Raw genomic sequence first — 115343 nt, 5'->3', positions numbered from 1 at the left:
CCATCTAGGTTCAGACTACCAAATGGAGTTTGCTGCCAACACGTATTTTCTTCATCAGCCTCAATTGGAATGTTGTAATAATGAGATAGTCCTTCCCAATAACGAATACGATTGACAGGTTGCCCTTTATTGCGATTGTGTTCACCACATTCAATGCCGCCATTAATAACATTGATAGTGGTACCAAAGCCATAACCAATACCTGCATTAAGTTCGACTTGTGAAGGCACCCACGTTCTATCAATGACATGTAGCATCGCAGGTTTCGGTGCTTGTGGCGTTAAAAAGAACCAAATGGCTGATGCCAAGTTTAACCATGAATCAGCGACTCGACCTGGGTCATTCAAAAGGACTGTTGCATCTCCATCAAACATCACTTCAGAAAACATGCCGTAGTTAAAGTGATACGATAACTGCTTTGCACCTCGGCCGAAATACCCTTGCCCAGCACCACAAGGCCAACGGCGGTTTTGCCAATCATTTTGTCCACACCCTGTACGATAGCCACCTTGTCCTTCAGACCACCCCATCTCGCGAACATGTACCAGTGCCTGTTGCCACTCTTCTAACCTATTGGGATTATCAGAGATATTATCTTTAGAAATATGACCACCAGTTTCTTGTGCAAAATGAGCAAATGCCGTCACGATTGATTTTTTACAAATGGCGTCCGCATTACGGCCATCTGTATACTCACCACAGAACGCTGGAAACTTACCAATAGCACGTAAGAAACGCGTGTAAGTGTATTCTGGCGCAGCCATTTGTGTTAAAAAATCCCACTCGGCTTGGCCAAAAACACGTTCAACACGTTTTACGTTACTCGGATTACTCGCGGCACCAGGCACAATGGCTTCAACAATGGTATTGCTACGAGTCTCAAGTGCTTTAGACCAAATTGCATACATTGGATCAGCTGTTAATGCTTGCTCAGCGGCGTTTAAATCTGCTCTAGATACAACATATCCGCCGGGGTTATTAGGATCAGGCTGAACATTCATACCATGAGTAAATGCGCTCGCGCATAAAATTGGCAAACACACGGTGGCGACTTTGGTAAGCTTACTTACCCCAATTTTGCTGTTATTCATAATTTACCTTTACATGTTGTTGAATTAAATAAAATTAAAATTTAATTTCTCTTTATATGTTGTATCTAAAAAGCAGTAACCAGCTGCTTTCGACTTGATGAATATCAATGTTCATCAATTTAACAAATATTACACATTGACATCGCTGTCAACGTGAATTACCTGTTTTTCGAACAATTGCAAACTTGATTATCACTATATGTTCTGCAAAATAGGGAAATATTATTAGAAAAAAGAATAAGTAACATGATGAAGCTGACACAACTTAGCCACAATTATTTTTCTCAAGTTATTTCTCTTGGAAACTTAGTGCATGGAGAAAACTATTTAGACGACAAGAAACTTGAGCAAATTTATCAAATGGGCCTAAAAAATGGTCTCAATGCCTCTTTTGTTGCAATCAACGAGTTAGATCACGTTGTCGGATTTAGGCTCACTTATTGTGCTGAGCAATGGACAATTGATAAGTGGTGTACGCCCTCAAAATGGCCGGTTGGCACAGAGTTTATGGCGTACTTTAAATGCATCGCCATTCACCCTCAATCACAGGGTCAAGGCATTGGGCCGAAATTATTAGCAGCCTCTGTAAACGTACTAAAGCAGCAAGGTGCCAAAGCCGGAGTTGCTCACCTTTGGAAGCAAAGCCCTGGCAACGGTGCTGTAAAATACTTCACTAAATCAGGCGGAAAGCTCGTAAAATTACACGATGATCGATGGCTGGAAAACTGCATAAATGATGGTTATGAGTGCCCTATTTGCGGTAACGAATGCCACTGTCAAGCAGCTGAAATGGTATTGGAATTTTGATGAATACTTACGACCCACTATATCACGCTAACTGCAAAGGTCAGCCATTGCCTGCCACTTATTGGGCGACTCAAGTTAAACAAAGCAAGGTAATCCGAAAACCAGAAGAATCGACAAAATACGATACCATTGTGATTGGCGGAGGCTTTACAGGTTTATTGACAGCTTATTACATGGCCACACTTTACAACCAACGTGTGTGTGTACTAGAAGCAAATCAAGTTGGCTTCGGTGCCAGTGCCAGAAATGCTGGATTTGCGTTGCCCACAACGGGTAGATTGAGCCCACTAAGTATGGTCAAGCAATGGGGGGAAGACATCGCTTCACAGGTTTATCAGGAATACCAAAGTGGTGTGTCACGCATAAATGAGTTAATACACACTCACAATATCGACTGTGATCAGCAAGAAAATGGTTACCTGAAGATAGCTCACTCAAAACAAGCAATGACGTCTTTATTTGACAGCTTTCAATATGCAAAAAAAATATTCTCTGATGAACACCTGTCTTTTATCAATGTTGAAGAACTTCGTGCCAATTTTATCAATATGCCCAATACATACGGTGCAATTAGAAACCAACATGGTTTTGGGTTAAATCCACTCAAACTACTCTATACATACAAACGCATGGCTCAACAGGTAGGTGTTGATGTATTTGAACAGAGTTTAGCTGAGCGAGTCGGCAAAATAGGCGCAGATCATATTGTTGATGTAAACAGTATCCAATTAAAGACCAAAAACCTGCTAATCACAGCAAATGCATACAATAATAGGGATTTTCACTCCACAATCAGTAAAAAATATCTACCAATTTTAAGCAGTATCCTAGTGACTCGCCCTTTAAGCAATGATGAGTTAGCCACGACAGGGCTAAAAACACACCAAGTTATGATGGATACTCGAACCTTAAAATACTATTACCGTCTTTTACCTGATAACCGATTACTATTTGGAGGAAGGGGCGCGGTATACGGTAAAGACCAGGACAAAGTAAGATACCAGCAGCATCTTACTCGCGCCATGCACAGTGGTTTTCCAGCACTAAAATCACTGACTGCGGATCATTACTGGCATGGCTATATTGCAGCCACGTTAGATGACCATCCACATATTTATTTTAAAGATAATATTGGTTACGCCATTGGTTATTGCGGAGCCGGTGTCGCATTTAGTGCACAAGCAGCTTTGCGTTTAGCACAAATGGCAACATCAAATAAGACCCCTTCATTACCCATCTACAGTAAGCCTGCTCCTTCAATGCCATTTGCTAGGTTTAGTCGATTAGGTCAACTTGCGTATTACCACTATGCACAGTTCAAAGATAGTCTGTTTTAACAGGGGATATCATTGAACCAACACAAAGAAGCCACAAAAATAGATCAAAAATTAAACAAAAAACACATCTTATTTCAATGTTTAAGCCGTTTAATAAAACGGGCTATTAAACATAAATAAGGAAAATAAAATGAAAAAGTTCGTTATCGCTACTTTATTTGCAAGTATTTCTGGTGTTGCTGCTGCGAATGTAATTGAGCTAGAGACTGCGGAAAACAGCAATGTTGCATTCGAAAAAGCAGAAGTAACAATTGCTCCTAACCAAGGCGTATTTGCATCAAGTGTTGTAACATACTACAGCCCACGTGTATGGGTGAATGGTCGTCTTCAAAAGTTCTTTGTTGGCTCTACAAACGGTAACCAATTCTGTGAAGAGCGTGGTCATAACCAGGAAGTCAGCGGTAGCACAATCACATGTGGTGAAGATGAGTCATCGTATGCAAACTACGATTGGTACGGAAAGTCTTGGGTGTATAAAAGCACTGGTAGTAAAAATCAATGCTATCAACTATATGCAACTATCAAGTGCCAATAATATTTCGTAATCGCTGAATAAGCCTTCAATGTAACACTGCCTATATTCAGCGATCATAGGAGGTCAATGACCTCCTTATATCATACTAGATAAAGCGCTTTTATATTGCCGCTTCCGTTTTTTTAATCAAGCCATACAGCTCATCTTTTAATTGAACACGTTCCATTTTTTTTGTGTCTAAGTAATCATCTGTCGTGTTTTCAACTCCATCCTCTATACGACGCACTTCTCTATCTAAATCATTGTATTTATTAAATAGTTTAGCAAAATGGTTATCATTCATTTTGAGGTGACGGATGGTGTGATGATGATCCGGAAATTCATGTAATAAATCGTGTTTTTCTATGCTCATTGATAGGTCCTTATGCATATTTGTAGGCTTGATCTCATTATTGCCAAACACAAGAAATTACAATTGATCTACATCAGTAATTACACATTACTTGATTAAAAGGTCAGACTAAATAGATCTCAAAAAAAGGGGGACTGCTTATCTCATACTGTGCTTAATGTTATTTTGACCTAAAAACACAGTTCTGGTTTTTCGAACACATGGGCAGAGCAAAAAACAGGCGTAATCAGGTACGAAAAATGAGCCGATGGGAAGCTATTTTTTATAACAGAGAAGATAGGTGACGAACATATTCGCCCAACTGCAACGCGCTTTGGCGTAAACCCACTGTCTAAAGCAACGTATTATATAATTTTTACTTTCCCATCAAGCCGACTTTTTTCGCATAGTTACATCAATGCATTTTGTTGGCTGAGGTCTGATCGGAGTTTCTCTATTTGCATAACCAGCTCCACCTCCCGTTACTAACAAAGTTTGTCTGTTAATTAATATAATCATATTTATTAGTCCTTTTTGCTTTAAAGGGTTTAGTGATATACGCAATCACCACCAAACACTCTAATATATGAACCAATATCTGTACAGGATTTAAAATATACTCTACGACAAAAGTACGATCAATAAAATAACTAAGGTATAACCATACTTCAATGCCTGCAACCAAATTAACTACGAGAGACATAAAAAACAACAAACAAATTGCCGCCTCGTGTGGAGAAAGTGCGTATTGACGGGTTGCCTCAGAAAAGTAACTAACTCTCGTATACTTAAACAGTATACTGGCCCAGTATTGGCGGCCTAATATCCCAATCAAAAATACCGTATTTAATAACACAACCAGCGCATAGTATGGAGTTTGTAAATGTGCGAACAATGGAAGAAGTGTCATATCTATGATCTCTAAAAACAGTAATGACAGAATGAACCATCGACCGTTCACACTCCCCCAAACCAAAAATAACGCGATGATATATATAGGAAAATTAAGAAAGACAACAAATTCCATTACGCATGCTCCTTGTTCTTGTTTGTAAGTCTATCTATAGAGCCAAAATAAGTTGCCGATGATTGCCCATGGAGCATTAATATTATGAGTAGTTTAATAAATGGGGTGTCTGACTTATTACTTACCCAACTGATGAAAATGTTCTGATCGACTAGCTTTATCATTTTCTTAGCTAATCCAGCTTGCGTAATGTTCATTGTTTTTGAGTTCGCAGCCCACATCGTACTTCTTATACCTTATTCATCCGCAACTTCCTTTCTCACTCACCAATGCTCGTTACATATTCCATATAGTAAGAAAAGATCATAAATAAATTTATGCTACATAAACATTAACGCTTTGTAAATTAAACACATCATTATCAGAAGCTGCATTAGACACGTATTCATTAAAGTGATTATATTTAGATAATCACCCTTGAATAAAAATACGATAATTATATAAGTCAAAAGCGCGTAACAGCATCAAACTAAAAATAGAGCGTTTTTTAATAGTAAGATCACGTTAATCTATAGATTATTATTGATGTTGAAACACCCTGTTACCATGGGATTTCAGAGCCATCAAAACTTAAAAAGCAGCCACTTTGCGCTTCTTGTAGTTGATCAATCACGCGTTTAAGTCCTTGTGCAGATTCTTCTGGTGAGATCAATGCATTGGGCCCACCCATTTCTGTTTTTACCCAGCCAGGGTGCAGCGCTACCGTTTTTATGCCCTGTGGCAGCAAATCATTCGATAAGCTTTTAATCACTGAGTTAAGTGCTGCTTTTGAACTTCGGTAGATGTAACCCCCTCCTTTGGTATTTTCGGTATGGCTGCCAACTCTTGAAGAAAGTGCTGCAAATACTTTTTTCTGCCCTAACATCAAATGCGGATAAAATGATTCTGCCAATTTAGCTGGGGCAATCGCATTCACTTCCATCACTTCTCGCCACGCCTCTACATCGCAGTGCCCAAAACCGTACCCTTTAGGTCCATACAATCCTGCATTATTAATGACAATATCAATCGCCTGATGCTGTAAAGTGCCAGCAAGATTATTAAGTTGCACATAGTCGGTCACATCTAAAGAATAAATATCAAGATTACCAGGATAACCAAGCGTATCAGAATGACGTAATTCACTACATGAACTCATATTTCTTACCGTGGCATGTACATGCCAGCCATGCTCCAAATATAACCTGACTAATGCTAAGCCAATTCCTCTATTAGCACCTGTTATCAATACACTTGGCATTACTTACCCCCAATCTAATAAACGTTAGGCAAATTTGAACTAATAAAAGCTAGAAAATCAAGTTAAGGTGAGTATCTAAGGAAGGCTAGTGGCGATTCAGCCAGTGCTTTGCTGCGTATGCTTCAGAAAAGTATCGTGTTTGACCGCCAAGTATCCAGCCCCCAATGATAGACATCATCCGCTGCCATCGATTACACCCAATAACCGCGGTCCGCGTAAATTGTTCACTATATTGACTGGCAAGTCGAATATCCGTCCAAACTTCGCCGACCTCCCAGCCTTTAAGTTCAGTCAGGTCAATTAGGACATAAATGTCTTCTTCTATATTTTGCGATACAACATGGTCAACGATTGGTAGCACAACGACATAGTCTTCATGGGTAAGCCGGCCAACCGCTTTAAAACTCAGTAATAAACCAAAATCCCGACGTTCCGTGCCGACTGAAATACCATGGAATTCGTTCATTTACATGTTCCGCTTATAAAAGTAAAAAAAAAGTAAACAATGCTCTTTTTTACAATAGTCCAAAATTATCCATCACGCACATTTTTATAAATCGACTATTCTTAAAATTACTCGCTCATTCAAACCTTGACGTCAGGTAAAACTAAAAAAATAGGAAAAGCATTGAAAATATTAATATTTTTTCTTGTGAGTTTGGTCACTTCACACTGTTATGCGCAAATTGAAAAAACATGGTTTAATCAAGCTAGTTACACCAAACTTGAAGATGCTGATACACGCACCTTGCACTTGAGTACACATTACTACTTTGCGCCTCAGGCTAATTTTTGGGTGTGGGATGACTTTGGCTACTTAGATACTGACACGAATGTACTCCTATCTTACACAAATGATGAGCAGTCTGTTTTTACCGGTGTCGAAGGTGAGCTATTTATCTCTAACTGGTTTGCTACAGCAAGCATTGAAGACTTAGGAGACACAGACGATAACTACACAGTTGGGCTGGGTTATCTGTTTTTTGAAAACCTGAAAGTCAGTGCTAGACATCAACACCAAACTGGCAGCGATGATATTATTTGGTTACAAGGGCAACTCAACATCGATATTGATGAAAATGCGTATATTGGTACCACCTTAATCAGTGATGATGAATTCGATAATTGGCAGGTTGAAGTACGCTATTTTCGTCGTCTTGGAGAGCAAAAATACTTTACGCTTGATTTAACTCACGAAAACTCAAACAGTAAAAATCACAATAACTTTATTGCCAATTATTATTTTAACCAGCACTTTGCCCTTGGGCTGGGCAGCAACGAGTCACATCTACTTGTCGAAGGCAAATATTTCGTTAATCACAGCTTTTTTGTCAAAGCACGATATCAAGAGCAAAGTGATGATGAGCAATCCTTAGAGATGTCTATGCAAGCTCAGTTTTAACCGTCGAATTAGTATATGCGACGACGAAAAGCATCATTGATGGCTTCTACTTTCGTATGTGACAAGGCGCCTGTGCTTGCCTCAACCCATGACTCAAAATCAGCGAAGCTCTCTAATTCAAACATTTTTGCTGTTACCTCAGCACAGTTTAATGCAAGCATGTCATAGATCACTAACTCTGCGTGCCATTCTGCATCCAGTACCTCAAACCGCTCTCCTCGTTTTATCATAAAAGCTCTTTGAAAACTGCGCTTCAGCTGCATCAATCCGAGCCTGCCAACGTCATCACTTTTCGGTAATGTGTAATCACTGTACTGCCACTGTGCTGTTGGGAAGACAATCGAAAAGTCTGGGCTACTTGGTGCTACATAATTAAACTGAATAGTCTCATTTGCCGTCAGTACGACATCATAAGGACTAAAGTTAAATGCAATATTTAAGCTACAATCACCCTCAGTCAATACAAGATCGCCGTATACTCGAATATCCGTAGTCAGCTTAACTGTATACCCTGAGCAATCTTTATCTGGGATAGTTAGACCGGATGAGAAACAGCTAAAATCATCCTGACTTAAAGCCAAAGATGTTGATTTTTCCAAACAGAAAAATTCACCCAGTAACTCCGTATTCGCAGCTTCATTTTCACCTTGAGTCAACCATGCTTTTAAACTTACTTGCTGCGGAATAAGTACGCCCTCAGGCGCTAAAAACTGAACCAAATGTTTAAAAATGTACACTTGCGGCTCACGCTTTAACAAGGCAGTCATGGTTTCTGAAATAATAATATCAAAGCGCTCTTGAGGGGACTGTGGTTGCCATAATGTCGCGTCCGCATGATGCGTACGAATATTGTAATGACCTAGATTAAAGTGATTAATTAATTTATGCACCGCATCAATATTCTCTTGATGAATATCAATTAGGGTAACCTCAACAGGTAAGTTATCACTCACTGCTAACAAAGGTATTAAAAGAGTAGCATAAGGACCAGTTCCCGCATACAGCACTCTCGCAGGTGTATTGTTTGCTGCCGTGTGCTCGCTTATCGCCTGAGCAACCCCCTGAGCAAATAATTGCGTTCGCACTGTTTCTTCAAAACACTTTGCCGCTTGCACGGGAGAAATCGCAACACCTGACGCGGTTTCTGTTTTATCAGACTGATTCATATCTGTGCTGGTCAATATCCCAGTAACAGTGCCTAAGTAGTCCACCATGGCTTTGATATCAGCTTTATCGACAGCTCCTTTTGGCGCACTCAGTAAAATCTGCGTAACATCGACAAACTGTGATTTAGATAATCCCATAACTTCCCTATTTTTTATAAACTTAAATTAACGTTGAGGATAGAGTGACATACCCCAAAAGTAAAACTAAAAGGCTTGCAAAAAACAGTCTTAAATATCTGAGCTGTTGCGAAGTTTTGACAACACGATGTAAAACCCCGCCAAAATATAACCATAGCGCATCTGCCACGATTGCAACCGCAAACAGTATACTGGCCGCCACCACACTCGCCTGCACTTGAGATTCAAACGGCAAGGCGACATTAGCAAATATAGCGATACAGGCAGCATATGCTTTAGGGTTAAACAAATTCAAAATGAACCCATCCATAAAACCAACAGACTTATCTCCAGTGGAAGATAAAGCACTTTTATTGGTAGCAATTTTATATGCAACGTAAAGTAAGTAGAGTAAAGCTGCGACTTGCAATACGTGCGTTAATTGCGGGAAGCTTAACAGTAACGCACCTAGCCCTGTTGCCGACGCGACAATAGCGACCAGCAAGCCACTCAAAATACCCAGTAAGAATGGCACGCCTTCTCTAACCCCAGAGCTTGCACCAACAGCGGCGAGCGCCAGTGGGGCCGGACCAGGTGAGCCAAGTAACAAAAATGTTGTAAATGCGAGCGAAATAATGGCTTCTAACATGAAGGCTCCAAACTTTCCTTTTCTTTATGTGATGTTTTTCTTATGTTGAGTTTGTCGATAAAATGACGATAGACGGTTGAGGCGAACACCTCAACCTATGCGCTTTATTCGGGTGAAGGTATGCGAACAACGCCTTCCATCAATACACGTGCACTTCTGCTCATGATGGCTTTTTTAGCTATCCACCTTTGTCCATTTTGCTCAGCTTCAGCGCCAACTTTTAAGGTGCCAGACGGGTGCCCAAACGTGACTTGATTTCGTTGTCCACCACCTGCGACTTCATTGACCAAAGTCCCCGGAATTGCCGCTGCAGTTGCAATGGCCACCGCGGCCGTGCCCATCATCGCATGGTGCAGCTTACCCATAGACAGCGCTCGTACATTTAGGTCGATGTCTTGCTCACTGATGGCTTTACCACTGGATGCTGAGTAGGCACAGGGGCCACTAACAAAAGCTATTTTGGGCGTATGTTGACGAACCTTAGCTTCTTCTAGGTCGTTGATCAGGCCCATTTTCAGTGCACCATAAGCGCGGATTTTCTCAAGCCTTTGCAACGTATTTGCATCACCATTAATTGCCTCTTGCAATTCAGTGCCGTTAAAGCCCAAATCCTCAGCTCTAAAGAACAAAGTTGGGATCCCCGCATTTATCATGGTGACATCAAAGGCCCCTTCATCTGGCACTTCAAGTACATCCACTAAATTGCTACTTGGGAACATATCAGCATCGGCATCGGCTGGATCTAAGAACTCAACAACCACCTCAGCGGCGGGAAACGTCACCCCATCTAATTCAAAGTCACCAGTTTCTTGTACTTCACCATGAGTGATTGGAATATGCGCGATGATGGTTTTACCAATATTTTCTTGCCAAATACGAACAACTGCAATGCCGTTCTCAGGTATTCGAGTACTATCAACTAAACCATTACTGATGGCAAAAGCACCAACCGCCGCAGTTAAATTACCGCAATTACCACTCCAATCGATAAATGGTTTATCAATCGCCACTTGCCCAAACAAATAATCTACGTCATGGTCAGCTTGTTTACTCTTTGACAAAATAACCGTTTTACTGGTGCTGGAAGTCGCCCCACCCATGCCATCAGTTTGCTTCGCATACGGATCTGGGCTGCCGATCACACGAAGTAAAATATCATCCCGCAATTTACCGGCAACTTGTGCGCCTTTCGGTAAGTCTTCTAGATTGAAAAATACACCTTTTGAAGTCCCGCCGCGCATGTATGTGGCAGGTATTTTTATTTGTGGTTTAAAACTCATAATCCTTCCTAACAATAAACCCAAGCATTGCTTGGGTTTATATTGATAATATTGATTAAGCGTTGGCTTCTAAAAAGTCTTTTGCAAAACGTTGCAATACGCCACCCGCTTCATAAATTGACACCTCTTCTGCGGTATCTAATCGGCACGTTACATCCACTTCGATACGCTCACCATTTCGACGATTAATCACCAGCGTCAACGTTGTACCCGGTGTACGTTCACCCACAACGTCATAAGTCTCTGTGCCATCTAACTCAAGTGTCAATCTTGTTGTGCCAGCTTTGAACTCCAGCGGTAATACACCCATACCAATTAGGTTGGTTCTGTGAATACGTTCGAACCCTTCAGCAACAATCACTTCAACACCCGCAAGACGCACCCCTTTTGCCGCCCAATCTCGCGAGGAGCCCTGACCATAGTCCGCACCTGCCACAATAATAAGCGGCTGCTTCCTATCCATATATGTTTCAATTGCTTCCCACATACGGGTCACTTGGCCTTCAGGCTCAACACGTGCAAGAGAGCCTTGCTTCACTTCACCATTTTCCTTCACCATTTCATTGAGTAGCTTCGGATTCGCAAACGTTGCACGCTGCGCGGTTAAGTGATCTCCTCGGTGAGTCGCATAAGAGTTAAAGTCCTCTTCAGGTAGGCCCATTTTGGCCAGGTATTCACCTGCTGCACTGCTTGCCATAATTGCGTTAGAAGGTGAGAGGTGATCGGTAGTAATATTGTCACCTAAAATAGCCAGCGGCCTCATGCCTTTCATCGTACGCTCGCCTGCAAGCGCGCCTTCCCAATATGGAGGGCGACGGATATAGGTGCTCATTTCGCGCCATTCATACAATGGGTCGTTATCTTCACCATAATCAACCGTGAGGTTGAACATCGGGTCGTATACTTCTCTAAATTGCTGTGGTTTCACACTGTTTGCTATAACCGCATCAATCTCTTCATCACTTGGCCAAATGTCTTTCAGTGTTACCGGATTACCCGCTTGATCATGACCAAGGACATCTTGTTCAATGTCAAAGCGCACACTACCTGCAATAGCATAAGCCACAACCAATGGCGGTGACGCTAAGAATGCTTGCTTAGCATATGGGTGAATACGACCATCAAAGTTTCGGTTACCCGACAATACAGCCGTTGCATATAAGTCTCTGTCGATGACTTCTTGTTGAATTTTAGGGTCTAGTGCCCCACTCATTCCGTTACACGTAGTACATGCAAACGCCACAATGCCAAAGCCAAGCGCTTCAAGCTCTGGTAGTAAGTCTGCTTCAGTCATATAAGAACGCACCGCTTTGGAGCCCGGTGCAAATGATGTTTTGACCCAAGGTTTGCGCTTCAGGCCAAGTTTATTGGCGTTTCTTGCCAGCAAGCCCGCTGCGACCACATTGCGTGGATTACTGGTATTGGTGCAGCTGGTGATTGCAGCGATGATCACCGCGCCATCCGGCATTTGGTCTTCTGTTTTTTCGTAATCAGCCACAATGCCTTGCTTTGCCAAATCTTGCGTTGCCACACGGCGATGCGGATTAGATGGACCCGCTAAGTTCCGTCCTACACTGGATAAATCGAACTTTAATACGCGCTCATACTTGGCTTCAGTCATGGCATCTGCCCAAAGGCCAGTCAGCTTGGCATATTTTTCTACTAACTCGACTTGTTCATCATCACGGCCCGTGAGCTTCAAGTAATCAATGGTTTTCTGATCTATGTAGAACATAGCAGCCGTTGCGCCATATTCGGGTGTCATATTTGAAATCGTCGCTCGGTCGCCAAGGGTTAAGTCATTTGCGCCTTCACCGAAAAACTCTAAATAGGTTGAGACCACTTTTTCATTACGTAAAAATTCAGTAATGGCTAATACAATATCCGTTGCAGTGATACCCGGCTGGCGTTTACCTACCAGCTCAACACCCACAATATCTGGTAGTCGCATATAGGATGCACGGCCAAGCATGACACTTTCCGCTTCTAAGCCACCTACACCAATGGCAATTACACCCAATGCATCAACATGCGGGGTATGACTGTCGGTACCGACTAACGTATCAGGAAATGCAACACCATCTCGCGCCTGAACCACTGGCGACATTTTTTCTAGATTGATTTGGTGAAGAATACCGTTGCCCGGTGGGATCACATCGACATTTTTAAACGCTGTTTTAGTCCAGTTTATAAAATGGAAACGGTCATCGTTCCGGCGATCTTCTATCGCACGGTTTTTCTCAAATGCGTTTTCTTCATAACCTGCATGCTCTACAGCCAAACTGTGATCAACAATGAGCTGAGTCGGTACCACTGGATTGACTTTGGCAGGATCGCCCCCTTTTTCTGCGATGGCATCACGAAGGCCAGCCAAATCAACCAGTGCTGTTTGACCCAGAATATCGTGACACACAACGCGCGCAGGAAACCATGGAAAGTCAAGATCTCTGCGCCTTTCAATTATTTGCGTCAAGAAGTCATTAAGCTTTTCAGGCTCAGCTCTTCGCACTAGGTTTTCTGCGAGGACTTTTGAGGTATAAGGTAGTCCATCATATGCGCCTGGCTTTATCGCTTCGATGGCCTCGCGCGTATCATAGTAACATAGAGTAGAATCAGGTAATCGTTTACGGTATTGGGTGTTCATAACTGCTTTTTCCAACTGAAGATGTGACGGTGTGCTTAGCACGCAGCGCTATTAAGCACCGCGTGCTCACGACTTACGGTCTATATAAGTCGTCGGCTAACTAGCGCGCTGCAATCGCAGGCACTGGACGAAGGTCTTCACCTGTATATTCAGCCGAAGGACGAATAATACGGTTATCCGCACGCTGCTCCATCACGTGTGCAGCCCAGCCCGTTAGGCGAGACATCACAAAAATTGGGGTAAATAGCTTCGTTGGGATCCCCATGAAATTATATGCAGATGCATGGAAAAAATCCGCGTTACAGAATAACTTCTTCTCACGCCACATCACTTCTTCACAGCGAACAGACACAGGATAAAGCACCGTATCGCCAACATCTGCAGCCAGTTTTTCAGACCACGTTTTAATGATTTCATTACGTGGATCTGACTCAGAATAAATCGCATGACCAAAGCCCATGATTTTCTCTTTACGCTCTAACATGCCCATCATTTCTTGCTCGGCATGATCAGCAGATTCAAAACGCTCAATCATTTCCATCGCGGCTTCGTTAGCACCACCGTGAAGTGGACCACGCAGTGAACCAATTGCGCCTGTCACACAAGAATGCATGTCTGATAGTGTTGACGCACATACACGCGCAGTGAAAGTAGATGCATTGAACTCATGCTCAGCATAAAGAATAAGTGATACATGCATAACGCGCTCGTGAAGCTCTGATGGCTTTTCACCACGCAGAAGATGTAAGAAATGCGCACCGATAGAATCATCATCCGTTTCAACATCAACACGAACGCCATCATGGCTAAAGCGATACCAATAACAAATGATGCTTGGGAAACACGCCAGCATACGATCTGTCACTTTACCTTGCTCATCAAAGCTAGCTTCGCCTTCCAAGTTACCCAGCATAGAACAGCCTGTACGCAATACATCCATTGGGTGGGCATCTGCTGGAATGCGCTCTAGCACGTCTTTAAGTGCCACAGGTAAACCACGCATTGACTTCAATAAGGCTTTATACTCGTCAAGCTCGCTTTGATTTGGCAGTTTGCCTTTAAGAATGAGGTAGGCAACTTCTTCAAACTGACAGTTTTCAGCCAAATCTTTCACATCATAACCGCGATAAGTTAGCCCTGAACCAGATTTTCCTACTGTTGATAATGCAGTTTTCCCTGCTACTTGACCACGTAGACCTGCACCACTTAGTACTTTAGCCATCACTTTCTCCTGAAAATTTTTTACCTGCTGAATTTTAGAATCTTTTTTCTGAGCGTGCTAAAACACGCTCTTTTATATTATTTGTTACTTGTTTTTACCTTGAGCAAACAATGCATCAAGCTTTTGCTCATACTCGTGATAACCAAGATAATCATATAAATCCATACGTGTTTGCATGGTATCTACAACTGCTTTTTGGTCACCATCATTCAATAAAGTACGATATACCAGCTCGGCGGCTTTATTCATCGCACGGAATGCGCTCAGAGGATACAGCACCATGCCTACGCCCCACTCACCAAGCTGTTGCTTGCTCCATAGCTCAGTCTTACCAAACTCTGTCATGTTCGCTAGAATTGGCACATCTAACGCTTCGGAAAATGCTCTATAATGTTCTTCAGTTTGAATCGCTTCTGCAAAAATGCCATCTGCGCCCGCTTCTACATAGGCTTTTGCTCGCGCAATAGCAGCGTCTAAGCCTTCCTGAGCAAAGGCATCAGTACGCGCCATTATGAAAAAGTCTTTATCAGTACGCGCATCCACCGCCGCTTTAATTCGGTCGACCATTTCTTCTGTTGATACGATTTCTTTGTTTGGTCTGTGACCGCAGCGCTTTTGTGCCACTTGGTCTTCAATATGTACCGCCGCAGCGCCAGCTTTTTCCATATCGCGAATAGTTTTAGCAATGTTAAATGCACCGCCCCATCCTGTATCAATGTCCACCATCAGGGGTAAATCACAAGCAGATGTAATACGCTGAACATCTGCAATGACATCATTTAAAGAGGTCATGCCTAAATCAGGTAAGCCATATGATGCGTTTGCGACACCACCACCAGATAAATAAATTGCTTGGTGACCTATTTGCTTTGCCATAATCGCACTGTAAGCGTTAATCGTGCCCACAATCTGTACTGGTTGATTTGCATTTAATGCGTCACGAAATTTTTTTCCTGCACTCATGATGGTGTACTCTCCTGTGATGTTTACTTCATGTTTGATAGCTTGACGGCGATATTATTTTTTGAGTATTGAATGTGGCGTCGCATTAAAATCTCTGCCAATTCGCCATCACGATTTGCGATGGCTCTTACGATATGTATGTGCTCGTCATAAGCTGTTGTCACTCTTGGTCCAGTCATACCTAACTGAACTCGATACATTCTTGCTAAGTGGTAAATCCCATTGCTCAGCATAGTGATCAATTGTTGATTTTGGCTGCCAACGATAATGCGGTAATGAAAGTCCAAATCACCCGCCTCTTGATAGTAGACGTTGCGCTGCTTTACCTCATCTTGCTGACCTTCTAACAAACTGCTCAATTGATTGATCTCAGCATCAGGCATATGTTGTGCTGCAAGCCTTGCCGCCATGCCTTCTAACGCTTCTCGGATCTGATACAGCTCTAATAAACCTTCAGACGTTAAAGTCACAACACGCGCACCGACATTGGCTTTACGCTCAACAATATTGCATGCTTCTAAGCGGTTGATTGCTTCACGAACGACTGCACGGCTAACCTCATACTTTGTCGACAATTCAACCTCGCTCAGCTTTGAGCCCGCTGATATATGGCCTTCAACGATCTCTTCCCTCAATTGAAAAAACGTTTTATCTGAAGAGGTTACAGCTTTTTCTTGAAAGAAGTTCATCAAATGATCACGCAATAGTTTTTATCAATTGCCAACAATATAGATACACTTTACGTTAACGTCAACCTACAAATAGACAAATTGTCGACAATCTTGTTATTCACACTATTCATCTTATTTATTATGGCTGAGCAAGCATCTGCCAATCTAATAGTACTAGTAAAGTAATAAACTAACGTGACACGCTTTTAGTTAACAGACAAAGAAGCTGATTTTAAACGTTGATAAGGTAATGAGCAGGGTGAGAAGCAGTAAGTATAAAAACAGCAGAAGCTAGGCAATAAAAAAGGCAAGCCAAGCTTGCCTTTTAAAATTCGTATAAACTGTGACAGTTACAGCTTAACGATTTCCTCAGCTTGAGGACCTTTTTGGCCTGTAGTAAGTTTAAATTCTACACGCTCGCCTTCAGCTAGAGTACGGAAACCGTCGCCTTTAATTGCACTGAAGTGTGCAAAAACGTCTGGGCCATTTTCCTGAGCGATAAAACCAAAGCCTTTTGACTCGTTAAACCACTTTACTGTACCTGTTAAAGTATTAGACATAATAATAAATCCTGATAAAAAATATAAATGCCAATCCTTAAAAGCAAATTCTAAACTGCTTAAAGAGAATCCATCTTTATAAACTGGCAAACCTATGCCCTTGTGGGCGCATAGACCTAAATTTTGCCGGTGATAAAACTTCAGGACGGTACTACTACAAGCTAACACTTATACAACAACGTAATGGAGATTTATAAACACTGACCGAAATTCTGTCTATGTTCATCTTATAGGGATGCCCCTCTAAGTCAACTAATTTTTAAACATATTTGTGAATGCTTAATGACATAAACACATAAGCAATATGAACAATTAAAGACTCAGCTATAACCCCAGTAAAAACAGGGCCTAGCGCGACGATTAGCCAATTTAAATTTTATTGATGTTTATGCATAAAATAGTGTTTGTGTGCCTTTGCATAAATCAGCTTGCGTAACTTTATAAATACTTTATTTAAGGCCATAATGCGATGAAACAAGCTGGAGGTTAAACCTGCCTTTCCCAACTTGAAAATTGCAAAAATAGCAATTAAATATTATTTAACCTGCGACATAAAATTTTTGAAAAAGTATAGCGTGAAACCTTCTAGACTAATTTACAATAACAAACCGACCATTTAACAAACAATTATAAGCGGCTGCGAAGAAAAGATTCATACATAGCTATTTGCAAGTTTTACGACTTAACAGCTTTGTCTAACAAGGCGTCAACTTCCACACTTGGAACAGGTTTTGAAAATAGATGCCCTTGCAATTGGTCACATCCATAAGATGCCAAGGTTTTGGCTTGCGCTTCGCATTCCACGCCTTCAGCAATACAATTAACGCCCAAACTTTTTGCAATATTAATCATCACCAGAGCAAGATCATCTTGGTGTTCTCCTCCCCCCAGTTCAGTAATGAAACTCGGATCAATTTTAATTGAATCAAAATGTAGCTCCCTCAATAGAGAAGGATTGGTGTGTCCAAGACCAAAATCATCAATGGCCAAATTGAATCCAAGTCGACTTAACGCATCCAAAGTCGATTTAAGCTCATCAGCACGTTCTAATAGCGGACGTTCAGCAATTTCCAACTCAAACTGTTCTGGACTAAGTTTAAACTTATCAAGTAGAGACATTAATTGCTCTATGAACAGGCCATTGAGTAAATGTTTTATCGATAAATTTAAGCACAGCTTGAGAGCTGGGTACCGAGCACTCCATTGAACGAAGTCAGGCATAGCAAGCTCAAAAACGTACATACTGAGATGTCCGTTGATACCAGCACTTTCGGCAATATCCACAAACTGCTCAGCAACAATAAGTTCTGTTCCATGCTGCCAACGAGCCAACACTTCAAGCTTTTCAACCTCTAAAGTCTGGGCATTGTAGATAGGTTGAAAATACGGCAAAAAAGCCTTTAGATGCAGGGCTGCTATCATCGCCGTTTCTTTTTCTAAGTACAGCTCTGCTTCTTTATCCAACTCAGCGCAGTAAAATTGATAGTTTGAATGTCCCACCTTTTTGGCCCTGTACATAGCAGTATCTGCACTTTTCATCAAACTATCTGCATTTTCTCCATCCTCAGGATACAATGCAACGCCAGCACTAAAGGATACTTTGACCTGCGTAGACCTGAGTTCGTAATCTCCACTCGACGCCTGAAATATCTTTTCAACGACATGGCGTACATGCTTTCTATCGTCCATGCTATCGATAAGGAGTACGAATTCATCTCCCCCTATACGTGAAACCGTATCACATGCTCTGATACTGGCGGTTAAACGTTTGGCTACTTGTTTTAAAAGCTCGTCACCACTGTCATGGCCTAGGGAGTCATTAATTGCCTTGAACTTGTTCAAATCTAAAAAAATCAGCGCAAATTGGTGCTTATGTCGTTTTGCTCGTTTGCATGACTGAACAAGCCGGTCCTGTAAAAGCAACCTATTTGGCAAACCAGTTAATGCATCATGATGCGCCAAGTGATTCATCCTTTTACGCATCAACCGAGATTCTGTGACATCCTGGAACACCAGCACAGCTCCCGCAATTTTCTCGCCACGAATAAAAATAGGTGAGCAACACACTTCAATAGCAAAATCTAACCCGAGATGATTCCTAAAACAAATAAGCTCACTTAAACAAACAGTTTGAAGCTCTGTCATTGCTTGTTGCATAGGGTCATCAATGGGCTCTTTGTTATCTTCATGATAAAGCGGCATGACTTCTATAAACTCTTTTCCTTTCACTTCTTCGGTGAGCAATGCTAAAACAGCCTCGGCAACGGGATTCATAAAAGTAATTTGGTTATGCGTGTCAGTACAAATAACACCATCTCCAACGGAGCTGAGGGTAATGGCTAACAATTCATGCTGTTTTTGCAGCTCACTTTGCTTGGCTACATCAACAAGTTGCCCTAAAAACACACCGTGCAAATGGGTATGATTGATCGACACGGTGATTTCTTTTTGCTCACATTTAGCCTCTGCTAAGGTCAATACAAGCTGCTCAAAATCACTACCCTGTGCTTGCCATTGCATGAAAAGCTCATAGCTAGTCTGGTCAACTAACCCTGTAAGTCCTTTGCCAATCAGCGTTTCCTCTGATTCACCTATTTGCTTGCAAAAGCCTTGACTCACTGCATATAAAGTCCCGTTTTCACACACTAAAAACTGTGCAGTGAGACACTCTCTAAATACTTCGTAATACAGCTCACCATGCTCTCCAAATCCTATTTCTTGCTGTTTCTTTCGAGCAAAATAAATCACGCCACCACCGAGCACAATAGCCATTACAAAGCCGATAATGCCGAGTGAAAAGTAGTTAAACAGCTCTATCAAAGATTCATTGCCATAATGCCCAACTTCAGTAAAAATCCAATTTTCAACAAACTGACTAATTTGAACACCAAAAGACAGACCAACGAGCAGGAAAAATAAACTAAGTAAGAGTTTTTGAGTGAGTCGATTCATATGCATTTACGCAAAATCACGATGTTACGATTAGTTCCTTAAGTATGTATTAAGCGTAGACACTGTTATTGAACTTTAACAGCCAGTTTAAAAAATTGATTGTTTAGATTTCTGGAATTTAAGCGACTTTTGTCCTAAATCTAAAAGGGGTAAGATTATCGGGATCAGGCTATGATGACTTTAGGCGATGATGCAAAAGTAGTTGAGAATTTCGTGCGCGTGGCGCAGATAATCGCTAATTTGGAGTCGATATTAACGCAAGCAAAAAACCTCTCTTTAACAGCTAAAAATGCAAGAGTTGTTGCACTAAGAGCCGGTGATGCCGCGCTTGGCTTTAAACCTATCACTAATTTCATTGATGAGTTTTCGGAACAAACAATCGCCTCGACGACCAAAATAGCTGAACTCTCAAATCAACTATTTAGAGTTGCGCATAAACTTGTCAGAAGCAGCCAGTACTTCCATCAAATGACTGAACTAAAAGCGCTCGTGAAATCAAACCAAGTAGAAGCGATGTATCAGCACGCCCTCAAGTCACAACGTCGTGCAGCTTCGCAACTTTCTCTCGCACTGAGTGAACTAGAAAATCATTTTGAAGACATTCAAAAACAAATGCAAAGCGCTGAATACATCGCAGTGACAAGCCGAGTCGAAGCAACCAATGCTGGGGACTTTAGTGATAGCTTACAATCAGTCTCAGACTTCATCGCCAGCGCAGCGAAAACAATTAAAACCGCAGTTGTATATAACTTAAGTGAAATCCATACCTTACGGGGAGTTTTAAAGTGAAACTAGCGGAGCTATTTAAAGGTAAAACACACAGCTGGATGATGTTAGAGTGCAATGGCTCAACACAAAACACGCAAGGCAGTATAAATCAGTATTTCATTCACACAGAGTATGAATCCATGCTCATGGACCCTGGTGGAATCGAGCTATTTTCACCTATGCTTGCTGCGGTTTTACAACATACGGAACTTGACAAATTAACCACCTTATTCGCGTCGCATCAAGATCCAGACCTCATTGCCACGCTCAGCTTATGGGACAAAGCCATTTCTAATGCCACTTTGTACGCACCTTCACTATGGGAAAGGTTTATCGGTCATTTCGACCTCGATAATTTACATTTTGAAGGGATCAGTGATGAAGGTGGAGAGATCCAATTAGGCGGCATACGCTTGCGCTTACTCCCGGCACATTATTTGCACTCTGCGGGCAATTTTCAGCTATTTGACCCGACGGCAAAGATCCTTATGAGTGCCAACGTTGGCTCAGCAATCAATGCGCCCAATGACAATAAATTCGTCGAAGACTTCTCGCAACATGTTAAACATATAGAGCAGTTTCATAAACGCTGGATGCCCTCAAACCAAGCGAAAGCTAACTGGATTGCCCGTGTAAGAGAGCTTGACATTCAAGTACTCGCCCCGAACCATGGCAAACTCTATAAAGGCGAAAAAGTTCAAGAGTTTTTAGAATGGTTTGACAAGTTAGATGTGGGCAGCGCCGCGAAATAGAAGCCATAAGCACATGACTTTATTTACCTTGTTAAAAGGTGGTGAGCTTTTGACAATTAATGTGTGCCCCTTCCAGCTTGGTTTGAGACCTGTATATGTGTAAGTCATTTGCATTAAGGACTTAAAAGTATGTAAGCAAAAATAATTTGTTGGACGATCAAGCGCGCCTGATCGTCACATTGCAACATAAAGGATAGATTTAGAAGTTGCAATGATTCCGACAAGCGTAAATTTCACTCGCATAGTTTCAATACTGTGCCTCATTAGCACATACATAGTGCATTCCTCAATGCATGCAAACTCACCACACATGGTGTGTGAAATGACAATAGAATTGCCATTAGGGACAGATAGAAGTAATGGTTCTGTAGGGCTTTCACAGACCCCTTCACTCCCAATCGACAGCCCCAACGTGGTCCTTTCTTCAAAAGATCATCAGTTTTTTTTACAAAAGTTCGTAGCGATAAATGATCACTACATCAGTGAATATGCTAAACAAAGAGTAAAAGATCCATTGCCTATTAGGTACTCAAAATACACGCAGCGCGCTCACCATACAAAAGTTGGACGATTGAAATAGCTCGACCGTCTTATGGATAAATTCTTCATTCATACAGGAAAAATTATGAAGTTAAGCAAAATCCATTTGGCATTGCTATTGAGCTTATCAACTCAACAAAGTTTGGCAAATACACATATTGATGACACCGCTGAGCTTGATACACTCAGTGAAGTAGAGCAACAATTTCAGCACTTTTATGACATTGAGCTCCCAGAACAATTGCACTTATTACAAGTTTCCCAGTCTATGCAAACTGAAAACATCAGCGATGACAATTCTTATATTTTCTCAGGCACTATGTATGCTCTCACTACAATGCAAGGATATATGGGTACATTCTTCCCAGCGCTTAAAGGCAGTTTTATTGTATCCACGCCGGGCACTTATCTGACATATTATGCATTAGACTACGCCGGTCGTGTGATCGGTGGCGTCCTGCGAGTCGCAGGCCAAGACAATGCAGCTGCTTATTTTCCAAATAAGCAGTTTGCAACCCAAGCACCGAGTAAAGCATTTTTTGGTCAAGATGTAGATATGGGTAAGTATGAATGGGTAGACGAGTTAATTGATGTGCCCAATCAAGCTATTTTGGGGACTGCTTACTCATTTTCAGAGTTAAGTTATAAGCTCACAAATGATCCTATTGATTTCGCAAAGGAATATATTGATATGCATGAAGATGTAGGAGTTGGCCTAACATGCAACTATACGGGTTACTGTAATAATTCTTCAAGCTCACAACCTCAACAAACCAAAAAACAAAAACGGCCAGAGTATTACCAACAGTATGGCGATACAGCGCAGTTACAACAGCATACATGTGACTCATCTAAAGACCATATGCACCATTATGATAGTCCACACAAGTATTATCACCTTGTGTATATTGCGGGTTCTAAGCACAGTATTAATATGCCGACTGACTCTTCAGACGCGTATATCAAGTTTCGTAATGTAAGAAGTGGTGGCGGTGATGACTTTTTGTATATGGCATCCAATGCCAAAGGTAATACCTTTGCAGGAGATGGTGATGACCTTATCACTAACTTCAACAGTGGTGGTATGTATGGAGAAAAGGGCGATGACATCATTATCGGTAAATCAATTTATGGGGAAATATCAGGGTTTGGTGGTGAAGGAGGCGATTTTATAAGCCGTGTGAACAAAGCTTATGGTGGCAGTGGCAAGGATAAACTCATTTGGGTCAAAAACGGATTTGGTGGTACTGAGGACGACCTTTTAGTTGGTACCAATAAAAATGATGTATTAGAGGGGGGGTTTGGTAACGACTTGATTGAAGCAGGTAACGGGTTAGATACCTTAGACGGTGGTGATGGAAACGATATTCTGCGACTAGACGCCACACGAGGTGACAAAATTGAAATCGTCAATGGCGGCCTCGGTGAAGATGCCCTTGAGATAAAAATTAGTCAATTAATGCGTACAACTCAAGCTAACCAATTGCAAAATGGCCAGATAAAAGTCAGATCTGACGCGCTACAAGTTATGGAAATAAGTAACATTGAGAGCCTGCATTGGCGACAAATTTTACCAACTTTAAATCATGAGCAAACTGTTGAGACTAAAGACGCAAACTTAATACCCGAACACTTCACTGTTGATGCAAGCAATATTAACATAAATCAAGTATTCACTGGACAAGGTGGACTCGTTACTTTCTTATCAGGTTCTGGAGATGATGTCCTTATTGGGGGAGCACTTAATAATACCCTCAAAGGTGGTAAAGGTGACGACGTGATCCGTGGTGGGCAAAGTGATGACAACTTATATGGTGGTATGGGGAACGACCTCTTTATCGCCAGCTTAGGAAATGACTTTTATTACGGAAGTACAGGCATAGATACAATAACTCTGGAATCTTTAGCTGCCGGACAGACAGTCAAACTATCACAAATTTCTGACCGAGTAGAAAACCTAATGGGAACTCCATATGTGGATGAACTTCATGGTAACCACTTAGAAAACTTCATCGCCGGCGGCCACGGCGCAGATAAGCTATTTGGCCATGATGGTCAAGACATATTAGTAGGAGATAAAGGGGCTGATACACTCAATGGTGGCGCAAACAATGATATTCTCATTGGTGGCTCTGGCCGAGATATATTCGTGATGAGTCTGGGCAATGATGTCATAGAAGACTTTGGTAAACATGATCGTATTGATTTGTCTGAACTCGGTTTGTTGCAGTCGGATATCATCATTGAAAGGGGAGATAAAAGCACCTTTATCTACTCAGAAGACATATCAATGATGCTGCAAAACTATCTTGGAGAAATTAGTTTTATCGAGTCCAAAAATTAATAAGCGTTAAAAAATCACAATTTAGCCCTGCTCATGCGGGGCTTTTTTATTTCTATACTCAGCAAAACGCACATTTATTCTTCCAAGCATAACCAAATAACCTCATATAAAATCACTAAAAAGTCTGCATAATGTGCAGAAAGTCTGCGTCAATTATGCAGATTGTATGCAACATCACTGCGAACCATTTTCTCCCTCTAACTCGTCAGTATACTCAGGCTGTCACCGCCTGTTTTGCACGCTTAAAACAGGCATTAAACCAATCAATGTTAATTACAAAGAGGGAATGTCTGATGTTTAGAATAAAGTTTAAGTCATCCTTATTAGTCACCGCACTCTTCACCTCACTGGCCTGCCATGCAACGACAAAGGATGCTGCTGGTACAGTGAGCAGTGCGATGATTTCGCTGCCAGATTATATGTTCAACGCCAAAGAGCGACCTGCCGTTGCCCACTATATTGGCAGGACCGCGCAGGAGATAAAACAAGCGCAAGTGCAAATCCCCCACCGCAACTATATCGCCAGCTGTAATACCCACACAGATTCGCCCAGCATGTTTGTATCAACGACCGTTCAGTCAACCAGTGGTGATACAAATTCTCCAAGATTGGGGGCTGTTTACGAGCTCAAATTCAATCCACAAAGCGGCATCTTTGAAAACACAGAAAACCAACGTGTACTCAATGAGTGCATTGCAAGCCACGGCATTAGCGTGAGTAAAGACTGTAAACGCGTTGCCGTGGTGTGTGAAAAACCGCATGGCGCATCAGAACGGGATAAACATGTGGTTGATTTACCAGCTCAAACTGAAGGCAGTTTTGTCAATAAAAACGCCGATAATCACGCCACCATCGACAGAGCTATGCGTGATTTGAGTATTCGCAAATCTCGAAAATCCCCCATGACACTTCCCTCTCTGATTGCCAGCAACCGCTACTATGTCTCTCGGTGTTTGGACAATAACCCACATAATACCCTGTCTGTTACGCCTTACATCGACACTCTGGTTAATCAATTTGGGGCAAATCGCAGAAAGCTCAAATCATTCTCTACTGTCGTACAAGGTAATGCGTTTAAACAACAAGATAGATGGCAGTACTTACTAAACGCTTTACCAAATAATGAGCAAAAAGCGCAATTTCTAACGTGTGTCGAAGCGATGGCGAAAAATGAAAACACCGAGGCCTGGCTGCTTGAATGGCACAACGAGCCTCTCAGCCACGAATATGATAGCTATGTAGCAACTAAAATGAAGTCTCAACACCTAGGAAACGTGTCATTAAACTATTCAGAAAAGGACCAAAGCTATGCCATCGCCAATGTGGCGGCGGTGTACAATCATATCAACGGCACCAAACATAAGTCTGCGCAGCTTATCGTGTTACAACGCTCGGGGGAAACATTTAAAATTGACTATGACGAGCGTGGTTGGGAGTGGAATTGTGGCAAAGGACATGTGCTGCACATTCGCGGCTATTATGACCCGAATAACGACCAATTTGGCGCAGTCTGCACAACAGACATGACCGACAAAGAATTCTCCATGGCCGTCAAACCCCATAAAAAAGCCCCAAAACGCGCTCATGGGTTACTTGCGATAAAGTCAGAGGCTAACTCCAATAAAGGCCCAGGCACCTACCTGTTCACCGTACCGGCCAATAATGCCGCGTTTACCCGAGGCGGCATTCATAATTTTGTGCCTGTACGTGACAATTACGGCCTGTCTGTTGCTGTAGCCCCAAAGAAAGTGGCCGAATCGGATCTGAAAAACTTCATCTCTCATTTAAATATTACACCACAACCAGATGTATACAGCACCAACTGTTTAAGCAAAGGAATATTTTCAAACTGCGAGCTTGATTACTTATCAGCCCTGCGCCATAAAGAAATAAACATCCAGCACTATCCTCTCTTAATCAACACAAAACTTGGCTGGCGAAAAACACATGGACAGTACCAGCGCCACAAGAATTGGCTTATTTGGCATGCCAATTGGCGGTGCCCATAATACGCCTAGAGAAGGTGCCACCAGCTCCACGCGTTGGCTAGTGGGCGATGACAACTGTCAATACTCAGATCCGCAATTGGTTAACCTACATAATGGTCGATTTTTACTGGGCTATGCCAAGTTCCAATGTGTTGATGACAACCAAAGCTTGCAGCCACTTGGCTCCAGCCGCGCACTCATACCAAAAACATATCACTTGGTTGAAATTAATGAGCAAGGTGACAAACTCACAGAAACATTGTCATTCACAGATTACGGTTGGGGTGGCCTAGATGACCTGATCTACATTGGTGATGGCAAAGTGGCTTGGACTTACATCAACAACCCTACACTCAGTAATCATATTGGCGCACAGCACCAGCAATGGGAAGTCATGGTGTACCAATCGCCACATTAAATAATTAACTTAGAATTTAAAAAAGCCCGAATAATCGGGCTTTAATGATCATAAGCTCTATTACCCACGGTAAGAGAACCCAAACCAAACAGAGCGGCCAAATTCAATTTCACTGGCCAACATGTGTTGATGTTCACCTGTCATACTGCGGCGCTTTTCATTGGTGAGATTACGCACTTTGGCTTTCACCACCCAATTTTTGTTAACGTCATAGCGCAGTTGCATGTCCCATTGTGAAAAGGCTTGCCACACCTCTCGGGTTTGAGCAGTAAGCGGCAAAGGCTGATAAGGTGAGTACTCTCCTGCGTAGTGATAGCCTAAACGGATCTCTGTTTTGCTGCCACCAAATCGATAATGTGCAATCACGTTCGCCGTTTTATCAGCTTGGCCAAATTGATAGTCTAAGCAAGACACTGCTTGATTGGGTATTTCGTAGCACACCTCATGTGACAAAATCGTCGCATTTGCCACCAGCCCGAAACCTCTTAGGTGCTTTGACCATGCAGACCAATCCTGTAGTGTTAAACTGAGTTCAATGCCATTGACTTCAGATTGACCATAGTTAGACTTTTGCTCAAGTATCACTCTGTTATCTTGCTCACCCAGTACAGTACGGGTATCCACTGCGGTATCATCAATATACTTTTTAAATAGCGCCATTGAGGCCAGATTGCCATCTCGCCAATAATACTCAGTTGATAAATCCCAACTCTCTGCAAGGCTGGTTCTTAAGTTTGGATCGCTGCGCTTGATAACCGTATAGTCGCGCCTTTCATTCACAGAGTTTAGGTTATTGCTGGCAAAATAATCAGGTCTCGCAACGCTTTGCCCAACACTGGCAAATATGCGCCAATTGTCAGTTATATCATAACGACCGCGCAATACCCCCAACCACTGTGAGTCTTTCAAAGAGAGTGTATTAGGCGTCACGCTTCGGGTGTTCATATTGATATCTTGCCCTTGCGTTTCTTGCTGCCATGCTTCGTAACGAGCACCGATAGACCAGCGCCACCTATCAGATTGGTTAATTAACTCAAGGTGTGCAGCACTGACTTTATCGACGCTATTAAAGTCATGCCTCAAGCTTGCAAACTCACTGGCATTGTTGTTTAACTTAAAATTGTTGAATTGTTCATGAAAGTAATTACTTACATACTCATTGGACAACCAAGGTAAATTAAGTCCAAAAGCATCTAGCGAATACCTGCTGTCACCGACAAGCTTACCAATTGAGATATCTTTTTTGACATCGTATCGGGCTACATCTCTATTAGATCGCACCTTGCTGTGCGTATAGCGCAGTCCAGATTTTGCGCTCCAACCCAACCTGCTGCCGTTGGCATGCCAGCTATACAATACTCGTGAGTCTAATATGGTGTTGCTATTTTCTCTGCGTTGTAGCTCAAATTCGTTAAGCTTGATGGCACGAGGGCTCTGTGCAAAACGAGGATCGTTTACTGACCAGTTCCTATCACTGTCGAACCCCGTATATTGATACCCCAACAAGTGATATTCTTTTGGACTGGTTGCGCTTTGCCACACGCTTTCTTCATCTTGCCTATCTGATCTAGCTTCACTATAAGCAACATCAAAGCTGAGGTTTTGACGTGAGCTAAGCTCATTTTTAAAGTGTATGTGACTGCCAAGCTGTCTTCGTGCAGTGTCTCTGTAGATGGTATCCAGCACCAAATCAGCCTGTTCAATCTCAGCCTTATTTTGACTTACTTTTACTGGCGTTCTGGGCACTTGCTCAAATGCAAAGCTATTACGCGGTTCATTCTCTGTTTGTTGGTAGTAATAACTATGCCAAAACCCATAGCTTTGTTCTGTTGGAACCGCTTCAAGCTTGATTGAACCGCCCTGACGTACCCAGACATTTGAATATGCCGATTGACGGGAGCGACTAATAAACGCTTGCCCCTCTTTATTGACATGATATTGATTACTGAGGTTGCTTTGATCTCGTGATTTTTCTGAATACATACCAAATGCAACCAACCCGAACTGTGAGTCTTGCCCAAAAACACGGCTGTATTGGCTACGAATATTTAAGCCCAACTTATCGTCATCATCGGGCACATCTTGAAAACTATACTGAGATAATTCAGCATCAAACCTGAAGTGTGGAGATCGTTTATCAAACGCACTGTAACTCTTAAGATCCATCACCGCCCCAACAGAGTTGCCGTTAAAGCTCACATCAGGGGTTTTATACAACCACAACTGGCCCACAGAAGAAGCCGGAATAGTTTCTAAATTGACGCCTCGAGTGTGCTGCCTATCACTGGCGAGCGCCATGCCATCTAATGTGACGGAGTTCATGCCTGATTGCACACCTCGAACAGTCACTAGCTGGCCCTCATCCGAATCATTGATGGTGTGCACACCCACGATGCGACGATATGAATCGGCGACATTAATATCCGGCAGCTCGCCAATATCATCCGCAGCGATTAAATCAACGAGGCCTACTTGATAGTTATGCTTTAGCCATACCGCCTCAGTGCTTGCTCCTTTTTGACCTAAGACGCTTATTCTTTCGATCTCACTGTTATTCTTCGACCCAGATTTGCGCTTTTTCCTTTTAGCACCATCTGCCTTTTTTGGCCGGTAGACTATGTAGCCAGAACTTGCTTGCTTAACTTTAAGGCCAGTATCTTTGAGCAATAGTTGAAGTAGTTCATCAAGTGTAAATTGGCCTTTCACTTGTGCCGTTTGGTAGCCTTGAAGTAAAGCTGGCTGAGTAAAAATAGATTGCTCACTTTGCTTAGCCACATGAAATAACGCTTGTACTAGGGGTTGTGGCTCGATATCAACACGAAGACTTTGCTCACTTGCAGTTACTAATGTGCTTAACTGCAGACCACTCAACAATAAAAATAGATTTCGCATTACACTCTTACATTAATTCGTTTTAACCATGGCAGACTTAGTAAGCAACCATGTATCGCCTGACTGCGTGTATTCAAGGGACAACATCGCAGCCAGATCTTGTATCACAGACGGAATATCTTGGGTTGAAAATGAGGCTGAAACTCTCAGCTGTTCTACATCTTCACCAACCACAATAATCTGGCCCGCGTAATATCGGTTTAGCTGAGCGACAATATGGCTAAGAGGCGCATCTTGATAAATCAACTGGCCTTGCTGCCAATCATCAATCAACGTCGGGTCAATAGAAGTAACTTGACTCAACCCTTTGTTGTTGTCTGCAATAATGACCTCTCCTGCTTGAAGTTTGGCATGCTTGTCTTGCAGCTCCACTGCAACTTGCCCCTCAGCAACCGCCACTTGAATCGAACTCGGGTTGAAACGTACATTAAACTCTGTGCCTATGACGGTAATATTCACTTGCCCAGAAGAAACAACAAAGGGTCGAGCTTTATCACTCACAACATCAAAATACCCTTCACCAGAAAGTAACTTCAATGACCGTGCTTGATGTGAGATAAATACCAACAACTTACTATCAGGACCAAGTGTAACCGCACTGCCATCAGCCAACGAGTAGGTTTCAACTTGCGCTGTTTCAGTTTGATAAATTTGCTGTGCTATTACAGGGCCCGTGTCCTGCGGCTTTTGCCCAAACCAACCCAACATAGCTATCAACATGGTACTCGCTGCAACAGCAAACCAACGATATACACGGTTATTCGCTGCTAACTTATCAGTACTCATTGTAACTCTTGACGAATTGTTTAATTGCGCAACCAGCGCCTCAGGATCTGAGCTTTGTGCCACAGGTAGTTGCTCTACTAATGAAAGCGCTTCCTCTTGGCGTCTATAAATACGCTCATGTTCAGGGTCTATAATCAGCCACTGCTCAAATTGCACCTTTTGTTCAAGATCCAATTCATCTCGTATGAGTAACCAGTGGGTTGCCTGTTGTTCGATAAGTTGCTTCGAAGATGTTGTATTTAAATCAGTATCAACAGTACCGAAAACATCATTGGATTTAGTCATTAGCACTTACCTTTGTCTGGTGATTTAACGCACTACTGCAAACAAGCACGGCTTTAGCGACCTGACGCTTTACTTCTGTTTGCGACATCTCACAACGTCTGGCAATTTCGGCATAAGACATTTGATGAACTCTGTTGAGCAGGAATAATTGTCGCTGCTGCGCGGGCAGCTGCATCAAGGCTTTATCTATCAATGCCAGTTTTTGCTTGTTATTTAAAACAGCTGAAGGTTCTCTGTCATCTAAACTGATATCAGGGTCAGAGATTTTTTCATCAATATAACCCTGTCGTGTTTTTTCTGAACGCTTGAAGTCTAGAACCAAGTTTTGCGCCATTTTATATAAAAATGCGCGATGATTTTCGATTTTATCTTGGTGCTCCAACCGAGAAAAACGTTCAAATGTTGAGTGCACTATGTCTTCAGAGTCTGGTGGCTCGCCAAACTTACTCTTTAAAAAAGCGCCAATTTCTTGGCTATATTTGTGGTACAAACGAGAGAGTAAATGACTTTTTGAATAACTGATTTTGGAAGTTGTCTTTACTGTCTCAGACAAATGTGTGCTCTCTAGCTCAAAAAAGTAAAACAAAGGCAAGTTAATGGCCAAATGATGCGCAATATTATCACTCAGTCCACACGTTAGACAAGTCAGCCAAATTTACTAAAACGCAATGATGGCACGCTTAGTTCGCCATGGGCCGAGTCCAAGAGAGGCTGATATTGATAACCTACAGAATAAACGCTGGTGATCAACATGTGATGGGGGGAAATCGTCTTTAACTTCCGACGCAAATTACGAATATGGCTATTCACAGTATTTTCCGATACAACCCGATGATCACTGTAGATCTGTCGACTAATGTCCTCTCTGGTCAACACTTTATAAGGCTGCCCATGTAGCAAACGAAATAAATAAAACTCAACTTGAGTCAGCCGCACTTCTCTGTCAGCGAACGTTACCTTAAACCCATGCTCAATAAGCTGCAAACGGCGCTTTATCGCAGCGAGTTTTTGTAACCTGCGTATCATAGCGTTAATACGAGAAACCAATTCTTCTGGGCAATAAGGCTTATTGATATAATCATCTGCACCAGACTCCAGTGCGATGAGCTGCTCCATAACTTGATCGCAATTGCTGGTCACAATTAACAAAGTATCTGATCGATGATGAATTTCACAGCATAGTCTAATGGCGCTGCCTTGTAGCGTTCCCTTATCGAGTACAACCAGATCGGGACGATTCAATAGCACCCAATCAACAATGCTTTTCTCATTCGTCAATCGATAACATTGATGTCCTTCACTGTTCATGGATGACTCTAATTTATCTACTAAAACGTTGTCGCGTTCGACCAATAATACTTTTGCCATTTTTTTACTTAGACTCAGTTACTTATTAATGTGACGGATAACGAAAGTGAATCGTCCAAAACGATGATTAAAAAGCACTGCTTTTTTGTAAGTAGATTCAAACCAGCCCAACAAAGACCTGTGAAAAAATCAAATAAGTCCAAACGTTATCAATAAAAAATAAGATGGATGGGTGAACTAAAAAAAGGACGTATTTAGGAAAATAGCCGCGATGCTCGCGTCAATTTGCGCACTTTAGCGTCAGTAATTGCCTATGCTCAATGTGGTTGAAAAGTATAATAACATCACGATTTCTGACAAGAAAAAACCAGATTAAGGCATATCAAAGCGCGCAGTAACAAGCCACGAAATGACATGGTACAAAATAAAGTGTGTCATCATTTCACCATTACATTTTAAACTTACCGGTTGCTTCCATTAAATGATCTGATGCGTCATGTAATTGATGAGAGACTTCATCTAAATCAGAAAATGAGGCATGAACCTGTTGCTGAGACTGATTCATACGCTCAATGGTTTCTGCCACAATATTAGCCACTGAACTTTGTTGTTCAGCCGCTGACGCGATTTGATTATTCATCATTGTTATATTTGCAATCTTACTTTGGATTTCTTCAAGCGCCTGTCCCGCATTCAGAGAACGCGCTTCATTACTGCTCGCCTGATCGTTCGCTTGAGTCATCATTTTCACACTGCGATCAGCTGCGCTTTGCAAAGAGTCCAATAATGTACGAATTTCTGTCGTCGCATCCCCGGTTCTTGATGCGAGTGTCCGCACCTCATCAGCCACAACAGCAAAGCCACGTCCTTGCTCACCCGCTCTCGCCGCTTCAATCGCGGCATTGAGCGCCAATAGGTTAGTTTGCTCAGCAATAGAGCTTATCACATCCAAAATAGACGACACGCTATCAGTACCTTTTGCCAAATCATTGACCGCGTCTGCGGCTTCACCTATTTGCAAGTTCAGATCTTTTGAATTCGCAATATTATCAGACACCGCTGTTAATCCATTTTGTGCTTCAACTTCTGTTTCTTGCGCTGCCGTATTGGCCGCAGAAGCAGCCTCACTGATACTCGATATAGATTGAATAAGCTCATGGATAGATTGCTGGGTTTGAGACGCCTGAGACGCCTGTTCATCGGTTAGATTACGAACACTTTCAGTACTTTGCACCAGTTTTTTGGATGTGTCCAACAGGGGTTGAGAAACCGCCATCACGCCTTTTATCGACTCTGTCAGCGTATCCATAAACTTATTAAAGTTATATGCCGTGCGCCCTAATTCATCTTTACCAATGACCGTTAAGCGTTGATTTAAATTACCTTCACCATCTGCCAGCTCTCTTAATGAGCCTCTTAACGCATTAGCCGTACTACTAATATTCCTCGCCACCGACAGTGCGACCACCAGTAATAAAATACTCAATACTAAGCCTGCTTGCACTGACAGCCATAGCCCGTCGTTTCCGCTTTTGTTTGCTTTTTCAATGGTTTCTTTAAAATTTTGACCGACCAACTCCCTATAACTGGTTAAGTCATTGTCTGTTTGTTCAAACAAACTGGCTTTTTGTTTCGCAAGCGTTGGTAACTGACTAAAGTCAATAGTATTTGTGATCATGCCATCTGCGAGTTTTTCTGACAGCTTTCTATATTGGTCAATCACCACTAACTGCTCGTTCAGCATCGCTCTATTGTTATCATCTAAATCAGCCAGCTGTGTAATGTTATCAGTCAGCTCCGCCACCGTCTGAGATGCCTGCGCCAACACGTCCTTATCAGCAAACGACACTGATTGACTAAATAACTCGTCAGCCCTTTTGATCAGTACGCTGTTAATAGTTGATAACTGTACTGTTTTATATATTTTTTGTTCCAGCAAGAGTAACTCTTGCTGTGTACTTTTAAAGGCCGCAAAGTTAATTAATAAGTTGATGATAAACACAGAAATGGACAAAGCCACAATGAGACAAACTTTATAGAAAAGCGGTAGGTTTTTGAACCACAGCATGTTCAGTATCCTGCATGAGCGTCAGTAGAAAAGCGGTAGTGGTAACCCACACAGCTTCATTTCGTACATTTGTAGATATAATCTTGGACAAAATTACGTAAATTGCCAATTATTCGACAATTTCCGATAAACAAGGTGGTTCGTTTCTGAAGCAGGAAATTTTTTTTACAAACTAGTAAATAAGCAATCTTGTTCTACGGTTAGAGTGGTGCATGTGGTCGGTTGCACCTAATACAACCACAGGACAGGGTGAAACTATGAAATCTAATAATGCTGTAAAGTTGTTAATTGGAGGAGCGCTAGCGTCATGCAGCTTCTGCAGTTATGCAGAAGTCGTCTTTAATGGCTTCGCATCACTTCGCGCAACCTCTGCGGACAGTGACGGCGGAACATCTGCATTTCCCACACATAAAGCCGATGGCGATATATCATTTTCAGACGAATCTCTATTTGCGCTTCAAGCGAGAACAGACCTAGGCGAAGGCCTTAGTGCCACAATTCAAATCATGGCAGAAGGCACTGATGACTTTGACGCGGAAGCACGCTGGGCATATATCAGTTACGAGCTGTCTCCCCAGCACACCATCAGTATGGGGCGCTTTGCTAATCCGAGCTTTTATCAATCTGAATATCAAAACGTCGGCTTTACCAATAATTTTGGTCGCTTACCACGGGCAGTTTATGCCGGTTTTGACTTCTCAACCATTGAGGGGATCGCGCTTGATAGTAACTTCACATTTGGTGATTACTCGCTTGTTACCAAAGTGCTTTATGGTAATTGGGATGGCACCACCTTTCTTGCTGCGACACAAAATGATGAGACTTTTGGCTTTAAAGACGAAATCTCAGTACGTGTTGAATTAAGTAAAGATTGGTGGACCGTATTTGCTGGTTTCTTCATGGTTGAAATCGAGGGTGGCAGTGTCGACAGCAATGCCATATTGGGAGCGACACAAAGCGCTGTTGATCTGGCCGTTAGTCAAGGTGCAACGGCGCAACAAGTCAAAGAATATGAAGATGCTGTCATATGGGGTGGCAAAGACGGATTATACGGCTACTCAGGCTTCCATATCGATTATGAGAAGTTTATCGTCGACTTTGAATTTGCCAACTATGGCGTAGAAGACTCATCCGATGGCTTTAACCGCGCTTGGTATACCGCATTTGGTTATCGACTCATGGACAAAACCATCGTGACGGTTCACCACGAAAAATCCATTCAAGATGAAGGCGATTTAGAATTTCTTAAAGGCATTTCTCACCCAACGTTATTTGCAACAGCAAAAGCACTGAGAAACACACTATCGCTCAGGGAATTTGATGCCATAGGTGTCTCAGTACGTTATGACTTTCACTCCAATGCAGCATTCAAGTTCCAGTATTTATCTGGCGAAGACACACGTCCCAACGTTCAGGACTTTACGGTTTTGAGTGCTGGCGTAGATATTGTTTTTTAGTGGGGTGAACACATGAAATCAATCATACTTACAACTATGTTAATGTTATCAACCTCGGCTTTGGCCGTTGATGTCGTTGTTCATCCATCTAATAATGCCACACTTGATAAAGGTAAAATCGAACAGATCTTTCTCGGTAAGTTAAAAACCTTTGATGGTTCGGCGAAAGTCATTCCAATTAGCCAAGTAGACAGCAACCCAGTAACTGAAGAGTTTAATACCAAAGTGGTTGGCCGTAGCGCCAGTCAACTCAAAGCATATTGGTCTAAATTGCTCTTTACAGGTAAAGGACAACCACCAAAAAGTATGGCGAATGATCAAGAGGTCATGAAGCTAGTGGCTGATAATCCGAATGTAATAGGTTATGTCAGCAGTGGCAGCGCGAATAGCAGTGTAAAAGTGCTGATGTCCTTTTAAGGAGACTCGATCAGGTTATAAAACTGATCAATCGCTTTAGTATATAAGAAGCTCTGCTCTAGTAGAGCTTCCATCACCCCACTTTGTTTTGCTTTGACAATTTCCGATTCAATTGCCGCCTTTTGCTCTATGCAAGGGCTGAAGTTAGACAACGCTAAATACACGTGATTGATTTGGATTGGCTCAGGCAGCATAGCCAATGGAACCGCTCGCCCTGACTCAAACCAAGTATTAATTGTCTGCCACTGTGGCGCGATAAAGTAATCGATCCTTTTGAGTTTAATGAGTTGGATTGCCTGAGCAATACTATCTGTTCTAAGTAGTTGTAAGTTCTCAATTTCAAGCTTAATTACTGGATTTGGTTTGAGCTCCATATCACGCAGAATTGCCCCCCTTAAGCCATATAACTTATCAATGTTCATGACCCGCTTGCCTCGGCGATAAAATACCGCGTAGGCAGAGTCCGTAATTGCAGGATGAAGTACAGTAAACCACTCTTTGGGGTACTCATCACTTTGCAAGCCAACAAACATATCAATATGGCCATCACGTGCCCACTGCATAACGCGTTGCAACGGTGCAGGTCTTGTCACCTCGACACTGATCTCCTTTTGAACAATCGTACGGACAAACTCGAAGCCAATACCAACCAACTTTTCTTCATTAATGGCATAACTAATTGGTGGCATATCAGCACTACCAGACAGGCGCATTTGTGTGCATTGCGCTTCACTGGCGACCCCTTTAAAAAGACAAAAAAATAGACATATGCAACAGTGCTTGTTCATGCGGCTCTCGTGCCCACAGATCCCTAGTCTTAGTTATAGACTATTCTCAAACGAATATATGACCATCTTGTGCAAACTGTCTCTTTCAAAAACATCGCTGAATTAGCATGAAAGTCTCTCAACTCGTCAGATCACATGATAAAGTAAACAAAAAATTGATCATTCAGCACCGTGCGTATTTTAAATCACATCAAACAATTAGGTTTACTCAGTATTATGACTTTAAGTACATTCGTTAGCGCCGACAACGCTGACACCAACATTCGCCACTTGATTGGACAAAAGCTTATGCTGGATTTTCGCTACTTTTGTCAGCAAGATACACATTGCCGCCAACCCATGACCGAACTGCCTGAAGAATTGGCTCAGCTCATAAAGCAGTATCATATTGGCGGTGTCATACTATTTGCCGAAAATGTACAAAAAACCAGTCAAATTATCGACTTGACCAAAGCATTACAACAAGCAAGCGATACCCCGCTATTTATCTCAATCGACCAAGAGGGAGGCCGAGTCGCGCGTATCAATCGCGCTGAGGCGACCTCATTTACTGGCAACATGAGCATAGGCGCCACTTATCAAAAACACGGTGAAAAGTATGCCACGAGTGTGGCAAGTGCCATTGGAAAAGAGCTCAATAGCCTAGGCATTAATGTCAATTTTGCCCCCACAGTCGATGTTAACGCAAACCCACTTAACCCCGTTATTAACGTGCGTGCCTTTGGCGAAGATCCTAAGATAGTTGCACAATTAGGCGCTGCACAGGTCAAAGCATTTGAACAAAATGGGGTTATTTCGGCGTTAAAGCACTTTCCAGGGCACGGTGATACCCATGTCGACAGCCATACTGGACTCCCTAGAGTAGACCATACGCTGACCCAAATTAAGCAGCAAGATCTCTATCCTTTTAGTCAAATTATCAAACAGCAACAGCCCGGCATGATCATGACTGCGCACATACAATACCCCGCTTTAGATAGCAGTACCGTCACCAACAAACAAGGCGAAAACATGATCCGCCCAGCTACGATGTCACGGGCAATTATGCATGACTTACTCAGAGGAAAAATGCACTATCAAGGTGTGACAATTACCGATGCGCTCGATATGGCTGGGATCAGTGACTTCTTTACACCGCTCGACGCTGTATTAGAAACCTTTAACGCAGGTGTGGATATTGCGTTGATGCCAATTCAAGTCAGAACCCCTGATGACCTCAATCAATTTAAAACGTTTTTTGAAGCACTGAAAAGCGCGGTAGAATCTGAACGATTGAACAGGCAAGAGCTTATTCAATCAAATCAGCGGATCGCGAAGCTCAAAGCCAATATGCTCAGCAAGCAAGTAACACCGAGTCTTGCAATTGCCAACAGCATGCTTGGCAATCCCAAACATAGACAAATTGAGGCGGACTTAGCGCTTGATGCGATCACCGAAGTGAAAAATGTAGGCTTGCTGCCCATGCAAATAAAGGATGGCGAGCATATCCACTTGATTATGCCAGATAGACAAAAAGCCACCGCTTTAAAACAAGCTTTACTCAGCGAAGTTGACAAAAAACTCACTATATCAATAACAAGCTTGCAAGCGTTTAAACCACAGCGTGCCAGACAAGCCATTTTAGAGGCTAACTGGGTGATCAGCGCACACGCATCCCCTTTGCAAAGTGCCGCAGAAATTGGTGGAATGGACGACTTAGCTGAGCTTGAGTCTTACGAAGTCGCTAAGCAGCAACAGCCCAAAGCACTCTATGAACTTATGCTGTTTGCTCATACGCACAAAAAAGCGAGCTTATTTATCAGCTTGCGCGCCCCATACGAAATTGCAAAATATGCACCTTTCAATCAAGCGGTTTTGGCAAGCTATGCCTATAATGTGGATGTAGCAACTGAAAATGATGTGCGAGGGCCTGCATTTACTGCACTTGCAAAAGTGATTGTCGGTCATGCAAAGGCACATGGGCAACTGCCTGTGAGCATTGGTCTTGAGTGATTAATTCAGTTAACTTTCACCAAGTACCAGCCCCGCATTAGTACAATAACTTGTGTATTTTAGTGAGGGTAATATGGATCCAAAGGCGTCCTTAACGGCACCTAACGCGATTCGTGAAATGATTCGAGCCGGTGACTACTCAGGTCCCACTAATGGGTTTGTTCCCGGCTTCACACAATGTAATATTGTGATTTTACCAAAAGCATATGCTTTTGACTTTCAAAGATATTGCCAGAATAACCATGACTGCTGCCCATTACTAGCAACCAGTGTAAATGATGGTGAATTCCATTTAGATGCGCTTGGCAGCAACATAGATATCCGTCATGACGTGCCTAAATACCGCGTACTCAGAGATGGGCAACTAGTTGATGAAGTCACAGACATCAAACAAATTTGGCGAGAAGACTTTGTCACCTTTGCCTTGGCAAGTTACGTGGCATTTGACTATGTCCTCAATACCTATGGTTTTGATACCACAACCTCCAGCCCTGCACATACACTACCTATGTACATCAGTAATATTCCAAGCCTGCAAGTTGGTCCATTTAAAAGCAATAAAGTAGTCTGCCTAAGACCGATGGACACACAAGAGATTATCCGAGCGATACAAGCCGGTAGTATCAGTCGAGTACCTCATGGTATTCCCGTACATTTTGGCAACCCAGCAGAGATAGGTATTAATAATCTGCAAAAACCCAATTTTGGCGACCCCATCTTCATACCTGAAAATAAACAGCCTGTATTTTGGACAACCAGCCTCACCGCTCATCTCGCAATTACCCGTGCAGCGCCTGAATTGTGTATTATAAACAGTCCTCAACATATGCTGGTCACAGATAGGCCAGATATGGATCTGTTAATACAATAATTAAAAAGTAGGTTGGCATGCTGTTAAATTGTGATTTGGGTGAAAGTTTTGGTGCTTGGGAAATGGGGCTTGATAAAGAGGCGATGCCGCACATAGACATGGCAAACGTTGCATGTGGATTTCACGCAGGTGACCCAAGTGTTATGCAAAAAACGATTGCACTTGCTAAGCAACATAATGTGCTCCTTGGCGCACACCCAAGTTACCCTGACCTCCAAGGCTTTGGCCGCCGCTCACTCACTATGGCTAAACAAGAGCTCATCAACTGTATCCACTATCAAATAGCAGCGCTAGAAGGGATGGCAAAAGTTGCTGGCATGAGGCTCAGTTATGTTAAACCCCATGGCGCACTATACAACGATATGATGCGTGATGAGTCTATTTTAACGACGATCATTGAAGCCATCCATCAATACCCAAGTGATCTGAAGTTAATGATTTTAGCCACATCACAAGCAAAGCAGCACCGCGCCCTTGCCCAGCAATATAAAGTAACTTTACTCATGGAAGCGTTTGCCGATAGGTTGTATACCGATGAGGGGATGCTCACACCTCGCTCTGAGCCTAACGCAGTACACAACGAAGAGAAGTTAATAGAGCAAGTACAACTCCTCGCTGGCAGTCAGTCCGTGATAACCGCAAACGGACACAAGCTAGCGCTGGCAGCAGACACGCTGTGCGTGCACGGTGATAACCTTCACGCCATAAAACAAATAGAGAAAATAAGAACAATACTCAACGATCCACAGTAACTGTTTGCATTTTAAGTAGGGATAACGATGGAGCTGTTCACACCGAGATTAAGGCTCAGGCCGCTGACTAAAAATGACTGGCAGCTGTTTAAAAGGTTAAACCAAAATCCAGATGTCATGGCTTACGTCGCAGATATACCAGCACAGCAAGCTTTGAAATCACTTTTTGATGAACGCTGTGCCCGTTGGCAAAAACAAACCGATGCGTGGCTCACTCTCGTCATAGAGCGAGTGGATACACAAGAGTGCATCGGCTTACATGGGTTTAAAAGCTTTTCTGACAAACCAAACATTGCAGAGTTGGGGTTTATGTTATGCCCGACTCAACAAGGCTACGGTTTTGCGTATGAAGCATCCAAAGCCGTTATAGACTATGCATTTACTCATCAAGGATATGACACATTATTGGCGACTGTCACGGTCGGTAATAAGGCATCTGAGCAGTTACTTAACAAACTCGGATTTTCTGTTTTTCAAGTCATTCAACAAAATTATCAAATCGGTGGACTGATATTTGATGATCTTCAACTTACTTTACATAACCCACATCGATAAAACATAAAAGCGCCACCCTGCGTAAGTTAGGTGGCGCTTGGTCTGTCCAAGATTTCGCTTGGAACTTGAATGTGCGCGATTTAGAAAGGACCAGTGTTTACATCAGGCGACTGCCATAAACTAGACCAGACGAAATTTCCATGGACATAATAGATAGTATCTCCATGAATAACGCCTCTATCATCTGCTGCGCGCACATAAGGAACGCTTTGAGAGGGCTCATCATACGTTGCAACGCTACTACCAATGTAAGTTAAAGAGCCTGAACCTTCAGTACTAACCTCAAATGCTGCCAGCTCATTTTTGTTACCCCAAGTACTCGTATTGTCATTTTGAATCGTGACCTCCCATGACTCCACAGGTAATGTCATACGAAATGTTTGGTCGCTGGCTTTTAAGTAACTAAAAGCGTGATGGTCAAATTCGACGGGGCTATATCCACCTGCAAAAACATGTTCTTTGATTAAGCTTGGTGATGCCATATTGCTCACATCAAATAAACTCACTTTGGCACCAAAAGTGGGCTCTATATCAGTGGATGAATCATCTGAGGCATTAAATGGGAAGTCCTCAACATTTTGCCCGACACCGATAAGCAGGTCATCTGATACAGGATGAAGATACGCAGAATAACCTGGGATTTCGAGTGCACCAGCCATGATAGGCTCATCCGCTTTTGATAAATCCAATACATAAAGTGGATCTATTTGTCGAAAAGTAACCACATAAGCTCGCTCACCCATAAAGCGAACAGCGTAGATATTTTCCTCTACCATACCATTTGACTCAACCTTACCTATCGGCGTTGGGTGAGCTTCATTTGGCAAACGTGCTAACTCTTCAAGCTCAGTCCCTTGCTGTTGCAATACAAATAGCTGATGAACCATTCCCTTAGACTCACTAAACCGAGTAGTGACAACTCGTAACTGGCTACCATACTCACTCAGTCTAAAGGCGGCATTGCTGACATTTGCCACGAAAATCGGTTCAATCATACCTATCAAATTACCGCCAAAACCGAGCGTCCCTTCTACTGCACCGGATGCACTATACGCAACCTCTCCATCATTGAGTGAAAACTTATGCAAAACAGTTTGCGATAAATCATTGAAGCTTGATACGTCACTTGGCCAAAGACGCTTATGTAAATAGATACTCTCTTGAGAAGCATAAACACCGTCAGAAGGCGCATTAATGCAAGTAGACTCAATGCTTGTGGGGTTCTGCATAGAGATCTTAGTGATGGTCGTGACAATGTTTGCACTGTCTAACTCAGTCGCATCTGTTGGTATATAACAAGCGCTTGCATCAAACAATGGAGACGCTTCTCCAGAGTTTAAGTCCTTAATTTTAGGGATTAGATCGGACACATTAGCTTGATAAATTGCCTGATAAATTGCCAGTTCATCCGTTTCATCAGTATCAAATGCAGCATGGTATTGGCTGATCACATACAGCTCGTTACCTATCACTCGGCTATCAAGGATATTTCCGTCAATGCGATACTGGTTAATAACCTGTGGTTGCTCTGGTGAACTGACATCTGCAAAACTCAATTCAAACGTGTTAGAAAACGTATTCGTTGAAGGAGAAGTAGAGGCAATGTCATTGGAATCACTAGGCGTGTCGAGAGTGAGAACAGGATATTTGAACACGGATGCAAGGCGCCCCTCGTGTAAATATAAATCCTGATGACTATACAACGAGTCAGAGGCCTCTATTTGTGCAACTTCTTCAATCCCCTGGTCTGTTCGTTTCATGACACGTACATACTGCCTAAACACAGCATTTTGTGAGAGTTCTTGTTCAGAGTGTGCGGCTATATAAAGATAGTTCCCATCATATTCAATGCGATCACCTTCATCAACACCTGCTTCAACCACATTAGTAGAAGAAAACCCTGCACTCGATTCACCATCTGAAACGGGTGAAGCATTGACGGGCACTGAAGAATCAGTTTCATTAACTGGCACCCGACTTAGAAAAGCACCATTTTTTAAAAGTGCACTAAACTCACTGGACGATGCTTTTTTTAATTTAGCAGATGACTCACCCAACCAATTTAAGTCAGGTACACTGGTTGGTAATTTTGTCTGTCCTTGATCTACCTTGTTATCACTATTGCTATCACTGCCTCCTCCACACGCGACCAAAGCAGGTAATGCGATCAAAGCAAGGCCTGCTCGTACTAACGAAAGAGTAACTCTTGAGTAAAACATAGTTGTGCTCCTTGATTAAAAGTAACTTTACTTTAATACAGTGACGCCATTGTTCTGTTATTTCGCTCGATCTATTTGTTATTTTATGTAACCGCTTCTGGTAATTACAGAAATTACTGGTAAATTTAGCCCTAGGTTTAACAGGAGTAAATTGATTGAAACGACTTTTCATTTTGTTATCTCTGTGCTGCGGCTTATTCGCTAAGGATAGCTTTGCAAACTGCAGTGAGAATAATGAGCAATGTGCAGAAATAGGCAGGTGGGACTTTTCTATTGCCATCGGTGCGGGTGTTGCGACCAACCCAGTCAGGGGCGGGGATAATGTGCCTTTAGTGATATTACCTTACATTAATTATTACGGTGATAAGTTCTTCTTTGACAATACAACTGCAGGCTACACTTTTATAGAGCAAAAAAAGTTTGATGTCAGTCTCATCACCCAACTCAACACTGAACAAGCATATTTTGAACGCTTCCACCCAAGCAATATATTAGTCAAAAACTCATTCACTGGAGAGTCCAGTAACCCGATCATAACGCCAGAACCAGATGGTTCGAATCCACCCAATGGCGGGGACTCTGATAATGATAATGGTGTTACGGGTGATGGCAATGATTCGAATAATGATAAAGAAGAGCCGGAACCAAACGAGCCTGCAGAAACGATTTCCCTTGATACAATTTCTAAACGAGATTGGGCGTTGGATGGCGGCATACTTGCACATTGGTATTTTGAAAACTCTGCCAAATTAACCCTCGTTTTGCTGCATGATGTAACAAATACTTATCAAGGGTATCATGGCCACCTCGATTACAGTTTTGTCATCCCAATCCAAACGGATAACCCCTCTCGCTTAAAAGTCAAACTTGGTGCAGAGTACAAGGACAAACATTTAGTCGATTATTATTATGGGATCAGTCTCAAAGACTCACAATCACAACACCACTTATATCAGGGTAAGGCCACTGTAAATCCTTATGTAGGTATTGCTTTTAATTATAAGTTAAACTCGAACTGGCAACTAAAGTTCAGTGCAAGACATACTTGGCTCGGTACTGGTATTAAAGACAGCCCACTTGTAGATCAAAGCTCTTCGTCCAATATTTTTATTGGGGGATTATATGAGTTTTAAGCAGTTCCCTACTCTTGTTTTATGTTTGTTATTCTCGAAAGTTGCTAACGCTGAAATGAATACATTACCAGACAAAAAAGCAAAACTTGAAATCAAACCCATCGTTTGCATGGTTAAATCTATGGGTCAAATTTGTGAGATGACTATTTCAGTCGATTGGTCTATTCAAACACCACAAAATGTATGTTTATTCAAAAACGATACTTCTTTGCAGTGTTGGAAAAACAAACGAAAAGCAAAAGCTAATATCAATATCTCGATTTCTGAAGATATGGTTTTTTCACTTAAAAACAAAGATATGCATGTATTAGCTAAACAGAAAGTGAAGATAAATGCAGCAGCAAACCGAAAATATAGACGAAAATTAAAATCTGATTGGAGCTTTTTTTAATGGCTAAAGTAATCCTTGTTGAAGACGATGAAAGACTCGCAGCCCTAACAGGGCAATTTCTTGAGAGTAACGGATTTTCAGTTACTCTAGTGAATGATGGTGCCAAAGCAGTCAACGCCATTACTGAGCAACAACCGGACATCGTCATACTTGATATCATGCTTCCTAATATGGATGGTTTTTCCATTTGTCGCGAGGTACGTCATACCTACTCAGGCCCAGTATTGTTTTTGACCGCAAAAGACAGTGACTTCGACCATGTAAGAGGGTTAGAGATTGGCGCAGATGATTATGTCATCAAACCTGTAGAACCTTACGTCCTTTTAGCTAGAGTAAACGCCTTACTCCGACGCGGAGGGAAACAGCAAGAAGAAAGCGTTGATCAACTCAAGCTTGGTCAATTAGAAGTAGACAAAGCGGCCCGAAAAGCCTATTTATCAGGGCAAGAGGTCGAATTAACGAGTTACGAATTTGATTTACTGTGGGAACTTGCCAATAATGCTGGGCAAACTTTAAGTCGTGAACATATTTATAATCAAGTAGTTGGACGTGAGTATGATGGTTTAGACCGCAGTGTAGATGTGCGTATTTCACGTTTGCGAAAAAAACTCGGTGATAATCCAGATCAGCCTTTCAGATTGGTGACTGTGTGGGGTAAAGGTTATTTATGTTCTAAGTCAGCTTGGGATTAATTTTCAATGCTTCGACTGCTAGCAAGCCTATATTTCTTTGTTTTTTTTAGTATCATCGCCATTAATCAAAGCAGTGAATATATTTGGAAAAACTGGGGCAATCCAGCCCCAAGTGAATTGGACTATGCCAAACAAGTAGCGGTGAATTTAAGAGATGTACTAAATACTATAGGCATCAACAATTACCCTCAAAAAAATAGCCTTAATATTATTCATATAAACGACGTCGCATGGTTTCCAGAGCAACGTGCTGCGCTTAATAAAGGCGATGTTGTCATATCATTTGATAGCCATGACAATTATCAATTTTTCATGCTTTTAAATGACAAAAGTACCGTCGTCAAACTTGGACCATTTGCACCCAAGCCAAACTCTATATTGACGAAATATGCTTTCAAACTGGTTTCTTTTTCGATTTTAGCCTTATTGTTGATTTTATGGTTACGCCCGCTATGGCGTGATTTGGAGCAACTTAAAGTAGTCACTGAGCAATTAGCAACAGGGAGATTAGATATTGAAACAAAACCCTCTCGGTTTTCTGCGATATCAACATTGACGCAGCATATACAAAAACTAGCCCTGCAGACTGCGAGCCTGATGCAAAATCAAAAGCAACTCGTTAATGCCGTATCACATGAGCTTAGAACGCCGTTAGCAAGGCTCAAATTTGCACTGGCTATGCTTGCCCCAAAAGATCCACAGCAAGTTCAAGCCATGAACCAAGATGTCGTTGAAATGGAACTATTAATCGACGAGATGCTCAGCTATGCTCGCTTGGAGTTTTCTGAACGGGAAATGACGAGAGCAAAAATTAACTTGAGCGAACTCGTTCAAGCTCAAATAGACAAAGTCAGTATCTCTTCTAACAAGCAAATCAACCACCACCTCAAACCCAATGTTTTTGTCGATGGCAATGATCACTATCTAGCACGTGTACTGCAGAACTTACTGCAAAATGCAGAAAAATATGGCGAACAACAGATACTGGTCGAACTGAAACAAGAAAATGATGACGACGTCATCCTAATTGTCAGTGATGACGGGCCTGGCATACCAGAAGATAAACGGGACAGTGTTTTCAACCCTTTTACCCGACTTGATAGCAGTCGCAGTAAAGAGACTGGAGGGTTTGGGCTTGGTCTTGCTATTGTGACCAAAATACTTGGCTGGCACAGCGGCGCATGCTGGGTAACCGAATCTGAAATAAACGGCGCCTCATTTCACGTGTCCTTACCTATCAGCAAAAACTAAAACTTAACTGATTTTCTCAACACTTTTGTTTGGGCTCTTTTATTTTTAGTATCAAGGCGTCGTCTCTGGGAGCTTTTTGTAGGCTTCGTTTGACGGCGCGTTTTTTCCACTTTAATTGCATCTAAAATTAATTGCTTGAGCCGATTTAGTGCATCCTCTTTGTTTTGTTCTTGAGTTCTAAAAGTTTGCGCTTTTAGGACAATCACCCCTTCTTTGCTGATCCTATTGTCTTTTAAAGCCAATAACCTTTCTTTGTAAAAAGCTGGGAGCGTCGAACGATTAATATCAAACCTTAAATGAATCGCAGACGACACTTTATTCACATTCTGTCCACCAGCGCCTTGCGCTCGTATGGCTGACAACTCGATTTCCCAAGCAGACAACTCCACATTATTTGATAGACGTAACATATAAACCAACCTTCTTTTATTCAACTGCTTAGCAAAAATCAAAGCGCAGCAGCAAGCCCTGTGCTTCACTACCACGGTGCGCACTCGCGGTGATAAAGCGTACATACTTTATTATAACAAAAATGGTATCCAAGAAGGTGGTTTTTAGGTACTCAACTTTTAGCAATAATGGCTAAAAGCTAAGTACCACTTTGTGTTTTCTTATACTGTACGTGTCGCAATCGCTGGTGATAGCTGCGAGGCCTTAAACGCAGGGTATAACACGGCCATCTGGCCAAGAAGAATCGTGCAGAGGCTACCAAAAAACATATAACTTGGTGGCACAGTACCAAGTTCAAACGCACTGCTAAATGCATTACTTAAAACGATTGCAGCAATGATGCCGATAACAATACCGATTGCGCACAATACTGCATTCTCTAGCACAAAATATCTTACTATCTGCCCTTTACTCGCTCCCATCGCTCGTCTGATCCCTATGAGTTTAGTTCGCTTAATAATGCTGTAACGGGATTGGCCAAATATCCCCAACGCCGTCACCAACAGTAAACCTCCAATCACACTAAATAATGTGTTACTTGCGGCATTTTCGGCACTATAAGCATTTGTTTTTACTTGTTCAAAGGTTTCATATTTATCAATTTTTCGCCCATGTAAAGAAGTCAAATAACCCAGCGCTTGCTCCAAAACAGCGCTTTGCTGATTCGGTTGAGTACGTATGATGTAATAGACCATAGAATCAGCTTCTTTGACTGGCGCCAACACTACATGTTCAACCACAACCCACGTTGGCCATGCGGCTTGAAGCTTGTCAATCACGCCAACAACACGCTGCGGCTTATTATTAATATAGATTGTTTTACCAACCACTTGCTCCCACTGTTCTGAATAAAGTGACTGGGCTAGTGACTTGGTGATCATGATGTCTATTGCATCTCTATATCCGTCGGTTCGCACCGTCAATTCTGCGCTCGGACTAAACTCAGAGCCAGCAACAAGCTCTGCCCCAAATGCCTTTAATAAGCTCAAATCTCCGCCATAATATCCAGAAAAAGTGTCATATTTAGAATCAGGCTTAGTTGCTATTTCTATGAACCTTCCCCACCCGCTGAGCGGTACGCCAGAAGAAACCGACGCATATTCAACACCTGGTAATGCTCGAAGATTATCAAGGTCTTGATCCAATTGGCTTGCTTGAGATGCTTCTTCAACGGGTAAGTTAGTCGCAATATAAAGTACATTTTGCTCATCAAGACCTGAGGGACGAGCTATCGACTCTCGCTTGTCTAACGCAAGGTAAATCGCATTGACCAGTATTGTAAAGGTGATCGCCACTTGAAAAATAAAAAGCAGCGATGCGCCATAATTACTTTTCAACGACTTTAAAATTGGCAAAAAATCTTTCATCTGTGCTCCCCGTTACAAGCTTTTAAGTTGAGTGGCAGGTTGCACGCGGATCGCATTAGCAATCGGAAACAACCCAAAAACCAAACTTGATAACACTGATAAAACCACTGTGATCACCATTAACTCCACACTCATTGCCATAATATTTTTGCTGAGATGAGTGTACAGTTGGCTGGAGAAAAATAGACAGAATTGCGCCAATAGCAATCCCAGCCCCCCTCCTAGTAAGCCGATGATCCCCGTCTCAATCATATATTGCTGGAACAAATCCATACTGCTTGCGCCTACAGCCCGTCTCAAAGCGACCTCGCCCGCCTTTCCTTGGAATTTAGTCATAATAATGCTCATTGCATTGAGTAAGCACAAAGTAAAAAAGCATATCGCAAGCCACACCGCGATTTCACTGTCAGACGAGTAAGCATCACGCTCTTTTAAATACGCTGATGGAGACTGTAATTGATTCAGAGTTGGCCGTTGAAAACGCCCCAATGCCTTTTGCTGTTCAACATAAGAGTTCAAAAAGTCCATGTATACGCGCTTTTCAGACTCTCCGTTGAGTTCGACCCAAAAGAACACCCAAACACACTCAGATGCCCAAAAAGCCGCTACGGAAGCATCTTCCGTTTCTTTCCAACACTCAAAAGCCTGTAAGTTCGGTGACCACAGCTCCAAATTTAACTGGGTCTGAAAAGGCACAATTATATCTCTTGGTGCTTTAAATGCTCGCGTTGACTCGCCGTAAAAGCGTGGCAATACAAACCAATCATCTAATACACCAACCACAGTAAATTGGTGCTCCCCCAGTTCAACTGTTCGTCCAACCGAGTCCTGACCATCAAATAGTTTATCATTGAGCTTTTTCGAAATAACGGTGACTTGCTCACCATTGATGTCGCTCGTTTTTGGCCAGCTTGAACCATATAAAAAGGGCACTTCAAAAGAAGAGAAAAAGTCTCTTGTAGAGCTGCGAACAAACGTCATTTTCGCGTCAACCGCATCTTGAGATGGCAGCTTCAACATATCCTTAAAACCCGCAATGGGGATCTGTGCTTGTGCTTTATCATGACGAATTAAATTAACCGCATCTTGCACAGACAAATAAACCGGGGCGGTTTCTACATCACGATTTTTATAAGCTGACTCAGGACTCCAGTTGTTAAGTCGCACTAAAAACAAAGAGTCGGACTTCGACGGTAAAGGATCCTTTGTCATCATATGGTTGATGGTATAAGTAGTCATGGTCGCTGCAATGCCAACTGCGATCACAATGACGGCCAGCAAACTCATATAGCGAGTTTTCCATAAACTCAAAATGGCTAATTTGGTGTAATAGCTGATCATGTATTCACCACCTTAAGCAATTTTTTGAGCTAAGTTTTTTATTTCACTAATTACTCCATCTTTGACTTCTATGACCCTACCAGCTTGTGTCGCTTGCTCAAGGTCATGGGTTACCATAATTATGGTCGTCCCATTGGCATTAATTTCTTTTAGCAGCGACATGATCCCCGCAGCCATCTTTGAATCTAAGTTACCTGTCGGCTCATCCGCTAACAAGAAAGCAGGCGTGCCAGCCAATGCTCTAGCAATTGCAACACGCTGCTGCTGCCCTCCAGACAATTGAGACGGGTAATGCTTTTGGCGACTAGCAAGCCCCACTTTTTCAAGCGCTTGTTCTACTCGCTTTTTCCGCTGTGCACCAGAGAGCTTCCTATAACGTAATGGCATTTCCACATTGTCATAAATGTTTAATTCAGGAATAAGGTTAAAACTTTGAAAGATAAAGCCTATTTTTTCGTTTCTCAAACGAGATTTCGCTTTATCTCCCAATGTCGATACCTCAACGCCATCAAGCCAGTATTGTCCTTCACTGGATACTTCAAGTAAGCCCGTAATGTTAAGAAAGGTTGTTTTTCCCGACCCAGAAGGACCGACAACAGCGATAAACTCACCTTGTTTCACTTCTAAATCAAATGGACTAAGCGCCTTAGTTTCAATTGTATCTGTGCGATAAGTTTTCGCTAAATTCGCCATTCTTAACATACTGTCCCCTATTGAACGATTCTTACACTTCCTGCTTCTTTGAATACGTCTAGGTCTGAAATTACCACTTTTTCACCCATTGCTAGGCCGGAAATAACCTCAACTTGCCCTAAACTCTTTGAACCTAATTTGATAGATTTTTTAACTGCAACATCATCCTCTACAACATACACAAAGCGGCCGCCGCCAGACTCTGTAAATTGTCCGCGAGGAAGATAATAAACATCATTTTTCTCTTCTAATACAACTCGGCTGGTCAATCGCTGGTTTTGTCTCAACCCTTTGATATTCTTTTCCTTGAATCGAATTTTGCCCTCTACTTGACCACCAACGATTTCAGGCGAAATAGCAATTAATTCACCCTTGTACGTATTCCCATTCAGCATTAATTCAGCACTCATTCCCAAAGCTAAGTCATCAGCATAATTCTCTGGAATGTTCACTTCGACCTCATACTGCGACAAATCTACCACACTCAATAGTGGTTGATTTTTGGTCACTGAGTTTTTTTGCTCCACGGCCAAATTACCGACGATACCTGACACTGGAGAAACAATCGAAAGTGAAGCAACTTGTCTTTGCAATTCACTCACAATTACCTGTTGTGCTTCTAACTCCAGTGCGCGGGTTTTAATTTCAAACTTTTGACTTTCTTTCAATAATGCAACTTCTTTAACAGCTAAGCGATATTCCCTTTGTGCATTCTCCAAATCGTCTTTGGCCTTTTGAAAATCAATGTCACTGACGACTTGGTTCTTGTGACCTTCTTCATTTCGGCGCATTTCGCGTTTCGCAGCATTCAACGCAACTTGTGCTTTTCCGATATAATTCTCTTGCTCCAAGTCTTGCTTTTTAACTTGAATTTTTTCTCTCTCTAATTGTGTTTTCAGCCTTGTCAATTCAGACTTTTCCTGAGCTAACAAGCTCGTTAATTCGGGACTGTCGATGGAAGCTAACGGCTCACCTAATGATACTGTATCTCCCGGCGTAACTAAGTAGGTCACGGTTCCTTGCGCTGGGCTATAAAGTGTTGGACGCTTCGCAGCTACGACGCGCCCCTGCACTGAAATATCACGAATAAATTGCCCCTTTTGAACCTCAGCAATACGAATATTCTCTAAACGCACTGCACTTTTTCCACTCATCCAAATGGACAGTTGTGGCACTATCAAAGTAAAAAAAATAACGATACCGACTGCAATTGCGATGTAGAGCTTATAATTCCTTTTTTTCTCAATTTGCGTGTCTTGGGCACTGGTATCAGATATATATGTCATGTTACTTCCTTGAGCATTATGTCACTGCTTTTTCATTGGTTAAAATACACAAGAAGCCCCAAAATGTCACTTAAAATAAACATTTCATTAAAAAATAGTATAAATGTGCGGCCTCTCTAATGACCAATTATTTGCTCTATATAGGCATATTATTTGAATATTTATATAGAAAATATTGGCAAAAAGGATATTAACATGAACGTCAACAGAGTTTAATCAACATTAAATATTTTATATGTTAGCGTAAAATTTAATGTGAATTTAACAAATAAAAGAGGAAAGATGCAGCTTCCATGCTGCAGCAAGTGCGTGGGAATTACTCTTCTTCCAACAGAGTCAAAGGGATAATTTTGATTTAACAGAAGCATAGTCGCCTCTGCATAGAATAATTAACATAGTTTTTGTGTCAGAACGGTTTCACTGTTGCTGACGGCGCGACTGATCGCTTGCACTAAGTTTTTTCCTTTTGCTTTTACAGAGATACTAGGCAAGCCCGGTAAAAGTACTTCGATACTGCATTGTGTCAATGTGCCGTGAAATTTCGATGGGACTTCATCAATGTGGACTTTAACTTTACGAATATTGGCAACATATTTTAATAACTGGTCACTCACGATTTTTGATGCTTTAGCCTTTGCCGCGCTACCAATTGCTTTACCTGTCATTCTTAAGTTAAGTTTCATATCTTTGACCTCGCTCATAAATGCGCATTTACCACTGTGTCATGGTGAAATAAATGATTGCGCCCTTGAGTTAAATCTACTAAGGTGGAATCAAAGATAAAAGCTGATTAAATCTTATTTAGACATCGAAATTTACGAAGTATGATGAATATAAACTACAACCACCTCTATTACTTTTGGCAAGTAAGTAAATTAGGCAGCATTGCGTCCGCAAGTAAAGTGTTACACCTAACACCACAAACTATCAGTGCACAAATCACCAGCTTAGAGCAAAGACTAGGTAAGCCATTATTTGTTCGCGAAGGCAGAGGTTTGAGATTAACAGAATACGGACAACTTACTCAGCAGTATGCAAACGACATGTTTAATGTTGCAGAAGAGTGGCTCGAAACAACCCGCGGTGATCTGGATAATATCAATCGCACTTTAAAAGTAGGGATCTCTGACGCACTCCCTAAGTCACTCGTTTCTAAATGGCTGTCTCCTCTTATCAAACATGAACGCATTACCAATTTACACTGTATCGATGGTCAGCAGTCTGAATTACTTGCACAAATGGCTACCCATAAAATCGATTTAGTATTAGCTGATAAACCATTAGATAGCTCAACGCCATTCAAAGCTTTCTGTCATGAAATAGGGAAAAGTCAGCTCGGTCTCTACGGCAACTCAACCTATTATTCAAAGCTCAGCAAAGATTATCCAAATGCACTCAAAGATATGCCAATTATTTTGCCCGCAAAGGCAAGTCCGGTCACAAATGCCATTCAGTACTGGCTTGAAGACTTGAATATTGAAATGTCTGTTGCAGGCCACGTTGATGATAGCGCTTTGATGAAAGCCTTAGGTCAGCAAGGGTTTGGTATCTTTCCTGCGCCTTTGTCTATTAGAGAAGAAATAGAACGCCATTATGATGTCACGTTTATTGGCAGTATTGAAAACGTGTACCAACATTATTACGCATTCACACCAGATAGGCTGATCAAAGATACAATTTATTCTGAATTTGTGCAAAATGCGCAGCGTGAAGGTGAGTAGCGCCTTTATGCAAGTACAGTACAGATACTAATAAGTAGCGAATTACCGATGAATAAACCTAAGATCACGATACATTATTGTGTACTATGCCAATGGCTACTGAGAAGTGGCTGGTTGGCACAAGAACTATTATCAACTTTTGGAATGGATCTCGCAGAAGTCTCACTATCCCCCGCCAGCAAAGGGGTTTTTCAAATTTTTTACGATGATAAATTAATTTGGTGCCGGGTTAAAGATGGGGGCTTCCCTGAGGCCAAAGAACTCAAAAAACGTGTCAGAGACCTCTTAGATCCCACCCGAGATTTGGGGCATATCGACAAACATCAAAGTTAAAACATTTTTCACGTGGCTGAGTGACCTTAAACCCTCCAGCCACTCACCCTACAACTGCACCAAGGTGCACCACTGAACTCATCAACCTCAAAACAGTCAACCTCACTTACCTTTAGGGTTACAAAATTGGCGACTTTTCAGTGTTATCTAACGCTATACAAGCATAAAACTAAAAGAAAAAAGCCTGTTTTTACCCAGCGTTTATACGAACAATTAAATCAACTTAGATAGTAATAAATAAAGTAAGAATGACGCTATCAAATGACAAACAATCGGTAACAACATGACATAAAATTTAGCGATAAAAAAATTCCCTTGCGCGCCATTGGTGAAGCCACCTTCCTGCTTCATCCCTATTGAAAATTCTTTATCCATGTCTTTCACAACTGTGTACATTTTCTTATAAAATGGCAACAGCAAGAATAAAGTTAAAACCACACACAAACATACTAAAAAATAACTCATACAAACTCCTTGTAAAAACCTGTATCGCTGAATTTTACCCGTGTCTAAGTAACTCCCTAAAAAAGTAAAAAAGCTAAGAATAAATACCTATCTACCAGCATCTCTACGTATTTGTCGCAACAACTCTTCATCCCTGATCAAACGCTGCATTACCGCTTGAACTTCTGCGCTATTCGCATTGTCGTACATTGCTAAAATGTCATTGGCCAGCTGCTGTTTTACTTCTGGATTACTCTCATCTGCTTGATAGTATTGGCCCATCAAACCTTCAGCTGCCATTGTTTTCATATATTTATTAGGCTCTTTTTCAATAATATCTTGTAAGGATTTTGCGATACGCCTATCTACAACGGGAGAGTGTGCAACGACTTCCAATGCCTGAACTTTTAACTTGTCATCAGCGCTATTGCGGCTGATCTCAAGCACGGCGTCAACAGTTTCGTAATCAAACATCTCATCCTGAGTACGGTTGAGAATATACATGTTCATCTGTAACTGCCCCATGGCAGACAAGCGCTCTTGTGGCGTCAAGCTTTGATCTAGCACTTTTACTCTTAGATCTTGACTGATTCGATTTGCATATTCAGGATCTGTTTTTAATTTTAAATCATAGTCTTTAGGTAAATCTTCATAGAAACCATAAACTGGATTGTCTTCATTTCGTTTTTGTTTGTCTTGACGTTCTTTTTCTTCCAAAACAGCCAGAATAGTTTCTTCAATTGCCCCACTTGATGCGCCAGCTCCAAAAGCTTGATTTTCAATATCTAAAAGGCGCTCCTCTAAATATTCAATGCGAGCGATCAGCGCACTATTATCCATCTCTGAATAGTCTTGCTTGCGTTTAAATTCAGCGACATGAGCAAGCTCTTGCACAGTCTGAGTGTTGTCCGTTTTTGATTGGTGTTCTGCTGCTGGGGATATACTACTGCTTGATTGCATTGAAAAGTTATATAACGTCAGCGCCAGTGCCGCTGAAGCAATCCCTAAAGTAATATTGTTTTTCGTTTGAGACATCTTGTACCTACACCTCTATATCAGACCTGAAAATAAACACGCTTCCTTGAACCAACATTAAACACGGTGCCTTTTTAATCAGACAGAGTCACTGTTAAAAGTTGTACACTAAATTTAGCCACATAATGAGGTCAAATTGCAATCCTTGAACGATATAAAAGCAGTTTTGATAAACTAAACCGTAACAAAAAACATAACACATTGAATTAAATAAACATAACAAATTTTGTGGCAGGTAATACTTCCTTGGGTCACTATAAATAATCAAACAAAATGATGTGAATAGGTTATCTAACAGGCTTGTTTACCAAATTAAAATCATGAAATTGCTGTTCAAGCCATTCACCTAAACACCTTAACCCGTTGGTATAATTAGCCTTGTTTGGCATGATCAAGAAATACGAGAAAGGCATCTTCAAAGGTGTATATGGCATCTTGATTAATGCGCTTTGAGTTATCATTTCAGTCGCAATATGATGCCACGCTAGCGCTATTCCTTGGCCATGTTTCGCAGCAGTTAATGTATGACCAACGTGGCTAAACACAGTCAGTCTATCTCGAGAAACGTAATTAAGCGACTGCAACTCAAACCATGCTTGCCAGTCAATGCTTCCAGGTGCATCTTCTTTGCCACCTTGATAACTCAATAAGTGTGCACCTTCACCCAGCTTTTTTGAATAGTGTGGTGCACATACAGGATAAACCCACTCTGCAGCGAGTTGCTGGCAAGTAAGACCTTGATATTGTCCATGACCAAAGTGAAGATGTGCATCAACATGTTCACGATTGAAATCAACCAGTTGATCTTTCGCCACCAATTGTAATTCGATATTTGGGTAACATCGGTAAAAGTCACTTAATTTAGGGATTAGCCAATGTTCAAGCAAAGAGGGGATCACAGCAAGTACAACGCGCTCGGTTTGACTGGAACGCCGTGCATTATCAACACCAAACTCCAAAATATTGAACCCTTTGTTGATATGCTCAGCCAGCAAAGTAGCGTCTCTGGTTAATGTGACCCCTTTAGACTTACGATGAAACAAACTCATACCTAACTGAGCTTCTAATAGCTTCATTTGATGACTCACAGCACTTGGAGAAATGTGTAATACCCCAGCAGCCGCTGTAAAATTAAGTTCTTTTGCAACCACAGAAAACGTATGTAATGCAGTTAAGGAGAGATTTAGATTGCTCATGATATGAAACTACCTCAAGTCACTTTGAGCTATTATCGCTTCTACTCTTGCTCTGTCAATTTCATAATGCTCTATATTAACACCAGCACTTACACCAATACACCAGCGGAACCACAGGAGGAAAGATGTCTACCTATCAAGCAGCCATTTCTTGGCAAAGACACCCCAATGAAGTATTTATTGATGCGAAGTATAGCCGAGCACACACCTGGTCTTTTGATGGGGGCGCTATCGTTGCAGCCTCTTCATCTCCCTCTGTTGTACCCTTACCATATTCTGTAGAACACCATGTTGACCCAGAAGAGGCATACGTCGCATCACTGTCCAGCTGCCATATGTTATTTTTCCTTCATTTTGCTGCAAAAGCCGGACTCATTGTCGAGTCCTATATCGACAAGGCCTCAGGTATTATGGCCCGAAATGCTCACGGGAACATGGCAATGGTTGAAGTAACGCTCAAACCACAAATAACATGGCAACACACACAGCGCGTCAATGAAAAAGTGCTCTCTGAACTACATCACCAAGCACATTGCGCTTGCTTCATTGCAAACTCAGTAAATACACTGATAAAAATAGAACATTGAGTAGAGTTAAACTCACAGCATGTCTCTGTACGATTAAATTACACACATTAGAACACGCGTAGAGATACACCATAGCGCTTGACTTCGCACTTGGTCACACACAATCACACGCTTTGACAGAGTGCTGACATGGCAACAGCCTAAAAAAATCATGGAACATAAGGCAAGTTATCGCAATTAAAAGCTCTGTTCACTTTTTGATATAGAGCTTTTATCTTACCTTGTGTTTCCATTTTCCTTAATATCGGCTCTACACGTGTCATTAACGCCTTATTATTTTTATGAAGATAATGGTAAACAATTAACTCTGTCATGGCGGGCTCTAATTTTCTTATTTCACTTAAACCCAGCTTTTTTAAGCTGCATTGCCCGCTTTCTAAGTCAATGACAAAATCTACTTTATGCTGCGACAACATGTAAAATGCCTGCTCAATACTCGATACTTCCACCAATATACTTGGTGGAAAACTTTGCGCCACAAGCATAAACCCTCTGACAACTGCAACGCGATACTTGGTTAGTTCACGCCAATCTATGGGAGAAACATATCGCTGATTCGTGAATAAATACACTTTTTCAAACGCAACTGGCACACTCAGCATCCTCAGGTTGGGATAGTCTTGTTCTAGACCTGGTGTACGGGCAAGCAGTCCATCTGTCAAACCTTTGTCAGCAATGCGCAAAGCGCGTTTTGCAGGATACAGCTCAAACGTAACACTTTCATCAATTTGGGCATACACAGTCAGTAACACCTCCTTGGCCACGGTAGCATAGATGGTGGGCTGAGTGATGGGTTGGGCGAGTATGACCTTTTGCTCTTCACCATAAATACGGATAGACAAGACAAAAACACAAATACCTAGAATACAACCGAAATAAGTGGGCATTGATTTATCCAAAGGAGAGCTTATCAACCTAACAGTCTCAATAGGAAAATAGTAATGCAAAATCGTCATATTGGCCTAATCAATGATGCCAAAGACAACCATTTACACAACTACTGAGACTTCTCAGTCCCTGCCTCCACTTAGCTTCCCCAAGTAATACGCACTTTATATTTATCATTCACAGTCACGTTGTATTGCCATCCAAAGCAATCGCATACTTGCGTCGCTATCTTGCTACCAAGACCATAACCTGTTCGTACTGCACTGACATTGATACTATTTTCGAACTCGATGCCCGTGACATCGCACCTCACGTACAACGCTCCTTCTCCATGCTGTAACGCATTTTTTGCTATCTGTGTCAAAAGTAGCTGCAATAATTTAAGTTGAACGGCTTGCTCATTAAGCACAAACTCATTATCAAAATGAATGATTAAGCCCAGACCAGCCCACTTTTTTTGCCACGTGATTAAGATGGGTAATAGAGCATGACACACCAGTTTCGCTTTATTGGGCTGGCTCAGTAATAAAACCGCATCTGCTACCTCAGTTAACTCTGTTTGTCCAATTTCTAATTCTTCAAAAATATCTAGCGCAGCCAAAGGGATATCATCTATCTGCTGAAGTCGGTGAATACTGTGGTTGATTTTAGTCAATGGTGTTCGTATTTCATGGCTCAAAAATGCCGAAAACAACCGCTCTTTCTGTTGCGCATGCTGGCGAGCAAAGCGTGCCAATATTAATGAAGACTGAAGCTCTGCAAATTCTACAAACCTTGCTGTTGGTGCACTCTCTTGCTGTTCATCCAAATGTTGTTTAAGCCCCCCGATATCTCTGCTAATTGCACGCCAGATCCGCCAAATTAATAGCCCGATAGGCACAAGCATAAAACCACTTAAGATCAAAAAAATAGGCAATAGGCTGGGGGATGTCTGCTGTGAAAAAACATGAATAACAAATAGTTCTCGACCTAAATTATCTTCACTTTTGAGTAAATACATATCCCCTTTATCATAGGGCAAAAGTAGTGTGTGTTCATATTCTATATCGTGGATACTCAGTATTTTTTGATACTGAATTGGCATAGTATGCATTGCACCAATGTACTTTTCTGCTGATTCGAAAGGTAGTTGAAGCTGACCACTGTGTGCTAGCGCCAAGTCCTGATAGAGGTAATGCTCAGTGGTATCATCCCAAGCATAGTGATATACCCAGGTTGCAACTTGGATCCATATCGCCATAAATACAATAAAAAAAATGCCAAATCTCAGCGTAAAATAACGCCCGAGGCTTTGTGGGTTAGCCATTAATACACCTCAATACCACCCCTTGGCTTTTAATCGTGTGGATGAGTTCTGGCTCATCATATTTAGTTATATTGCGCCGCAAACGCGTTAATAAAGACTTATACATATTATTATTCACGTCCTGATCTGGCCATATATGTATCAAGATCTGATCTTTATTCACCGGCGTCGGACTATGCTTTGCCAGTAAAGAAAGCAGTTGCCACTGCTGCGGAGATAGCACCAAAATGCGTTCTCCTCGTCTGGCTATCTTCATGGAGAAGTCAATACATAAGCTATCTAGCTCGAACATGACATCGGCTTTTTTCGGTTGTTTCTGCGCCAGTATTTTTAGCCTAACTACAAGCTCAGGTAAAGCAAATGGCTTAGTGATATAATCCAATGCTCCCGCAGAAAAAGCCGCGAGTTTGTCTTCAAGCGCGGTGGCTGCTGTACAAAACAATACTGGTACGCCTTGCCCCAGAATATCTTCTGACAATAAATTCAGGCCACTGCCATCAGGCAGATCCATATCTAAAATCACCGCATCATATCGACTATACAAATTTGTTTGTACTGCGATTTCTTTTGCACTCGCGACAGACATGGCATAATCCACCTCAATGCCCTCACATTGCAAAAAATCAATTAATTGAGCCGCTAAAGAAGTATCGTCTTCCACCAGCAAAACAAGCATAAAGCCTCTACACTGTTACCTTACAGTTACCATGCCACTGATATTGTAGCGCCAACCAATAGGAGTCAACCATGAGAGTCACAAATATGTCTTTACTTCCTTTAATTGTAGCTGGCCTTTGTTTATCAGGCTGTAATTCAGATTCGAGCTCTACCACAAATAATACTATAAATAGCAATACACCAAACACGGCGCCCAATCAAACTACGCAAGCTCAATCTACTATGGTGTTTGTAAATGGTGATATTTATACCGTCAATGAAGCTAAACCTTGGGCACAGGCGATTGCAATCAAAGATAATAAGATTGTTTTTGTAGGCTCTACAGAGCAAGTGCAACAACATATTGGTGAAAATACACAAGTTATTGACTTACAAGGTAAGATGATGATGCCAGGGTTTCATGATGTGCATATGCACCCATTGGAATCAGGCTCAGACGCGACTCAATTTACACTTCCTGAACAAGCATCTACCGAGACTTATATTGACCTCATTGCAGATGCTGCATTTCAAAACCCTGATGCTGAGTGGCTAATTGGCTATGGGCATTCAATCGGCACACTTTTGGACATGCAAGACAGTCCAATTGAAGTCTTGGATGAGGCTGTATCAAACCGCCCCGTGATCATCATGGAACAAACTTCTCATTCTATGTGGGTCAATAGCAAAGCACTAGAATTAGCAAGGATCCATGCCAATAGCCCAGACCCTATTGGCGGTGTCATTGGGAAAGATGAGCAAGGAAACGTTGATGGGATCCTTTATGATAACGCGGGTAACCAAGTAATGGAGCTAGCGATGCGCTCGCTGACCAACACACAGCAAAACGATTACTTGGGACTGATAGAGTATACGATGCCTGCACTTAATAAAGCTGGGATCACATCTATCAGCGATGCACGAACTTATTGGCAACGCGGCCACTTAGAAACCTGGTTAAAGATCGCAAACGAAGACAAATTAACTCTTAGAGCGCACTTAGGTCTTTGGGCATACCCACAAATGAGTGATGCGACACAACTGAGTAAGCTAAAATCTCTCTACCAAGCCGATCCGAATAGTTTGCTAAAAGTGAATCAGGTGAAATTTTATGTCGATGGTATTCTGGTCAATACCACAGCAGCCATGCACGAACCATATCACCAAAACTGGTTGGATCTAGATGGTAATAATGGTCTTAATTACTTTACTCAAGCTCGCCTTGAGAAATACATCAAAGCACTTGAACCAACAGGCTTCGATTTTAATATTCATGCCATTGGTGATAGAGGGATCCATGAAGCATTAAACGCCATTGAAAATGCATCTTCTGGTAAAGCACGTCACAGATTAACCCATCTAGAAGTCGTTGACCCAGCTGATTACGAACGCTTCGCTAAATTAGGTGTCATTGCGGATGCACAAGTTGCTGGAGATTTTACTGATCCAAGTCACTGGCCAGAAAACATCCCTTTACTAGGTGTAGAGCGCTCACAAGACCTCGTGCCTATCAAAAGCTTGGTCGACAGTAATGCCACGCTAACACTCTCAAGTGATTGGAATGTTAGCCCATTTAATCCATTCATTGGGATCAGCAATGCGATATCAAGGGCGCCACAGGCAATCACTCTCGCTCAAGCACTTGAAGCTTATACATTAAACAGCGCCTATGCCATGCGACAGGATCACCTAGTTGGCAGTATCGAAGTTGGCAAACTCGCTGATTTAGTTGTGCTTGATAAAAATCTGTTTGAAAGTACAGTCAAAGAAATCGCCGATACGCAAGTCACTATGACCTTACTGGATGGTGAGATTGTATATCAACGATAACGCCCTCTCCAATGGGGCTGATTTTTAGCCCCATTTCAAAGAAACCAAAATGTAACAACACACCCACTCACATTCATTTTCATGATTTCTATTATCATTGAATTACTAATAAAGTTACTTTTTTACTCACCACATACAGACCAAACACTTACTCAACAAGTTTCATACTTCCCATCACAATTATTTATTTAAATATACTGAATAAATACTAGATTATTTTAAAATGGACAGTGTTACCATTGCGCAAAATTTAAACCTGTTTCACCAATAAGTTACCCATACCATGTTCAAAGCATCCGTAATATCAAGAATATCAGTCGGATACACGGTAGTTCTCCTGGCAATGGTTGCCATAAGCGTCTTCTCTCTCTTTAGAATGTCAGAGATCAACAGCAACTTAAAAAAAGTCACTCAAGTCGCTCAACCAATCGACATAAAAGTGAATTCTGTCGAAAGTAAACTTGATCAACTTAACCTATCTGTGTATCAGCATTACTATGCTGACGACATTTCTGAGCAGTTAAGGTTGGAAGGTTCCATCAACGCATATCAGAAAAAAATACAACAGCAGCTCGATGCAATGACAGAGCTGTTTGCCAATTTACCAAACAACAGTGAGAAAATTCAGGTTGTTGAGCAGTTTGAAGCCAGCAAAGCACAAGTATTCAGCGCACAGAAAAAGTCAATGAGTGTCGCCAGTGCGGCGCTGAAAAACAAAGCCACGTTAAAACAATATCAGGCACAGATCAGCAGTCTCGATAAACAGCTTGCTGATATTACAGAGCGTTACACACGCTACCGACCAAATCAGGCGGTTACTTCCTCTTTAAGCCAACTTAGATATGGTATTTCTATCGCTAAACAGTTTCTATTGATAAACAACTTACAAGAACTACAAGCGCTCTCACAAGAGTACAAGTTGTGGTTGAGTGACTATGTGAAAAGTGGTTATCAATTGCAAGCGCTCTCACCCAGTGCTCCTTTAGAGCGAAACATCATTAAACCACTGGGTACCGTAGCAACTGAACTAGCCTGGGTAATCGGAAAACAAGATGGCATAAAATCTCTTCAGAGCAGCTACTTATCGAGTAAAAATGTACTTATCAGTAATCTTGCGCAAGTGGAATCAGGGTTACAGCAGCTCAAATCTGATATGGCACAAATCAGTAAATTAAGTCAGGACTTTAGCGCTTCGGTCGAGTTACAAACGACTGCGTCGGTTGAATCAAGCTTTACTTGGATTTCTTTAGCAACCCTTACCACTCTGATATTCGGTATTTTGACAGCGCTGTATATTACACGCAGTATTAGTCGCCCGTTAAAGCAAACCGTTGCGGACATAGAAAAGCTAGCGACCGGCAATCTTCAAGATCAGTTAGATGTATCAGGCAAAGACGAATTTGCACAATTGCGTCAATCACTACAAAGTTTGAGGATCGCGTTTGTAACAATTATCACTGACATCAAAACACAATCGGAGCAAATCAATCACTCTGTCGATACCTTGTCTAATAGTGCACAACATACAACCACGATCGCCAATCAGCAAAAAGATCAAACCACTCAAGTAGCCAGCGCTGTACTTGAAATGACCGCAACATCGAGTGAAATTTCAGATACGGCTGAGCAAGCAACTCAGCTAATGGCGGAAGCTGACGCACTGGCAACGCAATCTCAAGGTTTAGTTCAGCAAAACCAAACGCTCAGTGAACAACTTCGTTGTGATATGACATCGGCTGCGGACGTGGTGGCTTCTCTTGACAAAGAATGTCGACAGATTGAAGAGGTTGTCAATGTTATCGATACTATAGCCGATCAGACCAACTTACTGGCGCTCAATGCTGCAATTGAAGCAGCTAGAGCCGCAGAGCACGGCCGTGGATTTGCCGTTGTTGCTGATGAAGTGCGCACACTCGCTATGCGAACACAAACATCAACTGAACAAATTCAAACTAAAATAAATCAACTGCTTAAATCTTCTGATTTGGCGGTACAAGCGCTTCGCAGCTCCGTTAACAATACAGAGTCTTGTACTCAAATGGCGAAAGAAATTGATGTGCAAATTAAAGCGTTTGCGCAAGGTGTCAGTGATGCACACCAACTTAACGAAGTCATTGCTGAAGCCGCTAAACAACAACATATTGCCGCGCAAGAGATAAGTACCAGCATCGAAAACATCGATGAACTTTCGCTGCAAACACTCGATCAAATTCAACATAACCATGCCGCAGCCAATGAACTAGACAAAGCATCAAATGCCCTAGTCACAATGAACGAGCAGTTTAAGGTGCAATAAGAGGTGAACATGACAAAATATTTCTATTTACTTATTGCTTTATTGATCTGGCCAACCATAGCCTGTGCAAAGCAGCAACTTGACCTTTACACATGGCGTCAGCAAGAACAATTGTTATGGGATAAGATTAACAACCAGAACTTAATTGACGGTGTGCAGGTCAATGTCAAAGTCATTGACTTTGATACATACCAATCACATATCCAATTGGCGATACAAAATCAGCGCGTAGATTTGTTTCAATGGATGCCGGGGCCTGCGGCACTCGCGCCACTGATTGAACATAATTTGATATTACCGCAGCACTCGGCATTACAATCAATCAACCCAAATGCACTTCCAGCAGCAACAGGCGCAGATAACAACATCTATGGTGTGCCGTTTGCGATGCAACTTGAGGGCATATTGGTCAACAAGAAATTGCTGGCAAAACATGGTTTGGAGTCACAACCTCACTCTATTTCTGCACTCGAGCATGTATTCAGCCAATTAAAAAGCCAAAATATTACTGCTCTGCAAATGGCCAGCGATCAGTGGTACCTATCGCAAGTAGTCGCCGAAGTAATGACTGCAGGATTACTCAAAGCGTCACGAGCACAAGCACTCGCAAATGGTCAGGCCTGCTTTACGGACGCTGATTACGTCAATATTTTGGACACGTTAAAAGACTGGCACACAAAAGGCTACATCAATCATGATGTGTTAAAGCAAGATTATCATGGTATGGGTACCAGCAAGGCACTTGGCAACTCAGCGTTAGCTTTAGATGGCGGTTGGCGTGCAGGACCTAACTCCGTGTTTTACCAAATAGACAAAAGCTATCAAGTTGGCTTTTGGCCAATACCCGGAGAAAGCGGCAAATTCTACGGGTTTGCCGATGGTACCTATCAGGCAAACGCCAAAAGTAAGTATGCTGAGCATGCCCAAAAAGTGCTTAACTTTACGACGACAAAAGCATTTGCCAACCTATTTGCCAATACGCTAAATGAAATCCCGGCATACGGTGGCCAAGTGCAAATCAATAGTGCGAACCTCAGAGCACAAGCAAAGCGCTTAAACGAGCAAAGTTACAGTGCCAGCCTATTTACGGCTGCGTCATTAAATCAAGGCTCACCAAGTTATCAGCAACTTGTTTCAGAAGCCATCAAGCAAGTGTTTTCTGGAAAGACTGCACAGCAAGCTGCGCAGCATATTCAGCAAGGGCTAAACAGCTGGCAATATACGGGTGCCGAGTACTGTAGTAAATAAACAGTACGTTTTAATAAATGCGAGTACTTTTCAACAAGGTAGGGCATATAGACATGCCCCTACCAGATCGGCTGACAGGAAAAGATAGGTCAGCCTAGTGTTGGCTCGCATTATATTCTCACTGACACACACAGTGGCAACTTTCGATAAATTACTGAAGACGTAATGAAGATAGGTGTGTAAAGATAAAATGAAGATTCTACTCTCATAAACACATAACCTGAACACACCTCATACCAATGTCAGTCCACTCTAATACGAGTGAACTTAACGTTTTAAGCATAGTCAAAAATAGCTAAACATCTGACTATCATGAGAAAAAATCAAGAAAACAGCGCTTTTATAAAATTTTTCTTTCATTTTGTCCGTAAAAAAACAATACCAGATATCTTAATAAAGTGTCGAATATAGCATCGGAAGTATACTGTTCCTTTTTATTGCTCAGATTTACTATTAGATTAAGTTGAGTAATAAAATAGCCACTTCGCCACCGTTTAATTTTTGTAACTGGCTACACACACAAAAATATTTTATGCCCTATCATCACAACCCTCGTCATTACATATAATATGGTCCATATATTTGCTCACTTTAAATACCTGATGACTTTCACGTGATAGAGCTATCATTGATACATCACCTAAATTAAAAAAGTGATGTGAATAAACACATCACTGTTAAGCGTCAACTTAAGCTACCTCAACCCCTGTGTCAGTATATCAAGTACGACTTGATGTGCTTTCTCAAGCTGGATATCAACATTGTTAGCTATCGAAGCTTGTGTAACAGGCACCAAGTAGTCGGGTTGGATACCAACACCAATCAATTTACTGCCATCCACTTGATCCGAACGAGCACCAGTATACAAGTAATAAATACCACCATTTGCCAAAGAGCCAAAGGCCCAACCGGCAATGATATCGCCATTAATCCCCGCAGTCACATCACCCACAATGGGTATATCCAAATTTTGTGCGATCATTAAAAAGTGCTCTCCTGCACTCCCATTTTGAGTTGAAGAAATAGCGACCGTTGGAACATTAAATAATTGCTCATTCAACGGTATACCTACAGGATAAGTATTTACATAGACATCCTCCTGATTTGGTAACCTTTGAGAGAAGTGCATAAAAGGACCTACAGTTGTCGCTTCATTAGAAAAGTACCCCATAAACTCACGTACTAAAAAGAAGTTACGTGGATACCCTCGCATATCCAGAACAATGGCCTTGGCGTTACTCAACCCAGCTTTTGCCTCGTTAAATTGCGCCTCAGTTGCGATATCATAAACATTCAACCGAACAACACCCTCTCCTAAATCTTGGATCAGTGGCCGCTCTAACGTATTCCCTTTAAACTCACCAATGACATCTTTATGAATTGTTGCCGTCGTAGTCGTCACTATTTCACCAGTTGGTTTTCTAAACACTAAATCAACCAATTTGGGAGATTTGTAGTTTTGAGTTATACCGTAAGCGGCATAGACTTCTTCCATATGATCACTGACCGCCTCCGTCTTCGCAGCTTGCTGAATGATCTCACCAGCTGTCTTACCATCAATGGCAACAAGTTCATCACCAATATCTATTTGCAGTGACAAATAGTCCGTTTTACTCGTTAAAATGGCTTTACCTTCAATATACTCCACTCTAAGCGGCAACAAATAGTCACCACGACGCTCAAGCATTTCAGAGAGGGCAACCCAAACATGGTTATCTTGTAATTTTTTGAATTCAATATTAATGATATTTTGAAGGTTACTAAAATTGCCCAAACAGCCTTTTAATAACGTGATGTGACTATCTTCCCAATTAACAGGCACCTGTTCAAAATAAGGCCAAAAATGATAGATTTCAGCCCAAACATAGCTTACTGCGGCCATACATGTTGCGGGGTTAGTCATCGTAGACAACCTCTTTTCAGGCCTAAAAACTGCACCATTTTGGCTTTCTTGACTATCTAAATACAAAGGCCAATATAGCGTTTGATTACCATATACATCGTTGTAATATTTAGACTTGGGCGTATGTATATGATTGAAGAGTTCTGACATGCTACCTGAGCGTAAATTCCTTTCATACACATGATAATTCCGTGCGCCTGTCGCAACCCATGTATGTGCAACATCGTCATGTGCAATAACGGGCAGTTCGCTCGGTTGAGTCACTATGTGTGGCGTGATGTTTTTAAGTTCTGCTAACGCAAAAGCCAACCGTTCCTGCTCTGGTAACACCGCCATTTGATCGATGACTTTCTCAAGAAAAAATTCCCAGCGAGTCTGTGATACAGCTTCACTTGGATAAAAGTACCGCACTCGATGCACAAGTTCATTAAACGTTAAAATATCAGGTAATGCTTGCTCTAACTGCGCTTTAGTTGCAGTGCTATTTTGAAAGACTTGCTCACTCACTAAGCTTGCGTGGGATGCACTACTCATTGCGAGTAAAGTACCAGCATAAATTGCATGATGAAGAAATTTAGATAGCATAGTAACTCCTTTTTTATTTATGTTCGCCCCTATATTCGTAACAAAATATTTAACTTGTCAACAATTCCCTCTTGTTCATAATTAAATTAATAATATGACTTTTATGTACTTTTTAATTTTTACTCATAGTACTAGAGTGATTAAGGAGTCAATTATAAAATATTCAACAAAAGGTAATTAATAGATAATATATACATACCTTTATTGGTAATTTGAATTAAAAAACGCCATCGGTGATTTCAGTGTCACAACATTTGGAAAGTCAGGCCTAAATTTTTTATCAAAAAGGTAATTTGCTCTTGTTTTAGCTAATAGTACAGGTATCGTATAGCAAATTTTTTAATCAAGCTTGTTTGTTGGAAGTCAAATGCGTTTATTCATGTTACTCCTTTTCTGGTTATCCATCCCTGCAATGGCCTATCAAGTTCAGCCTATGATTGTTGATCTTGCTGCACATGGTAAAAAGTCTTTAGTGACCTATCGACTACAAAATCCAAGTGACAGCGCATTACCAATTGAAATAGAGGTATATAAACGTACTTTTAATGACAAACAACAAGAAGTCTTAGTCCCCGCAGAAGACGACTTTATTGTGCTACCCCCACAAGTTGAAGTCGCAGCAAAAAGCTATCAAGTGTTTCGCGCAAAATACTTAGGTTCGCCAGAATTAAAAGAGACGCATTCATATCGTATTGTATTCAAGCAACTCCCGCTGCCAGACGAAGATGACAAATCTGGCGTAAAAATGGTGTTTAACTTTGCGACCCTAGTGTTTGTGAGCCCTGACGGCATTGCAAGTCAACAGCAAAGTGATATCCAATGTGACAAGCTTGATGACTGTACCCTAACAATTTCTAATACTGGAAAACGGGTATTAGATTTGTCACATTTCGACTATCAGTTTCATGAAGGTGAAACAGTCATCGCCTGGGCACAGCTTCAATCCATTACCTCCGGCCGTTTCATTATGCCCGGACACAAAATGGCAGTCGACTTACAGCCAGTTTTGAAAGAGAAACCCAGTAAAAGTGTAAAACTTGTCAATTTACTTGATAAAAAATAGCCTAAGCCATGTCTAAATTAGGCGCTACTATTCGGCCTATCAAAAAGAAGTGTGTACTGTTCACACTTCTTTTGCTTTGGGCCACCCGTGTTTTTGCTACCACATTCGAAATGGATTTTCCTGTGCGGCTCAATGTTGCCGAAGTGGGGCAAATTTCTGCCGCTACAGATGGCTTTGAGCTGAAGTCTATTTCTGCCTCTGAATTTAAAAAACAGTTACACAGTGTTCTCAGCCAAAACGTCATTGATTGGCTAACGAGACAAGGCGAAACACCTATTTCACCTGAAGAATTTGCAGCGCAAGGGATAGAGCTTAAACTTCAAGCTCAAGATCTCACCATAGAAATGTCTCTTTCTGAAGCGGCAATGGCAACTGATAACCTGTCTTATGGCAGGCAGACTCACTTTGAACAACCCAAAGGTGAAGCTTATTGGGCTATGTTAAATAACCTCAACTTAAACCATGAGCGCTTTAACAATCATAATGACCATAGATCACAATTTGAATGGCTGATGAACGCAAATGTTGGTGGCGGAGATGGTGTTAATATGCGCAGTTCATTATTCTGGGAAAATGGCAGTCGCAGAGAGACCAAAGTATATCGCGGAGAAACTGCTTTATATTACGATCAACCTGACAAACCTCTGCGCATTACCCTTGGTGATACAAGTATCAATAGCACAGGCCACCTCTCAAGCGCCCAACTGGCAGGCTTCAGTATTGAAAAAGCATACTCCAAATTACAGCCTCAACGGCGAATTACCCCAGGCAACAGCCAACAGTTTGTTCTTCCGCGTATGGCAATTCTTGAAGTCTATATTAATGATTTTTTGATCTCTCGGATCCGCGTAAAAGCAGGAAGATATGATCTCAGTGACCTGCCACTCACTTCAGGTGAGAACAATATTCGCGTCATCGCCACTTATCCAAATGGTGAACAAGAGGAATTTAATTTTACCACGCACTATAATGCGAGATTGCTGGCAAAAGGTTTAAGTGATTACACCTTATCTGTTGGCTATTTATCTTCATTTGAAGAAAGGCGCTTTGAATATGATGATGACCTACTTGTATCTGGTAGCTATGAATACGGTCTAAGTGACCACTTTACCTTTGGCTTCAATGGTGCAGTGCACCCTCGAGGTCATGTCATTGGATCACTCGCAACAATAAACAGCCCTGTGGGTAACATCTCTATACGCTACTCTCAAAGTGAAGTCGATAATACAACAGGCAGTATATATTCGATTGAAACTGAACACAGTGTGTTTGGTGATGGCAATGTAGGATCTCCTAACTTACGCATTGGCTATGAGATAAGCCATAACTTTACCAATACACCTTGGCTTGAGTTTAACACCATCAACAACCGAAATCGTGCATTTGTCGACTATAGCTTCTTTATCAATGAGCATATAGACTTAAACTTCAATGCGGCCCGTGCAAAAGATGAAAACAATCTTACTACCGATAATGTCAGTACTGAGTTAAACCTGCGCTATGAAGATATTCGCATGAGAATAGGCTACAACTTCAGTGACAGTGAAGATGAGCGGTTTATCTCTGACAATAAATTGTTTCTTACCTTTACATGGAATTATGACAGTCGAAAAACCAACCACCGAACTCGAGCTCAGTATAATAGCCGTACCAAAGTCTCAAGTGCCAGCTATGCAAAAACAAATTATAACTTTGTAAACGACTATGGCTATCAAGTTTTGGCTGAGCAAGGTGACGACTTTAGGCAAGAGCAATTAGAAGCCAGCTACACCAGCTCATTTATGAGAACAGATATCAGCGCCAGTAACTATTCTCGCTATGGCATCGGTTCAGAAAGCAGCGCCAGCGTGAACTTGTCTACCAGCCTTGGGGTCGCTGATGGCCATATTGGCCTGAGCGCCACAACAACAGCACCATTTGCAGTCATTACGAAACATAAAACTTTAAATGACGCTAATGTACTGGTCAATGTCGACAGAAACGGGCGCGCGCAATCCAAACCGAGTAGCCAAGTTGGCTCACTCATTGATTTAGGAAGCGGATACAGTAAAGCTCAACTCAACATAGATGTACCCGATGCACCACTTGGCTATGACTGGGGACCCGGTATGTATGTTAAAGTCGGCGGCGCTGCAACTGGGCACCACATTCAAATTGGTTCAGATCTCTCTTATACCGTCATTGGTAAATTCGCAGACAACTCGGGCACAGCTATTGCAATGCAACGTGGTCGGATTGTAAAACGACAAACCGACATTGACGCTGATAATCAACCTCAAAGCTGGCCATTTTTTACCAATCGAACTGGCCGCTTTGTCATTGAAGGAATTAGTACAGGACAATATCTCGTTGAATTAGGGGATATGACAGGCCTGATCAATATTTCTGGCACAGAGCAACGATTTGTCAGGGTAGGCACGATTACGTTACAAGCCGCGCAGCCTAAAGGAGGCACAGAATAATGAAATTCAGAATCTTGGCGTTAATGGTTTTGACTTATATGATGCTTACTGCACAGGCATATGCAAATTGGAACAGCTGCTACGGTAACTTGTGGGTCACCTCTAATTCAACAGACATCATTACCGAACATAATAATAGAGTTACCGTCTATTTGCCGTTGAAAGTGCAAGTTTCCGATCAACTCCTAAATTGCGCTGACGAAATATGGGTAGAAGACGTCTACTACTATTCAATGGTATTCGAAGGACCAACGCAAGATAAATACGCAAAGCTCTACGATGCTCAATTCAAAAAAATTAAAGTGAGAAATGGGATCTGGAAATCCCCATTGAATGAAAGAACGACCCAAATGTGGGTTCGTCTTCGTCACTACAGTTTATTTCCTGCAGGCGAATACAATGGGGCCATTAGAGTGTCCATTGTAAAAAACAATCAAATTGTTGAAGAACAATATTTTGACATGACCTATTACTCTGAGCCACAGGTTGCAATCACCTTAGACAATAACAGTAAGGGTAAAGTGGCCGGTAGCCATGGACACTATCAAGTGAACTTAGGTGAGCTACAAAGCAATATGCGCTTTTACTGGGGCGTAAAAATCCTCAGTAATAGCTCGTACGATATTGTATTAGACTCCGAGTTCAATGGCTTGCGTCATGAAACCAACACTGGTGCGCTTATCAACTACTCTGTGAGCTTTGATAACGTCAAAATGTCGTCATCTGAGCAGATATACCGTAGCTACAACTTTTATCCCGGCGTCAAAAATAAGTGGTATGGCTTTGAATTCATTTTAGGCAATGTGGAGCTCATGCCTGCTGGCTACTATCGAGATAATTTATCACTGACCGTATACCCAAGGTAAACATATGATATAAAAAGATTAAATTATTTTTTATCTCAACCAACTCAAAAAAATTGGAATAATATTTCATTCTTGGCACAGCCTTTGCTTTTAATTTATCAACAAGGTGAGAACACCTAAAAATTAAAATTGGAAATAAAAACTACTTCGTGTTTTATTAAAGGGGAAAGCCATGAACGCATTACTAAAAACATTATTCGTTGCAACTGCATTTACATCAATCTCAGCATCAGCTGTCGTTACAGACATCACCGGAACTGAAGCAAAATTCTCTTTTGAAGGTACTATTGAGCCAATGTGTAAAACCAGCAGCGGCAACAGCAACAGCGTAACTGGTCTTAAACTTGATTCTTCACAACAAACTCAAGATATCGGTACTCTAGATGTTTGGTGTAACACTGGCGAGAACGCGACGACTGAATACACATCAGCTAATGGTGGTTTCTTAGTTGCCAACAATGCTAAAGGCAGCAAAATTGCATATACACTTAACATCGGTGACACAACTGGAATCGACTTACAAACAGGTACTTACAAGCATTCAAAAGCAACAGCTGCCGGTACTGGTGTTTCTGGTGAGACACAAGCAACTGCGCTAAAAATCACACCACAGTCAAATGGTCTAAATGACGCTGGTACTTACTCAGATACTATTACAGTCACTGTAAGCCCTAACTAATAACATATTAGGCGGCAAAGTTTTTATGGCTTATTCTTAACCGCCTGATCTAAGATGATGGGTTAATTGTTTGGCAACTAACCCATTTTTCTGTAAAAAAACACCTGATTTTATAATAAACTTTATTAAAACTAAGCCTTATATTTCCCTACACACCATACATAAAAAGCCAATCTCACATTTTAAAACCGTAAAAACCAAACCCATACATTAACTTTAAATTTATATTTATTGAAATCAAAGTTAGAAACTTTAATCTGCAACAATAAAAACCCAAAAACTCAATTAAAAAACAAGCTTCCCAGCATTATCCACCACATATAAAAATGCACATTATAATGTTCTTTTAAAGCGGCAACTCTCCTTACTAGCTGCTATTTTATCTGAAAATAATAAAACCCTTAGCAGTGGCTGGCGAGCCTTGTCACAGAAAATTGTATTATTAATCAGCCTCGTACCATATCTGCCCCATGGTGAATAACAATGCAGAAATTGTGTGCTCATGTGACATTTTTTCCAAGTGAGAGTAATGGCTGGGCAACACATCAACAAGCTATTGAAATTGGAAAAAGCATTGCGGCTGCGGGTACCAATAATTAGCTTTGATCTCTATGGAAAAATATATGAAATAAAATGTCGGTTTTTCGGAGAGTAATGACAATGCATTTTAATAAATTAAAATTTAATAAAATGACATCAAGGAAAGCACTTCAAAGCCTAAACAACACTTAAAACCAATATAAAAACACCATAAAAATAATTTATAGCGACCTCATATATAATAAAAATCCATATTAATTTACTCCTATAAAAATTATATAAAAATAGAAGCGCACCTTGGTTAGTAAAGCGCTGCAAGCTATTTAGGTGTTCGCCAAAGCGCTGTAATTATTAACATCACAGCAATCAACGCATAAGGTAATCCATAATCTAATCCATAAATGGCAGTGCCAACAATAGGACCCGTAACAATGCCTAGCCCTTGTGCCGCGGAGACTGTACCAGCAGCAGCTCCTTGCTCATGGGGTTCAACCGAATTAGCAGCCAGTGCAGAAAGCGATGGATATATCCAGCCCATACCAAAACCAGCTAAGCCATAGCCTACCCACAATATGAGGGATGATAGCGAAAAATACGCCACAATGAAGCCCAGTGCAGCAGTCAATCCGCCAAACAAAATTAACCTCTGCGGTTGCCACGCAAGCTTTTGCACTGCCACCTGTGAGACAATCAAAGCAACTCCCACAATGGCCAGCGCAATACCTGCAGAACGGGCGGCAGCCGATGTTTCAAGTTGCAGGCGATCGAGAATAAAAAAGCCCACTGTAATTTGCGCTATAGCGACGCTAAACGCGGCAACAAAAGCCACAGCAACAGGCCTTCGCAAACGCACATCACTTAATCTTACTAACTGCACATCAGGCTTTGCATGCTGCTCTATTTTCGGCAACACTCGCCAAAGCACCAACAATGCAATGGCTGGTAAAATAGCCGTAATGTATAAAGGAATGCTCAAGCTATAAGCTCCAATCAGCCCCACAAAGCCAGGGCCAATCACCATACCGGCAGCACTAGCAGCTCCTATCCCTGCCATAGCTGCTGTACGCTGTTTAGGCGGCACATGGTCTGCCACGAGTGCAGCACTGGTTGTCGGCACTGCCGCATAAAAGATCCCTGCCACTCCCCGCCCAACAACAAGGCCAATAAACGCCAAAGTCGGTACCATAGCGGTTTTCATTGAAAAATCGATGAATAGCGCAAGGCTTGCATAGCTGATCACAAACCCACAGAGACCAAATAATATGATTGGACGCCGCCCTCGTTTGTCACTCAATCGCCCCCAAAAACGAGCCATCAATACCCATGCTAGACCAGCGACTGTCATCGCTATACCTATTTGCCATGCTTCTAACCCAATCACTCGAGCAATTGGTCCCGCTAATGCAGCAAATGCCATTACCGCCATAGTGCATGCAAAGGTTTCAAACATCAGCGCTTTTGTGCTAAACGGTCGCACTTCATCAGATGAAATTTCATTCTTAGTTATATTTGTCACTTTTACTCCTTGTTTTAGCAGCTGCTATCCTTAGCAACCGCTCTTTAACTCTAAAAACCAGTATTTTAAGTCAATTATCTTCAACTTATTTAGCTAAAACTCGAAACTGAAAACAACGGGCCGCCACTGAAAAGCTATGATCCATGATAGATAAGTCGATAGACCCTATGGCTTGAAATGAAAAAGTAAATATTAATGCAAAACTGGCATGACAATATCATTAATGATAATAATTCTCAATAAATAAGCTTTGATGCTCTGATTAGAGTTATACAAAAGCCACGAACATAACCACACAACGCAGCCCTAACCCCGTCATTGTGGGCTTGCCCCGCAATCTATGTTTTGCCAAAGGAAGCTATGTAATTAAAATGGATAAATATTTCAGATACATTATGGGAGCTAAGATGTGGCAAAGGGAGAATACTCGTTCAGTTTAAAAGATAAAAAAACTCACACTCAGCCTAATCCCGTCATTGCGGGCTTGCCCCGCAATCCATGTTTTTCTAAAGGAAGCTAAGTTGCTAAAACGGTTTAAAAAGTCTCACCTAGTTATGGGCTCTGAAGCATGTTCAGAGTGACGAAGGTGGAGTTTTATTGAAGTGTCGCAGCCGCAGTGAAGAGTCCAAAACTAGGGGCACTGAAAACCTATCACTTAAATCACTACTCAACCCTCAAAACCCGTCATTGCGGGCTTGCCCCGCAACCTATGTTTTGCCAAAGGAAGCTATGTAATTAAAAATGGATAAATATTTCAGATACATTATGGGAGCTAAGATGTGGCAAAGGTAGAATACTCGTTCAGTTTAAAAGATAAAAAACTCACACTTAGCCTAATCCCGTCATTGCGGACTTGCCCCGCAATCCATGTTTTACCAAAGGAAGCTAAGTTGCTAAAAAGGGTTAAAAAGTCTCATCGAGTTATGGGCTCTGAAGCATGTTCAGAGTGACGAAGGTGGAGTTTTATTGAAGTGTCGCAGCCGCAGTGAAGAGTCCAAAACTAGGGGCACTGAAAACCTATAACTTACATCACTACTCAACCCTCAAACCCCGTCATTGCGGCCTTGCCCCGCAATCCATGTTTTTCTAAAGGAAGCTAAGTTGCTAAAACGGGTTAAAAAGTCTCATCGAGTTATGGGCTCTAAAGCATGTTCAGAGTGACGGAGGTGGAGTTTTATTGAAGTGTCGCAGCCGCAGTGAAGAGTCCAAAACTAGGGGCACTGAAAATCTATAACTTAAATCACTACTCAACCCTCAAACCCCGTCATTGCGGGCTTGCCCCGCAATCCATGTTTTTCTAAAGGAAGCTAAGTTGCTAAAACGGGTTAAAAAGTCTCATCGAGTTATGGGCTCTGAAGCATGTTCAGAGTGACGAAGGGGGGAGTTTTATTGAAGTGTAGCAACCGCCATGAAGAGTCAAAAACTAGGGGCATTGAAAACCTATAACTTAAATCACTACTCAACCCTAAAACCCCGTCATTGCGGCCTTGCCCCGCAATCTATAACTACCAAACTTCAAACCGGTTTATCTGCTTATCCTCAGCATCCAAGTACTTTTTCATCGATTCAGGAAATGGGCCTGTGCCCATGGCGTTTTTATTATCACGAAAATGGTCTTCTATGGTTGCGTGAACATCCATATGTATTGGTTGACTGATATCCATAAACTTTATAATGGCTGTCCAGTGATCTTTTTCCATGCCACCTAAAATAACAAGAGAAGGACGCCACCAAAACTTCGCAGGGTATTTTGTAAGTACGAGACTGCCTGTGGGTATCTCACCACTACCACGGGCATTTTTTACAACCGGGCCTTGGCACAGCTCAATATCCTCTATGGGGATATAAAAAGGCCGCCTTAATAAAGTATGGGATGTGCGAACCAGCCCCGTATGGCGGTTAAACTCTATTTTGTCTAACCAATCTAGGTTTTTCCATAATACTTGATCCGCAAACCAAGGGCCTGCAATGGCTAAGGGCGTAAAAATAATCAACCAGATAGGACCTGATGTAATACCAAAGAGCAATGCGGCGCCACCACATATGAACAAGATACACCCAATTAATAGACATACTAACCAAATTCCTGGGGCTCTTCTTATACCAACCTCTTGTCCATCGCACCAGCCGATATGGTGATGTATATCTGTGTGCTCCCGAGAAACAAATTCTTCATTTTTCAAGCTTGATTTTTTGAAATCACAACCGTTAAGTTCAGCAGCTTTAGCTAAACGCTCCTCGTAACTTTGATGATGCAAATGCTGTTGAGACAACTCTTCATAGTAAATGCCTTGTTCAAAATACTTTGTATTATTTACACTTCTCTGTTCTATTTCATCAAATCTTTTTTTATCCTCGCCCGTTGCTACTGCTTTTTCTTTTTCAAATTCATCAAGCATTTCTTCGATAGATTTGACTGGTTTCTCACTTTTATTTAGAGACATAATGATCCTTATTCGATTAATACCTAACGAGGATTTGATGGACGTAAAAATACTTCTTGTAAATACATCCCCCCTTGAGTTTGTTCATATTCACCCTCGCCAAAAAAAGACTCCCAAAATGATTCTGCTTGGCGTTTGACATACGACGGCAGCATAAACTCTGTTTCAGTTCCCTCAACCAATTTGGCGCCTTCCCCTTGCGGATATACTTTGTACTCCCCCTTGAGCTCAATACTGCTGTTATAAGGCAGCCCTAAAACCTGCCTTAAGCGGTAATAACTCACATCAAAATGCCAACCTTTTCGCGCAGGAAATAGCGTGATTTTTGACATTAACTTACTCAATTGATGATCAGTGAGTATTTTAAATTCCTTGTCAGGCCCAGTCGTTCGACGCCACATCAGCTTTACCCTTGCGCCGTTAATGGGGTGTACCATTGGCGTATAAAAGGCTTTTGGAAGAAGCGCAAAAGTCTACATATTGTGATTGCAAGGTACGTTGATCAGCGCGAGATATTCTGGCCGACTTATCTGTAACCGCTTGAGTGCATATTGTTTTACGGACCATTTGTTATAAATTTATCGAATTAAGTGCATACAGTATTACGAACCATTTTTATAAATATATCGAATTAGGAAGTTAAACCGTTTTTGTGGGACCATAACTTTCCTTTCGCTATTAAAACTCAATCCTCTTAGCTCGGCTTGGCAGCAAAGCAGCTACCAAACCTTCCAGCGGCTTACTTGCTTGTCTTCTGGATCAATATACTTTTTCATCACTTCAGGAAAAGGGCCCGTGCCCATAGCGTTTTTATCTTTTTTATAATGCTTTTCTATTGATTCATGTACGTCTTCATGTATCGGCTCATTGATATCCATAAACTTCAGAATGGCTGTCCAATGATCTTTTTCCATCCCCCCAAAAGTGGCAATGGTTGGGCGCCACCAAAACTTTGCTGGGTACTTAGTCAAGACTAAGCCACCCGTACCCATTTCACCTCCCCCTCTCGCCGCTTGAATGATTGGCCCTTCGCACATTTCAACGTCTTCAATCGGGATATAAAATGGCCGTCGCAATAAAGTATGTGAGGTGCGCACAAGTCCGGTATGGCGGTTAAACTCAATTCTGTCTAACCAATCCAGCTGTTCCCATAATTTATAAGTCAACCAAGGGCCGATAATAAATAATGCTATACCTGCCAAAATCCACCAAGCGGGCCCTGTAATTAGTCCAAAAACAAAAAAGCCAAAACCACCCAAAAATCCAAAAAGAGAAAGAAAAAAACAAACAAGCCAAATGGCGGGGGCTCTGCGCAAAGCCACCACTTGTCCATCACAATCGCCAATATGATGGAATTCATCGGTATGTTCTCTATCACTAAATGGTCTTTTGAAAGGTTTTGCAACTTTGAATTCACAGCCATTAAGTTTTGCAGCCATAGCTAAACGATCTTCATAGTTACTATGATGCAAATACTCTTTTGAAAGATCTAAATAATAAAACCCTAACTTAGAATATTTTGTAATATTACGATTTCTTAAACGCATTGCTTCTAGCTGCTGCTCTCTAATCTCTTCTTCTGTTAGCGCTTCTTGACTCATCTTCATCCTTAAATTTGTAAATCTCCGTTATTTGCTACCAAACCTCAAATCGGTTTATCTGCTTATCCTCTGCATCCAAGTACTTTTTCATTGACTCAGGAAACGGGCCTGTACCCATGGCGTTTTTATTATCACGAAAATGGTCTTCAATTGTTTTATGTATATTACGATGTATTGGCTGAGAAATATCCATAAACCTTACAATGCTGGCCCAATGCTCTTGCTCCATCCCACCAAATACCGTAATGGTTGGCCTAAACCAGTAACGCTTAGGGTATTTGGTTAACACTAGGCTGCCGGTAGCCATTTCTCCGCCGCCTCTTGCGGCTTGTACAACAGGGCCTTCACACAGCTCTATGTCTTCAATTGGCACATAAAAACGTCGTCTCAGAAAAGAAAATGGCATACGCACCAATCCGGTGTGGCGATTAAATTCTATTTTATCTATCCATGCCCCCCACTCCCAGACTTTGTGAACGGCCATGGGACCTAATATACTCACAGGGATTAAATATGCGTACGAAAACTCCCAAAAAAAGACAACATTAACAACACTAAAAAAAAGCACATAGACACATAAGATAAACCATAAAAAACAAAACCCGCCCCAAAATGGCGCTCTGCGGATCCCAACAATTTGTCCATCGCACCAGCCAATGTGGTTATCTGTACCATGGTGCTCCCGCGATGAAAACGGCTTTTTAAATGGCTTAGCTTCTTTAAACCCGCAGCCATTTAACTGTGCAGCTTTTGCAAGGCGTTGCTCATATGTCTGATGATGAAGGTGGTCTTTTGAAAGCTCATCGAAAAATACCCCCTGTTTATCATATTTCTCTCGATTGCGACTTTTTTTCTCAAGCTCATCATAAGCAGCTCGCATATGACTCGGGGCATTCGCTTTCTCTTTTTCAAATTCTCGTCTCCGTCGCTCTTTTTTAGACAAACTTTCAGAAGAAGGTGAACCAACTTTTTTCACGTTCATGACATTCCTTGCTACAAACTCAATCCTTTTGGTTTGACAGCAAAACCGCTACCAAACCTCAAATCGGTTGATCTGCTTATCCTCTGCATCCAAGTACTTTTTCATCGATTCAGGAAACGGGCCTGTGCCCATGGCGTTTTTATCTTTCTTAAAGTGTTCTTCAATACTTTCTTGGATATTCATATGTATTGGTTGACTAATATCCATAAACTTTATAATGGCTGTCCAATGATCTTTTTCCATACCTCCTAAAATAACAAGAGACGGGCGCCACCAAAACTTCGCTGGATATTTTGTGAGTACGAGACTGCCTGTGGGTATCTCACCACTTCCACGGGCATTTTTTACAACTGGTCCTTGGCACAGCTCAATATCCTCTATGGGGATATAAAAAGGCCGCCTTAATAAAGTATGGGATGTGCGAACCAGCCCCGTATGGCGGTTAAACTCTATTTTGTCTAACCAATCTAGGTTTTTCCATAATACTTGATCCGCAAACCAAGGCCCTGCAATGGCTAAAGGCGTAAAAAAAATTAACCAAATAGGACCTGATGTAATACCAAAGAGCAATGCGGCGCCACCACATATGAACAAGATACACCCAATTAATAGACATACTAACCAAATTCCAGGGGCTCTTCTTATACCAACCACTTGCCCATCGCACCAGCCGATATAATGATCTATATCTGTGTGCTCCCGAGAAACAAATGCTTCATTTTTGAAGGTCGATTTTTTAAAATCACAACCGTTAAGTTCAGTAGCTTTAGCTAAACGTTCCTCATAACTTTGATGATGTAAATGGTCCTTATTTAACGATTCGAAGTATTTACCTTGTTTAATATATTTATCTTCGTTGTCACTCTTTTTTTCTATCTCATCATAAAATTTTTTTCTTTCACCTGTCGCTTCTGCTTTTCTTTTTTCATACCCCTCGCAAAGCTCTAAAATCGATTTTTCTGTACTGTGTCCACTTTTCTGTTCGGTTTTCATCTAGTAATTCCTTCCTCAGTAACGACCTGACGGACGTAAAAACACCTCTTGTAAGTACATCCCCCCTTGGGTTTGTTCATACTCGCCCTCCCCAAAAAAAGACTCCCAAAATGATCCTGCTTGGCGTTTGACATACGACGGCAGCATAAACTCTGTTTCAGTTCCCTCAACCAATTTAGCGCCTTCCCCTTGCGGATATACTTTGTATTCTCCCTTGAGCTCAATACTACTGTTATAAGGCAGTCCTAAAACCTGCCTTAAACGGTAATAACTCACATCAAAATGCCAACCTTTTCGCGCAGGAAATAAGTTAATTTTTGACATTAACTTACTCAATTGATGATAAGTGAGTACTTTAAACTCCTTATCAGGCCCTGTCGTTCGCCGCCACATCAGTTTTACCCTTGCGCCGTTAATTGGGTGCACCATTGGCGCGTAAAATTTATAGCGCACATACTGCATCCTTGGGTCATTGGCTATCTCTAATTTAGGTCCATACAAGGCGCTGTATAAATCTAATAAAGCCAACTCTGGTTTGTCTTTCCATTGCGATGCCCTAGCAGTAGAGTCGTTGCTTTCGTCATCTTTAAATCGAGTACGCCCATTGCCCCAATGACATGCTTCCAGCCAGCCTTCAATGGGCTTTTCAGCAAATGCCCACACAACCCCAGCGCCTATCAATAAAAGAACCAAACCAAAAATGGCCAGCCCAGATATACAGGCAGCAATGGCCGCTGTCTGTAAGGCTTTAATCGTAACTACCCCAACACCCAGTGCAGCAGAGGTCGTCATACCAGCAAAACCAAGCATCATCAGGCCATGACCAATGAACTGCGCGTTATCTCCCCGGCGCATTGCCTTACTCATCTCATAAAAAGACACATAGGTACTCACCGCGCCAGCCAAAAACGTAAACACATTACCTGCTAAAACGAAAACAGCTTTGGCCTTCATTTGGGACATCCACCAAAACCGCTTTGTTAACGCACTCGGTGGCACAGGCTTATTTCTGAGCAAGGCATAACATTGCTTGGGTGAAGGTAGGCCTGCTCTTCTCTCGACTATGTTAAGGCCAACATTAATTCCAATGTCAAACAAATCTAACACCGCCGAAGTTTTACTCAGCCCACTGGCGTTTTTGTCTGTCAGCACTTTAAACGCGTTGATCACCTCAAAAATACTGACAAAGGCCAAGGTGCCATTGAGTGCGCGATTAAATACCTCTGGGCTAATGCGTTTACTAGCCATATTGTTTAACGCTTCATTTTCGTGAGCTAGACCTTCTAAATGCCAATCAGCCTCTAACTGTTTTTGTAAAGTCTCGTCGAGTGTTTTTGTTGCAACCTTCCTTTCTTTATAAAGGTCTGAAATCGCATTCTCATCTATCATCAGCATGGTTTTTCGTAATCGTTTTATACCCACGCCAGCATGTACTTGACTCTTGCTGATGAGCCTAAGCACTTCATCTAGCGAGCCATCTAACGTGATGATGTGGTCAAGTCGACTTTTTACTGTATGCTGGTCGTCTATCACTAAATCTGCCTCGGCAACACTTTGAGTTGATTTATAATATTCTTCATCAAATTCCTCAGTTGCTCTCGTCAGTTTTTCTAGCTGTACTTGTGCCCGTTTTGCTTTGTCTTGAAAATTAAGCGGTAACTTACCGTCTGGCAACTTTCCGTTGTAATAGTCATTAACGTCAATATCAACTTCTTGCAATAAATCTCCCGTGAGCACACTGGCCAAGTGCTGAAACCTGTCATACAAGCTCATGGGCTTCGCAATGGTATGAAACTTCATTGCGGTAAAGTATTCAAAATGTGCTTGCAGATTTTTAAGACCTTGGCGTGACTTGAACAATTGTGTTCTCGCCCGCCCATGATTGCGTTTATGGGCTTCGAGCTCTTCAATACGAGCTTGTATTTGCTGCTTTAAAAACTCATTTTGAGACTCGACGGCTTTAGGGTCAGCACCCGCTACTTTTTTCATCTCCGCATATACTTGAGCTCGCAGCTGCTCTTGCTCGCTAATTTGCTTGTTTTTACTGGCAATATTTTGCTCCAAGCTTTTTATTTCACGCTCCAGCTCCTGCGTTTGGTCTTTTAGCTGCTGCTCTAACTCATTGCGATTTTTAGCACTGGCTTTTATATCCGCACCAGCGCCCCCCATGGCATAGTAACTAGTGGGGACTGAAAAACTAATCGCCAACACCCCCCAAATCATTTGCGAAGCACGGCGCCAAAACTCGCGCTGCTCGCCAGACATTAAGCCTTCGTCTATGTCTTGCTGAATTTGTTGCTGTAATTCAACTGAAAAAACCGTATCGAATGGGTCGCTGCTTTCTCTGCGCGCGCACTCATAATCGCTCAATGCAGTGCCGGTCTTTTTCGGGTACATCAGCGCCGTCAGTTTTAAACTGTTGGCTGCGTTTTCAGTATCTAAGGGATGCGTGCCCAGCACTTTTAACATCAGCTCTTGGCCCATGTCCTCTTCGTCGATTTGCTTGGCAGCCCTAAAATCTGAGTCATGTACTAAAAAGCTTTCAATTAAGGTTTTGGTGAGATCGGTGTAAGGCGCGGTGACATCGCTTATTAGCTCATACACAAAGTTGCGTCTTACATCTTCGTAATAGCCGTAGTCCTTCACCGCTTGGTAAAAGCTCATTGGCGCGTCTTCGCGGGTGATATGGTCAAAACCAAATGACTTTTGCACATTGATGGCGCGGGCAGAGGTCAGTGCCTGCTCGGTTTTTAAGTAGCGTCTAAACTCATACTTTGAAAAACCAGCACGCACCCAACTTTTGTAGTTTTGTGCCATGTCTTGCTCATGCTCAGAGACCGACATGCCAAGGTCCACTTTTTGCTGGGTGGTATTGGGAAACGCAAAAAACTGCGACTGAATGGTGGTCGCCAGCACATGTTTAGAAATGTTTTTTTGCTCTGGTGCAAAGTCTTCAAAATCATCTGGGGTGAGGGGCGCGCCTTTGATAGACTCCATCGACAATTGCTGAATGTTTTTACGCTCTGAGACGATTTCAGCGGCAAGGTAACGGGCCACGCCTATTGGGTCTTTTAATACCGGGCGGTGCAGGCCATTTTTTGGCATACGCGGTAGCGGGATGTGCTGTGGCGCCTCATCATTGCTGTAGCCTTGTGCGTAGTTACCCAATTTATCAAGCACTTGCATACGTTGGCTACGGCGCTCACTCGCGGCGTCATCATTGGTGCCAGGCTGAACTCTTGGGCCATAGTTTAAGCGCGGATCATTTTCGCTCATGCCGCCAAAAGCTTCAATTTGTCGCCAGCACCACTGGGTTTCACTGAATGCAATTTCTACTCGGCATGGCTGACCATACAATTTATTGGGCACCAAAACTTGCTTAAGCTGCTCACCCGTTGCCACGCGCTCACCAACTTGGCCGTGCTCATCAATGCGCCACGCCTGCGGGCCTTTTTGGTACGCGAGGTTCACATCTTTAAAATAAGAAATGTCTTCTTCTTCGTGCTCTGTAACTTCCAACTCGCGCCATAAGTGACCGTCTACATAAATGTATAAATATCCGGGTCTTAAGTTCGTTAGTTTGCGCTCTGCGGCGCCATCTGGGGTGCACTCGCACAAGGGGTAAATGTACACCAACTCAACATCGGCGTTGTTATTGTTTTGTGTGGTGTTGGCAAAGCCCAGTGGAATTTTATAAAAACCAGTTTTGGCCTGATCTTCGCTGTAATCTTTGATCATCAATGAGACTTGCTCTGAGTCACTGGCATAACCTTCAAACACCAATTCGCGATAAGCGCCTTGCTCATTGACGCTAGTGGGAGCTGTACTTGTCATCCGATCCTGATCCTTTCCTGTGAATTACTGACACCTGATACCACCAAGGTGATGTTTTTATCACCCTCTTGCGGTGCTGGAGTGGGGCGGTTTTCATCGCTGAGTCGCTGCACTGGCATACTGCCTGACTGCATTAATGGCGAAGGCGGGGTATTTTTGTTATTCGATATCATGATATCCCCTTGGCGCACCGCTGGCTGGTTTTCAATAAACACATTGAATGAGCCCAGCATAAACTCCGCTTTGCCTTCGGTCACGCCGCTCATAATGCCTTTTTTGTCACCGGGTTGATCGCCTGTGCTCTCGGTAAATTCACTGTCTCGTGTTCCTGCTGGGTTACCGTTAATTTTCACTGAGCTGGCGGTGTTGGTGATGTCATCAGTTTTTGCCACATTGCAATAGGGAATGGGCACCACAGGAATGCCTATGGTGGTTAAGCAAATATCCAAACTCATCAGTTTGCCCTTGCTTTCAACATGGACTGCGGAGCGGCCATTGATCAGTACATTTTTCCCACTGGCCATACGCACTTGTTGCTCATTTGCCTCTGTGTCTTTAGTTATCTCACTTTGCTCACCGGCCTCCCAACCAAGTTCTTCGCTGGCAAGGCGCAATAAGGCATCGGCATCGTTCACTGGCTTGTTGACGTCCATGCCCGTTACAGGCTCGATGTGTGGCAAGATGGGCTGATTGGCTTCTTCATCCCATTCTGGAGGCGGAATAATGTAGTCAGGCATAAACTCTGTGATCAGATCGCCCAAAGTATGGTCGCTGTATTTGGGCCTATCTATTTCGTCACGAAATGCGCTTTCGCCACTGCTTTTATCAGCAAATATCGCCACGCCACTGGCTTGGCCTAGTGCGCCATTGCGCTTTGCCGCTGCGGTTAAGCCCAGTAAAACAGGGTTGTTGTGACGCCAAGTTTGGCTGCCGCCACTGCGCAGCTCTGCACTGGTAGCATCAATGTCATATTGTACCGTTCCGGCTTGCTTTCCTTGGCCGGCATTAATGTAACTCATCATCACTCCTTGTCAGTTGCCAAAGTTGTGGCTGCGTGTGCTCAACTATCAACCACACTTTGGGGGATGTGTACTGAATGGGTAAATCTAAATAGGCAAAGCCAAGTACCAAGGCCATTAAGGTTTGCGCGACCCCTGCATGGCCACATAACCTGCCCGGCTCTTTTAATTTAATCAAAGAGGCGGGTCCGCTGCTGTCCGACTGCGTTGCCGCTTGATACAGATGACAGCTGGCATCAAACCACATGTTGTGCCATGCCTTGGTGCTCGCCATATTGGAAATATAAACGTCTTTTAGGTCTGCTTTTACTTGTTTTAACTGGCTTTTTAACGGGTTATTACTGCTTTTTAAACACATGGCTTGCTTGTTTTTACCAAGCAGTAACGCACAGGCACCTTCGCTCATGATCATGCCTTCAGTGCCATCTTGGCGCTGTAGCTTGTCTTGCCAATCACTGTCATACAAAATTTCATGGCCTGTACAGGCATCTGCCGCCACCACCACAGTGCCATCGGGCAGGGTTAAATCAATATTGTCACTTTGACTTATCAACACATCTTGTAACTCGCATTGCTGGCAAAGTGCGCTGAGGGCTTCATCACTAATTAACGGATCTGTGCCTTGCTGTGGGAGCACAAAATGAATGCGGTTAGACCATGCAATGGCACCCGTTTTTTCTCCTCTCAGCAACGCAGGGATGGCCAGTCTTGTCATCAAGTCGCCCAGCATCAATTCAATACGGGCAACGCGCGGTAAATTGGCCAAAGGCCCAAGCTTGGCGACAATGGCTTTCGCCATGCCTTCTTCTTCCTCTAGGTTACTGGTGGCGGTATAAGTCATGCCATTTTCAATGGCGCTATAAAACGCGCTTAAGGTTGTGCCCGACGTATTTATATGGCCTAAATAGCTAATGTAGCGTTCGCTGCTCATACGCTTGACTCTGTATCCGGCAGTGGTGTTTGCTCTGGCATGACTATCAAGGTATCCATTGGGTGGATCCCGTCTTGTTTCACCGTGGTGCGCCATAACAAAGAAAACTGCTGAGTATGAGTGTCGAGAATTAAGCTATCACACACCATATTTAACGGCGTTTGCATCGCGCCGCGCATCATCACCAACTCAGGTTTGATATAAGGCAATTCAAAAGTGACTTTTTGGCCATAAGGCTGGCCCTTGGTTAAGCCGCTCAATGCGATTGTGGTATGTGGCTTTAAGGTGCAAGGCAAGCACTGATCCGCTGGTGCGTAGTTATAATAATTGGCACATAAAGCTTCAACATATGGATAGTCACCTGCAACCACGGCCTGAATATCCAACTCAGGCTGCAACTCTAAACGCGGTGACCAAAAATGCGGGATGGGTGCAAAGCTGGCAACCGGAGTAGTATCTCGCGGCTTTCTTAACACCTGATCAGCATACTCCACTTGCGGTAATAGCTGCCCGATACCGTCTCGGTTTCTGAGCTTAAAGCCTCGACCTATCGGATTTTTTCTATCCATGTTTTGTGGCTTATTAGGGGCTTGCCCACCAAACGCCACAGCATAATTAAGCTGAATAGGTGTGAGCGGCTGCAAGTCTTTTGCTACAGCGCCGAATAAAGACCAACGCCAGCGACGCTCTCCAGTCACTCGCAAAGTTTTATTCATTAATACGCCATGTTCATTAATTAACTCAACACTCACTTCCATCACTTGCGCTACGCGATCTGTTGGCGGAAAGCACGTTAAATGACCGTACCATTCAAACCCTTGCTTAAATGGCACCATATCATTGGCGGCAATCAACTCACAGAGTGCTCCCTCCCCTTGGTAGCCATCACCCATTGTGATGTCAGGACCCGAAGGCTCAACGCTCACCTCGCCTTGATTGCTGTATTCAAAGTTTTGCTTTACCACCACCACATAACATGGCTGAGAATCTTTGTCCCAGCTTGGGGCAATTTCAGCAAACCATGCTGAGTCATTTACTAACATCCGTTGTTCTCCTTTCTATAAACTGCCAGTGCCTTGGCGTACAGGGTAAAAAGTACAACATGGCGGCAATTTTGTTTTCATACTTTGCAGCCGTCAGCCTTTGTGCCAATGTGCCCTTAAATTGCTTTATCAGCTGAGCATCCAAAGCCGCAAAGCTTTTTCCTTGCAGCACATAACCGCCTTGCTCCAACAACATTGTCTGACGACAGGTCTCTGCATGTTTCACACAGGGGATCTGCAACCCATCTTCTACTTGCCCCTCCCCTTTTGCCAAACTGATGGCTGCCACCAGTTTAAGTTCTTTTTCTGTGAGTATTTGCCATGCCTGATAAGCAGGCTCACTCATAGGCTGCGTATCGAGCCAATTGACTAACAGTTTGAGCGTTTTTTTATGAGTAAAGTGGCTAAGTACATGGGCACTGTGCAAGGGGTAATGCTCACAAAATGCCACACAGGCATCTTGCCAATCTGGCAGCTGTGTAATACCTGCAAGGCAAAGCAGCTGCGCCTTATGCTCCGCCTCATCGGTAGCACTGAAGGTTTTTAATAACTGCGCCGCAAATTCGTCATGTGCAAACAGCCACATGTTGACTAACGCCGCATGAACAAACTCAAAATGCGTGCTTTGCAGGGCTTGCTGAAGCTGTAAAGCATTTAACGGTTGGCCTGCAAACGCCAATCTCACTAACCAAGGCTCTGGCGTTTCAATACTGGTCAGCATGGTCTGGCGCTCAGCGTCGCTAAAATCGCTCAGCCACGCTTGTGCACTCATTGCAAACAGCGCACTTGCGCCGCTCTGGCGCCAAATGGGCAGATCTGTACTGGGCACCTTGGCCTCTGCCAACCACATTGCTAAAAAAGTATCTAGCCAAGGGGCTTGCTGCGCGTTTTGTTCATGCCAAGGCAATAGCGCCTGCCAATCCGCTTTTATCATTACATTGAGCGCTTGCTCATCTAACCACTCAACCTCACTAGGCTGTGCCTGTGCCAAAGTGTAAATATGGTTAACCAGAAAATAGTGCAAATCATCAAACCTTTGCTGACGCACTACCCCTGACTTTTCAAGCTCGCAAAGCTGTCGCCACAACTTTTTTATCTGTTGCTTGTGAAGTGGCACCTTGGTGACTGCTGAAAACATACCTATCCTGCTAGTTCAATCTAATTGGCCAGCCTTGCAGGCTCAGGTCTTTTTTGGTTTCAGCGGATAAGCTATCGCCTTCCAGTAAAATCGAGCCATCGCCATAAATCTCAATCGAGCCTTTGGGCGTTTTAATGCAAATGCTTTGGTCGGCTTTGATGCTCACTTTGCCTCGATTATCATCAAACTTGGCACATGGAAAACTGCCGCTGGTTGCCAGTTTGCCAATCACCACTGGCTCTTTAATGCTAAGTAGCACCACTTGATCGCCTTTTTGAGCACGCGACACACTTTCCAGCTGACCCACCACATCGATCTCTCGGCCACTGTTGGCCAACATCACACTGACTATTTTACCCACCTCATCCACCAGTAATACGCTGGCCACCAACTGACTGGCCGCTGGTAAATACGCCAAATTATGACTGTGCATTTCCCATCTCCTCTTAATTGTTCGCTAATGCATTGCCAGAAATAGAAATGTTGCGCGCGCTTAAGGTCAGGTTAGTGCCGTTAATGGTAATATTGCCAGCCCCATCAATTTCGATGCTGCCACGCCCTTGCACCAATTGAATAGACCCTTGACCTTGCGTTGATAACGTCAGGTTGTTACCACTACTTAAGGTAATTTCACCGGCGTTTGCGCTCATCTCGATGTTGCCTTCCTGGCTGTGAACATTGATCTCTTGGGCTGCTTCCATACTCAATGCTTGTGTTGCTTCGAGGTCAATATCGCCATCCGTTGCTTGAATTTTAAAGTTTAAGTCCGCGGTTAAACGGATCCCCCGCGCACCGTGCAGTTCAAGTTCTGCATCTGTACTTTGAATCGCAATGCGATCTGCGGCTTTGACGGTCAGCTCGTCTGAGGCGGTGACATTGAGATTGCCACCCGCTTGCATAGTCAGATCTTCTTGCGCCTGCAAGCGCATTTCTCCTCGGCTAGATTGCAACATGACCTTTTCTTGTCCATCGGTTGCATCTAACAGCAAGCTATTGTCATCACTGGCCGTGGCCACTTTTATTTTGCGCTCTCCCTCTTTGTCACTCATCACCAGCGTATTGCCAGCACGGGTCACAATTTTATTTTCATAGGGATTATTGCTGCTCACAGGGCTTGGGGCTTGGGCGTTATAAAGTGCACCTAAGATCACCGGACGATCCAAATCGCCATTTTCTCCACACACTAAGACCTCTGTGCCTTGGGTGAGCGGAAAGTGCATGCCATGGCCTTGACCACCATAGGTTTGTGTTAATCGGGTTGGTCTGCTTTGCTGGCCTTCGCCATCTTGGTTAAAAGGCAGTTTGACTTGATATTGACCTGTCTCATCCACCTCTTGCTCAATGGTGGCGTTAAAGGTGGCAAAGACCCGTCTTTTTGGTCTGGGCTGGGCACAATAATCTTGCGCAATTGGCAGTAACACGGCCTGATTTTTATAAGTCAGCCCAGTAACTTTGCTGCCATATGCCACGCTGCCAGCCTGACAGCCTTGATGGGACACATGAGTCACTAGGTATTCACCGGAATAACTGGGATGATCAGTGACTGTTAAGCACACGCCCGGGCGCAATGCTCGGCAGTCCGTATCTGCGATCAGGGTTTCTCGTTGGCAATCTAGGCTGCGTTGATGCACTTCAGCTAAATCATTGCCATCACCGTCACTGGCCAAGTTGTCACCAAAATGCGCGCTTTCGCCAAAGCCGCTAATGTCAGTGTTATTGCGGCTACTGCCCTGTATCTGGGCACCACGCTCGTAATGGCTGTCGTAATAGCGCACTTGCTCGCTGAGCATGGTGGCTTTTTTAGAAAACGCGAACACGCTTTCGCATGTGCGCACCTGCCCACTCGGTGAAACAAAAGGCAAGGTGATCTCTTTAAGTGGTCTGGCAAACTTGTCGCTCGACTCACAAATGGCCAGCTTGGCAATGCCATAGTCAGTTTCTCGCCAGCCGTATACATAGCCGTATCGGCGCATTAAACGAGTGATAAAGTCGTAATCACTTTCGTCATATTGCACCACCATATCAAGCGTTGGGCCGCTGACTTGTAAGTCGAGCTGAGCCGATGGGAAATCACACTTTTGCAACACGCTTTGGATGATCTGTCCGGGGGTCATATCGGTAAATATCCGGTTTGAACGGTGCTGCTTAAGCTTTGCAAGGCCTGATTGCAAAGTTAAGGTATACACAAACCCCTGATGAGACTGACCATGGCAAATATAATTGGTTAAAAGCCCGGTCACGGTGAGATCTTCAGTGCTCCACGCAATGATCAAGCTGATGTCTTTGCCGATCAATACATCCGGCTCCACCAGCTCTTCGCTCAGTACTTGAATGTCAAATATGCAATCATCACACAAGGCATCAAGATCCGCTTGAAAGGATTGCACCTGAAACAGCGCATCACTCAGCCCCGCAATTGTCACCCCAAAGTGGCTTTCATCGGCGCCGGTCAGTTTCCCCGCATCTAGTCCAAACATGGTGCTGCTCCCTCAATTAGGCCAGATCGGCAAATACAGCTTCAATTTGCCCGTCATCATTTAAGGTTAAAGTCAGCAGATCTGGCATATCTTCTTCGCTCAAAAAGCCTAAAATTGAGCGGGCAACACCCGGTAATATTTGCTGTTCTATGGTGGCATTAACCAAGCGAGCGCCGCTGTCAGACAGCGCACATTGCTTTGATAAATGGCTCAATACACTCTGATCAACCCGCAGTGTAATTTGATGATTTTCACTTAAGCGCGCAGCCACTTTCTCAAGCTTTAAGGCGACAATATTCTCCAGTGCATCGCTGTCTAGCGGCTTAAATGGGATCACCTGCATACGCGCCAATAATGCAGGCGCAAAATGATTCAATAGCTCAGGCTTAATCAAATTATTGAGCTCAGATAGGCTTGGCATGGTCCAAGGCGCTTGCGCCTCTTCCTCGCAGCCCTCGTCAGCGGTTGGCGTCTCATCTGCTTGCTGGTTTAACAAGCCTTGCGCCTCATTGATGGCTTTGGCTAACACGTCTTCGTCGTCTTGATTTGGCGCACGGCACGCCTTGGCGATTTGCTCAGCGGCGATGTTGGAGGTCATGATGATCACGGTATTTTTAAAATCAATTTCGCGGCCTTCGCCGTCGCGCATCATGCCCAGCTCAAACACCTGATAAAACATGTTTAATACATCTGGGTGGGCTTTTTCAACTTCATCAAGCAGCACCACAGAATAAGGACGCTGGCGCACCGCTTCGGTCAACACACCGCCCTCACCATAGCCCACATAACCCGGTGGTGAACCCTTAAGCTGCGACACCGTGTGTGACTCTTGGTATTCGCTCATATTAATGGTGGTTAAAAACTTATCACCGCCAAATAGCACATTGGCCAAATGTCGAGCGGTTTCTGTTTTACCCACCCCAGATGGGCCACTGAATAAAAACACCCCAAGCGGGCCTGAAGATGCCGATACCCCAGCTTTGGCCACACGCAATGACTGCGCCAGCGCACTTAGTCCTTGCTCTTGACCAACCACCTGCGCACCTAAGCTTTGCTCAAGCGCAAGGAGGTTTTGCAGCTCATCTTTGACCATATTGCCCACTGGGATCCCCGTCCAGTTAGCAATCACTTGTGCCACGGTATCTTGATCAACTTCGCAAAAGACCGCATTGCCCTCTTCGTTTAACGATTTCAATTGGCGGCGATATTCTGGCAATTGGCTTTGCTGTGCACTGGCAATCGAGGCATGGGTGTCTAGTTGCTCAGCGCGGCGCGCTTGCATTGCAGCAAGCTCTGATTGCGCTTGGTCAAGTTCAGCGGCTAGCTCTGCACTGACCACATCGCTCTCAATGCCCAGCTCTGCCTCTTGCTCTAATCGCACCAAACGCTCGGTCAAATAGGTGACACGCTCTTGGGCATTTTCGATGATCACAGGAGAGGTGGCGGCGCCCATTCTCACTGCTGCTGCCGCAGTGTCGAGTACATCAATGGCTTTGTCTGGCAACTGTCTGCCCGTGATATATCGCGCCGATAAACTCACTGCCGCTTCAATGGCGCTGTCGGTAATATGAATTTGATGGTGTTGCTCGTACTTTTCTTTAATGCCACTCAACATCAGTTTGGCATTGTGCTCGCTGGGCTCGTCTACTTTTATCAGCTGAAAGCGTCTTTCAAGGGCGGCATCGCGCTCAAAATACTGCTTGTACTCGCTCCAAGTAGTGGCCGCCAGTGTACGCAGCTCGCCTCGCGCCAGTGCAGGTTTCAGTAAGTTCGCTGCATCGCCCATACCGGCATCGCCACCAGCGCCGATCAAGGTATGCGCTTCATCAATAAAGAGAATGATCGGCGTGCTAGATGACTTCACATCGTCAATCACTTGCTTTAAACGGCGTTCAAACTCGCCTTTTACCCCAGCGCCCGCTTGCAGCAAGCCCATATCTAACACCATGATCCGCACACCCACCAATTCATCTGGCACCGTTTTGGCAACGATGCGCTGTGCAAGGCCTTCCACCACCGCCGTTTTGCCAACCCCTGGGTCGCCGACAAAAATCGGGTTATTCTTGCGCCTTCTACACAACACATCGATTGCCAAACGGATCTCTTCGCTGCGTCCCAGTACCGGATCAATGCCGCCACTGGCCGCTTTTGCGGTTAGGTCTTCACAAAATGAGTCCAATGCCGTTTGCTCTGTATCTTGGCCATTTTGCTGCAAAGTGCTCGCTCTGCCCGTATCCACAGGTTGAAACGCCATGCGCTCAGTCGAGCCTTTGCAAATTTTATCGAGATTGTCTTTTAAAAAGTGAATATCGAGCTTATCAAGCTCTCGCGCCAACCCAAATGCAGGGCTAAACGGGACGAGATCTTTAAACGCATCAAGCAAGGCAGCCCCAGTGATCCACTCACTGCAGTGCTTCACATTAGCAGTGAGCCAAGCACGCTCTAATAATTCATATAAACGACGGGAAAACACAGGTTTGCCCTGATTGGCTGCGTCTTGTTGATTAATAAAGCCGAGCGCTTCGTGCCACAGAGTATCTTGGTCAATTTCAAAAAAAGGCAGAATTTTAGCCACATCACCTTCGTGGTGATCTTCCATCAGCTTAAGCAGTAAATGTTCTGGCAAGACTTCATAGTGCTGGCGGCTAGCGGCAAAGCCTGCCGCTGCTTCAAGCGCGCTTGCGGTATGTGCGTTTAATTTATCAATAAGTTGCTTAATGCCTGTCGCGTCCATTTTATTTCCTTGCGATTTAAAATTATTCTGACTCTTTCCTACTTCAGAGCGCGCTCTGAAGACGCCTATTTATGACTGATAATCACTGTCTAAAAAGTTTCTTTGCGCAATGTGCGCTTCTACAATGCCCATACAACTGCTGGTGCCAAGCTCACACTCCCCCAAGGGCACTGGATGCTGCTCTTTCACCTCAATTAAAATTTTGACCTGCCATGCCATTTTGCTGCCGGTATGCCACGTCAGTAACTTATGCATTTTTTTACCTTCGTCGCCATTGGGAAACAACGCGCGAGCCTGTGCTTCACTCAACGGGCCAATATCAATTTGCACACGATTACCTGTGATCAATACCTGCCCGCCCAGCAAGCTGTCTTGGCCTAATGTGACACTATTCTCAGCGCTGATTGGTGGTTTTTCTGTGACTTCTTGCCACTCCACCATGTTGTCAGCAATTTGCAAATTCGGCTGTTTTAGCCCTTGGCGCAGCACTTGTTGCAAGCCAGCTGCACTGGTTTGGTTGGCGCTGGCTAAGTTGAGCTTGCTGCTTTCGCCTTGGCTATTTTCATAAATCGCCGCCACCATTTGGTCAAATTGACGCGCGCCGACGCCCGCTAAATTGATCTGTGATTTTTTCCAAGCTTGGTACAACTGGCAGTACAAAATATGATTAAAAATATCTAAAAATGCCCGTGTACGTGCGCCCATTTCTTCATCGTTAGCGGCCTGCTCAAGCAAGTAATGGGGCATGGGCGCATCCACGCCATACAAGCCCAAAAATGCGGTTTCTAGCTTCAGCTTACCGCGCTGGCTGAGCAGCAATTCGCAAGCGCGAATATCCGACGCTGGAAAGCCTAACTCTTTGAAGGTGCTCACCAGTACACGTTGGCTTGCGCCTTGCTCTAACTCTCCCTCCATCGCCCAATGCTTTTCGATTAACGACATGGCCTTAAACAAACTAAATTGCCATGGCGCGTCCAGCAATGCGGCGATCGGGGCGGGCAGTTTGGCCCAAATTGGGTGTTTTTTTTGCTCTGTCATGGCTATATCTGATAACTCTCGCCGGAACTTATCTGCCAACACCAAGTGTGGTAGCTAGGTACGCATGTCACCTTGGTTTGCAAACACTCGTTAATGGGCGCATAAAGCTTAAAAAACTGATGCAATACATCACAAAAATGATAAGCATCTGACAAGCACACAAACTGCTTCTCATTGATGGTCAAATGAATTTCTAGCCCTTTCACAAACACCCCTTTTTGCAGCATTGAAATGGGCTTTGAGTGGGCATCAACAATACTGGCGATCCGGCTTTGGTTTTCTGAGCGCCCTGACCAGTCAAACAGCGCTAAGAGTTTTTTTAATTGGATCGGATCGGCAAGTTGAGAAAAGCGCATATTTAATAGGCCAATCAACAGCCAGTGTTTTTGCTGTTTGGGGCAGTGCAGCATCTTGCTTGGGCGGATCACATTTTTCATCGTCAGCGCAAAAGGGGCATTGGCTTTGGGAACATGAATGTCGCCCTCTTTTAACAGTTGCCTTGGCCACACGGCATTGTGTGCCAGGGTGCTCGCTGACAGCGTTTGCACAGCATCAATATCATCCATGGAGATCTGCACATACACCTTGGGGGCAGCGCCGCCTGTGTCTTTGGATACCAAGCTGTAAAGGTGCTTTTCGTCTTCAAATACACTGGTATAACGAGACTGAAAATCAACGCTCTCTCCTGAGCTGCGGTTTTTCCCCTTGAGCTCAGTGACCTCAAAGCAAAATGCCTCTGCGGACTTTTCTTGTATTGGCGTAATCGGGTATTCGGTTTGATTATCTAAGCAGCGCATTGGCTCTGCATCACACGCAAACAAATTGACTGCGGGCACACAGTTGAGCATGATATTTTCATGGCTGACTTTATGCCCAGGTGGCAGCTTCACTTGGCTGGTTATCTCAATATCGAGGGTATTGAGATTGGCGTCAAACTTCAAAAGGTGGAAGTTATTTAGCTCTACAAAATAAAAGCGCTCACGACTATTAAAGTAATCAAGCAGTAGCGCGTAGCCCGGATGGCACTGATCACTGTTGGGTAAGATACCAAACTCGCCATGACCAAAGGCACTGCTCACCGATGACTTAGGGAGCAGCTGGGTGAGTTTGTCAAAGTGACTGCCATAACTGACTTCAATGTGTTCGCTGGCGTTGGTCATTAAATGATATAAGCTGGCACACAGTGGCGTGTCACCACACAAGTAAAACCGCAACGATTTTAACTCATAGTCACTGACCACACCTTGGCCCAAGCGTTTGAGCTTTAAACTTAATTTGGCGCCACTGTGAAACTCCTGATAATCCACCGCATACACTTCAAACGGAGCAATCGGTGTATCGGTCGATGTGGTAAAGTGGCATACCACTGGGGTGGTTTTATCCCCATGAGAGCTAATTTGCGTACCCGATTCGACCGTTGTGGCCCCTTGCATCGTCATCTTAGGGGTAAATTGCATAATGGTCGTGGACGGATAATTACTCAGCATCAGCGGACACACTTGTCGCAATACTTGCTCCGAGACTTCTGGCAATGACTCATCAAGGCGCTTTTGCGTATATGCCGTCATGTAGGCAACGCCTTCTAATAAACGTTCAACATGCGGATCGCGGTCTTTGAGCGCATCAATGTTAAGCTGCCCCGCATGCTCTGGATATTGCTGAGCGAACTCCTTACCAGCTTGTGTTAAGAGACGCATTTGCGCATCAAAATACTGTTGCATATCCATGTTTATTCGTCCTTGATCTGAGTATCTACATCGGCTTTGCCGCCTGATGCAAAACGGGTATTCAGTCGAATGATCTCACCGCTTTTTAGCTCTGCGCGAATATCAAAGCGGATCACGCAATTATGTTCTTTAATCTCCACTGGGCGCACAACAATATTGGCAATACGTGGCTCGTATTTTTCTATGGTTTTTTTTACTTCGTTGGCCAACGTATGTTGTGAATAAGGCAGTCCCTCGTAAATATCTTCTACATCGGGTAAACCATAATCTTCTAAATGCCCCAACACACCGCGCCGAGCGTTGAGCAACTGCGTTAGATGCTCACACACACTCAATGAGCGCGTCGCTGTTTTATTGGGGTTATATGCTTGTTGTTGAGACTGCGCCAACAGATCAAATAAAGCCATATTGCGTCACCATGGAGTTGTTTAAAAAGAGGCAAAGCACTGCTTTGCCTCTGATGAGTGGTCTTAACGACCCTCAGTCCAAGAATCAGAAAACTCAATGTTTCCGTCTAGGTAAGTCCAGGTGATACGCTTATAACGCATGTTCACTTTTTCAAGATGCGGATAACGCTCTTTGTCCAGATCTTTTACATTGTGCATGGTTGGCGTAATAGATGTGATCTTTACATCTTCAAGCGTGTGGCGGAAATACTCGCGCTCAGTACCCGTGTCATCAATACGGTACCACTTAAGCTCTAATTGCTTTAGTGTTTGACCATTTGAACACGCTTTGTACAAATACGGTGTAGATGCATCCACCGCTTTTGTGATGATGAAAGGTTCGTGCTTACGAGTCCCTGTTAGCTCTCCTGTGTCATTGTCCGTTGGGATACGGAGTTCATGGTCAAAGTGTAAAATTTCAATTGACCCTTCACGCTCAGCCACAGTGACTGAACCTTTTACTTCATTCCCTTGGTCATCCTTTAACCACAAATACGCTGGAATTGCCATTTCTATATTCTCCTTTTAATATAAGTTGTTTCCTGATAATTAATGGCATCGCTCTAACACCGCATTGGCTGTGTTAGATCCCAAAAAAAGCGCCACGCTTCATGCCAATTTGGGAACATGTCCTGGGTTGGTTGCCGCCAATCCAGGGCAATTTCTACAACTAGAGATACCTACTTCCCTGCAAATACGTATGTCTAGATGCACACTGTGCCAAGCAAACCAATTAACAACGATGCAATCTGCAAAGCTTGTCAGAAAGCGGCTATACCGCTTTCAAATACGCTTCACTGAACTCATGTCTGGTTTTCATTTCTCACCAGGCATTTGCCCCACCAGAGCGAGGCGTACATCAATACCTTCAACTTGGAAGTGCGGCACCACATAGGTGCTGACTCGGTAATAACCCGGATTGCCGGGGATCTCAGCAACATTGACCTCCGCATCTTTCAATGGGTGTGTCGCTATCAACGACTCATCAGGGTTGTTCATCTTAGTAACTAAAGCGCCCAACCAATCATTGAGCTGCTGCTCAAGCTCATGTCTTGGCTTGCTCGAACCGATGTTTTCGCGCTGCAATACCTTCATGTAATGAGCAATGCGCGATACCAAGTAGATGTATGGCAAACGTGAGTTAATGCGGGCGTTTGCAGAGGCCTCTGGCGTTTCATAAATTTGTGGTTTCTGCGCACTGTTTGCCGAAAAGAAACACGCAAAGTCAGAGTTTTTATAGTAACTCAGTGGGATGAAGCCCTGATTCGCAAATTCCAGCTCCTTGGTTTCGGAGATCAGGACTTCTGTTGGGATCTTAGTTTCTTGACCACGGCCCGCTTCAAATGAATGCAGCGGTAAATTCTCTACGCGTCCACCTGATTGCGGCCCGCGAATGTTCACTGACCAGCCATTTTCGTGGAAGCTGCGGATCACATTGGCTGCAAAGGCAAATGTGGCATTACCCCACAAATAACGCTCATGATCTTCACTGGTCACTTCTTCTTGGTAATTAAAGTTGCGAATTGGGTTTAAATCCCCATACGGTAAGCGCAGTAAAAACCTTGGGAACGCAAGGCCAATGTAACGTGAGTCTTCAGACTCTCTAAAGTTTTTCCAGCGCTGGAACTCAGCACGTTCCATGTAAGAGCGTAAATCTTGGATCTTAGACACTTCTTCCAGTGAATCTTTCAAGAAAAACTTCGAGCCAACACTGGCTAAAAATGGGCAATGTGCGGCCGCAGACACGCGCGAGATCTCTTGTAAAAGGGAGACATCCGGCGCTGAGCAGTCAAATTCAAAGTTAGACACCATGGTTGAAATTGGCTCCCCCCCCGGCGTGTCATACTCAGCCGTGTAGACCTGTTTGTATAACACAGACTGTGTGGTATCTGGTGACTCTTCAAAATCATCACGCAAGGTTTCTTTATCTACATCTAATAGCTCAACTTTAACGTTGGCATTATTCGGACAGCGATTAATTAAATAGCGTAAAGAGCGCCATGCCGATTCCACTTTTTGAAAGTTCTCATGGTGTAAAATCTCATCTAACTGTTCTGAGATAATACGGTCAACTTTGGCAATGTAATCATCCAGTAGCAGCTTATCGATGCGGGATACTTGCTGACCATCTGAGCTTGCCATGTCTAAAAAGACGTTGATGGCCGCAGTTAAACGCTCATTGGTATTGGTTTCAGCCAAGTTATTCGCATCTCTGAATGTATCTATGCTGATCTCACTGCCGACCGGATCAATATCCACCAAGTCACAAATGGCTTCATACGTAGAAACCGCTTCGATTTCTTCTGCGCGTGCAGCTACATTTAGGTTTTCTTGCATATTCATAGGGTGTCCTTACTCCTGCGGTTGCTTAGGCTGCTTGTCTTGTTCAGAGGCAAGCGGTGCCAGCTCATCCAATTTCGCCTTGAGTTCATCGAGCTCAGGTTTGCTCTGTAAGATGCGCTCTAACTCTTTTCTCAGTGATGAGTTATCCAATAGGTTTGATTTCAAATCCCGTAACAAGTTACGCATCGACATCATTTTGTTGAGCTCAGGTACCTGTGCGGCAACCTGCTCTGGGTCAAAAGATTTAAACTCGTCAAACTTTAAGTTCACGCTGATATCGCCATCGCCTGCAATGCGGTTGCGCACCTGAAATTGCGCCTTAGGCGAGATATCTTTGAGTACTTGCTCGAGGTTATTTTTGTCGATCGAAATACGTTCACGTTCAGCTAAGTCAGCGTCATTTTGACCATTTGAATAGTCACCAACGACCAGCACTTTCATTGGCAGCTCACTTTTTTGTGTGGCGCCATCCGTGTCCAGCTCTAGCGCGATATTGATCCGCGCTCTGGGTATTTCTTTTTGAAATGTATCTGTCATGCTCTTCCCTATTGTTACTCTTTACGCTTTCCATAAAGAAAGGTCATCGTGTATCGATTTACACCCAGTCGATCGCTGAGCTCACTTTGGTTACCAATAGCTGCGACTCAATAGCAGCCACTTGTAAATCAAATTCATCTCCTTGTGTTTGAGACATCTCCTCAAAGCATTGCTTGGCGAAGCGCCAAACGTCCATTGCAAAATCCTCTTGCCACAAATCAAGGCGATGAGTTTGAATATCTGACAGCAATTGCTGAAAAATCGGCACTGCCAAGCTGGCCCGTTCAGCTCTCAGTAGCAATCGCCCTTGATGAAGGCGCGCACAAGCTTTATCAAAGGCCGTACTCATAGGCTGAGCATCTATCAGCTGCAATGCTTTTTTTAGTTCGTTATCATCCACCAGCTTTTGTGCTTCACTCATCGCCGCCTGCCACTGCTGCTGGCCAGCGTCTTGGCTTTGTCCGCCTTGAAACAGCGCGTGCTCTTGAATGCGCTCACGATTTGCCGCGCTGCAAAAGTCACTGCCGTCTTCATATTTCAGCTGCAACAATTTAGGAAATTGCTGTGCAATTGCCGCTAATTGCAGCTCCAACCAACCTTTTAAAGTGGACTTTGATAGCCCTGCCAACGCATCCAAGGTGAACTTTTGTAAGTCCAAATTAAAATGCATGGCCCCTTCCATAAACAGCGCCTCCGCTTTTGCCAGCGCTTCGGTATATTCTTCGTTTGCCAACGCGTTTTTTATTGGTGCAAACGCGGTTTCTCGCGGTGCGGGCAAGCGTGTTTTTAAATTATCGTCATGAGGCGGTAAGGCCAATGCGCCCCAGCGTACTGCACGTGCTAAGTGCATGGCTCGTGGCCAGCTTTGCTGCGCTCTATCATGCTTTAACAAAGTGCGAACCTGCGCCATATAATCGCTGTCTGAGTCTATTGCTTGCGTTGTCACCTTAGGCGGTACCACAATAGGCTCCGCGGCCTTGGTAGCTACCGCCGCAGGCTCGGGGTCAGCGACAGGCGCTGGCTGCGGCTGCTCTTGGGTAACTGGTTTTGGTTCAGGTTTAGGTTCTGGCTTTGGCATCGGCTGACTGATCCTGCCTTTTTCACACCACGCCCCTAAATCTGCCAAAGGACCAGCTTGGTCATCTAAAAATGGCACAACCTCTTTGGCATAAATTTGCAATATTTCATCGAGTGTTTGCCAATGCTCAGGGGTCGTGCCGCCAATGTTATCCGCCACACTGAGCAAACGCTGCTGTTGCTGCAAGAACCACGTATGCACTGATGCTCGCGCTCGCGGTTTTTCAGGGTACAGGGCATTATCAAACTGCTTTACCAAGTCATTAAACAACCCCAAGCTGGGCAATAAACCATTGATCCCAAACTCTTGTGTGGCTGCTAAACACAAATAAGATGCCACCCGTAAATCTTTGGTTTTTTCAGCCAGTAACTTGCTAGAGATGATAAATATCTCTTTAAAATCAACTTCTGACGCGCCTGATGATGAGGCTTTCACACATTTAAAGTCATCGTCATAGCGCACATCTTCACCGCACTTATCTGGCTCAAATTCGCTCAGAAGTGCGCTGCTCCACGCTTGCCAAGACGGATAACCATGTGGTTGTGTCATTACACTTTGCTCCAGCTACGCAAGGTATCAAACACACTCATATTGGTGGCTTTTGCCAGCGCTAATGCTTTGCTTGATACCGGCTGATTGTCATTGAGCTTGGTAAAATCCATCACCGTAGAGCCTGTTGCTAAATCAAGCCAAACCGATGCAAAAAAAGAGGCAGGCACTGGTCGGCAATACACCACCAAAGAGGCTGAGCAGCTGAGCTGTCCAAAGTTATAAAAGCACCAAGGCTGCCAATGATTATCTGCCACTGTATTGGTGATCAAATGCAGCCAAAATGCGGCGACCAGCTTGCTGTCATCACCCAATTGTGGCATCGGTAACTTGATCCCAAATTGGCTACGCTTGCAGCCCTGCGCCGATAAGCCTTTAAGCGCATGCATCAACTGCTCAATGAGTGCGCCGCGCTGCTCAACAGTCGATAAGCCCAGTGCAAACCAGATGCGCTCAATGGGTTGCTTTCTTAGCGCTTCCATCGAGGTATTAAAGTCCAATTCCTGATCGCACATCTCACCCAAAGGCTGTAACTCATGTGCTGTTTTTTGCATCATCTCTAAAGTGCTCGCACTTTTGATCAGCTCATGGTTTAAAATCAAAGAGCGAATAATGTTAAAGCGTTCATACAATAAAAACGCCGGATGCGTTTTAAAGTCCGCATTACTACACAAAATAAATGAGCTAAATGGATACTGCCTGCCGCTTTTGTCTTGGCTTGGCTGCAATACTCCCATCATGCTGTTGTCAGCCTCTCCACCAGCAATAAAAAACAGCGTTGTCAATTGATCGTCAAAGTGACTATCGCCTTGCAACGCACTACGGCATACATGGGCGTAGCCCTCTTGCAGCCAATGATCCATGTTGATGACTTCACGCGAGTCTACGTGATACTTCACAAAATCGGCTTGTATCGGGCTTTTGCCCATAAAGCCAAAAGGCAAGCTCACCGGTACCTTGTTGGGTTTTTTATTGGAAAAAAAGCTGAACATACTCATCCTTTAGTGCACCTGCTTTGCTGCTTGACTGGCCAGTTGCACACGGCCTGTGAACAAGGCTTCTGGCAAGGCAAAAGACGACATAAAGTACTTGCTGAAAATACCGCTATTGCGACTAGATTTAAGCGCTACCTGTACCTGAATATGTTCAGGTGCTTCGCTGCTTTCTTCTTCAGGCAATAGTAACTCCCACGTCGCCATATACTCTGTGCCTTTAACCCATTTAACACGTGCTTCATTGAGTATTTTCAGTAACGCCCAAGGGCCGTCTTTTTGGATCTCGATCCGATTGCCTTTGCGGTCCATGCCATAGATGGTCGCCTTTTCTGCCCCTGTTCTTGCGGGCCAAGTAAATCTGCGCCACTCTTCTGGTTCATTGCGATAGCGGTAGCTTTGGTCGCTATAACCTATGTAGGTTTCACGCACACCGCGCTGCGCAACAGGCATCATTTGGAAGCGGATCCCCACTTCAGAGCCCTCTCTTGGGAACAATGAACGCGTTACTTTGCGCGCCTTGGTTAATTTATCCAGCACGGGCTTGTCAAAACCAAGACCGATGCCATTCCAAGTTTTTTCTACCCACACACCGCGTTTAAGCTTTAAAAACGGTGCCAAGTTTGCATCCATAAATTCCCAAAAAATACCGGAGTCGCGATTAAGTAACTCAGAGATGTCCTCAACTGCGGCATCTGGCCCAGTTAAGTTAAATGGGTATTTACCTTTGAGGTTATCCTTGTAGCTGATATACACATTGTTGTACCAACGGTCGTTCAGCTGACTTCTCGCTTCGTTCATCACGGTTTGCACACTGGCTAATAGCGGCGCTTTTAATAGTCGCTCCAGTACTTGCTTGCTATCTGGGTCAAGCGCTCTCACTTGGCTTTCTACCACCACCCACGCACTTTGCAATGCGTTCTCTTTGTCTTCACCCGTTAATAGCGAGCGTGAAAATGCCATCGCCATGAAGTCATCATCATTACTGGCTGCGATGCCTTTGATATCCGAATGGAATGCACTTAATGCACCCAAATATTGCTGCAGATAGTCTGAGATCTGTGCCTCTTCAGAGACTGAGGTATAGCGTCTTAAATCCGCGAAACGCTGTGCCAATTCAGGCACTTTTTTGCTGCTTAAGCTCTCAAGCCCTTTGCTGTTGCCAAGCAAGGTATCTGACTTCACTTTATCAATGATTTTCTCACTCACGCCACTGAGCTTTTCAGGCTCTTGTAACGGTGCATTACTCAAGTTTATGTTGGCGTCTATGGCCTTCATTAAATCCACCAAAGGCCCTTGCGTAGAAGACAGTTGGCCTAAGGTTAGACTGGCTGCGTTGCTGGTATTAAATGGTCTTACTTCAACTGCATTGATGAAATCAAACCACGCCGTGGCGTACTCTTTAAAATATAACGCCCGAATAGCGCTGGCCAGTTCATTGGCTTTGGCTTCATCAATGGCACCTTCAGCACCTGCTTGCTCAGTCCCCATCACCCAATCACCAGAAAAAGCAATGTTTGCGCGACGTTTTATCTCGCTGTATACCTCTGATTGCCATGCCTTTTGAGTAAAGACATACGGCACAGTCAACTCACTTTTCAAAAAGGTTTTATTATTTTGGCTCATCATTTGATCGAGCGTCAGCTCAGGGTTTGAAACGGAGACTTTGTCCTTGATCTGCCCATAGATCACATCAGGCTGCGGATCTGTAGTTAAGTTGGCTCTGGCCTGTGCAATGAGGTGTTCCTGTGACGCCCATACATCCAGCCCTGGCGCTTCAGTGTCTTGGCGTAATTGTGCGATGTAAAAATTAACCAAGACACGCATCTTCTCTGTGGTTTGCGCCGTTTCATCCGCCTCAATGTCCAACTCTAAGCGCTGCGCGACCATACTCAAAATGGCATTGCTCACAAACCCATGATCTAAACGCGCAAACTCATCACTCATCATCAGCTGAAACTTCATTAAGTTGTAATAGCTGTCTCGCAGTTGCGGCTCAACACGTTTGATCACTTGTTCTTCAGCCATTTGCAAATCTTGCCACTGGGTATGTGAACTGGCTAAAGCCGTTGCAATTTGCTGCGCTGCAGGTCCACCAATTAATGATTGCACGCGCTGCTGCAAGATATGTTTAATCGGTGCCTTGGTGGTGTCAGCTGAATACACGCCCAATAGAAAGTACCAAGGTAACTTCTGCTCATACGCCTCTAGCGTTTGGTAGTGCTCAAACAAAGCCAACACGGCATTAAACTGCTCAACCTCGGGTTGGTGCTCCACACTGGTGGCAATCACGTGCTTACTCAACAGCTCACCGGTATCAAGCAATTGCGTGTTATGGGTATAAGAGTTAAACAACAACCCAGACATCAAGCCAATCGCTGTGATGCTGGTGCAGATTGCCAAGCCTTTAACCCACTTTTGTATCTTGCGCTTTTTGCGGTTACCCTTAGTGAGGTCTTGCAGTTTAAACATCACGTCATTGAAGACTTTATTGACAAAAAATGCGCTGGTTAAACTTTGCTGACGATACTCAAATAACACGGAGCGGAAGGTCGCCAGTTTGGTTTTAGAGCTACGCTCAATGGGCACCCCTTCTTGCGTGCCTGAAGTAAAATAGACACCCGCAAACCAAGGGATCTCTTGAAATGGATTTTCTTTGAATAAGATCTCAACAAACTCGCTGACCTTATCAGATGCCGCTTTAAACTGATTTGGAAAGTCGTAAATAAGCTGTTTACGCTGGGTATCGCGCTCGCGCGTCATCTTGACCAATCGCTGCTGACACAGACGCTGATACATACTCTCCATTTCAGCATTAAAGGTGTCGCATGCTTCATCGCTGGTTGGCGTTTGATTTTTATCCAACAAGTAAGCGCCCCAGGGCTGCAAGCGCTCTTGCTCTGATAGCTCGTTAAAAAACGGCTCAAACCCGCTAATCAAATCAGTTTTGGTAAACACGATATAAATCGGAAAAATAATTCCAAGTTGGTTGATAAGTTCGTCAATACGAGTACGAATTTGCTTAACATGGTCTCGTACTTGTTCAGTATCTGAAGTTAAAATATCCGCGATACTGATGGCGACCATCACACCATTGATGGGTAATTTAGGACGGTTTTTCTTAAGCAATTTTAAAAACGACAACCACTGCTCTTTGTCGCGCTCTTCAGTGGTATAGCGGCCTGCCGTATCAATTAAAATCGCTTGATCAGAAAACCACCAATCACAATTGCGCGTACCGCCAAAGCCCTGAATATGCATTTGATTCGATTTAGAATAGGGGAAATGCAGTCCAGAATTGGCAAACAAGGTGCTTTTACCGGTCGCAGACGGGCCGATGATCATATACCAAGGCAGCGCATATAACGCCGTATTGCCCCGATATCCAGCGCCGAGGTGAGACGCCTTTAATGCAGCCAAAGCGTCTTGCATTTTTTCTTTAATTTCCGCCACTTCCGCTTCAGAGCTGGCATTATGATTAGCCAGTTCTGACGCCAACTTATCACCAGATCGCTTTGCCCACAGCCAACGCACAAACAGCACCAGCATAAAGACGACAAAAATGCCGCCCATCAACCAAAGTCGCTGATCCACCCCCCCTAAGCCAATGAAGCGGCCGCCAAACCAAGCCAAACTCAATAAGGCAAAAAGTCCTATCCATTTGGCCGTTGCCCGTGAAGAAAAGAAATTAAGTAAGAGGTGAATTAAACCACTTTTGTTAACTGAACCCGCCATAGCACTACCTAATATTCCCTGTTTTTTCTAACTGCGTTAATACAGCAACCTGCTGCTCAAGCTCAATAAACTGCTCGTCTGCTTTGCCTTGCAAATATTGGTGAAAGCCCAAATACATCAACAGCAACACTGCCACGGTGATACTGAAGATCACCCAATAAGGAAGCCTTCTGCCCAATTGCGTCACAACATGCTCAGCAGGCATACAGGTGTCTGATAAATTCAGTGGTACTTTGCCTGATAGCTCTTCCAACTGGGCGCGCACATCCAACATCAGGGCTTTAAGCTGCTCTACACCCTTAATTTTATAAACCCCTTCAAAACCCAGCTGCATACAGACGAAATACACTTCAATAACCGCACGCTTGCTAGCACCGGCTTGACGAATGTGAGTCAGCTTTTCAAAAAACGCTTCCCCAGCTCTTGAATTACCAAACAACTCAAGTTGCAATGGACGAGCCATCCAAGCCATTCTTGATGCCATTTCTGAGGCCATAATTTGCTCATCAAGATAGGCCGTCAGTGCAAATTTGGCTTCTTGCATATCAATTGCGGTGATCCCATTGGTGTAACAGTCGCGCTCAAATTCATCAAAGGCATTCAGCGCTTGCTCACGCAATGCCTCGATGTCTGTTGACTGGCACCCCCCTTGTCGGACCGAGTGCACTATGTCTAGCACAGGCGAAATACAGGCCAATAATTCAGTGTGTGTTGATGTCCTTGTCATAACCGTCATTCACTCCTATTTGGTCACGCTCACCAATTCAATTTGTACGCTTTGCAAACCGTATGGCACAAAAATTCGCATTGTCAGCTCTTGTTTTATTTGCGCCCATGCCGTACTAGAGGCATTGATCTTGAAGTATTCATAGCCGCCTTTGAGTGACACCTTGCTGGGGGGTCTTTGGCAGTGGGTCAACTCAGCGCCGCCCAGCGCTGAGGCGATCAGCATTTCAATTTGTGACGATGCGGCAACCTTTACTTGGTCGGCAAACAACTCTATCCACTGTGTTGATTCATGCTCAAAGAAAGCCGCTAAATAGAACTCATTATTTCTAAACTGATCGGCTTCAAAGCCAGTGACTTCAAACATCGAGTCAGAGAGCTTTTCAAGTGGTAAATTATCGGAGCGCTTGGTACTAATACTGCCGATAAGCTGTTGTATTTGAGATTCAAAATAGCCAAAGATTTGCCCTAAATTGTCATGTTGATAAGGCGGTATATCTATCTGTTGTTCTGCCTCAAAATGCGCCAACTGAGTCAGTAATGTACTCATGGCAATGTATATGTCTTCTGGATGGGTATACTGGGACAACAGTAAGTGATTCAGATAAGGCATATTTGCAGACATGGCTTGAAGCAGCATAAATTGCTTTAAATCACTGGGGCCAAAATCTTCAACGACGCCCATCTGTGCACGACTTGATTGCAGCGCTTGATACTTGGCGTTTAAAATGTTGCCTGTGCTATTTAGCCGACAAAATGTTGGTGCATGGACACGCACGTTAAGCAGTGAGGGCACAAAATGTGTATCAAATGCAAACTCGCCTTGCTCATTGATTATCACCTTTGCACACTGTAACTGTTCAATAAAGCTTTGGCTGGATGAGCTTTCAATCAACATCAGTTTGGGCTTAGCCACCATGACCTCTTTGCCTCGTGCAGGGTCATGCTCATCTTGTAACTCTACAAATTCACATTGGTAGGCACTGAGTTGGCCATTTTGCGGATACCCTTTTATGTCACTCACTGCATGATTGGTTGCCAGTGCTAAACTCAGCGTCACAGATTGCTGACCGTCATCGAGCTCATAAGTGAGCGCATCTGAGTCAGTAAACGACATTTCGATTAATCGGCCACTTTTGAAAATAACGCTGACAGCCAATAGTTTAACCACGCCTTTTGCAATGGCGCTTTCATCAAATTGCAGGCGATAAAACCCATAAGGCACTTTTTGCGATAAACGACTGCGCGCGGCCATTTCACTTTGTAAATGTTTATCCAAGTGCTGAAAATGCTGCTGACTTAACATCACACCTTCAGCCCAAACAGGCTTAAATGACAGATTATCGAACATCATGAGCTAGTCTTCCGCGCCCGGAACATGTAATGCATTACTCTGGATTTCAATATCAAGCGACGTTGATAATGGCACGGGCCAATCGTTTAAATCATAGTACGTGCGCCAGCGGCCATCTGTGCGCTCGCGAAAAAGCGCGACAAAGCCAACAAATTTTGCGGAATCAGCTCGCTCGAAATTGATTTTTAGACGTTCAGAGGGGTTAATGGTGCGCTCTTCAACCGTGATCAGAGAGCTGGCTAAAATAGACCTATCCTCTTTCCACAGCTGTTCAAACGTCGCGTTTCTAAAGGCTTGTACATCAGTGAGCTGATACACCTTTAACACCACAGGCAATGGCTCATCAAACTTATTTAAGTTTATGTTATCGGTCGCCTGAACATCTAATTTAACCTGAGTCGTCATACATGCAGACAAACTTAGCAGCGCCACAAAACAGACCATCAACCTCGCCATGATTTTATTCCTTGTAGTGATTAACTCAATTTTTATTGTTATTTGGCGCAGGCGACAGCCACAGTGTTTGATGCCAGTCCAAGGTGCCATTCACTACGCTAGCCTTAAATAAGTAACCACCCATTCGTCTTATTTAAAAACCATGTCATTTAGCTATCTTAAACTTCAACACCAATGCTTGTTCAGAATCAAAAAGCAATTATAAAGAACTAATTAATGTTAATTAATTGATTAAAAAATTACCCATATTTGTACCCTTGCCAAAAATCGACACAGACAATACATAAAATAATTCTCCAGATCAAACCATTTAATCAAAAATAAAATATTTGATTAACAAAAATACGTACTTTATGATCAAAAACAATCTTAAAGAATGAGTTAAACTCATATTAAAGCGCTAAAAACATAGCTTAGAAACAAATTTTAATTACATAAAAATTACATTTAAGTGAAGCAAAAATGAAAAACCTCAACGATTAAGGATAGAAAAATGGCACAAACAAGGATGCAGATATATGGACTGAGTCATCAAGCTTTTGTTACACACTTCGAATTAACTTCATGTATTAGTGAGTTTTTTTTATTAAGCGCAAAAATAGAGTCCAAACTCAAAATTGATAATGATTTAGTACTAGGAAATGCTGTTACTTTTGAAACAATACATAAGGATGGTAAGAGTACATTTTTCACTGCAACCTTGAGCGATTTTTCAGCTCAGCATGTGCACTCAGAACTGCACCAATATCAGCTTACGCTCAAACCCAAGCTCTCCAGGTTGGTAGACTCCCATCATAGTCGTATTTTTGTAAACTCCAATGTACGTTCTGTCATCCAGCAGCTACTGACACAAGTTGGTTATCAAGCCGAACAGATTGATTGGCGCCTATCACACCCACTTCCTTTTGAAAAAATCAGAGTTCAACCCCTGGAACAAGACCACCAATTTTTACTCCGACTATTGCAGCAGTATGGGTTATTTTACTGGTTTGAGTGCACAGGGTTAAACGAAAAAGTGGTGATCAGTGATAGTAACCTCAACTCACCTTATGTTAGTCGAGGCCAGTTAAAGCTACGCAATAGTGATGGTATTGAGCGCAACAACACAGCCCAATATGTTGGCTTTTTTGAATTTAACCGAGCAGTATCATGGCATTTAGTAGGCAGTCAAGTTCACCAATCCACCAGCCCACCAAGCACAGGAACAAGCGTCACAAAAAATTACTTTGAGCCCAATCTAAATACTCAAAGCACTGCCCAGTTAAGCACAGACTTTGAGCTCTCCGCGCAAACTAAAAATGATGTGCTACGCCTCACAGGTAATGTGCCAGACGCATTACCTGGTTATTCATTCTCACTCGTATGCAATGCCATTGGCCAAGTCAGTGGAGATTATTTGTGCATTGAAGCAAAGCACATATTCAGTGCAGGTAACAGCGAAGAGCCAGATAGCGCCAATCATCATTGCAAGATTACCTGTATTCCTCGTAGCAAGCCGTTTAAGCTCCCCATCCAACCAAATTTGCCAAAGCCGATGGTATTTAGATCGCACGTTGTCACAGAGCAAGCAGGCAATGACCCGACGCAAGTCGCCCTAGACAGCAACGGGCACTATCACTATAAACCCCAATATGCAGAGGATATCTCGGTTGTGCCACACGCAATTAAAGCACTCACACGCTATGCCTGCAGTGGCCAAGCTCAAGCCACAGGCTGGCATTTTCCACTCTTGCCGAGCAGCCAAGTACTGATAGGTTGCATCAATAACGACCCGGACAATACCTTTATCATGGGGTTTGCCCCGGACCAGCAGCAAACAAGTTTAGTCACCAGTCAAAATGCGGAGCACAATATCATGCAAACGCGTACCAATAACCAATTGCTTTTTGATGATAACGAGCGCACGCCAAAGGTGCTACTTAAAACCCTCAACGGCGAGCAGCATATCGAACTAAACAGCGACTGCAGCGCCCCCTTTATTCAAATAGCAGCTCAACAAGGCGCAATGACACTGATCAGCGCTGATGACTTCACCATTCAAAGTGGTAACCGCATTCAGGTGCAAGCACGCGCAAGTGCCCAGCTGAAATCAAAAAAAGCCGTCGCTATGCGTACAGATAGAAGTACCATTGAAACGCACAGCAATAGCACTCAAAACCTTATCGGTAGTAAAGTCGAAGCCAGCGCCAATACCCATAGCAGCATCAAATCAGGGAAACATATTAACTGCGTAATAGGGCAAGACTGTAACCTTGAAAGTGTCGGTGGGATAGTACTTTCAGCGCCTAACGGCAGCCAAGTGCTCCATGGTGACGATGGTATCACTATACGCGGTCTTGGTATGGGTACACTCGGCCTATATAGCCAAGGCGCTTCCATCACCCTAGACACCAGCGGCAATATCGAGATTATCGCTTCAAAATTACTGACGTTAAAAGGAAAGGCCGCAACCATACTAGATGGACCGGTAGAGTATGACTTTGAATCACCGCAAAGCCCTTCTGAGTCTGAAGAACCCAATATTTCTGATGTCGAAGATAACAGTCGTGTCAGTATTCGAGATATTTAGATAAGCGCGGCACAGCGTGCCGCCTTATATTTTGGTTTGAAAAGCCGCCATATCCACTAAAAAAGAAATGGCTTGAGATTGTGTCATTTGCTCCGGATCAAACTCTGTTTGACCGTTTTTTCGCAGTAATTCATAAAACGACTCAGAGCCACCGGCATAGCCCATTTGCCACTTCGCAAATGTGTGCTCAGATACTTCGTCATAGCTAATAATGGTGGCTTCTTCATGCCTTGGGTCGTCTGCAATATCTAAGTAGAGCTCATTTACCGTTTCTCTGTCTCCCTCGAGTGCTTGCAAAAAAAACTGGTTTTCAAAGCACAGCATGCCACACACCTCTATTTCGTCGTTATTAGCGCGCGCGGTTTCTAAAATATTGCGTAAATCCGACAAACTCATACTACGAGATGCCTGACTGTAATAGACCAATCTTACTAGCTTCATATCCATACACTCCTAGTCTTCTTCATTGAACATGCCATTACACAGAAAGTGTAATCATTGGCTATAGTTATCAAAATTACAAGGCAAGAACCGCAACGATTATGGAAAGACAACAGCAGAGCGTTTTACACGTTGGGCCTAATTCTGACGCCCTTGACGCCCTTGACGCCCTTGACGCGCTTTTAACGCAACGTAATTATCAACTCGAAGCCACCGATAACCTTAGGGCGTGTAAAAAACTCATCCGGAAAAAAAAGCCCGGATTAATTATTTTTTATGTTGAAGATACTGATTCTGAGGCGCTGACCGAGCAAGTATTGGAATACGTGCGAATTGGCTGCCAAGATAAAGATCTGATCTTCATCGTTTCACACCCACCAGCACGCATGCCTGATGCGCTAAGCTGGATTGAAAAGTATGATATTTCTAGCTTTATTAGCTTATCACCCGATAAAAATGAATTTAACTTAAGCGTGATTGAGCGCAACCTCAAAGCTTGGCAACGTTTAGAACAGATCAATGCCCAGCACAAAGCTGAGAGCGATCTGTTGATGAGCGTGGCGCACTTACATCGTAATAATAACGATATCAACGAGGTCATGTTAACCTTTATGCGATCTTTGGCCAATATAGCCTGCGCCACAACCCATTGCAGAATAAAAATAAGCACCCAAAACGAAGGCAGTTTAAGCCATGTGTGGCCGCAAAAGGAGTCTCTTGAAAACACACTAACTCGTGTCTTCGGACTGCCCTCGTTGCCTGCATATTTAGCCCGTTCTTTGACTGAGAAAAAACCGCAGATAGATTTACTACCAAACGACGACGCCTTTCAACCACTCAATCAATTACTCGGTGCAAAGCTCAGCAGCTATTTAATATTCCCCATCGTTGTTTACGATAAAGTGCTTGAGATGATGGTCTTTTTTATTGATGAACACGCCATGGAGTCTGTCTCAATGCGGCAAATAGATGTCGTCAGTAAAGCGGCAGAACAACTCACTATTTTGCTTGAACGAAAAGAGTCAGAAAGACGTCTTAAAAAACAGTGTAACCGCTTAAAAGAAGCACTACTTGAGCTAAAAGAAACCCAAAACCGACTGGCGCACAGCGAGAAAATGGCCACCGTCGGTCAGTTTGCCGCGGGGATAGCCCACGAGATAAATAACCCCTTATCGTCGGTTTTAAGTAACTTTGGCTCGATGGACAATTACCTTGATAGCATCCTCAATCTACAAAATTTACATGATCAGTTTTTAAGTGCCGTGGAGGGCGGAAATCAGCATGTCGGCGCAAAACTAAAAAGCCAAATCACAGATTATCGGGGCCAATCGGACATCGACTTTATTTATGATGATATTCGTGAGATCGTTGCTCAATCACAAATGGGCTTAAGTCGAGTCAGTGACATCATTAAAGATTTACAGTCATTCACCGTGGTACAAAATCAGCATCACTGTCAGCTCGACATCCCAGCTATTTTGAATCAAAGCTTGTCATTGCTAGAGAGTCATAACAAGCGCAATATTGTAGTCGAGACCAGCTTAACACACACCTGCCAACCCGTTTCTAACGCTGGATTTGTCCAGCAAATTTTAACCAACTTATTGAAAAATGCGTTTCAGGCAATAGAGCAGAACCAGCCTGACTCTCCCTATGTGGCAGTCTGTACACAAGACGCTGATGACAGACTAGTAATTACAGTCAAAGACAATGGGCCCGGCATACCGCCAGATATTCAAGATAAAGTGTTCGACCCGTTCTTTACCACTAAAGCGGTTGGGCAAGGCAGTGGGCTTGGTTTATCTGTCAGTTATAATCTCAGTAAGCGTTTGGGTGGTGAATTAACCTTGACCTCTGATGGGCACCCACCTACTCAGTTTACTCTGGCGCTACCAATAAACTAAACAGCGCCATTTTGGCGCTTGCCTGTTGTAAAATTGGGTATGGTTGCCCTATATGGCAACAATTTAGTGCGCTTTTGTCGACACGATATAAGGTAAAGATACGCTGACGACAACACCACTGGTGGCACAATTACGAAACGCTAATTTGCCTTGGTGCGCATCAATTATTTCTCTACATAATGCCAACCCTAGCCCCGTCCCTGCATGTTTTGTGGAGTAAAAAGGCAGTAACGCATTCTCAAGCACCTCAGGCGCCATGCCAGCGCCGAAATCTCGCACTTCAATGGTTAAGTTTTGCAGCTCATGATCTGCAAAGCTGACCTGCACCGCTGGTGCATCAAGCTGCTCACTTTGCGCTTCATGGGCATTTTTCAAAATATTGATAAGCACCTGCTCTAGCTGATGCTCATCTGCATAAATCGAGGTTTTAGGTAACGCTGTAGTCAGCTCAAATGGATATAGCGCATTTAGCTGTTCCACTAAAACAGGCCAGTTAATACATTGTTTATTTGGCATTTTTAACTTTGATAACTCGCCATACCCTTTTATGAACTCATTAAGGTGCGCGATGCGACGGGAAATAGAACTAAACACTCTATCTAATCTTGGCTCAGATAAGTTTTGTGCCAATAATTGCCCTGAATGGCACATGGAACTGATCGGTGCAATAGAGTTGTTCAATTCATGGCTGAGTACTCGGATCACTTTTTTCCACGTTTGCACTTCTTGACGCCCAAGCTCATGGGTGATGCTTTTTAGCAGGTAAAGCGTATGGCTTGCTTGATGAATACGCACACTGGATTTAGCCAAGTGCCAAGCTTGCTCATCACCGTTTTGATCGTTAAGGGTAAAAATACTCTCTCCGCTATTTTGCAAGGCGTGCGCAAAGTCATCATCTAGCGTTTCACTGATATCATGCCAACTGTGACCTAACAAAGAATCCCCTTCTTTAAACATGAGTTCTGCAGCGCGATTGGCAAAAATAATTTTATGTTCAGGGCTGACCAGAAACGTCACGACAGGTGAGGTGTTGAGCACTTTATCAAGCAACATCTCACGTTGATAAAGGTGCTGGCGTTCCTTTCTTAGTTTTTCAGTACATTGATTGAATAAATTAAACACACGGTCATAAGTTGGATCATTTTTGGGCGCGATACTAACCGAAAAGTCACCATCGATCAGGCTCAAAAACCCCTGTTCAATGCTGCGCTGAATATTAGCTTGAGTTTGATGATAGCGGTAATACAAGTATCCAATGACACCAAATAATAAGATACCAACACCCAAAAATATCCAAGG

General features: G+C 43.2%; 94 protein-coding genes (2 of these 94 running past the window's edge). 32 read left to right on the top strand and 62 right to left on the bottom strand.

What is annotated here, in order from left to right; all coding sequences use genetic code 11:
- Positions 1-1091, bottom strand: the 5' portion of a protein-coding gene (locus JF50_RS17670; protein WP_080760274.1) for a chitinase. Its footprint begins 379 nt before the window's first position; 1091 of the gene's 1470 nt are visible here — the first part of the coding sequence; it begins with the start codon at positions 1089-1091; its stop codon lies beyond the left edge, outside the window.
- A gap of 249 nt (positions 1092-1340) precedes the next feature.
- Between JF50_RS17670 and JF50_RS17665 the strand changes: the two genes are divergently transcribed.
- The 3 genes from JF50_RS17665 (at position 1341) to JF50_RS17655 (ending at position 3770) form a co-directional block, all read left to right on the top strand.
- The gene (locus JF50_RS17665) at positions 1341-1898 is read left to right on the top strand and encodes a GNAT family N-acetyltransferase (protein WP_039611048.1); all 558 of its coding nucleotides are present in this window, start codon (positions 1341-1343) and stop codon (positions 1896-1898) included.
- Positions 1898-3235 (top strand): NAD(P)/FAD-dependent oxidoreductase, encoded by a 1338-nt coding sequence (locus JF50_RS17660; RefSeq protein WP_039610695.1) that lies wholly within the window; start codon positions 1898-1900, stop codon positions 3233-3235. Before JF50_RS17665 ends, JF50_RS17660 begins: the two co-directional genes overlap by 1 nt.
- A 130-nt stretch (positions 3236-3365) precedes the next feature.
- Positions 3366-3770 (top strand): hypothetical protein, encoded by a 405-nt coding sequence (locus tag JF50_RS17655; RefSeq protein ID WP_052262403.1) that lies wholly within the window; start codon positions 3366-3368, stop codon positions 3768-3770.
- Between the two features lie 100 nt (positions 3771-3870).
- Here JF50_RS17655 and JF50_RS17650 read toward each other — a convergent pair whose 3' ends face one another.
- The 4 genes from JF50_RS17650 to JF50_RS17630 all read right to left on the bottom strand — a co-directional run bounded on the left by JF50_RS17650 (position 3871) and on the right by JF50_RS17630 (position 6834).
- A complete protein-coding gene (locus JF50_RS17650; protein WP_039610694.1) occupies positions 3871-4122 on the bottom strand; it encodes a YdcH family protein in 252 nt (83 codons plus the stop codon).
- A 481-nt stretch (positions 4123-4603) separates the two neighbouring features.
- Positions 4604-5128 (bottom strand): hypothetical protein, encoded by a 525-nt coding sequence (locus JF50_RS17645; protein ID WP_039610693.1) that lies wholly within the window; start codon positions 5126-5128, stop codon positions 4604-4606.
- Between the two features lie 541 nt (positions 5129-5669).
- Positions 5670-6368, bottom strand: coding sequence for an SDR family oxidoreductase (locus tag JF50_RS17635; protein WP_039610691.1), 699 nt, complete (start codon positions 6366-6368; stop codon positions 5670-5672).
- A gap of 85 nt (positions 6369-6453) precedes the next feature.
- Positions 6454-6834, bottom strand: coding sequence for an STAS/SEC14 domain-containing protein (locus tag JF50_RS17630; RefSeq protein ID WP_039610690.1), 381 nt, complete (start codon positions 6832-6834; stop codon positions 6454-6456).
- 162 nt (positions 6835-6996) lie between these two features.
- Between JF50_RS17630 and JF50_RS17625 the strand changes: the two genes are divergently transcribed.
- On the top strand, positions 6997-7770 hold the full coding sequence (locus JF50_RS17625) for a putative porin (protein ID WP_052262402.1): 774 nt from the start codon (positions 6997-6999) through the stop codon (positions 7768-7770).
- An 8-nt stretch (positions 7771-7778) separates the two neighbouring features.
- Here the strand turns inward: JF50_RS17625 and JF50_RS17620 are convergent, their stop codons facing one another.
- The 9 genes from JF50_RS17620 to JF50_RS17580 all read right to left on the bottom strand — a co-directional run bounded on the left by JF50_RS17620 (position 7779) and on the right by JF50_RS17580 (position 19994).
- A complete protein-coding gene (locus JF50_RS17620; protein WP_039610689.1) occupies positions 7779-9074 on the bottom strand; it encodes a methyltransferase domain-containing protein in 1296 nt (431 codons plus the stop codon).
- 22 nt (positions 9075-9096) lie between these two features.
- A complete protein-coding gene (locus JF50_RS17615; RefSeq protein WP_039610688.1) occupies positions 9097-9702 on the bottom strand; it encodes a LysE family translocator in 606 nt (201 codons plus the stop codon).
- A gap of 104 nt (positions 9703-9806) precedes the next feature.
- Positions 9807-10982, bottom strand: coding sequence for a 2-methylaconitate cis-trans isomerase PrpF (gene prpF / locus JF50_RS17610; RefSeq protein WP_039610687.1), 1176 nt, complete (start codon positions 10980-10982; stop codon positions 9807-9809).
- A 55-nt stretch (positions 10983-11037) separates the two neighbouring features.
- A complete protein-coding gene (acnD, locus tag JF50_RS17605) occupies positions 11038-13626 on the bottom strand; it encodes a Fe/S-dependent 2-methylisocitrate dehydratase AcnD (protein ID WP_039610686.1) in 2589 nt (862 codons plus the stop codon).
- 100 nt (positions 13627-13726) lie between these two features.
- Positions 13727-14848 (bottom strand): bifunctional 2-methylcitrate synthase/citrate synthase, encoded by a 1122-nt coding sequence (gene prpC / locus JF50_RS17600; protein ID WP_039610685.1) that lies wholly within the window; start codon positions 14846-14848, stop codon positions 13727-13729.
- Between the two features lie 84 nt (positions 14849-14932).
- Entirely contained in the window at positions 14933-15811 is an 879-nt protein-coding gene (gene prpB, locus JF50_RS17595) for a methylisocitrate lyase (RefSeq protein WP_039610684.1), read from the bottom strand.
- 23 nt (positions 15812-15834) lie between these two features.
- On the bottom strand, positions 15835-16500 hold the full coding sequence (locus tag JF50_RS17590) for a GntR family transcriptional regulator (RefSeq protein ID WP_039610683.1): 666 nt from the start codon (positions 16498-16500) through the stop codon (positions 15835-15837).
- 332 nt (positions 16501-16832) lie between these two features.
- A complete protein-coding gene (locus JF50_RS17585) occupies positions 16833-17042 on the bottom strand; it encodes a cold-shock protein (protein WP_023398377.1) in 210 nt (69 codons plus the stop codon).
- A 675-nt stretch (positions 17043-17717) separates the two neighbouring features.
- The gene (locus JF50_RS17580) at positions 17718-19994 is read right to left on the bottom strand and encodes a putative bifunctional diguanylate cyclase/phosphodiesterase (RefSeq protein WP_160290494.1); all 2277 of its coding nucleotides are present in this window, start codon (positions 19992-19994) and stop codon (positions 17718-17720) included.
- 171 nt (positions 19995-20165) lie between these two features.
- On the opposite strand from JF50_RS17580, the gene JF50_RS17575 reads away from it, so the two are divergent.
- The 6 genes from JF50_RS17575 to JF50_RS17550 all read left to right on the top strand — a co-directional run bounded on the left by JF50_RS17575 (position 20166) and on the right by JF50_RS17550 (position 26804).
- Positions 20166-20783, top strand: a complete 618-nt coding sequence (locus JF50_RS17575) for a hypothetical protein (protein WP_039610682.1) — start codon at positions 20166-20168, stop codon at positions 20781-20783.
- Positions 20780-21514: an MBL fold metallo-hydrolase gene (locus JF50_RS17570; protein WP_039610681.1), complete on the top strand. Its 735-nt coding sequence runs from the start codon at positions 20780-20782 to the stop codon at positions 21512-21514. Before JF50_RS17575 ends, JF50_RS17570 begins: the two co-directional genes overlap by 4 nt.
- 322 nt (positions 21515-21836) lie before the next feature.
- Positions 21837-22094, top strand: a complete 258-nt coding sequence (locus JF50_RS17565) for a hypothetical protein (RefSeq protein WP_152614581.1) — start codon at positions 21837-21839, stop codon at positions 22092-22094.
- A gap of 45 nt (positions 22095-22139) precedes the next feature.
- Positions 22140-24398 (top strand): calcium-binding protein, encoded by a 2259-nt coding sequence (locus JF50_RS17560; protein WP_039610679.1) that lies wholly within the window; start codon positions 22140-22142, stop codon positions 24396-24398.
- A gap of 293 nt (positions 24399-24691) precedes the next feature.
- The gene (locus JF50_RS17555) at positions 24692-26407 is read left to right on the top strand and encodes a hypothetical protein (RefSeq protein WP_039610678.1); all 1716 of its coding nucleotides are present in this window, start codon (positions 24692-24694) and stop codon (positions 26405-26407) included.
- Positions 26346-26804 (top strand): hypothetical protein, encoded by a 459-nt coding sequence (locus JF50_RS17550; protein ID WP_152614579.1) that lies wholly within the window; start codon positions 26346-26348, stop codon positions 26802-26804. The genes JF50_RS17555 and JF50_RS17550 overlap by 62 nt, the downstream gene beginning before the upstream one ends.
- A 60-nt stretch (positions 26805-26864) precedes the next feature.
- Here the strand turns inward: JF50_RS17550 and JF50_RS17545 are convergent, their stop codons facing one another.
- The 5 genes from JF50_RS17545 to JF50_RS17525 form a co-directional block, all read right to left on the bottom strand.
- The gene (locus JF50_RS17545; RefSeq protein WP_039610676.1) at positions 26865-29696 is read right to left on the bottom strand and encodes a TonB-dependent receptor; all 2832 of its coding nucleotides are present in this window, start codon (positions 29694-29696) and stop codon (positions 26865-26867) included.
- A gap of 12 nt (positions 29697-29708) precedes the next feature.
- Positions 29709-30767, bottom strand: a complete 1059-nt coding sequence (locus JF50_RS17540) for a FecR family protein (RefSeq protein ID WP_039610675.1) — start codon at positions 30765-30767, stop codon at positions 29709-29711.
- A complete protein-coding gene (locus tag JF50_RS17535; protein WP_160290493.1) occupies positions 30760-31320 on the bottom strand; it encodes an RNA polymerase sigma factor in 561 nt (186 codons plus the stop codon). The genes JF50_RS17540 and JF50_RS17535 overlap by 8 nt, the downstream gene beginning before the upstream one ends.
- Before the next feature lie 92 nt (positions 31321-31412).
- The gene (locus JF50_RS17530; protein ID WP_039610673.1) at positions 31413-32135 is read right to left on the bottom strand and encodes a response regulator transcription factor; all 723 of its coding nucleotides are present in this window, start codon (positions 32133-32135) and stop codon (positions 31413-31415) included.
- Between the two features lie 388 nt (positions 32136-32523).
- On the bottom strand, positions 32524-34143 hold the full coding sequence (locus JF50_RS17525) for a methyl-accepting chemotaxis protein (protein WP_039610672.1): 1620 nt from the start codon (positions 34141-34143) through the stop codon (positions 32524-32526).
- Positions 34144-34400: 257 nt separating this feature from the next.
- Here JF50_RS17525 and JF50_RS17520 point away from each other — a divergent pair, with 257 nt between their 5' ends.
- Entirely contained in the window at positions 34401-35600 is a 1200-nt protein-coding gene (locus JF50_RS17520; protein ID WP_152614578.1) for a hypothetical protein, read from the top strand.
- Between the two features lie 12 nt (positions 35601-35612).
- Positions 35613-36017: a phosphate ABC transporter substrate-binding protein gene (locus tag JF50_RS17515; RefSeq protein ID WP_039610670.1), complete on the top strand. Its 405-nt coding sequence runs from the start codon at positions 35613-35615 to the stop codon at positions 36015-36017.
- Here the strand turns inward: JF50_RS17515 and JF50_RS17510 are convergent.
- A complete protein-coding gene (locus JF50_RS17510; RefSeq protein WP_152614577.1) occupies positions 36014-36805 on the bottom strand; it encodes a substrate-binding periplasmic protein in 792 nt (263 codons plus the stop codon). The genes JF50_RS17515 and JF50_RS17510 overlap by 4 nt on opposite strands.
- Positions 36806-37021: 216 nt before the next feature.
- On the opposite strand from JF50_RS17510, the gene JF50_RS17505 reads away from it, so the two are divergent.
- The 4 genes from JF50_RS17505 (at position 37022) to JF50_RS17490 (ending at position 40975) form a co-directional block, all read left to right on the top strand.
- Complete coding sequence (locus JF50_RS17505; RefSeq protein WP_039611044.1) at positions 37022-38797, top strand: glycoside hydrolase family 3 protein; 1776 nt, start codon at positions 37022-37024, stop codon at positions 38795-38797.
- A gap of 73 nt (positions 38798-38870) precedes the next feature.
- A complete protein-coding gene (locus JF50_RS17500; RefSeq protein ID WP_039610668.1) occupies positions 38871-39668 on the top strand; it encodes a D-glutamate cyclase family protein in 798 nt (265 codons plus the stop codon).
- Positions 39669-39685: 17 nt separating this feature from the next.
- Entirely contained in the window at positions 39686-40420 is a 735-nt protein-coding gene (locus JF50_RS17495) for a 5-oxoprolinase subunit PxpA (RefSeq protein ID WP_039610667.1), read from the top strand.
- 27 nt (positions 40421-40447) lie between these two features.
- Positions 40448-40975, top strand: coding sequence for a GNAT family N-acetyltransferase (locus JF50_RS17490; RefSeq protein ID WP_039610666.1), 528 nt, complete (start codon positions 40448-40450; stop codon positions 40973-40975).
- Positions 40976-41055: 80 nt separating this feature from the next.
- Here the strand turns inward: JF50_RS17490 and JF50_RS17485 are convergent, their stop codons facing one another.
- Positions 41056-43194, bottom strand: a complete 2139-nt coding sequence (locus JF50_RS17485) for a beta-propeller domain-containing protein (RefSeq protein ID WP_039610665.1) — start codon at positions 43192-43194, stop codon at positions 41056-41058.
- Between the two features lie 155 nt (positions 43195-43349).
- On the opposite strand from JF50_RS17485, the gene JF50_RS17480 reads away from it, so the two are divergent.
- The 4 genes from JF50_RS17480 to JF50_RS17465 are packed head-to-tail and all read left to right on the top strand — an operon-like array spanning position 43350 to position 46661.
- Positions 43350-44327: a MipA/OmpV family protein gene (locus JF50_RS17480; RefSeq protein WP_039610664.1), complete on the top strand. Its 978-nt coding sequence runs from the start codon at positions 43350-43352 to the stop codon at positions 44325-44327.
- Complete coding sequence (locus JF50_RS17475; protein ID WP_039610663.1) at positions 44317-44718, top strand: DUF3019 domain-containing protein; 402 nt, start codon at positions 44317-44319, stop codon at positions 44716-44718. The genes JF50_RS17480 and JF50_RS17475 overlap by 11 nt, the downstream gene beginning before the upstream one ends.
- A complete protein-coding gene (locus tag JF50_RS17470; RefSeq protein ID WP_039610662.1) occupies positions 44718-45410 on the top strand; it encodes a response regulator in 693 nt (230 codons plus the stop codon). The genes JF50_RS17475 and JF50_RS17470 overlap by 1 nt, the downstream gene beginning before the upstream one ends.
- Positions 45411-45416: 6 nt before the next feature.
- Entirely contained in the window at positions 45417-46661 is a 1245-nt protein-coding gene (locus tag JF50_RS17465) for an ATP-binding protein (RefSeq protein WP_039610661.1), read from the top strand.
- On the opposite strand, the gene arfB is transcribed toward JF50_RS17465, so the two are convergent.
- From arfB to JF50_RS17435, 6 genes are all read right to left on the bottom strand, one after another.
- Complete coding sequence (arfB, locus tag JF50_RS17460) at positions 46658-47071, bottom strand: alternative ribosome rescue aminoacyl-tRNA hydrolase ArfB (protein WP_039610660.1); 414 nt, start codon at positions 47069-47071, stop codon at positions 46658-46660. The two genes, JF50_RS17465 and arfB, sit on opposite strands and share 4 nt — an antisense overlap.
- A gap of 201 nt (positions 47072-47272) precedes the next feature.
- Positions 47273-48478: an ABC transporter permease gene (locus JF50_RS17455; RefSeq protein ID WP_039610659.1), complete on the bottom strand. Its 1206-nt coding sequence runs from the start codon at positions 48476-48478 to the stop codon at positions 47273-47275.
- A 12-nt stretch (positions 48479-48490) separates the two neighbouring features.
- Positions 48491-49819, bottom strand: a complete 1329-nt coding sequence (locus JF50_RS17450) for an ABC transporter permease (protein WP_039610658.1) — start codon at positions 49817-49819, stop codon at positions 48491-48493.
- Between the two features lie 12 nt (positions 49820-49831).
- A complete protein-coding gene (locus tag JF50_RS17445; RefSeq protein ID WP_039610657.1) occupies positions 49832-50521 on the bottom strand; it encodes an ABC transporter ATP-binding protein in 690 nt (229 codons plus the stop codon).
- 8 nt (positions 50522-50529) lie between these two features.
- Positions 50530-51798 (bottom strand): efflux RND transporter periplasmic adaptor subunit, encoded by a 1269-nt coding sequence (locus JF50_RS17440; protein ID WP_039610656.1) that lies wholly within the window; start codon positions 51796-51798, stop codon positions 50530-50532.
- A gap of 389 nt (positions 51799-52187) precedes the next feature.
- Entirely contained in the window at positions 52188-52481 is a 294-nt protein-coding gene (locus tag JF50_RS17435) for a hypothetical protein (RefSeq protein ID WP_039611043.1), read from the bottom strand.
- A 144-nt stretch (positions 52482-52625) separates the two neighbouring features.
- Between JF50_RS17435 and nhaR the strand changes: the two genes are divergently transcribed.
- The gene (gene nhaR, locus JF50_RS17430; protein WP_039610655.1) at positions 52626-53519 is read left to right on the top strand and encodes a transcriptional activator NhaR; all 894 of its coding nucleotides are present in this window, start codon (positions 52626-52628) and stop codon (positions 53517-53519) included.
- A gap of 48 nt (positions 53520-53567) precedes the next feature.
- Positions 53568-53852: a SelT/SelW/SelH family protein gene (locus JF50_RS17425; protein ID WP_039610654.1), complete on the top strand. Its 285-nt coding sequence runs from the start codon at positions 53568-53570 to the stop codon at positions 53850-53852.
- Between the two features lie 213 nt (positions 53853-54065).
- Here the strand turns inward: JF50_RS17425 and JF50_RS17420 are convergent, their stop codons facing one another.
- The 3 genes from JF50_RS17420 to JF50_RS17410 all read right to left on the bottom strand — a co-directional run bounded on the left by JF50_RS17420 (position 54066) and on the right by JF50_RS17410 (position 56527).
- A complete protein-coding gene (locus tag JF50_RS17420) occupies positions 54066-54317 on the bottom strand; it encodes a hypothetical protein (RefSeq protein WP_039610653.1) in 252 nt (83 codons plus the stop codon).
- A gap of 87 nt (positions 54318-54404) precedes the next feature.
- A complete protein-coding gene (locus JF50_RS17415) occupies positions 54405-55331 on the bottom strand; it encodes a hypothetical protein (protein WP_039610652.1) in 927 nt (308 codons plus the stop codon).
- A gap of 287 nt (positions 55332-55618) precedes the next feature.
- Complete coding sequence (locus JF50_RS17410) at positions 55619-56527, bottom strand: LysR family transcriptional regulator (protein ID WP_039610651.1); 909 nt, start codon at positions 56525-56527, stop codon at positions 55619-55621.
- 125 nt (positions 56528-56652) lie between these two features.
- Here JF50_RS17410 and JF50_RS17405 point away from each other — a divergent pair, with 125 nt between their 5' ends.
- Entirely contained in the window at positions 56653-57114 is a 462-nt protein-coding gene (locus JF50_RS17405; protein WP_039610650.1) for an OsmC family protein, read from the top strand.
- 149 nt (positions 57115-57263) lie between these two features.
- Here JF50_RS17405 and JF50_RS17400 read toward each other — a convergent pair whose 3' ends face one another.
- The 3 genes from JF50_RS17400 to JF50_RS17390 form a co-directional block, all read right to left on the bottom strand.
- Positions 57264-58001 (bottom strand): substrate-binding periplasmic protein, encoded by a 738-nt coding sequence (locus JF50_RS17400; RefSeq protein ID WP_039610649.1) that lies wholly within the window; start codon positions 57999-58001, stop codon positions 57264-57266.
- A gap of 140 nt (positions 58002-58141) precedes the next feature.
- Positions 58142-59308 (bottom strand): HAMP domain-containing histidine kinase, encoded by a 1167-nt coding sequence (locus JF50_RS17395; protein ID WP_039610648.1) that lies wholly within the window; start codon positions 59306-59308, stop codon positions 58142-58144.
- Positions 59301-59984 carry a response regulator transcription factor gene (locus JF50_RS17390; RefSeq protein WP_039610647.1) on the bottom strand — a complete coding sequence of 228 codons (684 nt, stop codon included), beginning with the start codon at positions 59982-59984 and terminating at the stop codon, positions 59301-59303. The genes JF50_RS17395 and JF50_RS17390 overlap by 8 nt, the downstream gene beginning before the upstream one ends.
- A 71-nt stretch (positions 59985-60055) precedes the next feature.
- On the opposite strand from JF50_RS17390, the gene JF50_RS17385 reads away from it, so the two are divergent.
- The 3 genes from JF50_RS17385 to JF50_RS17375 all read left to right on the top strand — a co-directional run bounded on the left by JF50_RS17385 (position 60056) and on the right by JF50_RS17375 (position 65339).
- The gene (locus tag JF50_RS17385; protein WP_039610646.1) at positions 60056-61795 is read left to right on the top strand and encodes an amidohydrolase; all 1740 of its coding nucleotides are present in this window, start codon (positions 60056-60058) and stop codon (positions 61793-61795) included.
- Between the two features lie 283 nt (positions 61796-62078).
- Complete coding sequence (locus JF50_RS17380) at positions 62079-64091, top strand: methyl-accepting chemotaxis protein (RefSeq protein ID WP_080760271.1); 2013 nt, start codon at positions 62079-62081, stop codon at positions 64089-64091.
- Between the two features lie 9 nt (positions 64092-64100).
- Complete coding sequence (locus JF50_RS17375) at positions 64101-65339, top strand: extracellular solute-binding protein (protein WP_039610644.1); 1239 nt, start codon at positions 64101-64103, stop codon at positions 65337-65339.
- Between the two features lie 694 nt (positions 65340-66033).
- Here the strand turns inward: JF50_RS17375 and JF50_RS17370 are convergent.
- Positions 66034-67827 carry a S41 family peptidase gene (locus JF50_RS17370; RefSeq protein WP_039610643.1) on the bottom strand — a complete coding sequence of 598 codons (1794 nt, stop codon included), beginning with the start codon at positions 67825-67827 and terminating at the stop codon, positions 66034-66036.
- Between the two features lie 367 nt (positions 67828-68194).
- On the opposite strand from JF50_RS17370, the gene JF50_RS17365 reads away from it, so the two are divergent.
- The 4 genes from JF50_RS17365 to JF50_RS17350 all read left to right on the top strand — a co-directional run bounded on the left by JF50_RS17365 (position 68195) and on the right by JF50_RS17350 (position 72897).
- Positions 68195-68890 (top strand): molecular chaperone, encoded by a 696-nt coding sequence (locus tag JF50_RS17365; protein ID WP_039610642.1) that lies wholly within the window; start codon positions 68195-68197, stop codon positions 68888-68890.
- A 122-nt stretch (positions 68891-69012) separates the two neighbouring features.
- A complete protein-coding gene (locus JF50_RS17360) occupies positions 69013-71352 on the top strand; it encodes a fimbria/pilus outer membrane usher protein (protein ID WP_235423463.1) in 2340 nt (779 codons plus the stop codon).
- Positions 71352-72218 (top strand): hypothetical protein, encoded by an 867-nt coding sequence (locus JF50_RS17355; protein ID WP_039610640.1) that lies wholly within the window; start codon positions 71352-71354, stop codon positions 72216-72218. The genes JF50_RS17360 and JF50_RS17355 overlap by 1 nt, the downstream gene beginning before the upstream one ends.
- A 172-nt stretch (positions 72219-72390) precedes the next feature.
- Entirely contained in the window at positions 72391-72897 is a 507-nt protein-coding gene (locus tag JF50_RS17350; protein ID WP_039610639.1) for a hypothetical protein, read from the top strand.
- Between the two features lie 859 nt (positions 72898-73756).
- Here JF50_RS17350 and JF50_RS17345 read toward each other — a convergent pair.
- The 26 genes from JF50_RS17345 to tssJ all read right to left on the bottom strand — a co-directional run bounded on the left by JF50_RS17345 (position 73757) and on the right by tssJ (position 109130).
- Positions 73757-74953 (bottom strand): MFS transporter, encoded by a 1197-nt coding sequence (locus tag JF50_RS17345; RefSeq protein WP_039610638.1) that lies wholly within the window; start codon positions 74951-74953, stop codon positions 73757-73759.
- Between the two features lie 1505 nt (positions 74954-76458).
- Positions 76459-77397: a hypothetical protein gene (locus JF50_RS17340; protein WP_052262399.1), complete on the bottom strand. Its 939-nt coding sequence runs from the start codon at positions 77395-77397 to the stop codon at positions 76459-76461.
- A 23-nt stretch (positions 77398-77420) separates the two neighbouring features.
- The gene (locus JF50_RS17335; RefSeq protein ID WP_039610637.1) at positions 77421-77798 is read right to left on the bottom strand and encodes a hypothetical protein; all 378 of its coding nucleotides are present in this window, start codon (positions 77796-77798) and stop codon (positions 77421-77423) included.
- Positions 77799-78116: 318 nt separating this feature from the next.
- On the bottom strand, positions 78117-78998 hold the full coding sequence (locus JF50_RS17330; protein ID WP_039610636.1) for a hypothetical protein: 882 nt from the start codon (positions 78996-78998) through the stop codon (positions 78117-78119).
- A 34-nt stretch (positions 78999-79032) separates the two neighbouring features.
- Positions 79033-79980: a hypothetical protein gene (locus JF50_RS17325; RefSeq protein WP_052262398.1), complete on the bottom strand. Its 948-nt coding sequence runs from the start codon at positions 79978-79980 to the stop codon at positions 79033-79035.
- A 48-nt stretch (positions 79981-80028) separates the two neighbouring features.
- Positions 80029-80973 carry a hypothetical protein gene (locus JF50_RS17320; RefSeq protein WP_052262397.1) on the bottom strand — a complete coding sequence of 315 codons (945 nt, stop codon included), beginning with the start codon at positions 80971-80973 and terminating at the stop codon, positions 80029-80031.
- A 15-nt stretch (positions 80974-80988) separates the two neighbouring features.
- On the bottom strand, positions 80989-84807 hold the full coding sequence (locus JF50_RS17315) for a toxin VasX (RefSeq protein ID WP_039610635.1): 3819 nt from the start codon (positions 84805-84807) through the stop codon (positions 80989-80991).
- Entirely contained in the window at positions 84804-85829 is a 1026-nt protein-coding gene (locus JF50_RS17310) for a PAAR-like domain-containing protein (protein ID WP_419177515.1), read from the bottom strand. Before JF50_RS17310 ends, JF50_RS17315 begins: the two co-directional genes overlap by 4 nt.
- The gene (locus tag JF50_RS17305; protein ID WP_039610633.1) at positions 85813-86757 is read right to left on the bottom strand and encodes a hypothetical protein; all 945 of its coding nucleotides are present in this window, start codon (positions 86755-86757) and stop codon (positions 85813-85815) included. Before JF50_RS17305 ends, JF50_RS17310 begins: the two co-directional genes overlap by 17 nt.
- On the bottom strand, positions 86754-87800 hold the full coding sequence (locus tag JF50_RS17300; protein ID WP_039610632.1) for a DUF2169 family type VI secretion system accessory protein: 1047 nt from the start codon (positions 87798-87800) through the stop codon (positions 86754-86756). The genes JF50_RS17305 and JF50_RS17300 overlap by 4 nt, the downstream gene beginning before the upstream one ends.
- A complete protein-coding gene (locus tag JF50_RS17295; RefSeq protein ID WP_039610631.1) occupies positions 87787-88938 on the bottom strand; it encodes a hypothetical protein in 1152 nt (383 codons plus the stop codon). The genes JF50_RS17300 and JF50_RS17295 overlap by 14 nt, the downstream gene beginning before the upstream one ends.
- A gap of 10 nt (positions 88939-88948) precedes the next feature.
- Positions 88949-89371, bottom strand: coding sequence for a hypothetical protein (locus tag JF50_RS17290; protein WP_039610630.1), 423 nt, complete (start codon positions 89369-89371; stop codon positions 88949-88951).
- Between the two features lie 13 nt (positions 89372-89384).
- Positions 89385-91415, bottom strand: a complete 2031-nt coding sequence (locus JF50_RS17285; protein ID WP_039610629.1) for a type VI secretion system Vgr family protein — start codon at positions 91413-91415, stop codon at positions 89385-89387.
- A gap of 16 nt (positions 91416-91431) precedes the next feature.
- Positions 91432-94149: a type VI secretion system ATPase TssH gene (gene tssH, locus JF50_RS17280; protein ID WP_039610628.1), complete on the bottom strand. Its 2718-nt coding sequence runs from the start codon at positions 94147-94149 to the stop codon at positions 91432-91434.
- Between the two features lie 69 nt (positions 94150-94218).
- Positions 94219-95187, bottom strand: a complete 969-nt coding sequence (tssG, locus tag JF50_RS17275) for a type VI secretion system baseplate subunit TssG (RefSeq protein WP_039610627.1) — start codon at positions 95185-95187, stop codon at positions 94219-94221.
- Between the two features lie 2 nt (positions 95188-95189).
- Positions 95190-96914: a type VI secretion system baseplate subunit TssF gene (gene tssF / locus JF50_RS17270; RefSeq protein ID WP_052262396.1), complete on the bottom strand. Its 1725-nt coding sequence runs from the start codon at positions 96912-96914 to the stop codon at positions 95190-95192.
- A gap of 2 nt (positions 96915-96916) precedes the next feature.
- Positions 96917-97321 carry a type VI secretion system baseplate subunit TssE gene (gene tssE, locus JF50_RS17265; RefSeq protein WP_039610626.1) on the bottom strand — a complete coding sequence of 135 codons (405 nt, stop codon included), beginning with the start codon at positions 97319-97321 and terminating at the stop codon, positions 96917-96919.
- Positions 97322-97384: 63 nt separating this feature from the next.
- Positions 97385-97870 (bottom strand): Hcp family type VI secretion system effector, encoded by a 486-nt coding sequence (locus JF50_RS17260; protein ID WP_039610625.1) that lies wholly within the window; start codon positions 97868-97870, stop codon positions 97385-97387.
- Between the two features lie 306 nt (positions 97871-98176).
- Entirely contained in the window at positions 98177-99703 is a 1527-nt protein-coding gene (gene tssC, locus JF50_RS17255; protein WP_039610624.1) for a type VI secretion system contractile sheath large subunit, read from the bottom strand.
- Between the two features lie 9 nt (positions 99704-99712).
- Positions 99713-100240 (bottom strand): type VI secretion system contractile sheath small subunit, encoded by a 528-nt coding sequence (gene tssB / locus JF50_RS17250; RefSeq protein ID WP_039610623.1) that lies wholly within the window; start codon positions 100238-100240, stop codon positions 99713-99715.
- A gap of 58 nt (positions 100241-100298) precedes the next feature.
- Complete coding sequence (locus tag JF50_RS17245) at positions 100299-101867, bottom strand: TssA family type VI secretion system protein (protein ID WP_039610622.1); 1569 nt, start codon at positions 101865-101867, stop codon at positions 100299-100301.
- A complete protein-coding gene (gene tagF / locus JF50_RS17240; RefSeq protein WP_039610621.1) occupies positions 101867-102859 on the bottom strand; it encodes a type VI secretion system-associated protein TagF in 993 nt (330 codons plus the stop codon). Before tagF ends, JF50_RS17245 begins: the two co-directional genes overlap by 1 nt.
- A gap of 9 nt (positions 102860-102868) precedes the next feature.
- A complete protein-coding gene (gene tssM, locus JF50_RS17235; RefSeq protein WP_039610620.1) occupies positions 102869-106594 on the bottom strand; it encodes a type VI secretion system membrane subunit TssM in 3726 nt (1241 codons plus the stop codon).
- 4 nt (positions 106595-106598) lie between these two features.
- Positions 106599-107321: a type IVB secretion system protein IcmH/DotU gene (gene icmH / locus JF50_RS17230; RefSeq protein WP_039611038.1), complete on the bottom strand. Its 723-nt coding sequence runs from the start codon at positions 107319-107321 to the stop codon at positions 106599-106601.
- 15 nt (positions 107322-107336) lie between these two features.
- Positions 107337-108674, bottom strand: a complete 1338-nt coding sequence (tssK, locus tag JF50_RS17225; protein WP_235423462.1) for a type VI secretion system baseplate subunit TssK — start codon at positions 108672-108674, stop codon at positions 107337-107339.
- A gap of 3 nt (positions 108675-108677) precedes the next feature.
- Complete coding sequence (gene tssJ, locus JF50_RS17220) at positions 108678-109130, bottom strand: type VI secretion system lipoprotein TssJ (protein ID WP_152614575.1); 453 nt, start codon at positions 109128-109130, stop codon at positions 108678-108680.
- A 493-nt stretch (positions 109131-109623) separates the two neighbouring features.
- Between tssJ and JF50_RS17215 the strand changes: the two genes are divergently transcribed.
- A complete protein-coding gene (locus JF50_RS17215; RefSeq protein WP_039610619.1) occupies positions 109624-111699 on the top strand; it encodes a contractile injection system protein, VgrG/Pvc8 family in 2076 nt (691 codons plus the stop codon).
- 24 nt (positions 111700-111723) lie between these two features.
- Here JF50_RS17215 and JF50_RS17210 read toward each other — a convergent pair whose 3' ends face one another.
- Entirely contained in the window at positions 111724-112140 is a 417-nt protein-coding gene (locus JF50_RS17210; RefSeq protein WP_039611035.1) for a BLUF domain-containing protein, read from the bottom strand.
- Positions 112141-112241: 101 nt separating this feature from the next.
- Here JF50_RS17210 and JF50_RS17205 point away from each other — a divergent pair, with 101 nt between their 5' ends.
- The gene (locus tag JF50_RS17205) at positions 112242-114044 is read left to right on the top strand and encodes a sensor histidine kinase (protein ID WP_039610618.1); all 1803 of its coding nucleotides are present in this window, start codon (positions 112242-112244) and stop codon (positions 114042-114044) included.
- A 63-nt stretch (positions 114045-114107) separates the two neighbouring features.
- On the opposite strand, the gene JF50_RS17200 is transcribed toward JF50_RS17205, so the two are convergent.
- Positions 114108-115343, bottom strand: the 3' portion of a protein-coding gene (locus JF50_RS17200; protein ID WP_080760270.1) for a sensor histidine kinase. Its footprint extends 81 nt past the window's final position; only the last 1236 of its 1317 coding nucleotides appear in the window; the start codon falls outside the window, past its right edge; it ends in the stop codon at positions 114108-114110.

The sequence above is a fragment of the Pseudoalteromonas luteoviolacea genome (genome assembly GCF_000814765.1).
GTDB classification, from domain to species: domain Bacteria; phylum Pseudomonadota; class Gammaproteobacteria; order Enterobacterales; family Alteromonadaceae; genus Pseudoalteromonas; species Pseudoalteromonas luteoviolacea_H.
The sequence above is the reverse complement of the archived record's forward strand: the minus strand, read 5'-3'. Positions and strand labels throughout refer to the sequence as shown.

Coding starts and splice junctions, on each gene's coding strand:
- JF50_RS17665 (WP_039611048.1), top strand. CDS start 1,341: ATGAAGCTGACACAACTTAGCCACAATTATTTTTCTCAAGTTATTTCT.
- JF50_RS17660 (WP_039610695.1), top strand. CDS start 1,898: ATGAATACTTACGACCCACTATATCACGCTAACTGCAAAGGTCAGCCA.
- JF50_RS17655 (WP_052262403.1), top strand. CDS start 3,366: ATGAAAAAGTTCGTTATCGCTACTTTATTTGCAAGTATTTCTGGTGTT.
- JF50_RS17650 (WP_039610694.1), bottom strand. CDS start 4,122: ATGAGCATAGAAAAACACGATTTATTACATGAATTTCCGGATCATCAT.
- JF50_RS17645 (WP_039610693.1), bottom strand. CDS start 5,128: ATGGAATTTGTTGTCTTTCTTAATTTTCCTATATATATCATCGCGTTA.
- JF50_RS17635 (WP_039610691.1), bottom strand. CDS start 6,368: ATGCCAAGTGTATTGATAACAGGTGCTAATAGAGGAATTGGCTTAGCA.
- JF50_RS17630 (WP_039610690.1), bottom strand. CDS start 6,834: ATGAACGAATTCCATGGTATTTCAGTCGGCACGGAACGTCGGGATTTT.
- JF50_RS17620 (WP_039610689.1), bottom strand. CDS start 9,074: ATGGGATTATCTAAATCACAGTTTGTCGATGTTACGCAGATTTTACTG.
- JF50_RS17615 (WP_039610688.1), bottom strand. CDS start 9,702: ATGTTAGAAGCCATTATTTCGCTCGCATTTACAACATTTTTGTTACTT.
- prpF (WP_039610687.1), bottom strand. CDS start 10,982: ATGAGTTTTAAACCACAAATAAAAATACCTGCCACATACATGCGCGGC.
- acnD (WP_039610686.1), bottom strand. CDS start 13,626: ATGAACACCCAATACCGTAAACGATTACCTGATTCTACTCTATGTTAC.
- prpC (WP_039610685.1), bottom strand. CDS start 14,848: ATGGCTAAAGTACTAAGTGGTGCAGGTCTACGTGGTCAAGTAGCAGGG.
- prpB (WP_039610684.1), bottom strand. CDS start 15,811: ATGAGTGCAGGAAAAAAATTTCGTGACGCATTAAATGCAAATCAACCA.
- JF50_RS17590 (WP_039610683.1), bottom strand. CDS start 16,500: ATGAACTTCTTTCAAGAAAAAGCTGTAACCTCTTCAGATAAAACGTTT.
- JF50_RS17585 (WP_023398377.1), bottom strand. CDS start 17,042: ATGTCTAATACTTTAACAGGTACAGTAAAGTGGTTTAACGAGTCAAAA.
- JF50_RS17580 (WP_160290494.1), bottom strand. CDS start 19,994: ATGAATCGACTCACTCAAAAACTCTTACTTAGTTTATTTTTCCTGCTC.
- JF50_RS17575 (WP_039610682.1), top strand. CDS start 20,166: ATGATGACTTTAGGCGATGATGCAAAAGTAGTTGAGAATTTCGTGCGC.
- JF50_RS17565 (WP_152614581.1), top strand. CDS start 21,837: ATGACAATAGAATTGCCATTAGGGACAGATAGAAGTAATGGTTCTGTA.
- JF50_RS17560 (WP_039610679.1), top strand. CDS start 22,140: ATGAAGTTAAGCAAAATCCATTTGGCATTGCTATTGAGCTTATCAACT.
- JF50_RS17555 (WP_039610678.1), top strand. CDS start 24,692: ATGTTTAGAATAAAGTTTAAGTCATCCTTATTAGTCACCGCACTCTTC.
- JF50_RS17550 (WP_152614579.1), top strand. CDS start 26,346: ATGGACAGTACCAGCGCCACAAGAATTGGCTTATTTGGCATGCCAATT.
- JF50_RS17545 (WP_039610676.1), bottom strand. CDS start 29,696: ATGCGAAATCTATTTTTATTGTTGAGTGGTCTGCAGTTAAGCACATTA.
- JF50_RS17540 (WP_039610675.1), bottom strand. CDS start 30,767: ATGACTAAATCCAATGATGTTTTCGGTACTGTTGATACTGATTTAAAT.
- JF50_RS17530 (WP_039610673.1), bottom strand. CDS start 32,135: ATGGCAAAAGTATTATTGGTCGAACGCGACAACGTTTTAGTAGATAAA.
- JF50_RS17525 (WP_039610672.1), bottom strand. CDS start 34,143: ATGCTGTGGTTCAAAAACCTACCGCTTTTCTATAAAGTTTGTCTCATT.
- JF50_RS17520 (WP_152614578.1), top strand. CDS start 34,401: ATGAAATCTAATAATGCTGTAAAGTTGTTAATTGGAGGAGCGCTAGCG.
- JF50_RS17515 (WP_039610670.1), top strand. CDS start 35,613: ATGAAATCAATCATACTTACAACTATGTTAATGTTATCAACCTCGGCT.
- JF50_RS17510 (WP_152614577.1), bottom strand. CDS start 36,805: ATGAACAAGCACTGTTGCATATGTCTATTTTTTTGTCTTTTTAAAGGG.
- JF50_RS17505 (WP_039611044.1), top strand. CDS start 37,022: ATGACTTTAAGTACATTCGTTAGCGCCGACAACGCTGACACCAACATT.
- JF50_RS17500 (WP_039610668.1), top strand. CDS start 38,871: ATGGATCCAAAGGCGTCCTTAACGGCACCTAACGCGATTCGTGAAATG.
- JF50_RS17495 (WP_039610667.1), top strand. CDS start 39,686: ATGCTGTTAAATTGTGATTTGGGTGAAAGTTTTGGTGCTTGGGAAATG.
- JF50_RS17490 (WP_039610666.1), top strand. CDS start 40,448: ATGGAGCTGTTCACACCGAGATTAAGGCTCAGGCCGCTGACTAAAAAT.
- JF50_RS17485 (WP_039610665.1), bottom strand. CDS start 43,194: ATGTTTTACTCAAGAGTTACTCTTTCGTTAGTACGAGCAGGCCTTGCT.
- JF50_RS17475 (WP_039610663.1), top strand. CDS start 44,317: ATGAGTTTTAAGCAGTTCCCTACTCTTGTTTTATGTTTGTTATTCTCG.
- JF50_RS17470 (WP_039610662.1), top strand. CDS start 44,718: ATGGCTAAAGTAATCCTTGTTGAAGACGATGAAAGACTCGCAGCCCTA.
- JF50_RS17465 (WP_039610661.1), top strand. CDS start 45,417: ATGCTTCGACTGCTAGCAAGCCTATATTTCTTTGTTTTTTTTAGTATC.
- arfB (WP_039610660.1), bottom strand. CDS start 47,071: ATGTTACGTCTATCAAATAATGTGGAGTTGTCTGCTTGGGAAATCGAG.
- JF50_RS17455 (WP_039610659.1), bottom strand. CDS start 48,478: ATGAAAGATTTTTTGCCAATTTTAAAGTCGTTGAAAAGTAATTATGGC.
- JF50_RS17450 (WP_039610658.1), bottom strand. CDS start 49,819: ATGATCAGCTATTACACCAAATTAGCCATTTTGAGTTTATGGAAAACT.
- JF50_RS17445 (WP_039610657.1), bottom strand. CDS start 50,521: ATGTTAAGAATGGCGAATTTAGCGAAAACTTATCGCACAGATACAATT.
- JF50_RS17440 (WP_039610656.1), bottom strand. CDS start 51,798: ATGACATATATATCTGATACCAGTGCCCAAGACACGCAAATTGAGAAA.
- JF50_RS17435 (WP_039611043.1), bottom strand. CDS start 52,481: ATGAAACTTAACTTAAGAATGACAGGTAAAGCAATTGGTAGCGCGGCA.
- nhaR (WP_039610655.1), top strand. CDS start 52,626: ATGAATATAAACTACAACCACCTCTATTACTTTTGGCAAGTAAGTAAA.
- JF50_RS17425 (WP_039610654.1), top strand. CDS start 53,568: ATGAATAAACCTAAGATCACGATACATTATTGTGTACTATGCCAATGG.
- JF50_RS17420 (WP_039610653.1), bottom strand. CDS start 54,317: ATGAGTTATTTTTTAGTATGTTTGTGTGTGGTTTTAACTTTATTCTTG.
- JF50_RS17415 (WP_039610652.1), bottom strand. CDS start 55,331: ATGTCTCAAACGAAAAACAATATTACTTTAGGGATTGCTTCAGCGGCA.
- JF50_RS17410 (WP_039610651.1), bottom strand. CDS start 56,527: ATGAGCAATCTAAATCTCTCCTTAACTGCATTACATACGTTTTCTGTG.
- JF50_RS17405 (WP_039610650.1), top strand. CDS start 56,653: ATGTCTACCTATCAAGCAGCCATTTCTTGGCAAAGACACCCCAATGAA.
- JF50_RS17400 (WP_039610649.1), bottom strand. CDS start 58,001: ATGCCCACTTATTTCGGTTGTATTCTAGGTATTTGTGTTTTTGTCTTG.
- JF50_RS17395 (WP_039610648.1), bottom strand. CDS start 59,308: ATGGCTAACCCACAAAGCCTCGGGCGTTATTTTACGCTGAGATTTGGC.
- JF50_RS17390 (WP_039610647.1), bottom strand. CDS start 59,984: ATGCTTGTTTTGCTGGTGGAAGACGATACTTCTTTAGCGGCTCAATTA.
- JF50_RS17385 (WP_039610646.1), top strand. CDS start 60,056: ATGAGAGTCACAAATATGTCTTTACTTCCTTTAATTGTAGCTGGCCTT.
- JF50_RS17380 (WP_080760271.1), top strand. CDS start 62,079: ATGTTCAAAGCATCCGTAATATCAAGAATATCAGTCGGATACACGGTA.
- JF50_RS17375 (WP_039610644.1), top strand. CDS start 64,101: ATGACAAAATATTTCTATTTACTTATTGCTTTATTGATCTGGCCAACC.
- JF50_RS17370 (WP_039610643.1), bottom strand. CDS start 67,827: ATGCTATCTAAATTTCTTCATCATGCAATTTATGCTGGTACTTTACTC.
- JF50_RS17365 (WP_039610642.1), top strand. CDS start 68,195: ATGCGTTTATTCATGTTACTCCTTTTCTGGTTATCCATCCCTGCAATG.
- JF50_RS17355 (WP_039610640.1), top strand. CDS start 71,352: ATGAAATTCAGAATCTTGGCGTTAATGGTTTTGACTTATATGATGCTT.
- JF50_RS17350 (WP_039610639.1), top strand. CDS start 72,391: ATGAACGCATTACTAAAAACATTATTCGTTGCAACTGCATTTACATCA.
- JF50_RS17340 (WP_052262399.1), bottom strand. CDS start 77,397: ATGTCTCTAAATAAAAGTGAGAAACCAGTCAAATCTATCGAAGAAATG.
- JF50_RS17335 (WP_039610637.1), bottom strand. CDS start 77,798: ATGTGGCGTCGAACGACTGGGCCTGACAAGGAATTTAAAATACTCACT.
- JF50_RS17330 (WP_039610636.1), bottom strand. CDS start 78,998: ATGAGTCAAGAAGCGCTAACAGAAGAAGAGATTAGAGAGCAGCAGCTA.
- JF50_RS17325 (WP_052262398.1), bottom strand. CDS start 79,980: ATGAACGTGAAAAAAGTTGGTTCACCTTCTTCTGAAAGTTTGTCTAAA.
- JF50_RS17320 (WP_052262397.1), bottom strand. CDS start 80,973: ATGAAAACCGAACAGAAAAGTGGACACAGTACAGAAAAATCGATTTTA.
- JF50_RS17315 (WP_039610635.1), bottom strand. CDS start 84,807: ATGACAAGTACAGCTCCCACTAGCGTCAATGAGCAAGGCGCTTATCGC.
- JF50_RS17310 (WP_419177515.1), bottom strand. CDS start 85,829: ATGATGAGTTACATTAATGCCGGCCAAGGAAAGCAAGCCGGAACGGTA.
- JF50_RS17305 (WP_039610633.1), bottom strand. CDS start 86,757: ATGAGCAGCGAACGCTACATTAGCTATTTAGGCCATATAAATACGTCG.
- JF50_RS17300 (WP_039610632.1), bottom strand. CDS start 87,800: ATGTTAGTAAATGACTCAGCATGGTTTGCTGAAATTGCCCCAAGCTGG.
- JF50_RS17295 (WP_039610631.1), bottom strand. CDS start 88,938: ATGTTTTCAGCAGTCACCAAGGTGCCACTTCACAAGCAACAGATAAAA.
- JF50_RS17290 (WP_039610630.1), bottom strand. CDS start 89,371: ATGCACAGTCATAATTTGGCGTATTTACCAGCGGCCAGTCAGTTGGTG.
- JF50_RS17285 (WP_039610629.1), bottom strand. CDS start 91,415: ATGTTTGGACTAGATGCGGGGAAACTGACCGGCGCCGATGAAAGCCAC.
- tssH (WP_039610628.1), bottom strand. CDS start 94,149: ATGGACGCGACAGGCATTAAGCAACTTATTGATAAATTAAACGCACAT.
- tssG (WP_039610627.1), bottom strand. CDS start 95,187: ATGACAGAGCAAAAAAAACACCCAATTTGGGCCAAACTGCCCGCCCCG.
- tssF (WP_052262396.1), bottom strand. CDS start 96,914: ATGGATATGCAACAGTATTTTGATGCGCAAATGCGTCTCTTAACACAA.
- tssE (WP_039610626.1), bottom strand. CDS start 97,321: ATGGCTTTATTTGATCTGTTGGCGCAGTCTCAACAACAAGCATATAAC.
- JF50_RS17260 (WP_039610625.1), bottom strand. CDS start 97,870: ATGGCAATTCCAGCGTATTTGTGGTTAAAGGATGACCAAGGGAATGAA.
- tssC (WP_039610624.1), bottom strand. CDS start 99,703: ATGAATATGCAAGAAAACCTAAATGTAGCTGCACGCGCAGAAGAAATC.
- tssB (WP_039610623.1), bottom strand. CDS start 100,240: ATGACAGATACATTTCAAAAAGAAATACCCAGAGCGCGGATCAATATC.
- JF50_RS17245 (WP_039610622.1), bottom strand. CDS start 101,867: ATGACACAACCACATGGTTATCCGTCTTGGCAAGCGTGGAGCAGCGCA.
- tagF (WP_039610621.1), bottom strand. CDS start 102,859: ATGTTCAGCTTTTTTTCCAATAAAAAACCCAACAAGGTACCGGTGAGC.
- tssM (WP_039610620.1), bottom strand. CDS start 106,594: ATGGCGGGTTCAGTTAACAAAAGTGGTTTAATTCACCTCTTACTTAAT.
- icmH (WP_039611038.1), bottom strand. CDS start 107,321: ATGACAAGGACATCAACACACACTGAATTATTGGCCTGTATTTCGCCT.
- tssK (WP_235423462.1), bottom strand. CDS start 108,674: ATGATGTTCGATAATCTGTCATTTAAGCCTGTTTGGGCTGAAGGTGTG.
- tssJ (WP_152614575.1), bottom strand. CDS start 109,130: ATGGCGAGGTTGATGGTCTGTTTTGTGGCGCTGCTAAGTTTGTCTGCA.
- JF50_RS17215 (WP_039610619.1), top strand. CDS start 109,624: ATGGCACAAACAAGGATGCAGATATATGGACTGAGTCATCAAGCTTTT.
- JF50_RS17210 (WP_039611035.1), bottom strand. CDS start 112,140: ATGAAGCTAGTAAGATTGGTCTATTACAGTCAGGCATCTCGTAGTATG.
- JF50_RS17205 (WP_039610618.1), top strand. CDS start 112,242: ATGGAAAGACAACAGCAGAGCGTTTTACACGTTGGGCCTAATTCTGAC.